Raw genomic sequence first — 115,343 nt, 5'->3', positions numbered from 1 at the left:
GAAATGAAAGAAGATTGCCCGAAACGGTCCGCATCCGCTTACCGAAACAATTACCTGTGACGGTTGGTTAAGGAGGTTGAAGCGCTCCTTGTAATTCTCCTGCGCCCTTACCCTTTCTATCAATCAACATAGAATAAGAAATGATAGATTGGAAGGGAGGTCTTCGAAATGGAGACACAACCGTACCGGTACGAGGCAATTTTCAGCCTGGGGCATAACTGCCAGGTTGCCGCTCAGCTCAAGCGAAACGGTCTGCGGCGTCAGGCAGGTCCCTGGGATTGGTTCAATTTCGCATCGACCGCCGATTTTTGCGGCGTGATCCGCAGGCGGCTTGAAGGCTTTATGCAGCTCGAGCATTTGGAGATCTACGGCAAATCCGTAAACACCTACTATGTGCGCGATCGGCAGTCAACCTGTTTGTCATTTCACGATTTTAAAAATACGCCCGACCAGCCGCCGCTACACGACTATGCCGAATTTCGGGAACGGCTGGATCGAAGAATCGCACGGTTTAATGATTGCCTGGCATCCGGCCAAAGCGTTCTTCTCGTGCGGATCATTCAACATCAGCAGGATGCCGAAGCCATCTATGCCTCCATCCATGAAACGTATGCCAATCCCCATATTTCCATGCTATTTATTCTTCATGGAGAAGACTCGGACATCGTGGAGCTGCCTTCGTTCGCTGAAGATGCCAGGCTTGTTCGCATCCCGAAAGGCAGGACGTGGGAAGGCGATACGGAAGCATGGGCAGCGATTCTGTCAAAGATTCGACTCGCTTAAACTTTTTAAAGAATTGACCATAGACATGATTTACAAATATAGGTTATATATTGTATATTTTACTAAACTAATTCTGGATTCTTACGAAGGAAGCACCCGTAAGCCAGGCATTGACGCCTGCTGCCCGGGTGCTTTTTTGCGTTGTTACCCGGACTTCGTATGAGCTTACGAGCGGCTTTTCGGAACGAATCCAATGGATGGAAGGGGCATTACTGTCATGATGAAGAAAATGTTCATGATCTATCTTGCGATGCAATTGATAATTGGTCTAGTGCCGGTCCGGGAGGCCGCGGCCGCAGCGATCGAATTCACGGATGCGATCAACCATCAGCTAAGCGAAACCGCAGGCCGTGCCGGCGGGTCGGGCGGTACCAGGCTGCTCAAGCAGTATGATACGTTTAAAGCCGAACGGAAAGAGACCATGGAATGGGATGATAAAATCGCTTCGCTGCATTATGCCAACGAAGCCAAGGCTTCGGAAGTGCGCAGAAGGATCAGCGATCTGGATAAAGACAAGATCCGCAATCTGGAGGAACAGCTGAATGCGGCGAAGCGTAAATATCAGCCTTTATTCGACAGCTACACGGCGCTAAACAGGCAGGTTGCGGCAGCCAAGAAATTGAAGGACAAGACGTTATCCAAGATGCTGCAGACGCAGGCTAACAGCATGAAGCTGCTGGTGAATATTGGGAGGCAGGATATCAAGCAGAAGCAAGCGGCGCTGACGGCAGCCAAGAAGGAACGTACCGGCAAGGCGGCCAAAGTGCGGTCCGTGCTATCCGGGATCGAGCCGTATAAGAGCAAAATCAAAAGCGACAAGAGTGCGATCTCGACCCCGAACAAGCTGTTGAACACCGAATGGAAGAACTTTAAAGCCGCCGTAAAGTCGCAGGATCCGTCACGGACATCGGATACCTTGGCACGGATGCTCACCCTCTCCGGCCAAATTCTGGCGAAGAAGAAGAGCGTTTTCCAACACGAACAGCGGATCGAAACGATAATCCGGCAGGCTAATGGTCACATCAAATAACGGCATCCCTGTCTATGGGCTAGTGACGAATCAAGCTTGAAAAGTATCGACACAACTTCAATAGGAAAGTATGGACACGATTCGAATGAGGATCGGCTCGACTCCCATTGGAGAGTAGCGGCCACAATAAATCATCCTCTGCCGGACGGCAGAGGATGATCGTTATCCTATCCAACTGTATGCCAAGCACCTCAGGATGCCTTCTACTGTGCCGCCGATTGAAGCGGATGATGGAAGCTTGCCAGTCTCGTCTGATCTAGAAGCGGATAGTCGTACAGCATGCCTTCATACACTACCTCCATCGAGGGGTGCAGCAGAAAATCATGCGGCGTCACCAGCGTGGACGAACGGTCCCACAGGCGAATCCCGCTCTGGCGCAACGTCTCGGCAACGAATTGAGAGCAGAAGTAGGACCGCTCTCTCGTAATATCCAGCCTCATTAGAACACCGAACAATCCGATCAGATTATACCGGTAGGCGTCCTCCTCGTCTTTATAGCGCTGGATCACCGCGCGGACCTGATCATATTGCTCCTGAGTCACCTCAAAGCGCAATAACGCGCATCGCGTACCCGGAAAATGGCTGAAGGTTCCTTCATATACGTCTTCCTCCACAAAGCCTCCCACCCAAGGATTATCGGCACATTTCCGGCCGAAGCTGAACACCTCATTAAGCTGGCCATCCAATGCAATGGAAGCGTGGTTATACGGCGCAGCCGTAATTCGCTTGATCAGCCTCGTAAACATCGTTCCCGTATCGGTTAGCAATATATATAAGTTCTTTGTATCGGACATTGGTCTTTCCCCCGTTTAACTTGATCATCGGTCAGGATTTCGTCAAATCCCTCGTTAACTCCATTGTAATCCGGTTAAACCAAAGCCAAAACCGACTCTAGAAGTGATTAGAACCTGGACCTAAGTCGGGCTCGTTCCCGTACGTGGGAACAGGACGACCAGACTATCCTCCGTGCAAGCGCCGGTAGGAAGACGGCGTCATCCCTTCATGCTCCATAAACCGCTTATTAAAGTAGCTGACGCTCGGATATCCAGCCTCAACGGCAATTTGTCCGATCGTCTTGTCCTTGTGTTCCAGCAGCCATTGCTTGGCCATTTGCAGGCGGCACCTGGTGACGAATTCCATCGGCGTCATTTCCATGACGTTTCGAAAGAGCTTACAGAAGTAATAGGTGCTTACCCCGATCCTTGATGCCCATTCCTCCAGTATAAACGGCTTGGCGGCTTCCTGCTGAATGATCGGCAGCAATTCGAGAATACGGCTGCCCGAGTTGCTGGATTTATGGTCAGAGAGCGCGGATGCCTGCTCCACGAAGACCGTCAGCAGCGAATAGGTTAGCGTCGACAGCTGGGCCGGGTTCAGCATCCGATGCCTCTCCGCCTCCTTTAACAGCGTTTCATGCGCCTCCTCAAATGCAGCAGGCTGACGGACACTCCACAGCGGACTGCGATGAAATTCCCGTTCGATCAAATAATTTTGCAGCCCGCTCCCGTAAAAATGGAACCAGCGGACGTCCCATGGGTCATCTTCGCTGCTGTAATAACGCTGTGCCTGCATGGGGAAATACAGGACGGCTTCGCCGGGCCCCAGCGTATGCACTTGCTGATCGATTTCCACATACCCCGTACCGGAAGCGACGTAATGAATGTTGAAATTGTTCAGTGCCCCGGCAGCCCGCGTAACCGAGTGCTCCGGCTCCTCCCGGTAAATGCCCACCGATTCGGGAAAGCAGAAGAACGGCATCTCCGGCAGGGTCAGCAAGTGGATTTGGCGTTTCATTCCTAGGTCTCCTCGATGACAATATTGTTTTAATCCAATACAAAATAATATTATATTAATTTTAATTATTCTCTCTTATAATCGCAATATAATCTTACTCAAGTAACGAAGGAGGAACTGATGAAGATGAGCAAGAAACTACGGTGGGGCATTTTGGGCTGCGCCAGCATCGCCAAGCGTGCGGTCATTCCCGGACTCCAGCAATCCCGTCGCAATGAAGTTGCAGCCATCGCGAGCCGGCAGGAGGATAAAGCAAGGCAACTCGCCGAAGAGCTTAACATAAATATCTCGTATGGAAGCTATGAAGCCCTGCTCGAGGATCCTAACATTGATGCGGTCTACATTCCCCTTCCTAACCATTTACATAAAGAATGGAGCATCCGAGCGGCCGAAGCCGGAAAGCATGTGCTCTGCGAGAAGCCGATCGCGCTGACGGAGGCCGAAGCCGCCGAGATGGCTGATGCCGCAGCGAAGGCCGGCGTGATTCTGGCCGAAGCGTTCATGTACCGTTACCACCCGCGGTACGATATCTTGAAGGAATATATCGCATCCGGAGCGATCGGCGAGATCCGAGGCATCCGCAGCGCCTTCACCTTTAACAGCTCGGCCAACCAAGGCAACGTCCGGTTCCGTAAGGACTGGGGCGGCGGTTCCATTTATGACGTCGGCTGTTACCCGATTAACGCAGCCCGGATTTTGCTCGATAAAGAGCCTGAAGCCGTTACCGTCCAGGCCTTCTTCTCGCCGGAGCATGATCATGTCGACATGATGGCATCCGGACTGGTCGAATTTGAAGGTGCCGTATCGCTGACCTTTGACTGCGGCATGTGGGCCGCCTACCGTAATCCGCTTGAAATCGTGGGGACCGAAGGGCTAATCGAGGTGCCGTATGCATACAGCCTGCCCGAGAACGGGGCCAATTTCTTCTTGACGACCGGTGAAGGCCGGAAGGAAATCGAGGTTCCTTCCGCCAACGCATACAGCGAGCAGGGTGACCGTATCGCCGAAGCGGTACTGGACGGCAAGCCGCTCCGATACACAACAGAAGATGCCGTCCGTAATATGAGGGTCATTGACGCATGTCTGAAATCCGCCCATGAGCGGTCAAGAATCGTACTGTGACATTTTTAAAGGAGGTATGAACATGAAGTATATTTCAATCAAGGGATTGAACAAACCCGTCTCCGTGCTGATGAAAGGATCGGACTACTTCTACCATGATTCCTACGAGCGGGCAGCTGCCAATCTGGACGCATTTCTGGCCATCGGTGGCAATTCGATCGATACGGCCCATATTTATTGCGGCGGCCAAAGCGAGGAAGTGATCGGTCGTTATATGCAGGAGCGTGGCAACCGGGAGCAGCTTGTTATTCTGACCAAGGGCGCTCACCACGACCAGAACGGACCGCGCGTGACCCGGAAGGATATCAAGAATGACATCACCGACAGCCTGCAGCGGCTGCAGACCGACTATATCGATCTGTACGCACTGCATCGCGACGATCCGAATGTTCCGGCTGGCGAGGTAGTGGAGGCGCTCAACGAATATATCGAATCCGGAACCGTGAAAGCGATCGGCGTGTCCAACTGGACCTGGGAACGGATCCGGGAGGCAAATCAATATGCGGAAGCGAACGGACTCGTCGGCTTCTCCTTCAGCAGTCCGAATTTGAGCCTTGCGAAACCGAATGAGCCTTTCTGGAAAGGCTGCGTATCTGCGGATGCAGAGACATGCGCATGGCATGAAGCCGAGCAATTCCCGCTATTGTCCTGGTCGTCGCAGGCCAGAGGATTTTTCACGGGGCGATTCACTCCCGAGGTGCGGGACAACGCAGATCTGGTCCGTGTGTTCTATAGCGATGCCAACTGGGAGCGGCTCGAGCGGGCCAAGAAGCTTGCCGAAGCCAAGCAGGTTACGACGATTCAGATCGCACTCGCTTATGTCCTGAATCAGCCCTTCCCGACCTGCGCGCTGATCGGCGCCCAAAACGCGGAAGAACTAAAATCCTGTGATGAGGGAGCGAAGATCAAGCTGACGCGGGAAGAATTGGATTGGCTTGATCTTACGAGCGAACAACTCCCTCTATCGTTAAGCTGATCGACCGGATGGATGAAGGGCAGCAGGAGGTTTTCGAACGCTGCAGACCTGAGCCTCCCTCGCAGCACACATAATTCTGCTGAGCATAAATTTTTTTTAAAAAAAAGCATCCGAACTTTGGAGAACCCCTCCATTCGGGTGCTTTTTCCTTGCCGGCCGGCTGCTTATCTCCTATTTCGATATCCGCGATCGGAGTATGGCCTGTCAGCGCCTAAATCCCGTCAGCATCGTTTCAATAATCCGCATCGAATCATCAGCTGCCTGAGCCGTATCCTCCGCTTCCGCCACCCACAACGAGCATTCATTCATTGCGCCAGATAACGCATGGGTCATCGCATCGACGGGCAGCTGTTTCATCTCCCCCTTCTGCTGCATCCCATCCAGCTGTTCCCGCAGATGACGCATCGAATGGATTTCGTCCATCTGGCGCCAAGTCTCCCAGCCGGCGACTGCCGGACCATCGATCAGCATGATCCGCATGTTCTGCGGTTCTACCGCCGCGGCGATAAAAGCCCGGCAGCCCAGCAGAAGCTGCTCCCAGGGTTCGCTTGAACGGCCCGCCTCCGAGGCGACGCGTTCTGAAACTTCGCGCTGTACGAGATCCAGGACGGCGAGAAACAGCCCTTTTTTATTCTTAAAATGATGATAGAGCGCGCCCCGGGTTACTTGGGCGATATCCGCGACCATCTCCAGTGCGGTGTCTGCATAGCCTTTGTCCGCGAACTCTTCTCTTGCAACCTGCAGCAGACGTTCCATCGTCTCCTGCGCTTCCGTCTTGCTTCTTTTCATCGTAAATGCCTCTCTTCAAATCTTCATTCTATGTTGTAAATATAGCAGAAGAGAAAAGCTCGTGCATGCTCTTCATTTCGCTGCCCTTCATCCATGATCTGCACGCATGCCGGACGATCCAAGGAAAATGCTCCCCGCCGCTGTGCTGTCGCTCCGCCAGCCAAGTAATGACGAAATCCCGGTAATCCTTGCTTAGGTCGTGCAGATGATTGGCCACGGATTTTCTGACATACAACGATGGATCATTCAGCAGCGGCTCGATCAAAGCAAGGTGATGCGAAGGATCCCCCTTTATAACCGGAATCCGCTTAGCCCAAGGGAGACGGGGACGTGTCCCCTCGCTGACGAGTCGGCGGACATGCAGGCTGGAATCCGTTCTCCACGCTTTCAATCGTTCAAGGCACTGATCCTCATACTTCAGCAAATAAGGGCGGATGGCATACTCCGAAGTATGCCGCTTCGTGATTTCATATAAGGCATGCATGGACAGGTCAAAATGCTGAAGTCCGTAACGCTCGACATAGTACGCAACCGGCATTAAAAAATAGCCGTTCGTGAACATGCCCTGCTCGGTTTCATTTTCCGGGCCGAGGATGTCAAGCAGCACTTCCAAACTGCCCTCATACGGCATGGCCAACGCTTGATGAAGCTCGGCCGCGATCATCGCAACTCTCCCTTTGAGCTCAAGGGATTCGGATTGCCGGGTTACGGCCTCCACGAAGGAGTCGACAGGAAACCGGGCCACGAGCGGCTGAATCAAATCCGATAGGGTCAGGGCAAGCTCCCTCCCGAAATAATTCTTTAAGGGCTGGGAATGTGTCATTGGACGGCCTTGGGTTCCGGATCGGTCCATACGTCTTCCTTGTAATTGTCCGCAAAGGCCTCGGATGGCGGAATAATCTGGATCATGTCGATCAGCACGCCGCTCGGATCGCTTGTGATGAAATGCCTTTGGCCAAACGCCTCGTCGCGAATGTCCAAATGAAGCGGGAGACCCTCTTGCTTGATCAGCCGGTCGTATTCAGCGTCGACATTGTCCACCTCAAAATTGAGAATCAATCCCTGCACCTCTCTCTGAAAAGCAGCCGGCACCGTTTCATGATTCCAAGACAATACGGCGAGCTCATACAGCTTGTCCGGTCCGGCATTTCTTTTCAAGCTTATGTACCAGTCCGCTTCAAAGACAACCTCAAAGCCAAATAAACGGGTATAAAAATCCTTACTCTCCTCCATGTGCCCGGACATAATAACCGGGTAAAAGCCTTGTACGTTCACTGGATCAACAACTCCTTATTCATGATTGGCTTAAATCTAACATACATACAGCATGTATGTAAATAGCTGAAATTATTTTTTCCGCTCCCTTCAAAAAATCGACGCTAGATGGAGGAGAAGCTGCGTGAACCAACGGCAGTTTTCTCGTATTTTTCGTCAATGCCATTATTCACTGACACGCGGGGTGCCGATCTTCATCGCTCTATCAAATAAGGGGTGCACCTGGTCCAAGAACCTTCAGGAGCACCCCGCGCACTAATGAATAATTACCACAGCAGGCTGACGGCCAGCAGGTCAAACAGTGCGAGCGGCAGGATAACGTTGCTGTAATACGGATTGTACGGATACGGCGCAAACGGCGGTCTCGGATATGGATAGCCGGGATAAAAGCCTCTGCTTCCTTCCTGCTCGATCTGGATATATACGTATTTGGCGTCTACATTGATGATGACCCCCTCGAAGACTTCATCATCCAGCGTCTCTACGCGAACTTTGTGCTTCATCGCCTTTTTCAAGGCAGCATGGGCGTTCTCCTTATGCTTTTTCATGGAATGGGCCATATGATGATCGCATTGAAACAGCATTTGTTGTTGAGATGGATATGTGTTCATGAAACTTCCTCCTTCGTTATCTTCTACCCTGCATAGTATGCAATTATCCCGCATAGGGTGTTAGCCTACAACTGAAAAGCAGTTTAAACGCAGAATGATACGGGTATAGTACAACCAAACAAGGAGGTTACGAATTGTATAAGCACACATATGCGGGATTATCACAAGACGCAGGAGCTATTTTCTGAAGGGCGGAAACCGGAGGTTCCCATAAAAATGGTCAATACCCGCTAAAGGCGAGCATGTTCGGTACCATCCTACATATTTGCACCAAACCTCGTACGCGCAGGGCTTACCGGTAAGCTCTTTCGCATAAGTTTTGTCATGTTGATTTGTATCCTTTTATCTATTGCTAGAACAATGAACGATCCACTATGATCAAATGGTAGAGCATTTCTCAGGGAGGCAGCCTATGATATGAGGAATTTTACGGAAGATTGGTTCTGGGAACCCATGTTTAACAAACTGCCTGTCGGGGCGGTTTTGATATCCTTAAAGACAGAGCAGATTGTGATGATGAACGAACGCTTCTGCGAAATCCTTGGATCCACGCGTTCCGAGCTGCTGACGCGAAAGCCTCGCGAGCTCCTGGTTCTGAAGGGCCTCTCCCAAAAAGCTTTGCAGCGAATTGAAAGCTTTGATGTCGCCAATGGACTTCAGGAGACGATTTCATTTCAGTCCGCGGATGGACGGGCAATGTCCATAACCGCGGAGTTCTCTCTCTTGGCGTCATCGGCAAACGGGAAAGAACCGCTCATCCTGTGCTGCATTGACCGAGCGGAGATCAAGGAAGCCCCCTTGCCGATGATCGGTCAGGAGGAGCTGCTTGCGCTCATCCTGAAGAGCGGACAAGATCTCATCTCGATCAGCAATGCCGATGGAATCATTGAATACATCTCCCCTTCCGCAACCCACTTGTTAGGATATCGTCAGGAAGAGATGGTTGGCAGGCATCGCGCCGAGTTTTACCATTCGGCCGACTCCGAAGAAATGAAACAGCCCGGAAAGCTGTTCTCGGATAGCGAAATATTCAACAGGCGTATCCGCCATAAAGACGGACACTATCTATGGTTTGAAACCTCCTTCCACGTCATCCGGGGGGCCGAAGGTCAAATAACAAAGGTGCTGGCGATCGCACGCAATATTACCAAGCGCAAAATCGATGAAGACACGCTCGCCCGTGCCCAGCGGATCGCCAAAATCGGTTCCTGGAGATGGGATCTTGTGACCCGGACATTATCCTTCAGCGAAGAAATACGCCGAATTTACGGCTACCAACTGGAGCCGATTGAGCGTGATCATAAATCCCTTCTTTCCGCGGTTGTCACCGAAGACCGCAAACGTCTCCGGCGTGCGATCCTGTCGGCAATCAAGGGACAGCCCGACGAGATTATTTACAGGATTCAGGTTGAAGGCGGCACCATTCGTACGCTCCGGGCACAGTGGGAAGTATCGGCCCGAAGCGAAGGCAAACCGATCGAACTGGTCGGAATGGCCCAGGATATTACCGAAGAATCACTGATCGCGCAGCAATTGGTTGAGAACGAGAAGAAATACAGGCTGATCACGGAAAATTCGCTGGATTTCATATCGCGGAATACGATTGACGACTGTACCTTTCTATATTGCTCGCCTTCCTGTTATTCGCTCCTCGGTTATAATCCTGAAGAGCTTGTGGGGACCAGTGCATTCGATTACGTATATCCGGAGGACATCGGGCCGCTCAAAGCGTATTTGCAGCGAACCTTAGACGAGACCTCCCTTACCCCGATCACCTTCCGTTACTTACATAAAGACGGCAGGCACATTTGGTTCGAAGTGAACTGCAAGTTCATTACGGGACAGGACGGGCATCGTGAAATCATCTCCATCGCCCGCGATATATCCGAACGGAAGCGTATCGAATTCAAGCTGAAGGAAAGCGAGCAGCGGTACCGATCGCTGTTCGAGTACAATCCGCTTGCCGTCTACTCCATGAATCTGGAAGGCGAGTATTTGACGGCCAATCCGAATTTGCAGAAATTAACCGGTTATTCGCTGGACGAGCTTGTCGGCATGTATTACGGTCCCATCGTGGCGGATAAGGATCTGCCGCGGACGCAGTACCATTTTAACCAAGCGAAGGAAGGAAACCCGCAGAGCTATGACCTGTCGATCATTCACAAGGATGGTCATCCGATCGAAATCAATACCGTTAACATTCCGATCATCGTGGATGAAGAGGTTGTCGGCGTTTATGGAATTACCCGGGACATTACGGAGCGCAACCGTTCGATGGAGGAGATCAAGAAGCTGAGCCGCGAGCTCACGCTGCTGCTGAACACGGTGTCCGAAGGCATTATCGGGCTGGACATTAACGGCAAAGTCGCCTTCATCAATCCGGCCGGTGCGTCCATGCTGGGGGAAGATGCGGGTGATGTCATCGGCAGATCCTGCGATCAAATCATCAGGGAGATTCGGCATGACGGCAGCTTTTACCGCGGGAGGAACTCCCCCCTTGAGATGGCTCTCTTGCAAGGAAAGCCTCTCCTTCGAACCGAAATCGTGCTGTGGCGGCGCGATGGAACCAGCTTCCTGGCCAATTACCAAGTCAATCCGATCTGGGATCGGGGCGAGCGCAAAGGTGCCGTGATGGTATTCCGCGATATTACCGATGAGAAAGAGATCATACGCGCCAAAGAATCGGCTGAGCGGGCAGATCAGGCCAAGACGGAATTTTTGACGATGATGAGCCATGAGCTTCGTACGCCGATGAACGGCATAATGGGGATGATCGATCTCCTAAAGACGACCGACCTCGATGAAGAACAGGCAAATTATACGGACATTCTTAAGGAGAGCGGTGAATCGCTCCTGCATATTTTGAACGATATCCTCGATTTTAGCCGGATCGAGACCGGTAAAATGTCGATTGGCGAGGAACCGATCGATGTCCGCAGCCTGCTGGGAAGCGTCGTAGACTTGTTCAATGCCAAAGCCAGCGAGAAAGGACTAACCCTTTCATGGAGCGTGAACGAAGACAGCGTCCCTGATGTCATTGTTGCGGATGCTTTGCGGCTGCGACAGGTGCTCGTCAATTTGATCAGCAATGCCATCAAATTTACGGAGCAAGGCAGCGTGACGCTGACTGCCGACGCCGTCCGGCGCATCGGCACCCGTGAGCTTACGCTGACGATTCGAGTTACGGATACCGGGATCGGCATTCCGGCCGACCGTCAGCATCAGCTGTTCCTCTCCTTCTCACAGCTCCATCCATCGTTAAACCGCAAGTACGGCGGCACCGGGCTGGGACTCGCGATCAGCAAGAAGCTTGTCGAGCTCATGGGCGGTATCATCGGGGTAGACAGCCGGGAATTCGGCGGCTCCACGTTCTATTTCTCCATACCGACACGGGCCGTAGAGCCAAAGGACACGTCCCTCACTCCCGTTGAGGAAGCATATGAATAAAAAGGAGAACCGATTGGCATGAGACGCGCCTTCGGTTCTCCCTTTTTTTTTGTGATAGCTTAAGCGTATAAGGACTCCAGCTCATCCACCAGCGATCCGACATAGGCTACGGCTCTAGAGATCGGCTCGGATGTCGTCATGTCGACTCCGGCGAGTGACATCAGCTCCAGCGGCGTCATGCTGCCGCCAGCCTTAAGCACTTGCAGCCAGCGATCGACCGCAGGCTGCCCTTCCTCGCGAATGAGCTGTGCCGCGGCCGTCGAAGCCGTCAGACCTGCCGCATAGGTATACGGGTACAAGCCCATATAGTAATGCGGCTGCCTCATCCAGGTCAGCTTAGCGCCTTCGTCCAGCTCCAGTGCATCTCCCCAGAAGTCGGACAGCACGGCGCCTTTCAAAGACGAGAGCGTATCTGCTGTGATCGGCTGATCCGCCGTCGCATGCGCATATACTCTTCTCTGCAATTCAGCTTCCAGCAGATGCGTAACATAATTGTGATAGTAGGTGCTGAGCAGCTGAAGAATGATCCAGCGGCGCATCCGCTTATCCTGGGATTTGCTCATCAGATGGTCTGCCAACAGAAGCTCGTTCATCGTTGACGGGGCTTCGATAAAATACATGGAAGGCCGAGCATTGGTCATGCGCTGGTTGCGGGCCGCCAGCATCAGATGGCCGGCATGGCCGATCTCATGCGCCAGCGTAAAGGCGCCTCGCATGTTGTCCGCCCACGTCACCAGAATATAGGAATGCACGCCGTAAACCGAGGAACAGAAGGCCCCCGTCGACTTACCGATGTTGTCGGCATAATCCACCCAGCGGTTCGCAAATGCGGTCTCGACGATATCCGTATATTCAGAACCCAGAATCGCCAGGGAATCGGTAATTGCAGCACATGCTTCCTCATAGGTTATGCTTGGATTGAAGTCCGGATCCATCGGCGCCTTCAAGTCGCAGAACAGCATGCGGTCCAGACCGAGCACCCGCTTCTTCAGGGCCATGAGCCTGCGCATATGGGGAGCAAGCTCGGAAAGAATCGTATCGTGGATATGATTGTACATCTCCTTGGTCACCTGCTGCGGCTGCAGGAGCATGTCCGTCACGGACTCGTAGCCGCGCAAGCGGGACAGCACGACCTGTTTCTTCACCTCGGTCGCGTAAGCTTCGGCAAATGTGTGCCGGGAGCCTAGGAGCGACTTGGTGAACGAAGCATACGCTTCACGGCGGAGCTCGGTATCCTCCGACATCTCATACGCGTTCTCGTATAAACGGAACGAAACCGGCATCGTTTCTTCCCGTACCGAAATATCGTCGAACGTCATATCCGACAGCTTGCCCCGCAAATAAATACGGTACGGGGCTCCAAGCACTTCGCTAAGCGATGCAAGAACGCGCTCCGATTCGGGACTGAGCCGGTGCGGCTTCGTTTCCAGGAGCAGCCCCAGGCTGCGAGCATACGACTTAAGCCCTTCCTCCTGATGGATATATGTATCGATGACGCCTTCCTCTAGCTCCAGCAGCTCCGATTCAAGGAATGTCAGCGAGGATTTGATCCGCGATACCAAATCGCCCGTCTTGGCAGCTCTCGCAAGATTCGCCGGATTGGTCCCATCCTCCGATTGCCGGAGATGGGCATAGGCCGATATCTTCCCGATTCGCTCCATAAGCGCTTCATGCTCGTTCAAGCATTCAAGAAGCACATGCGCCCCCTCGCCCAGTCTCCCTTTAAACCGCGTCAATCGGGCTGCCTGCGCTTCCACGTCCTGCAAGCCTGATTCGAATTCCTCCTCCGACGCGAATAAATCGTCCAGATTCCAGGTTGCTTCGACTTTAACCTCATTTCTAGCCAGCATTTTCCCCATGGCTACAGCTCCTCTCACATGTTGTGCGATCGAATGGATCCCGTCTGTTCATCTTTCGTTTAAGAAACCATTTTCATCATATCACAGTTTCGACCAACACAGCCATTTCCCTCCTGCCCCTTGACAATTAATCTGGAATATGTTTATAGTAGGACCATACCTTATCTAAAGGAGAGATTTTGATGTCGGTGGTTGTTCTTAACTAAGCCAATTTCATATGGATGGAATGCATGATCGTCAAGGTTGGTAAATAATGGACATAACCTGTAGAGGTTAATGTTTATTTCTTGATGCGTATCTACATTTCCTCCGGTGAATTAGTTAAGAACTGCGGATATCAATTGAAGCCCCTTTAGGCTTTATTCAGATATGCTATGCTCATCCGCGCTGCAGTTTTGGCGCGGATTTTTTAGGTTCGTCATCCCTTGCCTAGGCCAAGGGTTATTTAGGCGCAGCTTAAGAGCATACCGAATCGGAATAGCCTCACGCCCGGGCGGAGAGTGAACCCCATGTTCACTTTCCGCCCTATTTGCGTTTCCCATGAGACGATCACCAAGCCTATTGCCTAGCCATTATGAACAAAAAAGGAGAATCGAAGAACATGAATCCTGCCGCATTAAACAAATTAGAGTATTACCGGATCCTGGGCGAGCTTGAACGCTTCGCCATGTCGTATCTGGGTATCCAGCATATCCGGAACATGACTCCGCTCACGCAATTGAAAGCCATTCGCCACAGGCTGGATGAAACCGAGGAAGCCCGTGCGCTGCTGAATGCGGGTGCCAGCGTACCCATACCATCGCTTGAAGGGATCGAGCTGATTCTCGACCTGATCGGTACCGGGTATGTGCTAACCGAACGGGATTTCGGGCATCTGATCCAGTTCCTTCGCAGCTGCCGTCAGCTGATCAAATATATGGAGAACAAGAGCGCCATCGCACCGACCGTCAGCTCTTACGCCTCCTCCATGCATGAGCTGAAGCCGCTGCTGTCCGAGCTTGAGCGCAGCATCCATGCCGGCCGGGTAGTTGACGGCGCCAGCAAAGATTTGGCCAAAATCCGCAAGAAAATCCTTGTTGCCGAAGAACGGATCAAGCGCAAGCTCGACAGTCTTGTCAGCCGTTATAAAGGGATCATGCAGGAGCATGTCATCAGTAAGCGCGGCGACCGGTATGTCCTGCCGATCAAGAAGGAGTTCAGGAAAATGTTGAATGGCAGCGTGCTGGATGAATCCGCGAGCGGCCAAACGGTGTTTATCGAGCCCTCCGAGCTCCAAACGCTGCAGATGGAGCTGAATCTGCTGCATGCCGATGAAGCCCGTGAGGAGACCAAAGTGCTGAGCGAGCTGACCTCGATGACCGAGCAGTATGAGCACGAGCTGAGAATGAATGCGGATACCGTCGGTATATATGATTTCATTATCGCCAGAGGCAAATATGCATTGTCCATCGGTGGCAGGAACATCGGCATCAATCAGGAAGGCTTGATCCGGCTCCGGAGCGCCACGCATCCACTGATCGGCGCTTCCATGGTGCCGCTGGATTTTGCGATCGGCGATCGGTATAAGACGTTAATTATTACAGGCCCCAATACCGGCGGAAAAACATCGGCGCTTAAAACCGTCGGACTCATTACGCTGATGGTGCAATCAGGGCTGCTCGTTCCCGTTGGAGAAGGCAGCCAGTGCGCCGTCTTCGACGAGGTTGCGGTCGATATCGGAGACGGGCAAAGCCTCGAGCATGCGCTCAGCACCTTCTCTGCGCATATTCGCAATATCCGGGAGATCCTCCAAACCGCCGGCCGCTCCACGTTGATCTTACTGGATGAAATGGCCTCAGGGACCGATCCCGGAGAAGGAGTCGGCTTGTCGATCGCCATATTGGAGGAACTTCATAAGCGTCAATCAACTGTAGTCGTAACCACCCATTTTACCGAGATTAAAAACTTTGCCGAACGCACCCCGGGATTTGAAAATGCGCGCATGGAATTCGATACCGAGACGCTGGAACCGCTGTACCGGCTGCGCATTGGCGAGGCAGGTCACAGCTATGCCTTTGTTATCGCGGCAAAACTCGGGATTCCGGAATCGATTATCGTGAGATCACGTGAAATTACGGAGGCCAAAGCGGTAACGGCCCGCATCGCGGAAGCCGGGGAGACGAGCGCTGAAGCCGCTGAGATCGACTCTGCAGCTGCCTTGCCACAAGCAGGCTCGGCATCCACAGAGGCTCCGGAGATTGCAGAGGCAGATGAAGCTTCGACTACGGCCCCAGCGTCCTCGGGTTCAGGCACTAGAGCGACAGCAGCGGAGAACGTAGAGGCCGACTCTCCTCCCCTTTTCCGCCTCGGCGACCGGGTCTATGTGCCTTATTTGAAGCGAAGCGGCACCGTGTATGAGACGATGGATGCCAAGGGGAATGTCGGCGTAATGATCCAGCAGGCTAAGCATCGGATCAACCACAAGCGGCTGAAGCCGTTCATCGCCGCTGAAGAATTGTATCCGGATGACTATGATCTCGACATCGTATTTGAGAGCAAAGAGAACCGCAAGAAACGAAATTTAATGAAACGGAAACATGTTGATGGACTTACAATCGAAACAAAGCCGGATGAAATATAAATATGCCGGCGGAGTTACCGTCAACCAAGTATAGAGCATTGAACCGATTCCAACGCTGATAGGGAGAGATTTTGATATGATGATTCGTACGGAGAACAAAGGCGATATCGAAAGCGTCCACCAGCTTCTGCTGCGCTCCTTTGGCGGCCAGCAGGAGATAATATTAATGGAACGGCTGCGCAAGGATCCCGAAATAGACCCCGAGCTATCCATCGTTGCTGAAGATGACGGCATCGTGATCGGCCATATTATGTTCAGTCCTGCCACCTTGGATGACGGGGGGACGATGCATAAGGTGGCCGCCCTCGGACCGCTTGCGGTTCTTCCCGAATACCAGCGGCGGGGCGTCGGCCGACAGCTTATCGCAGAAGGCAAGAAACGATGCGGCGCACACGGTTATCCGCTCGTCTTCTTGTTCGGCCACAAGGACTATTACCCGCGGTTTGGCTTTGTTCAGGCCAGAGCCCACGGCTTCGAGATCAACCAATTTACGGTGCCCGACGAGGTCTTTATGGTAGCAGAGCTTCAACGAGGCGCTCTTGAATCGATGCAGGGGGAATTTCGTTTCCACTCTGCATTCGAAGGACTCGGCTAAAAAAAGCACGGAAGCCGCGCACCGGACAGGATCGCGCCGTCTATTCCAGCAGGCCGTAAAAGCAAGCACTATCCCTTCACGCTCACCGGCTGTACTAGGTGGCATTCGGCTTCCGGTTTGTTGTACAATAAAATCTAAATGACTATTTGAAGGATGGATTTCAACATGTATGTAGCTCAGGATTGGCAAGACTACGAGGTTCTTGATACCGGCGGCGGCGAGAAGCTGGAGCGTTGGGGCGATGTTATTCTTCGGCGCCCGGATCCGCAGATCATCTGGCCTATCGAACGGGAGGACGGATTATGGCGGAACGTGCACGGCCACTACCACCGCAGCTCGTCCGGAGGCGGCCAGTGGGAGATGAAGAAGCAGCTGCCGGAACGCTGGACGATCTCCTATGATCAATTAAAATTTCACATCCGGCCGACGAACTTCAAGCATACGGGCCTGTTCCCGGAGCAAGCGGCGAACTGGCGTTGGATGATGGACAAAATCCAAGCGGCCAAGCGGCCGATTCGGGTGCTTAATCTATTCGCATACACCGGCGGTGCAACCGTAGCGGCAGCCTATGCCGGCGCCCAGGTCGTGCATGTCGATGCGGCGAAGGGCATGGTCCAGTGGGCAAAAGAAAATGCCGCTCTATCCGGCCTTGCCGATAAGCCGATTCGGTACATCACCGATGATGTATTTAAATTCGTGCAGCGGGAACAGCGCCGCGGCAACAAATATGATGCGATCATTATGGACCCGCCGTCCTACGGCCGCGGACCGGGAGGCGAAACATGGAAGCTCGAGCAGAGCCTGTACCCGTTCCTCGAAAGCTGCATGAGCATCGTCTCCGATCAGCCGCTGTTTATGCTGATCAATTCCTATACGACCGGCATTTCACCGACCGTTCTGCACAATATGCTCTCCATGACGATGAAGCCCAAGTATGGCGGTACGATCAGCGCCGGTGAAATCGGTCTTCCGATCACACGCTCCGGACTGAACCTCCCATGCGGCATTCTCGGCAGATGGGAGTCCTGATGCGATGAGTAACCGGGATTCTAACCGCGTGCACCCGAGCGTACCGATTCTCTTCGAGGATAATCATGTGCTCGGTGTAGCCAAGCCGGTCAATGTGCCGTCCCAAGAGGATGCTACGGGCGATCCCGATATGCTGACCATCCTGAAGCAGGACATCAAAGAACGGTACAACAAACCGGGCAATGTGTATCTGGGATTGGTGCACCGCTTGGACCGTCCGGTCGGAGGAGCCATGGTGTTTGCCAAAACCTCCAAGGCAGCCTCCCGTTTATCGGAAGCCGTCCGCTCAAGGAACTTTCATAAGCAGTATGCGGCCATCGTTCACGGTATTCCGTCAAAGCCTTCCGGAAGGCTTCACGATTACCTGTTGAAGGATACGAAGACAAACACGGTCCGGGTCGTTCCCAAAGGCACGGATGGAGCGAAGGAAGCGCTATTGGATTACACCGTCCTTGAATCCAAGAATGGCCTAAGTCTTGTGCTGATCGAGCTGCACACGGGCCGGCCGCATCAAATCCGCGTGCAATTCAGCCATGCGGAAAACCCCCTCTATGGGGATCAAAAATACGGCAGCAAGGTGAATCAAGCCGGGCAGCAAATTGCGCTCTGGTCTGTACGGGTCGGATTCCCCCACCCTACCACCAAAGACGAAGTTAACATTTTATCGACGCCCCCTGCCGTTCATCCATGGTCCCAGTTCTCCATGGATGCGTTGATGCGAACGCTCCAAAGCCAATGATCGTAAGAAGGAACTCTATCAAGCTCATTTCCTTTCGTTTGAATCGTTGGACAAGAAATATTTGATGATAACCAACAGCATGACCAACGGCTTTCCATGCTGGACATAAAAGACGAGATCCGCTGCTCACTTCGAAGCGGATCTCGTCTTTTTATATGGCCACCCGATCAAACTCAAATATTTTATCCCTCAAAAATACAATATTATCCTTTACACGACCCGAGGAATAACGAAGAATAGTAATCAGAATAGTTTAACATTATTTAGTTAATTTGTACAATCATGGTATAAACTCATTCCCTTTGAGTTTATATAGAATTCAATTTTTAAGGAGGTGAGAGATCCGAAGTCAGCCTGTCATTTGCATCGTTGGTCGTTATCAAAGCGCTGCACTTGACCTAAGAATGGCTGAAGCTTGCAACCAGACTATTCATAAAGAAGTACACATGTTAAAGGAGGGATTTTCATGATTCAAAACGTTCACGTTCAAGCTCCACGCCGCCTGTCGTTGAAACCGCTGTGGATTTTTCTCGGAAGTTTGCTGCTGTTCTTCCTCGTGATGGTCATCACGGCGAATACTGCATCCGCACATGGCTATATCGAATCGCCTGCCAGTCGTGCCTACAAATGCAAGCTCGGCGAGAATAAAAATTGCGGCCGGATTATTTATGAACCGCAGTCCCTGGAAGGGAAAGGAAATTTCCCGACGGGCGGACCGGCTGACGGGCAAATCACGGGCGCAGGCATATTTACCGAGCTCTATGAGCAAACCCCGACCCGCTGGAGCAAAGTGAACATGAACGGCGGTCCGAACACTTTTAAATGGGTGTTGACTGCCCCGCATGCGACATCCGATTGGAAGTATTATATTACGAAGAAGGGCTGGGATTCCAACAAGCCGCTGGCAAGAGCCGATCTCGAGCTGTTCTGCTCCTTCAATGACGGAGGCAAAAGACCGCCGAACACGGTAACGCATACATGCAACGTTCCGAACGACCGCAGCGGCTACTATCTGATTCTCGCCGTATGGGAAATCGCCGATACGGGCAACGCCTTCTATAACGTCATCGACGTGAATTTGAACAATGGCGGTGGCAATCAGGATACACAGCCTCCGAGCGTCCCGACCGGCCTTCGGTCGACCGGAGCGACCAGCAGCTCTATCTCGCTCGCTTGGAACGCCTCAACGGACAATGTCGGTGTAACCGGCTATGAAGTCTACCAAGGCTCCTCCCGGGTCGCCACGGTATCCGGGACTACCCTGAGCCATACGGTTACGGGGTTACAAGCAGGAACCTCCTATACGTTTACCGTGAAGGCGCACGACGGGGCAGGCAACGTCTCGGCCGCAAGCGCTCCGCTGACCGCCTCGACAAGCGATCCGCTCCCCGACACGCAGGCTCCTTCCGCACCAGCCAATCTGAGAGCCGCCGGCTTTACATCGACCAGCGTATCGCTGGCATGGAATGCGGCAACCGATAATGTCGGCGTAACCGGGTACGAAGTATACCGCGGAGACGCTTTGGTTACGACCGTTTCCGGCACCGCCCTCAGCTACACGGTCACCGGCCTGACGCCGAGTACAGCCTATACGTTTACCGTGAAAGCACGCGATGCTGCCGGCAATGTATCGGCCGCCAGCAATTCGCTGGAGGTAACGACGCTGGACGGGTCGGCACCGGAAATCCCTGCATGGGCTCCAAATACCTCCTATCAGCAGGGGGCGCTTGTAACCTATGACGGGAAAACGTATGAATGCCGCCAAGCCCATACGTCTCTTCCGGGCTGGGAGCCAGCCAATGTCCCTGCTTTATGGCTCTTGAAATAATGGATGCTAAATGGCCTGCTAGAGTAAAATCTGGCAGCGCATAGAGCAAAAAAGAAGCAGCCCCCCATTCGCGAACCGTTTTTGGCTCGACACGGGTGGGGCTGCTTTCATTTCAGCCGGCGTGAGGATCATCCGGATGATAGCATCATCCGAATGATAGGCTAGCCGCTATACCTCCACTAAAGCTTCCTGCGGAGACGTGCTGATCTTACCGAGCAAATATACCAGCAGCTGCTGATTATGCGATGAAATGCGATTCAACACCTGTGACAGATACTCATCCCGCACCCGCATGCCCCGGCTGTATTCCTCGTTTCCTTTATAGGAAATCGTAACCCACACAATGCGCCGATCATGCTCATCACGCTCCCGCTTGATCAAGCCATTCTTCTCCATGCGATCAAGAAGCATCGTGACCGCAGCCGGACTGGTGGCCATATACGGGATAAAATCCGAGGGCTTCATCCGCTCCTGTTCCTGAAGCACCTCCAGCACGGTCAATTGCGCTTCGGTCAACGTAGGCGCCAGTCCGGCCTCCATATGAAGCTTATAATCCTTGGCCAGCTTGGACCATACCTTCGCGAATTCAGCAGTATGCATGTTCATCCATCCCTTCTGCTATGTCTGATCGAACCTGATTCGAAATCATTCGATATCTGCATCTCATCTCCATGGACCGCCGGTTGTTAGGTGCGGGCTGCCAACTCTCCTAAGTCGTTTATTGGATTAATTGTTCGCGGATCGCCTACCAATATCCTTCTTTTTTCGTTAAAAAATATAATTTCCAACGATGCGACAAAACCCACCAGCCTTGGTATGACGGCATTTTTCAATAATCACATTCCTTCGACATGGCAAGACATATGTCAAAAAGTATAAATTAAAAGCCACAGCGAGTAACTTTTCCGCTATCTAGTTATCCCCTGTCTATACTTCCTAGGAGCGCTCGGTGCTTCAAATCAAAATATTAAAAACATCCCTTCACGAATCGCACTTGCGCATAGAGACGCACATGTGACCCGCAAGGGATGCTTTGTCTACATCAAAAGCTTAGCGAAACTAAACTTCTTTGTCCTGTCCGTTGTTAGGCAAATGGACCAGACTCACAATCTGTCCTTTTTTGCCGACATCGGCCAGAAGCTTGCCTGTCGATTTCCGTTCAGCTATCGGAACCTTCTCGGAATGAATCGGATAGGCTTGCCCGTCATCAGCGTAGGCCGTAATGTCGATCGGTTCTCTGCAATAGAATGCTCCGGCGATGGTGCTGCCGTTCGGCTTCACCCGCTTGCCTTCCTTGAACTCGAATGTGGCGATTCCTTTGCCGCCTCGGCTTTGGACCGGATAATCAATCAGCAGGCTGCGTTTGCCGTAACCGAGATCGGTAATCGTCAAGATTTCGCCTTCATCCTCTTCCACCCACAGGGCGGACACCACCTCGTCCCCTTCACGGAGCTGGATCCCCCGGACGCCCCCGGACACGCGTCCCATCGGGTTCACCTCTTGCTCCTTGAAGCGAATGCTCATGCCGTCTTTGGAGATGAGCACAATATCCTTCGTTCCGTCGCTCATCACGACCTGGATGACGCTGTCATCCGCTGCGACTTTCGCTGCGGCGACGGCTCCTGATCGTTTGGTGACATAATCCTTCAGCTCGGTTCGCTTCACCTGCCCTTTACGGGTAACGAAGACGAGCGATTTTCCAGGCTCTTCAAAATTCGTTACCGGAATGGCGGATACGATCGAATCCTCTTTCGGAAGCTGGATGACATTGACGATCGCCGTTCCGGCATCCTTCCACTTATATTCCGGTATCTGGTGAACCGGCAGCAGGAAATATTGCCCGCGGCTTGTGAACAGCAGCAGGTTGTCCAGCGTGTTCACTTCGAATAAACGGGTGATGTGGTCCCCTTCCTTGATACCTGAGCTCTCCAGCTCGCCACCGCTTCGCGTAAAGGAGAGCATGCTGGTCCGCTTAATGTACCCGTCATGGGACATCGTAACAAGCACGTCCTCCGCATTGACGAGCACCTCAAGATTCACCTTGATCTCTTCCACTTCTTCCTGGATGAGGGAGCGGCGGTCCACACCGTATTTCTCGCGAATTTCGAGCAGCTCCTTGCGGATTACCCCGATCAGCTTTTTGTCGCTGGCGAGAATGCCGCGCAGGTTGTCGATTTTCTTCATGAGCTCGTCCAGCTCTTTTTGCAGCGAATGGATCTCAAGATTCGTTAGGCGATATAATTGCAAAGTCAGAATAGAATCCGCCTGGCGCTCCGTAAAGCCGAACATCCACTGCAGGTTATTCTGTGCATCCTGGCGGTTCTTGGATGCTTTGATCGCCGCGATGACCTCATCCAAAATGTTCAGCGCCTTGACCAGGCCCTCCAATACGTGCGCCCGGTCCTCCGCCTTCTCCAGCTCATACTGCGTTCGGTGCGTGACGACCTCGCGCTGGTGCTCAATGTATGCCTCCAGCATCGCTTTAAGGCCCAGCTGTTGAGGGGTTTTGTTTACGATAGCCACCATATTGAAATTGTACGTAATCTGCAGATCGGTTTTCTTGAACAAATAAGCAAGAATGCCGTTCGCATCGGCGTCCTTCTTCAGCTCAACCACGATGCGGAGCCCTTCGCGTCCGCTCTCGTCTCTCACTTCGGCAATGCCCTCGACCTTCTTCTCCAGCCGGATGTTTTCCATCGCGGTTACCAGTCTCGACTTGACCACCTGATACGGAATCTCCGTAATGACGATCTGCTGCTTGCCGCCGCGAAGCGATTCAATCTCCGTCTTGGAGCGAAGGTAAACGCGGCCTTTGCCGGTGCGGTAGGCATCCAGGATGCCTTCGCCGCCCATGATGATGCCGCTTGTCGGAAAGTCCGGTCCCTTGATAAAGGTCATAATTTCCGACAGCTCGATCTCGGGCTTTTGCATGACCGCAATGCAGGCATCGATCACTTCCCGCAAGTTGTGAGGCGGAATCTCCGTCGCAAAGCCCGCCGAGATTCCGCTTGCCCCGTTGACAAGCAGATTCGGATACCGGGACGGCAGAACGACCGGTTCCTTCGCCGTATTGTCGAAATTGTCCTTGAACAGCACGGTCCGCTTCTCGATATCGCGCAGAAGCTCCATCGCGATCGGCGAGAGCCGCGCCTCGGTATAACGCATCGCTGCAGCCGGGTCATCGTCCTGGGAGCCCCAGTTGCCATGTCCGTCGACCAGCACATGCCCCATCTTCCAAGGCTGGGCCATCCGGACCATCCCCTCGTAAATGGACGAATCACCGTGCGGGTGATAATTACCCATGACGTCACCGACGGTCTTGGCGGATTTGCGGTAGGGCTTGTCCGGCGTGTTGCCGGAGTCGTACATCGCATACAATATGCGGCGCTGAACCGGCTTCAGCCCGTCGCGAACATCGGGGATCGCCCGGTCCTGAATAATATATTTCGAATACCGGCCGAAACGGTCCCCTACAACCTCTTCCAGGTAAGCCGGCAAAAATTGTTCAGATAAACTCATGCTTCCACCTTCTATTCCTCAAACTCCGCAAAATTAACGTTCTCTACGATCCAACGTTTGCGGGGATCGACCTTATCTCCCATCAGGGTTGATACGCGTCTTTCCGCCTTGGCCGCATCCTCGATCTGCACCTGAAGCAGCGTCCGCGTCTCGGGATTCATCGTCGTTTCCCACAGCTGCTCCGGATTCATCTCGCCAAGTCCCTTATAACGCTGCAGCTCGTAATTTTTGAATTCCTTCAAGTAGTTCGCAAGCTGCTCTTCGGTCCACGCATAACGGACCGTTTCCAGTTTGCCGGATTTGCTGGCGATTTTATACAGCGGAGGCTGTGCGATGTAGACACGGCCTTCGTCGATCAGCGGCTTCATGTACCGGTAGAAGAACGTCAGCAGCAGCACTTGAATATGGGCGCCGTCCGTATCCGCGTCCGTCATGATAATGATCTTGGAATAATTGCTGTCCGCCGAGGAAAATTCATTGCCGATTCCTGAGCCGATCGCCGAAACGATGGCCCGGTACTCTTCATTCTTCAAAATGTCGGCCAGCTTTGATTTTTCCGGATTCATCGGCTTTCCTTTAAGCGGCAGGATGGCCTGGATCTTCGAATCGCGCCCCTGCTTCGCCGAACCGCCGGCCGAATCGCCTTCGACGATGAACAGCTCGGTTCTTGAAAAATCCTTCGACTGCGCCGGCGTCAGCTTGCCGCCAAGATTCGAGCTTTCGCTCCGCTTCTTGCCGCTTCGCATTTCATCCCGGGCTTTCCGCGCCGCTTCGCGCGCCTTCGAAGCCTGGATGGCCTTCCTGAGCAGCGTCTGGGCAACCTGGGGATTTTCCTCGAGGAAGATTTGCATTTTCTCGGTGACGATACTGTCAACCGCACTGCGCGCCGAAGCGCTCCCGAGCTGGTCCTTCGTCTGCCCGACGAATTCCACCTCGGCCATCTTCACGCTGATGACGGCCATCATGCCTTCCCGCAGATCGTTGCCTTCAAGATTCTTGTCCTTTTCCTTCAACAGATTATTCTTGCGGGCATAATCGTTCATTACGCGGGTATATGCGGTCTTGAAGCCGGTCTCATGCGTGCCGCCGCCGCGCGTTGGAATCGAGTTGACGAACGATGCCAGCGTCTCCGTATAACCTGCGTTATATTGAAGGGCAATTTCCACCTCAATTTCGTCCTTCTCGGCAAAGAAATGGATGACGTCATGCAGCACATCCTTGCCCTCGTTCAGGAACTGAACGAATTGGCTGGCCCCGCCTTCGTAGAAAAACTCGTCGTTGTTTCCGCTGCGCTCATCCTTCAAGACGATGCGAAGCCCCGAGTTCAGGAACGCAATCTCCTGCAGCCGCTCCGCAAGCGTGTCGTAATTCAACTGGATGCCGGACGAGAAAACGCGCGCATCCGGCTTGAACGTAACTTTCGTTCCGGTCTTCGACGTATTGCCCAGCACCTCAAGTCCGGTAACCGGCTCCCCGACATGCTCTTTCCCTTTCTTGTCCTGCCAATATTCGAAACGCTGGCGGTGGATCTTGCCCTCGCGGTAAATCTCCACTTCCAGCCACTCGGATAATGCGTTCGTTACCGAAGCGCCGACACCGTGCAAGCCGCCGGATTTCTTGTATCCGGAGCCGCCGAACTTGCCGCCCGCATGCAGGATCGTAAATACGACCTGCGGCGTTGGAATGCCGGTCTTATGCATGCCGGTCGGAATGCCCCGTCCGTTATCATACACGGTAACGGACCCGTCTTTATGCAATGTAAGTTCAATTCTCGAGCAGTACTTGGCCAAATGCTCGTCGACAGCGTTATCTACAATTTCCCACACTAGATGATGCAAGCCCGACGAGCTTGTGCTCCCTATGTACATGCCTGGCCGTTTGCGTACCGCAACAAGGCCTTCGAGCACTTGAATGTCGTCAGCATCGTATCCTGAACGGCTTTCACCGCCATTCGGTGATGACTCTGCAAACAAATCGATCTGTTCGACCATTCATGCTCCTCCTTCAAATTTTCGCGTATCATGTTCAGTTCTATTCATTGTGCCATCCGTTTACACCAAGCTTTAAATGCTTCGGTCAAGGATCATGCAAAATTCGAATCCAGCCGCTCCAGTGTACAATATACAGACGAACCAAACCAATTCGTGTATATATTGCGGATTGAAAGCCGTGCTTTGGGTATTTGCAATATCCTCCCGTAAAAATGCAAACAAATGTTTCGTGCTTTGTCCATTTTAATTCAAGATATCCCTTCTCGTAAAGACGCTGAATGAAACGATCACCGCACAGACTGCCCAGACCGCCAGTACGGCAAGGGAGAAATTCAGCGACATCCCTTCGATCGGGGGCAAATTGCCGGCCAAATAATCCGTTAAATTCAGGTTTACCATAAACAAATATTTTGCGCTGCTCCATGCAGAGGCCATATTGGTCAGGATATTGCCGGCGATCAGGGCGGCCATCATGATGACGATGCTCGCCGCCGTGCTCCGGACAAGGACCGAAACCATAAACGCCAGCATGGCCACGCAAATGCCGACAAACCAAACCAAGCCGCCTTGCATCAGCAGATACGTCCACTGCGGCACCGCATGCACCCCGGTCATATCCACTTCCGAGCCGACAATCCGAAAACCGGTAAATACAGGGATGTCAAAGCCTTTATATCCGAAAGCCAGTCCCGAAATGAGATAGGCGATGATAAACGTTGATAAGACGATCAACGACACGAACATCAGCAGGGCGACCAGCTTGCTGAGAAGCACTTTCCACCGTTTGACCGGCCGCGTAAGCAGCATTTTGATCGTTCCTGACGTGCGCTCTCCGGATACGATATCCGATGCGATCGCCATAATCAATAGCGGAATGAATAATGATATCGCATTATTCAGGAACTCCCGGGTAAAGGTAACCCCGTTTGGATGATTAGGATTCACATCATGCTCCAAATAATACTGCATTTGCTGAATAAAAATTTGCCGGTATCTCTTCCATTCATCCGGCACCCGATCGCTGCTGAGCGAGTTTTCATTGTCCGTGATCCGCTGCTGAAGCTCCAGGCGCCAGTCACTGTTGAACTTCTCCTGGCTCCGCTCCGCCGCCTTCATCTGCGCATAGGTAAACATCGGCACCAGAACGAGCAGGACGAGCAGGACGACGTAAAAACGCTTCCTTTTCATAATTTTCAAACATTCGTTCTGTATCAACGGGACAAGGTTACTCAAGGCTCTCCCCCTCCGTCATTTGGAGAAACAACTGCTCCAGTGTAGGATTCATGCGGTGGACTTCCCGAACCTCTACCCCTGAGGCAACCAGCCGCTCGACCGCGCGGAAGGTATGCTCGGGAGAAATGCGCGTTACGATCGCCTCAGCCGACATGCCTGCCAGCAGGTTATCATCGAGCACCGACTCAGGCTCTTCCACGATGTCGCAGTATTCCAGCCCTGACAGTATCCGCTTCCCTTGCGCAGCCGGTTTCAGCTCCCATACGACATAATCGTTGCTCCCGGAGATCAGTGCATCGACTTCGCCGACGGCGAGCACTCGTCCTCCGCTAATGATGGCAACCCGGTCGCACAGCAGCTGGATCTCGCTCAGCAGGTGGCTTGAAACGAATACCGCGAGGCCTTCCTCCGCCAGCTGTTGAATGAAATGGCGCATCTCCTTAATGCCTTTCGGATCCAGTCCGTTGGTCGGCTCGTCCAGGATAAGCAGCTTCGGTCTTCCCAACAGCGCCTGTGCGATTCCAAGCCGCTGCCTCATGCCGAGTGAATACGTGCTTACCTTATCATGTATTCTCCGTTCCAGCCGGACAATATCCACCACTTCGGCGATCCGCTGACGGTCGATTCCCTGCTGCATGCGCGCAAAATGCTCGAGATTCTCCCAGCCGGTCAGAAAAGAATACATCTCGGGATTCTCAACGATGGAACCGATGTGACGCAGCGCCTGCTCCTGCTGCCGGTTGACATCATAGCCGCACACCTTGATCGTTCCTGAGGTCGGCTTGATCAGATCGACGAGCATCCGAATCGTTGTCGTCTTCCCCGCTCCGTTCGGGCCAAGAAATCCGAAAATTTCCCCTTTGCGAACGTCGAAGGTCACATCATGTATAATCCATTTTCGTCCGATTTTCTTCGTCACATTCTTTACAGATAACACGATTTCCGAGAAATGGTCATTCAAGCGGCCCCAACTCCTTCTATGAATCGATGGGTTCCCTGTATCCCCGTTTTACTTCAAGCCCTGTACGATCCGGTCCGCAATGGCCTGATATCCCGCACCGTTCGGATGGAAATGGTCGGATGACAAATAGGCATCCAGCTTGTGCTGAAACAGATCAAACGTGGGGACCAGCGTCATATTCGGGTCCTGATTCACGATTTCCATTACGCTATGATTCCATGTCGATACGACGATATTCCCCGGGATCTGCAACTCCTTCAAATCAGCGAACGGGTGGTACAGCCCGACATAAATGATGCGGGCATCCGGATTAATGGCCCGAAGCTTCTGCAGAATCGACTGCAGGCGCTCGGAGGCCTCAGGCAGCGAAGCCATCAGCTTGACCGGGTCGATCTCGAGCGCATCCGGGTCGGTCTCTTCGCTCAAAAGGCCGCTGTTCTGAAACAAATCGTTGCCGCCGATCGACAGCATGATTACGTTTGCCCGCTGCAGGGCGTAACGGATGCCTTTGTCGTCAAGCTTGGGCAGAAGCGCCCCGGTTGTCATCCCGTTGATCGCCAAGTTAGCAAGCAGCTTGGCCGATCGCCCGTCCCCGTTCAGCTGATCGATGCTCCGCCGGACAAACCCGCTCCCGGTATTGTCCCCCGTTCCCTTGGCAAGAGAATCGCCGATCGCCGTGACGTTCAGGTGATCCGGCAGCGGCTGTGCAGTCGTCGTGTCTTCGTCCTTGCCCGCCTGCTCCTCCTGATCCGCCCCGGCTCCTTTCCCCGGCACGGCACCAGGCGCTGAGGGTGATTCGGATCCCGAATCGCTCCCTGCGGCAAGAGGCTCTCCTTGTGGATAGTTGATATCATTCCATGCATATATAAAGCCAATGACGAGCACAATGGTTGCCAATGCCGAGGCGCAAGCGGTAATCCTCCATATCCATGACGATGTTCTCATGACTCTCCCCCTGCAAAAATCCTCATGTACTCTACCATAAAACTTCTTTCAAAAATTTGCAAATCATAAAGCCAAAAAAAGACCGTCCCGAAACGCAAGAGCAGGCTCTCGCGATCAGGACAGTCCCCTGTAGATTATTCCGTATTATTGGCTGATAAATTCTTGCACCCAGTAACCGTTGTAGTATCCTACCCCGATCATCGTGAAGTTCGGAGACAAAATATTTTCACGGTGTCCCTGGCTGTTCATCCATGCATCCATAACTTCTTGCGGCGAACGCTGGCCTTTAGCAATATTCTCGCCGGCATAGCCGTAAGAGATTCCGTAAGCTTTCATCATATCAAACGGCGAGCCGTAGGTTGGGGAAGTATGGCTGAAGTAATTGTTATTATTCATATCCTTCGCTTTATCCAGCGCAACTGTCGTCAGCTTGGCATGTACGGTAAGTGGCTTCAAGCCTGCCTTCGCGCGTTCTTGGTTAACGAGCTCGACAACTTGGGAAGCAAAGCTCGATTGCTCGCTCGTGCCCGTCGATCCGGATGGTTCGGACGGCTTCGCCGGCGTGCTTGTTTCCGGCTTGCTCGTTTGCGGCTTCTCCGCTGGCTGCTGAGTTTGCGGCTTCTCGGCTTCCGGCTTGGACGCTTCCGGTTTAGGCACCGCTGGTTTCGAGGTTTCAGGCTTTTCTGCCTGAGGCATTTGAGTTACCCATTTGAACTGTCCTTCCCAGCCTTGGGACTCCAGAAACTGCTGAATCTTTTGCTGCCAGCTTGCAACATGGCTGTTCTCAGCCGGTGCAGCGGAAGCTGTTGTAGGAAGCATGATGCCTACGGCCATTACCGCGGCGATACTGCCGCCTGCGACTTTCTTCATCCATTGCTTATTCATGAAATTCATCATCTCCTGTAGTCTTGTTGTTGGGCCGCTTGATCCTCATAGATTCTAGAGGGTGAGTTCTTGGTGTCAGAGGATCAAGCGTTGGTAACATTTTTGTAACCATCTACGAACACATTGTAACATAATTGATACCCGCGACAAGTGCACAATTGTTGGAAATCCTTCAGATCAAACAAGAAAAAACCCATCCCGTGCCCGGGATGGGTTAACAAAAGGGATGCGGCTACAGCTTTTTGTTAAACTGATAGCCTGCCTTTTCAAATCCGATATGTTCATAAAATGCATGTGCCGGGGCTAATTCTTCCCGGTTGCCGCTCGTGAGAAACAAGAGGTCGCTGCCCTGCTGTCTTGCCCAAGTTTCTGCAGCTTGAATTAATCGTTTGCCAATGCCTTGGCGGCGGCAGCTTGAGGTTACAATAACCGAAGTAATTTGAGTGACCGGTTCGGTCATAACGAAGGATTTGACTTGACGAAGCATGATCATGCCGACGACGGTTCCGTCCAATTCAGCAACCATGTTGCAGTACAGCGGATTGCACGACATGTTCTCCATCCGTTCACGCATCACATTCAGCGTGGTCGGATAATTCAGTTCTCGCATCAAGGATGTGACAGCTTCCAAATCATTCTTCTCAAAGTTTCGAATCAGCAGTGCAGGCGCAGACAATACGCTTTCGATGCTCATTATACCCTCATGCTTCCCTTCTTCTATGAAATTCTTGAATCACTCTATTTCTATTTTGTAAGTTTATGAAGAAGATTGCAAGTGTCAGGCGACATTTTTTTTACATTTGTGTCGGTTTTGTTAAACCTTTGTTAAGACGTTTTTACAAAAAGCGGTATTGCGCTTCAATAAGTCCATGATAGGTTCCCTGCTTCTGCATAAGCTGGTTATGGTTCCCTTCCTCGATAATCCGTCCGTGATCCAGAACGACGATATGATCCGCATGCCGGATCGTCGAGAGACGGTGCGCCACGATGAAGGAGGTGCGGCCTTTAAGCAGGACTTTTAGCGCTTCCTGAATTTTGAGCTCGGTTTCCGTATCGATGCTCGCCGTCGCCTCATCCAGAATCAGGATTCTCGGATCGGCAAGGAGCGCTCTGGCGAAGGACAGCAGCTGGCGCTGACCCATGGACAGCATGTTCCCGCGTTCTTCGACCTCGGTGTCATAGCCGCTCGGCATTTGAACGATGAATTCGTGAGCGCCGACGGCTTTGGCCACCTGCTCGATCTCCTCGTTCGTTGCATCCAGCCGGCCGAAACGGATATTGTCCCGAATCGTTCCGGAAAAGATAAACGTATCTTGAAGCACGATGCCGATCTGGTTGCGCAGACTCTCCACCGTGACCGATTGAATATCATAGCCGTCGATGGTAAGCTTGCCGTCCGTAATGTCGTAAAAACGGCTCAGCAGATTGATAATGGTGCTCTTGCCGGAGCCGGTGTGACCGACGAGGGCGATCGATTGCCCGGCCTTTACGTCCAGGTTGATTCCTTTCAGCGCCTGGCGGCCCTTCTCGTATTCAAACACAACGTTCTCAAGCTTGATGTCCCCTTGAATCTTCGGCAGCTTGACTGCGCCCGGCTTATCATCGATGCTCGGCTTCTCGTCGATAAACTCGAAGATTCGCTCCGACGAAGCCATGGCAACCAGCAGCTGGTTATACATTTGACCGAGTCGGTTGATCGGCTCCCAGAAGTTACCGACATATTGGGTAAAGGCGATCAAGAGACCGATCGTCAGCTCTCCTTGCTGTATAAGCGTTGCACCGAGCCAGAAAAGTATCAGCGTTCCGAAGCCGCCCGTTATTTCAATCAGCGGACCGAAGGACTGGTTCATGGCCGAGGCCTTATCCCAAGACTTTTTGCTGTCCAGGTTCATATGATCGAAGAACTTCATGTTCTCTTCTTCCTGCGTGTACGCCTGGGTCACCCGGATCCCTTGAATCGACTCGTTCAAGTGGGAGTTGATGCGGGAGTTCCGGATCCGCACGTCCTGCCACGCCCGGCGGATCCGTACGCGAAGCTTCGTGGAAATGAAGAACATGATCGGCACCGTAACGATTACCGCAAGACCGAGCTTCCAGTTAATAACGAGCAGAATAACGACAATGCCGACGAGCTGAACGCAGTCGATGATCAGATTGACGACCCCGTTCGTGAACAGATCCTGCAGCGAGTTGACGTCATTCGTCACCCGCACGAGCACCGATCCTGCCGGCCGTTTGTCAAAGAAGTTAAAGGAAAGCCGCTGAATGTGCCTGAACAAGTCGGCGCGAAGATCGTAAATGACCCGCTGCCCGATAATATTCGTGTACTTGATCCGGAAGATGCCTGCGATCCATTGAATCACGTACATGGCCAGCACGGCTATCGTAATCTGATAGAGCAGCGTCAGGCTCGGACTTCCGTTTTCCGGCTCGATGGCATGGTCAATGGCCTGACTTGTCAGAAAAGGAATCGCCAGCTTCGTGATCGTTCCGATGATCATCATCAGCCCGACCAGCGGCAAAATTTGCTTAGCGTAAGGCTTCATGTACGAGATCAACCGCGTCAGCTGCTTCCAGTTAAACGGTTTCTCGATCGCATCGTCATCCTTGTATACAAAGCGTTCGTTCTTCGCTCCCGGGTCCTGTTCGGACTTGGGAGCCTTTCTCCTATGATGGGGTTCTGTATTTACGTTGGCGTTCATGCTTGCACCTGCCCTTGCTTCCCTCCCGCTTGAGCCTGCCTCGCGATAAGGTCCGCATATTGTATTTTGTATACATCCTGGTATGGCCCCGGTACTGCAATCAATTCCTCATGCTTGCCGCGCTGAACGACCCGGCCTTCGTCGAGAACGAGAATTTCGTCGGCATGGCGCAGCGAGGAGATGCGGTGGGCGATAATAAAGGTCGTTCTTCCCTTCATGACCTCCTGGAAACCGGATTGGATTTCATGCTCGGTCTCCATATCGACCGCGCTCGTCGCATCGTCCAGTATCAGAATCTTTGGATTTTTCAGCAGGGCGCGGGCAATCGCGATCCGCTGCTTCTGGCCGCCGGATAACCCCATGCCCCGCTCGCCTACGATCGTATCGTAGCCGTCCTTCATTTCCATAATAAAATCATGCGCCTTCGCCAGCTTTGCAGCCCGAATGATATCCTCCATGCTCACGTCTTTCATGCCGTAAGCGATGTTGTTGCGAATGCTCGACGAGAACAGGAAGGTCTCCTGGAATACGGTAGCGATCTGGCTTCGCAGGCTGCGCACCTTGATGTCATTAATATTGATGCCGTCCAGCGTGATGGTCCCCTGGTTCACGTTGTACGCGTGCATAAGCAGCTGAATGATCGTCGATTTGCCGGATCCGGTTCCGCCCAGCAGGCCGATTACCGAGCCTGGAGGCGCATTCAAATTAATGTCTTTGACAGCCGCCATTTTGTTTCCGTATGCGAAAGTCACTTCGTTGAATTCGACATGCCCCTTCACTTCGCTAGGCACCAAATCCACGGCATTCTCGCGGTCCTTCACGTCAATCGGCTGATTCAGAAGCTCCAGCACCCGTTCGCCGGACGCCTTCGATTGCGTATAGTTGTTGATATGGAAGCCGATCCCCCACAGCGGTCCAATGATGTACCAAATCAGGGTAAAGAATGCCGCCAGCTGTCCGACCGACATCGATCCGTTAATGACCAGGCTTCCTCCGACGCCGAGCAATATAACGACGCTGATGTTTGCGAACAGCTCCATCATCGGGAAGTAGCGTGCCCACAAGGAAGATGCAAAGATCTGATTCGTCTTGTAGCGTTCGTTGCGCTCCGAGAACTTCTCGACTTCATGCGGCTCGCGGGCGAAAGACTTGACCGTGCGGACACCCGTAATGTTCTCCTGTACGGCCGTGGTCAGCGAGCTGAGCGCAAGCCGCATCTCCTGGAACGCCGGATGAATTTTCGATTCGAATTTGAGCGCGGCGACGACGAGAAACGGCATCGCGACAAGCGTGATCAGCGTCAGCTTCCAGCTGATCGTGAACATCATGATGGACCCGAAGGTGACCATCAGCACCAGATTGAGCAGCTGGGCGAAGCCGAAGCCGATAAACATCCGGATCGCTTCCAGATCGCCGGTCAGCCGCGACATCAAGTCCCCGGTGCGTGCCGTGTCATAGTAACGGAACGATAAAAATTGCAATTTTTCGTAGCAGGCGTTACGCAGCGAGTAGGCGAGGTAGTTGCCCAGCCTCCCTCCAAAAAAGCCGTGCAGAAACTGCATGGAGGCTTTGAGGATGACAACCCCCAATACGGTCAGTGCCAGCTGCGGAACCATGCCGAAGTTCTCCATCTTGATCGCATCGTCAATCAGGACTTGCAAGAGGTACGGGTACACAAGTCCCAGCGCCGTTGCAATCGCCAGACAGAGAATGGAGAGAAAGAGATAACTCCGTTTCTCCCAAAAGAAGCCCTGCAGTTGCCTAAGAACATTCATGATTTTCCTCCGTAGGATTTTTTTCGTTCAGGTTATGTAGCATTTATGAAGTTTATCATCGACCTGAACGGGCGGCAAAGAGAAATAACGGTCATAAATGAGCCAAAAGGACCTAATGAAGGCAAATAGTTAAACTTATCTTTGTTTACTGATTAAATAATCGTTAATTCTCACCTATGCTACTCTTTCTCCCGGAAGCGACCGCTTCGGGCAGCCACTGTGCATTTCGTCCCGGTTCAGGACTTTTTGGAGAAGGGTATCGGAAGGTTGGTTTTCTATGATTTCTGTCCCCAGGAGCCAGCATCTATGCTTGTCGTCCGAACGTCGACGCTGTTGATCTGTTGATCGTACAGCAGTCATTAGTCGACGCTGTTAATCGGCAGCAGTCATCATTAGAACATGGCAAGTGCAGGGGCAGGCGCCAAATACATGGGGTTTGTGCAGCCATTGCTCTTCAATCACGCGAAATAAAGTTACATAAAAAGGTAATTCACGGTTCCATAAAAAGAGACGCCTCCGCCGCCATGATGCATGGCTCGGAAGACGTCTGCGCTATGGATGTTTATTCTGCAAAGCAATGGACCGTTTTTACGCACCATTGCATGTTCCGTTCGGTGCGTGTAACGTTTTTACGGACCTACCGTCATCCATTCAAAACCTGGAACATACTTGGCTCGGATTTATCCGTGACCCGTATTTGTTCAATTGGCTTGGGAATATCGTCCCCACTCGGTTGAAACAAGGATGCCGGAATCAGCCTTGAAGAGGTCCGGCCGCCGTCAGCTCCTGCAAATCGTCAGCCAGCTTATTCCACACTTGCGGGGATTGCCCGTCCTTCAGCGAGTCGATGATGGCTTCAACCGACTCCTGAAGCTGTTCCTCAAGCGCTCCTGCATGATGGCGCAAGGAGTTGGCGACCATGCGGGCATAATGCTCCGCCAGCTGCTCCTCGCGCTTGCTGACGACGGCGGCGATCGCCTCCTTCACCTTCGGCTCGGCCGCTTCGCGGAGCTTGACGCTGCCGCTGCCCTCAAAAAAGTGCTTCGGATTTTTGAACAAGGACCAGAATGCCAGCCAGCCTCCGTCGATCAAAAGCTCCGTTTCGGCAAGCTCCGGAGACGGCCAATCCGGCTCCCGCCGGAGGGTGAGCGCCAATCCCTCCTCCATCGCTTGAATATCGGCTGCCGCTTTTCCGGCTGCGCCTTCGGTCAGCTTGCGTCCCGCCTGCTCCAAACGTAGCGTTGTCGCCCACAGCTCCTGATCCAGCTCCAGGGACAGCGTACGCAGCAAATCCTGGCCGCACGCGGCAAATGCCGATTTCATATTTCCGCTGTCTTCGCGGAGGACGGACGGGTTGAACGATTCCTGGAAGAATCGGTTCATCGCGTAATCGAGCCGCTGCCGCACATGGAACAACAGCTCGCTGCATTCCTGCGTTATATCGCGGGCCATCGTATCCTCCGTTAACCGCTCTAGCCGAACAAGCGCCTGTCTTCGCACTTCTTCCATCGCTTGGATCTTCTGCTGGCGCGTCGTAGCGTCCTGAGCGGCCAGCTCGGCCCATGTCCGAATCCGGTCCCGGATGGAAGCCACCTCATCATACCCGGCGCGCAGCGACAGCTTCGGCAATTCAACCGCGGCAAAGCGCCCAAGCGCCTCCTCGAATGCCGGAAACCCCGATACGGCGAGGACTTCCTCATCGTTCTGCAGCTTCCCGGTTAAGGCCGATTGACTCGACACCGGATAAAGATGCGGACTGCCGACGCCGTTCGCCGTCAAATTGCTGCGCACGTGCTTGATGACTTCCCCCAGCTCCTCTTCAGACTGGGCAAGATCGGCGGCATTTACGATAAAGAACATTTTATCAAGCGCGAAGCTGTCCTTCACCCGTCCGAGCTGGGACAGGAACTGGCGGTCCGCTTTGGAAAAGGCATGATTATAATACGTCACATAGACAATCGCATCGGCGTTTTTAATATAGCTGAACGTGACGCCCGTATGCCGGGCATGCAGCGAGTCTGCTCCCGGCGTATCGACCAGGACGATCCCCTGCTCGGTGAGCGGGCAGCTGTAATACAGATCAATCCCGTCCACGAAGCAGGATTTCCGCTCATCGGCGACATATCCGCGGTATTCCGGCAGCTGCACAAGCTCCGTCGTCCCGAGCCTGCCCTCCATCTCTTCCCAGCCGGCGGCCGCCGCCTTCAGAAATCCGTAATGCGGCAAAGCTGCCGGATGCAGCCCCGATGGTGTCAGCTGTTCCGCTGCCGCCCGCCAGCGGTCCGGGCTCGGCTCTGGCAATCCCAGCACGCTGAAGGAATACTTCAGATCGTCCCACCACATCTCGCGGGTCTTCATGCGCACGGCTGCGGTCCCATGAGGCTTTCCTTCAGCCGGCGCGAGAATGCGGTTTACCGCTGCCGTCGTCGGGTGCGGTGAAACCGGCAGCACCGCTTCGCCAAGCAAGGCGTTGGCGAAGGAGGATTTGCCGGCGCTGAACGCTCCGAACAGCGCCATCGTGAACGAGCCGCCCGCGAGCGCCTCGGCGCGGGCGGTCAAATCCCGCGCGGCGGAGCCCAGCGCGGGGTACGGCGCCAGCAGCGCGGCGGCCGCTTGCAGCTGCGCTGCCGCAGCGTCAAGCTGCTGGCGCCGCTGGGGCGCCCCCGGCGCAGCGCTGCTGCGGCGCGGCGCGGTGCGCCCCTGCCCCGGCTGCGCAGCCGGGGCGCCGCCTTGGGCAGCCGCCTGGGCGGGCTGCCCTTCCGGCTCCCTCACCTCCGGCAGGAGGCCGGGGGTGAGGGAGGCGCGCGGCGGGAGCAGCTGCGCCAGCTCCGCCGTGCGGGCGGCTTCCGCCTGCTGCAGCGCAGCATAGCGGGCGGAAGCCGCTGATTGCGCCAGCAGCTCCTCCTGCTGGCGCCCCAGCTCCTGCAGACGAACGGCTGAAGCGTCCGTCAGCACCGCCTGCAGCCGGTCGGCCAGCTCCGACACGGCACGGCGATAGCTGGCCTTGATGCGCTCGGCCAGCTCCCGGCAATAGTTCAGCACATACTCCCCGGAAACAATCGCATCCGACTGGATCCCGCCTGTAACCATATCCTCCTGAACCGTCGGCAGCTCATGATCCAGCATGCTTTCCCATTCCGTATTCCACTCCGTATAGCTCTCGGTGATGCTGCGGAACAAATGCCGGACATGCCAATCGACCTGAGCGGAGATCTGTTCCTTCAATCGGGCATGGAACGCTTCCAGACGGCGGCGCTTCTCTTCTTCGGTCTTTCCGCCCGAGAATAGGAATCCGACCTTGAACCCGCTGCGGCGGCTCTCCAAGAACAGGCGGGCGAGCTCGCGCACATCCGCTGGCGTTAAGTTCGCATTGGCAAGAAGAGAATCCGCCTCGCTGCGAAGCGCTTGGCGGGCAGTTCCGGGCAGCGATTCCGCCTCCCGCTTCCGTGACTCCAGCTCTTCAAGGCGCGCCTTAAGGGCCGCTGCCGCCTCCTCACCGCCCATTTCCTCAAGCAGCCGTTCTTTCTCGGGCTGGAGAGAGCGGGCGAAAGCGTCCACATGCTGATCCGCCGCATGATGCATGGAGCAGGATACGCTGTAGCCAAGAAGCGGATCTTTAATCGCGATAAGTTCACGAATCAGCGACTTGAGCCGCTCCCATTGGTTATAAGGATGCTCCTTCACCTTAAGCGACGTGCAGAGAAGTCCTTTATAGGCAATTTTCCACTGCGCAAAGGCCTTTTTCACGTCCTGCAAATAATCCGTTATCGACAGCTCCTGGTCCCGATGCTTATCGACCTGATTCACAATGAGATACAGCGGCTTTCCCCAATCCGACAAGCTTTTCGCAAACAAGAGATTGCTCTCCGACTGCACATGGTTGTAATCCATCACGTAAAAAACGACATCGGCCATATGAAGCGCGGAGTGGGTAGCCAAACGGTGACCGTCATCCGTTGAGTCTACCCCCGGCGTATCCATCAGAACGCCGGATTCCCCGAGCAGCGGAATGTCCTCCCATACCTCAATGGCTGAATAGGCTCTGCCCTCTTTGCAATAATCAGCCAGCTCCTCGATCGTCACCGTCATCGGCTCGCCATGATCATCGGCTGCGCGATGAATGAGGGCTTTCGGTGTGCCGCTGCGGATCGTGACGATATTGGCGCTGGTCGGCACCGGACCGGATGGCAGCACTGGTTTGCCGCAGAGCGCATTGATCATGCTGGACTTGCCGGCCGAGAAGTGGCCGCAAAACGCCAGCGTCAGCTCCCCGCTCGCTCCCTTGCGTATCAAATCCTCGGCTAGAGCCGCTGATGATTCGTCATTCCAATCCAAAAAGCGGTCCTTAACCGTTGTCATCGTCTTGTTAAGCTCATGGGCTCCCAGTTCACGTTCGGCTATCTTCAATGTCCTTTCTCGCTCCAATCCATGAATCTTATATTTCTGACACATTCTATTCACATCTGTTTATTGTATCATCGCTTGGGCATTAAAGGAATCATCGCATTTCGATCCCGCTGCGATTTTGCGACATTTCATGAGCGAAGAACACGTTAAGCTCCTCCCCGAATCCATCCTTTCATGCTTCGTGAAGCGGACATGCCTCGTTATCAACAATTATGCAGCCTGATCCCCCGTGGATGGTGGGTGAACTACTTGCTTGTGACTTTAAAGTACAATGCACTACATGCGGTGGTTGATTTCACTCCCCTATGTTAAGGAGATGCATGAATGGTTCTTCCGATTCCTGTTGTTACGGAGGTGGGGATATCCGCCTGCAAAAGCGAACGAAAGGCCTATGCTTCCGGTCGCTGCCTTCTGTTCGGAATGCGACGGAAAAGCTATTCCCTTCTTCAGATACAGTGCTCGCTTACCGTTCGTTATAATCATTCGTATGGTTCTAACTCATCGTCTTCCGATCTCCTGTTCGATGTGTATGTATCCGGCTTTCTATCCACATGTCCGTTGTTTACGATTCCTTCGGTCCAGAGATCATCTTATTATATTCTTATATTAATGAAAGAAAACGACGCATCCGGAGAGGACTCTAATTAACCGACATGCTCCTCTCGTTCCCCGTGCCCGTTTGCTTCTTCGAGATTACGTCATCGGGTGAACGATACGTCATATCCCCCGCAAGCATTTCCCCCGTTGCTTCCTCAACATACGAAAAGGCTGCCCCGGGTCATAGACCTTACGGGACAGCCTCTTGTCAAACATCGGATCGATTGGATACCTCACTCGTAAACATCGGGAACGGTTAGCAGCAATGCCCTGCCGCCTTTCGCTACCCGAAGTTCTCTCAGGCGCCTTCCTGAGGTCCTGAAGAAGTATCGCTTATGAAAATCCGTGCCGCTGTGCTCAGCTTAAATGAACCAAATTGCGAAGCGCAGTCAAACGAGCTTTACGATACTACGGTTCCGTCTTCCGCCGGAATCAAAATTTCAAACACGCTGCCGTGCTGCAGAATCGTTAAACCGCGGGATTTGTCGCGCATAACCACGACTTCGGGCTTTTGCGACATTCTTTCCAAATAGTGTTCCGGCGCGTCCCCGGAATGGCTGAAGGTCACGCCTTCCACCTCTTGCTCTTCATTCTCGTTCAGTTGGTTTTGGCTCTCCACCACATGCTCGAAAATATCGGAGAACAATTCAAAGTTGTCGGTGTAAACGGAGATGCATTTCATGTGTTATCCCATCCTCTTATCTTGTCTATGTCTTGCTTACTCTCGGCTGTTCCTTATTCTTCCTGACTGCCGATGTTTTCATACGCTTCTTTCCTTCACGGCAGACATCGAGGAGCGGGCAAATCTGGCACTGCGGATTTTGTGCTTTACAGTGGTACCTGCCGAAGAAAATAATCCGATGATGCGTTATCGTCCATTCCTCACGAGGCACCCGCTTCATCAGCTTCTTCTCCACCTCCAGCACCGAGTCCTTCCACGCAGCCAGACCAAGACGCTTGGACACTCGCTCGACATGCGTATCCACAGCGATGGCCGGAACGCCGAAAGCATTCGATACGACGACATTCGCCGTCTTCCGTCCAACGCCCGGCAGCTTGACCAGCTCGTCATGAGCTTCCGGCACCTCGCCGCCGTACTGCTCGATCAGGATCGCGCACAGGTTCTGAATATGCTTCGCCTTATTACGGTATAAGCCGATCCGCCGGATATCCTGCTCCAGCTCCTCGAGCGGCACCGATACGTAATCCAGCGGAGTTTTGTATTTCTGAAACAGATCCTTGGTCACTTTATTCACGGTTTCATCCGTACACTGGGCGGACAGCAGCACAGCGATGGTCAGCTCAAACGCATTGCTGTGATTCAGTTCGCAGTGTGCATCCGGAAACATCGTTGCCATTGTATCCAGAATATGACGTACCGTTGCCGCATTCATAATATGAATTCCCTCCCGCAAAAAAAAATCTTGATGCGAAGAAGCCCCCGCATCAAGACGGTGTGTCTCAAGTAATCCCCGGATGATAAATCCTACTGTTTTACAATCTCCACAACGACACCGTTGTTCAGGTACAGTACAATATTATCATTTTCCTTCAGGGATTGCACGGATAAAGTCGTGTCACCTTGATGAACAAATACTTTATCCGACAGGGCGAAGCGATAGTTATCGTTGATCGATTTGCGCTTCACCTGGATTTCGGAATTGCTGGACTGCCAGAAGGAGCGCTCCAGCTTTTCCATCACATTAATAATCGTCACGCCTTGAATATCCTTACGGATTTCAACGCGATCTGAAGCGGCAAGCGTGCTCAAGTTCGTAGCCGTCGAGCCGTTGCGGACGACCTTCACTCCTGCGCTTACCCCAATGGCTTGACTGTTGCCGGCATAATCCTTCACGGTCACCACATTACCGGATGCGTCCACATTCGTGATCTCGCCAAGCGTCAGCTTCACTTCAGATATGGCCACGGCCGTGTTACCTTGAAGGGATATGTTGACCAGCGTGCCCGGACGGAGGTCGGCAAGCAGGATAGCTTGTCCGCTCTCGCCCGTCAGCGTTGCTTTATCGGTATAAATATCGCTGGTCGTTCCGTTTGCTTTTACACGAATCCGGTTCTTCGAAGGCTCCGTAAAGACAACCTCGAACTGGGCTGCCGTCTTCACTTTTAACGTCTGCAGATAATCCTGGTTAGTCGACAATTGAGCTGACACTTCGTCACCTACTCGGACATCCGCCAGCGATGCGGAAGATTTGCCGAAAATTTCAACGATCAGCGTGGTGTTATACGGAATTTCTTCCACTTTACCGTTCGCGTCCACAATCGAGATGATTTTCTTGGACGTATTGATGCTGCTGACCTTGCCTTCGACCTTGTATACAACTTCCAGCGACAGTGCCCGGGTCCCGATAACCGACACGCTCACTTTGCGTCCTGCGCCCAAGAGCGGCTCCACTTTATCGAGCGTCGTTCCCGTGCTTGCTTCGAGCTTCGTCTTCTCATCCAAAATGATGACCCGCGGCTGGTTATTCGCATCACGAACGGTCAACCAACGCGTCTTTGGATCATAGTTCACGATGGTAGCGGCATCGAGCTGTTCCATCTGCCGGCCGGTTACCTCAATCTTGGTCACTTGCTCTTCCCCATTGATCGTCAGCAAAACCTTGTCTCCGGAAACGGCATCTGCCAGCAGATCCGAGAGAACCGGCTTCGCTACGCCGCTGACGATAATCTCAGGCTTGTCAGCCAAAAACTTCGTTTCGAGCTGCGTGCTGCCATTGCGCTTGTAGGTGATCGTCTTGCCGTTCTCTTCAACCGCATACAGCATGCCTTGAACGGTACGTTCTACGCTTTGCGCAACTTCCACGGACTGAAGAACGCTGTTCTCCACCAAGAATTTCACCGTGTAGCCCGCCTTCAGCTCAGCCGGAGTCAGAATTTGATTCTGGTAACGGATCACGGTCTTCTCGTCCCAGGCAAACGTATCCTCGTATCCTGTGCTGTCCTTCAGAGTGATCGTCTTATTTACGGTGTCGATGCTCGTGATGACGCCCTCAGACGACTTATTCACCAGCCCGCTCTTAACGCGAATCGATACGATTCGTTTTTGCGGGCTGAAGGTTTCGCGTTCAATGGTAAGCAGGCTGCCTGCTGCAAGGGTCTTCGGATCAATTTTATTCCCGTTTTGATCGAGGAACAGCGTATTGGCATCATAGCTCAGCTCCTCAAAGGTGCTGCCTGTATCGAACCAAATGACATGATTTGGCGACAGTCGTGCATATGTACGCTCGAAACGCTCCACTTGCTGTGCAGGATCCGTGGTTTCCACATAAGCCGCAGTTCCGTTATTCGCTACGACCACAACCTTCGTATAAGGTTTCAGATCGGAGAATTGCTGTCTCTTCGCGGAATCCGAAGTAAAGTACGCGGTCGATGCATCCAGCTTGAACGAGTGCAGCTTGCCGTCAACGTACAATTCGAGCTTGCCATTATCCAAGGAAGCGATATAGCCTTCGTATTGGTTGGCATATTTCGTATCGATATACGCTTGCGCACGGCTGAAGAACGTTGCCAGCTGGGCTCTCGTCACAGCTCCTTGCGGATCGAACTTATTGCCGTTGACGCCCTGGGCCAGCCCTAACTCTACCGCTACGTTCACATAGCCAAGGCGATCCGGAGAAATTTTGGCATTATCTGCAAAGCCTGTCGCATTATTCTTGGCGGCATTTGCCTCCGCGGTACGTCCGATGGAACGCACCAGCATTTCGGTAACCCATTCCCGCGATGCCTTCTGCGCACCCCAGATGACCTTTTCGTCCGAATAACCGGACTCCTTTTGCTTGTCGAGCAGGCTTTGCTGAAAAGCCAGTTGAACGTACTGCGTGAAATAATCGTTAACTTTAATATTTGTCGGTAATGTCGCAGCGCCGCTGCCTAGCTGATCCTGCATGCTTAAAAAGCGGATCGCCATCGTCACAGCTTCCTGCTGTGTAACCGGATCATTCGGTCTGAACTTTCCGCTACTCCCCGTAACGATCCCTTGTGCCGCCAACTGATAAATGTACTTTTCTCCCCAATAGCCTGCAGCGACATCACTGAATGCTCTTAGGCTTGATTGCGTTGTGCTTGCTGCCGTGCCTCCCGACGTTTCATTTGCTGATACGGCGGAAGCGCCGCCCCCCAATGCTATAAGTCCGGCCATGACGGCGGAGACCACTTTTTTGGAATGAATATGTTTGCTGTGTCTAAGTACCATTCTCTTTCCCCTCTCCTAACTACTGCTTCATCATATACTACTATTCGACAGCAGATCGTGATCTCCTTCAACCATCATTACCGAGTCATCGGATTTTCCATATCGACGTGACCCATCAAGGACTCCGTCTGCTGTCCGTCGACGAGAAGCTGGATCGATTCCACCTCGTCGAACTGGAAAAATGTCTTCTTGAGCGCATCGACAGCAAACGACTCTCCGCCGGCCCCCAGATTGGCTTCGTCCGGAACGGCTACATCAATCGTCAGCTTGCCGCTTTCGAATTGTACCGAATGAAGCTGGATTTTCTCCCACAGCGGAAGCTTGTCCGCATCGCTGCTCTGCTGGAGCGTCTTGAATGCGGCCTCGTATTTCCCAAGCTCATCCTTATAGGAAATCTCAGCCGTACCTTCGACCAGCTCCATCATCTCGGGGTCGGTATAATACGCTTTGATGCTCTCCGTCTTCATTTCGGGCGCAGTCGCTTCGTTTCCGGCTCCTGACGTCCCGCCCGAGCCGTTCGTCACGCCGCCGCTTCCATGGCCTGTCTGATCTTCGGGTGCAGGAGTTACCTGCTCCGGCGTGTCGTCCGGCGCAGCTCCGGGCTTCTGTCCGCAGCCGGCGCCGATCAGCATGACGGCTGCCAGAAATCCGGCCGACCATATTTTTTTGTTCAAAATCGCCACCTCCTGCAAATTACACTGGACTCGTCTCATCAATTCACATTCAAATAATTTTTAATACCGCGAACAATGGCCGCTGCCACACGATCCTGGGTTGCGGGATCAAACAGCTTGCTCTCATCGGTCTTGTTGCTCATGAAGCCGACTTCCAGCAGCGCTCCCGGCATCTTCGTCTCGCGAATGACATGGAAATTGCCGTATCTTACTCCGCGGTCCTTCAAGCCCATGGCCTTGACGATTTCTTTGTGCAAGGCGGCTGCCAGCGCTTTGTCGGATTGGTCGTAATAATACGTTTCCGTGCCCGTTGCGGCGGAAGGGCCGCTGTTCGCATGTATCGATATGAAAACGTCCGCTTTCAGATCGTTCGCCAATTTTGCGCGATCCTTCAGCTCGAGAAATTTATCCGTGCTTCGGGTCAACACAACATCAATATTCGGTTCATTCGCAAGCAGCTTCTCGACCTTCAGCGCCATGGCAAGGTTGAAATCCTTCTCCCTCTTCTTCGTGACGCCGATTGCCCCCGGATCATGATCCCCATGACCGGCATCAATCACGACGATCTTTTTGCCGCTTGTACCCGGTGATGGATCTGTAGCAGCAGTCAGTGCCACGGTCAAGATCCCGGAGCCGTTCTCAAGCCCGGAAACCGTATAGTTTGCCGGTTGGTTCAGATCAAGCACGATCCTAACCGTGAGAGGGCTGCTGTTATAGAGCGAATAACGAACCGACTTCACGTCGGAGTACCCGGACACCGCCATCTGTCCGAATTTGTTCACTTCGTCATAATCGTTCATGGTGCCGAAGCTGTCAGAAAACTCCGTATTGACCATATCGATGACGATACGGTCCGGATTGCCCAGCTTCGAAATGCTCGGTTTGGCATTGCCTGTGACAGCAACCATCAGTTTATTGTCGCTGAAGCTTATGCCGTCTACCGTGGCCGTGTGGGCCCCATCGGCTCCATCCGGGTTGCTTCCTGCATTGCCGGAAGTCAAATGCACCGATTTTGTCCCGTTGTCCCATCGAACCTGCATCCCCATCTGTTCACTGACAAATCGAATCGGAACGATCGTCGTCCCGCCTCGAAGAACCGGCGCTTTGGTCATTTGGACCCGCTGCCCGTTGATGTCGGCATACTGGCTTCCGATAGTCATCGTTACTTTCTGGGATCCGTCTTGGACAGTTACCGTTTTGGTTGCCTTACTCCAATCAACCTGAAAGCCAAGATTCTCGGATACGATTCGAATCGGCACCATGACCGTCCCATTGATGTTTTCCACCTTGGCACCCGATGACACATTGATTTGTTGACCGTCCAGGTAAATTTTTGCGCTGTACGAACTTGCATCCGCCATCTTAGGAAACGCAATCATCATGACAACCAGAAACAATAAAAAACCGAACTTCTTCATCCTTCACCCCTACCATCCTATTATTTTGCCATAGATTGGCGTTTCTGCAATCGGCCTGTCCGACATTACCTGACAAACTTTAGACGCTGACCCTGGCTGAAAGTTGCGAAATTGTTCCCATATTACCAAAAAAAACTCCTACTTCATCACTGAAATAGGAGTTTCGGCTTTCATATATGAGAAACCAAGTAGTTCAACAGTATTATTTTCGAGTCATAGGATGTTCAATCTCCACATGCCCCATCAAGCTTTCGATCTGCTGTCCGTCGACCAGCAGTTCGATCGATTTGACCTCTTCAAATTGGAAAAAGGTCTTCTGCAAGGCGTCAATGGCGAACATTTCGCCTCCCGCGCCCAGATTCGCCTCAGCCGGCTTGCTGATGTCGAGCGTCAATGCACCTTGATCGAACTTTAACGATTTCAACGTAATTTTATCCGACCATAACGGGTTAAGGGATGCGTCAGAGCTCGTTTGGAGAGCCTCGAATGCTTTTTTATACTTATCCTCGTCACCCGAGTAGGTGATCTCACGGCTTGCCTCTTTAAGCTCCATTACCTCCGGGTCGGTATAGTAGAGCTTGATGCTCGACTTATTCTCAGGGTTGACGGCAGCATCTACCTTCTCAGGTTCAGTCGGAGGCGTATCCTTTCCGCTGGCCGGTGGTGTTGTGCTTTCCCCGCCGGACGCAGTCTGGCCTGTTCCCTCCGGTACTCCAGCGTTAACCGGTTCTACTGCCTCATCCTCGTTATCTTGGCCAGCCGCCTGATCGCCTGGATCCGCCTGATCCGCATCCACGGTCTGTTCCGGAGTATCGGCGGGGGCTGCAGCCGGCTTCTGGCCGCAGCCTGCGCTAAAAACAAGCAGCAGCGCCAGCATTCCTGTCATCCAATATTTCTTGTTCATCGTTGTGTCCCCCTCTAGGTTCATAAAATCTTGTACAGGTAATTGTACGTGAAGGAAGTATTCAGGTCTCATCATTTTTTTATCCGTCCTATGTAAGTAGCTGCGGTTCGATGAGCCTCAAGTAAAAACCTCACTTAAGATATTCTTTTATACCCTCAACAATACCTTGTGCAACACGATTCTGAAAATCTTCGTTAAACAACTGGGCTTCATCACCCTTATTGCTCAGGAAGCCGATTTCGAGGAGGACCGCCGGCATCTTCGTTTCCCGGGTTACATGAAGGCTGCTGTATTTAACGCCCCTGTCGAACAGCCCAGTCGCTTTGGCCAAATGCTTGTGGATCACATTGGCGAGCTGTTTGCTCGCATCTCTCGTATAATATGTTTCCGTGCCGTTCGGACTGCTGGACGTGCTGCTGTTGCCGTGGATCGAGACGAAAATGTCCGCTTTCAAATCGTTGGCGATCTTCACCCGATCCTTGAGTCCTAGCGTGGAATCATTGCTGCGCGTCATCACGACTTCAATGTTCTTCTCATTCTTAAGCAGGGCCTCAACCTTGAGTGCCAGGTCAAGGTTCATGACCTTCTCCGATTTGCCCGTCACGCTGGTCGCCCCCGGCTGACTGCCGCCATGTCCGGCGTCGATGACCACAATCTTCTTGCCGCTTCCGGATACCGGAGGAACAGGCGGTATCACCATATCTCCCTCTGCATTCAGATCCACGATCGTCAGCCCCGATTCATGAGTCACCCCGTAGCTCGCGGGTCCGTTCAAATCAATGACAACCCGTACGGTTGACGGGCTATGGCTGAAAAGCGCAAACCGGATCTTGGCTACGTCGGGATAATCCGTTACGGCCATCTCGCCGCCGCTGCTGGGATTCATTACGTGATCGGCCAGAAAGGCTTCGGAAAATGCCGTATTCGGCAAATCCACCACGATGCGGTCCGGCCCCTTCATCGGAAATACGCTCGGAGCAACCGTTCCCTCTGTGGAGATCATCAAACGATTGTCGCTGAAAGAAATCCCGGTCAAGGTCGATAAATCGGCGTTATTCCCAGGAGCAGACGAGTCCGTCCCCGAACCTCCTCCGCTCCCCGGCGAGGTACCTGCATCCGGAGACGAAGGAACGGGCGATGTCAGGTAGACCGCTTTTGCTGCGTTGTCCCACTTGACGTCCAGGCCCATTTGTTGGCTGACGAAGCGCAGCGGGACCAGCGTCGTGTCCCCGCTTAATACCGGAGGAAGATTTAAATCGACCAGTTCGCCGTCCAGCTCCGCTTGAGCGTTGCCGACAACCATGCGCACGCTCTTGTCGCTACTCGACACCGTCACCGACCGCGAGGACTTGTCCCAGCGCACGTCAAATCCGAGGTTCTCCGATACGACCCGGATCGGTATCATCACATTTCCCTTGATGTTGTCGACTTTGACGCCGGACGACAAATTCAGCTGCTGTCCGTCCAGATAAATGGCTGCGCCGGAAGAAGCCGCGTCCACGGACTTAGGAAACACCAGCAAACATAGAATCAGCGCCAACAAAAAACCTAACTTCTTCATGAATCCACCTCGATCATCCCATGATTGAATTTTCTACATATAGAACCGACATACCGACAAACCGCCACTTACAATCTATCATTTATGTAAATCGGCATTTTCGGAGAAAAAATGTACCGGACAAATACCGACATTCACGCTCTTCTATGAACAATTGCTGCATATTACTTCCATCATACCAAAAAAAACTTCCATTTCCTACATAAGAAATGGAAGTTTAATAATCTTGTAATCTTTTGACGAGCAAACCTTCGCAATTAGGCAAACAGACGGGATGCGTGCTTCTTCTCGTAAGCGTCGATCTCGCTCTCGTGCTGGAGCGTCAAGCCGATATCGTCCAAGCCCTGAAGCAGAAACTGGCGGCGGTGCTCATCAAGGTCGAAGTCGATATGAAGTCCTTGATTATCGGTAATCGTCTTGCTCTCAAGATCGACGTTCAGCTGATAACCGGCATTGGCATCGGTGCGCTGGAACAGCTCTTCCACCTGCTCCTCGGACAGCTTGATCGGCAGAATGCCGTTCTTGAAGCAGTTGTTATAGAAAATATCGGCAAACGACGGTGCAATGACAACGCGGAAGCCGTAGTCCAGGATTGCCCAAGGCGCATGCTCCCGGGAGGAACCGCAGCCGAAGTTTGCCCGCGAAATCAGGATCGAAGCGCCTTGATAACGCGGCTGGTTAAGCGGGAAACTTTCAATTTCCTCCCCCTGCTCGTCAAAGCGCCATTCATAGAACAGGAACTGCCCAAACCCTGTGCGCTCGATCCGTTTCAGAAATTGCTTAGGTATAATTGCGTCGGTATCGACATTCACGCGGTCGACAGGCGCCACGATACCGGTTAATTTCGTAAATGCTTGCATACGTTTCTCCTCCGTCCTCTTAGCTTACAACTTCTTCAGCAACAAAATTCCAGTCGCGAACATCAACGAAATGGCCTTTCACGGCCGCCGCTGCCGCCATGGCAGGAGATACGAGATGCGTTCTGCCGCCGCGGCCTTGACGTCCTTCGAAATTCCGGTTCGACGTCGAAGCGCAGCGCTGTCCTGGCTGAAGCACGTCCGGGTTCATCGCAAGACACATGCTGCAGCCCGCTTCACGCCATTCAAAACCGGCTTCGATGAAAATTTTGTCAAGCCCTTCCTTCTCGGCTTGGAGCTTGACGCGTCCCGAGCCCGGAACGACGATTGCCGTCACGTTATCCGCCACTTTGTGGCCTTTGGCAACCGCCGCCGCTGCACGCAGGTCTTCGATGCGTCCGTTGGTGCAGGAGCCGATGAACACGTAATCGATCGGAATTTCCGACATCGGCGTACCAGGAACGAGCGCCATGTATTCAAGCGCCTTTTCAGCAGCTTTCCGTTCGTTTTCCGTCTTGAAATCGGCCGGATTCGGAACGGTTGACGTAATGTCGGTTCCCATGCCCGGGCTTGTTCCCCAGGTTACTTGCGGAATCAGCGATTCAACGTCGAATTCCACAACCTTGTCGAACTCGGCACCCTCGTCGGTTACGAGCTCTTTCCAAGCTGCTACAGCCTCATCAAAGGCTTCGCCTTGCGGCACGTATTGACGTCCGCGCAAATATTCGAAGGTCGTCTCATCCGGTGCGATCATCCCTGCTCTCGCTCCGCCTTCGATCGACATGTTGCAGACCGTCATCCGCTCTTCCATCGACAGCTCCCGGATCGCCTCGCCCGTGTATTCAATGACGTATCCGGTCGCAAAATCCGTTCCGTATTTTGCGATGACGCCAAGAATCATATCCTTAGCCGTTACGCCTGGATTGCGTTTGCCTACAAAGCGCACTTCCATTGTCTTGGCTTTCGCCTGCTGAAGGCACTGCGTTGCAAGCACATGCTCAACCTCGCTTGTGCCGATCCCGAAAGCTAGCGCTCCGAATGCCCCGTGCGTGGAGGTGTGGCTGTCGCCGCACACGATCGTTTTCCCCGGATGCGTCAGTCCCAGCTCCGGTCCCATGACGTGAACGACGCCCTGATCGATGGTGTCCAGATCAAACAGCGTTACGCCGAAGTCCTGGCAGTTCTTGGTCAACGTATCGATCTGCTGCTTGGAGATCGGATCCGTAATGTTATAGCGGTCCTTAGTCGGCACGTTGTGGTCCATCGTAGCGAATGTCAGCTCCGGACGGCGCACTTTGCGGCCGCTAAGACGCAGTCCCTCGAACGCCTGCGGCGAAGTCACCTCGTGAACGAGATGCAGGTCGATGTACAAAATGCCCGGTTTACCCTCTTCCTGATGAATAACGTGATTATCCCAAATCTTCTCGAACATTGTCTTCTTACCCATCAATATCACCCCATTGTTCTATCGTCCATTGACAGGATGACCGCCCTTGATCGCCTTGTGGTACAAGCTTTGCAGCGCATCATCCTTACGTTGATAGTAATATATCATTTCCATCTTCATTGTTCCAAGATATAATAACTATAGATGTAATAGGATACAGCTATAACGGGGTGATGGTCTTCATGGAACTTAGACAACTGCAATATACGCTGCAAATCGCAGCGGACAAGAACTTTTCCCGGGCCGCGGAGAAGCTCCACATCGCCCAGCCCTCGCTGAGCCAGCAGCTGTCCAAGCTGGAGAAGGAGCTTGGCGTTCTGCTGTTTCAGCGCAACACCAGCTCGGTCGAGCTGACGCACGCAGGCGCAAGCTTTGTGGAGCATGCCCAGAAGATCATGGACGCGGTCGAGCAGCTGAAGCAGGAGATGTCCGACATTTCCCAGCTTCGCAAGGGCAAGGTCGTTGTCGGCAGCATGCCGATCACGGGGTCCCATCTGCTGCCAAGGGTTCTGCCGGCGTTCAAGAAAGGGTATCCGGATATTGAAATCACGCTCCTGGAGGACACCTCCATGAACCTGGAGAAGCTGACGGCGAGCGGCAAGGCTGATCTGAGCCTGTTGGCGCTCCCGCTCACCGAGCCTTCGCTATCCTGGATTCCGATCGGCGAAGAGATGATCGATCTCGCGGTTCCGCCGCAGCATAAGCTGGCACGGCGGGCGGCGCATGACCCGCTCCGGCCGATTTCCCTTGATGAAATCCGGGACGAGGAATTCGTGGTGCTGAAGAAGGGTCAGGGCTTTCGGAAGCTTACATTCGATATTTGCCGCGAAGCAGGCTTCGAGCCGAAGGTGGTGTTCGAGAGCAATAACATCGAAACCTTGCAGTCCCTGGTCGCTACGGGCATGGGGGTTACGCTAGTCCCGCGATTCATTGCCAGAGCGAAGCGAAGCGAGTTTATCCCCGTCTATCTGCCGCTTGCCGAGCCGGTCCCCAGCCGGACGCTAGTCGTTGCCTTCCGCAATGGACGGTATTTGTCGAAGGCGGCGGACGCCTTCATCGATACCTTTAAGCAGGTCATGGATAAACTCGTGGTGGAAAGCGTACGTGAGTAATCGGGAGTCCGTCCTGCTTCATCCGAAATCGGAAACGGGTTCCTTCTATTCGTATAAACCCGCAGCAAAGGGCCCTTGCCAAGGTCAATGACCTATAACAAGGGCCTGCTTTTTTTATTTTTCTCTGTCCTAGCACCGTGCCTGCCATCCTAACCTGCGAAAGAGCGTCAGCTGCCGTGAATTTTGATCGGCGAGCTATTTTCGCAGATTGTGCTGGTCGATCATCCGATTTTGCTCATCGGCCGTGCGCGATTGATCTTGTAAGGACTCGTTCCTGCTGTTGCTTCCGCCGCCCGTTACTTGCTCGACGAAGCTGCGAAACTGCGCCTTCTGATCTTCCTGCTCAATGCCGCGGCTGTCGAATTGGTTGTTCTCTGCCATGCGTTCGAAAACCTCCTCTCAGTCGGATTACCCATAGTATACCCGCCTGACCGCATATGAAACTGAAATTTCAGGTGCGCATCCTTGCTTTCTTTTGCTTTGGATTTTTGCAAAAACCTTACTTAAAATACAAGTGAGGCCTCCGGTCCTCGAACACCGGAATCCGCCCCTTCACTTCACCTGGTAGGGTGCAATCCAGCGTGCCGGTGACGATGGATTCCTCTTCACCGCCTTCGGCAATCACTTCACCCCAAGGATCGATCAGCAAGGAATGCCCGAAAAACTCCGTCTCTCCGCTGCGGCCGACCCGATTGCAGGCAACGACATACATTTGATTCTCGATAGCCCGGGCCGTCAGGAGCGTCCTCCAGTGATGGAGTCTCGGATGCGGCCACTCGGCCGGAACGAACAACACGTTCGCGCCTGCCAGCGCCAGCGTACGGGACAGCTCAGGAAATCGGACGTCATAGCAGATCGATGCCCCGGCTTTCAAGCCCTCCAGATCAAAGGTGACCGCTTCCTCTCCGGCATGAAGAAACTTCTCTTCATCCATCAAACGGAACAGATGCATTTTCGAATACCTTGCGGTAATCTCGCCATCCCTTCCAAATACGTACATCGTGTTGTATATCCGATCGCCGATCTTCTCCGCTACCGATCCGCCTACGATATGAACGCCATGCCGCTTGGCGAAGTCGCTCAGCCGCCGCTTCGTCTCCTCCCCGTTCGGGTCGGCAAGCTCTCCAATCCGGTCCAGCGCATACCCGGTATTCCACATTTCCGGCAGCACGATCACGTCCGGCCTTTCTTCTGCGGATACGGCCTTCTCCATCATCGCCGCCAAATGGTTCGTATTGGCGCCCGGTTCGCCTATCTCGATATAAGCTTGAATGAGCGCGATATTCAATTGAGGCTTAGCTCCTCCAGTCACTTTCGGTTCCCCCTTGTCATGCCTATATTCTTTTGAATTAGGAATCAGGTCAAATACTCATGGTTTAGCGCAAGCGGTCCTTGTCCAAACGAACCCTCGGCTGTTCTTGACATCATCATAGCCCCGAAGGGCCTGCCGCCGCAACCCTGTACGCCATTTCCCTCTATACACCCCGGATAAATCGTGATAAATTAATGCTAATTGTTTTAAGACCGCTGATACAACCATGCATAATGAAGGGGAATCAAGCGCAATTCAATAACCGGAGTGATGAATCCGCCATGAGCAAACCTAATCAACCATTCCATATCGAGCCGGCCGAGATAATGCCGACGCTGCCGACCCAGTTTTTCGCGACGCTGGTCTCGAATGTCAACAGGCAGGTGGCCCAGGGTCACGACGTCATTAATCTCGGCCAGGGGAATCCCGATCAGCCGACGCCTCCTCATATCGTGGCAAGCCTGAAGGAGGCAGCCGACAATCCTCAATATCATAAATACTCGCCGTTTACCGGCTATTCGTTTCTTAAGGAAGCGATTGCCCATCGTTATAAGGAGGATTATAACGTGGATCTGGATCCGGAAACCGAGGTCGCCATTCTGTTCGGCGGAAAGACCGGGCTCGTCCAGCTCCCGCAAGTGCTCCTTAATCCCGGGGACGTCTGTCTCGTGCCCGATCCGGGTTATCCGGATTACTGGTCCGGCGTTGCTCTTGCCCGCGCTGAAATGAAGTTTATGCCGCTTACGGCGGACAACGGCTTTCTTCCCGATTATAGCCGCATCGCCCCGTCCGACCGGGAGCGGGCTAAGCTGATGTTCCTGAACTATCCGAACAACCCGACCTCGGCGGTAGCTCCCCTGTCCTTTTACGAGGAGACCGTGGACTTTGCCGCAAAGCACGGAATCGTTGTGGCCAGCGATTTCGCTTACGGCGCGATCGGCTTCGACGGCAAGCAGCCTGTCAGCTTTCTGCAGGCTGAGGGAGCCAAGGACGTCGGCGTGGAGTTCTATACGCTGTCCAAAACGTATAATATGGCCGGCTGGCGGGTTGGCTTCGCTCTCGGGAACGCGAAGATCATCTCGTTGATCAACCTGCTTCAGGACCATATTTACGTCAGCTTGTTCGGAGGAATTCAGGCAGCAGCGGCTACTGCCCTGACTGCCCCCCAGGATTGCGTCCAAACGCTGGTAAGCCGTTATCAAAGCCGGCGGGACGCATTCTTCGCAGCGTTGTCGGAGATCGGCTGGGATGCGCCGAAGCCGGCAGGCTCGTTCTTTAGCTGGCTGCCTGTTCCCAAGGGCTATACGTCCGTTGCGTTTGCAAACCTGCTCCTTGAGGAAGCCAAGGTTGCCGTTGCCCCGGGAGTCGGTTTCGGCGATCACGGCGAAGGGTATGTCCGCGTCGGTCTGCTGAGCAGTGAGGAGCGGATGCAGGAAGCGGCATATCGAATCGGCAAGCTGGGCCTCTTCTAGAAGCTTCGTTTTTGCTTTGAAAAAACGGCATCAATATGATATTCTTGCAATACATGAACATTGAATCGTCAAACGCGATGACGGGACCAGTACGAAAGCATACGGCGCGCAAACCAGAGAACGAGCTCCACTGGCTGAGAGGGCTCGGCGCGGCCCCTTTCCGAAACCTACCCCCGAGCGGCCTGCTTCAAGCAGGACAGCGCCTTCTGTTACAAGGCCAAAGCCGGATGGGCATGAAATAGCTCATCAATAAAGGTGGTACCGCGGAAGACTAGCTTTCGTCCTTTTTCAAGGACGGAAGTTTTTTTATTTCTATGATCATGCATCCATCAATGCTAGAGACTAAAAATACGTACAAGGAAGTGATTGCGATGAGCTCACGCATCGTCGTCAAGATCGGAAGCAGCTCCCTCACAACCGAGGAAGGCGGCTTGAATCTGGATTCCGTCGCCTTCTTCGCTGCCGAGCTGGCAGCCCTGCGCGGTGCCGGCCATGAGGTTCTCCTCGTGACCTCCGGCGCGGTTGCCGCAGGCTTCCGGGAGATCGGCTATGAGAGCAGGCCGAAGCTGCTTCATGAGAAGCAGGCCGCGGCTGCGCTCGGCCAGGCGCTGCTGATGAGGGCATACCAGAATGCCCTAGCGGAGCACCGGCTGAAGGCGGCGCAGATTTTGCTGACCCGGACTGATTTTGCGAACCGGAAGCGCATGAACAATGCGAATATGACCATTTCGGAGCTGCTGAAGCAGGGCATCATACCGATCATTAACGAGAATGACACCGTCTCGATTGATGAGCTGAAATTCGGAGACAATGATACGCTTTCCGCCCTCGTGGCTAACCTCGTTCGAGCGCAGCAGCTCATCATCCTGACGGATACCGACGGGTTGTATACGGCGGATCCGCGCAAATCTCCCGATGCCACCCGGTATGAGGAGATCGAGGAAATTACCGAAGAGATATACGGCATGGCCGGAGGCGCAGGCACCAGCGTCGGTACCGGCGGGATGCGTTCCAAGATCGACGCAGCCAAAATCGCAACGCGCGGCGGCGTTCCGGTCTTCATCGGAAGAGCGGACGCGGCGGGAGATCTGCTGCTGGCCTACGAGCATCAGGGGAAGGGCACGTATTTCGCAACACAACTCTCCTCTCTGCCGATGAAAAAACAGTGGCTAGGCTTTATGTCATCTCCCTTGGGACGGATCATCGTCGATGAGGGCGCGGAGGAAGCGCTCCTTCACGGCGGGCACAGCCTGCTGCCGGTCGGCATCAAGCGGCTGGAAGGCAGCTTCCATGCCGGAGATGTCGTCGAAGTGCTGAACATGAACCGGGAACGGCTCGGAAGGGGCATCGTCAATTATGACGAGGAGCAGCTGCAGGCCGTCATCGGCTTGCCGAGCAGCCGCGTGTTCGAGCTGATCGGCGACGTGCACCGGCTTGAGGTGATTCACCGGGACGAATGGATTACCCTGAAATAACGATGATTGGATCATAACGATCGCTTGATTATAAGGAGGAATGAACCGTGAGTGAAGTAAGGGAAAAAGCACAGCTTGCCAAACAAACCGCCGCCGTGCTCGGCAAGCTGACCACGAATGAAAAGAATAAGGCTCTGCTTGAAATGGCCGACGCGCTGATCGCGCGCGCCAGTGATATCATGGAGGCGAATGCCGAAGACCTCCGGCGCGGCAAGGAGAACGGAACGTCCTCCTCCCTGCTGGACCGGCTTGCGCTGAATGAAGAACGGATCCGCGGCATTGCCGAGGGGCTGCGGCAGATCGTGGAGCTTCCGGACCCGATCGGCGACACGCTCGAGACGATTGAGCGTCCGAACGGCCTGCATATTGTAAAGAAACGCGTCCCTCTCGGCGTCATCGGCATCATCTATGAAGCCCGCCCGAATGTAACGGTGGACGCGGCGGGACTCTGCCTAAAGACGGGCAACGCCGTCGTGCTCCGCGGGGGCTCCTCCGCTCTCTCGTCCAACCGCAAAATCGTGGAGGTCCTCCACGAAGCGATGGAGCGGACCGCGCTCCCTGCGGCCTCCCTGCAGCTCATCGAGGACGCGAACCGCTCGTCCGTTGACGAGATGCTGAAGCTGAACGGGCTGCTCGATGTCATTATTCCTCGCGGAGGCAGCTCGCTGATTCAAAATGTCGTTATGAATTCCACCGTGCCTGTCATTGAAACAGGTGCCGGCATCTGCCATACGTATATCGACGAGTCGGCTCAGCCCGACATGGCTGCCGCGATCAGCCTCAATGCCAAGGTTCAGCGCCCTTCGGTCTGCAATGCGATGGAGACGCTGCTCGTCCATGAGGCGTTTGCCAAATCCCATCTTCATTCCTTGGCCGAAGCCTTCAAGGAACGGAATGTAGAGCTTCGCGGCTGCGCGCGCACGCTGTCTTATGCACCTTGGGCCCGCGAAGCCTCTTCCGAGGATTATGCGACCGAGTACAACGACTATGTTTTAAATGTTAAAATCGTGGACGATCTCGATCAGGCTCTCGCGCACATTGCAGAATACGGCACCAAGCATTCCGAATGCATTGTGACGCAGAATGGGCAGAATGCCGAGCGCTTCCTTCAGGAAGTCGATGCCGCCGCCGTGTATCATAATGCGTCGACGCGCTTTACCGACGGATTCGAATTCGGCTTCGGGGCCGAAATCGGTATCAGCACCCAGAAGCTGCACGCCCGGGGACCTATGGGCCTTCCTGCGCTTACTTCCTCCAAATATGTTATTATCGGTAGTGGCCAAATAAGAGAATAAAAATACATTCATTCATATCATCCATGAAGGAGGAAACCTACTATGTGCCAAACCCCACAGAACCGCCCGCTGATCGATAAAGCCATTACATTTTACGGGGCGGGCTCGATGGCTGAAGCGATCGTGAAGGGCCTTGTAACCCGCCATGTCGTACAGCCCGAGCGCATTACGATGCTGAACCGCAGCAATGTCCAGCGTCTCGAGGAGCTCAGTCAACGCTACGGCGTCCAGTTTAACAGCGATGCGGACGCGAAGCATCAAATTCTCAAAACCTCCCCAGTCATCGTGCTGGCCATGAAACCAAAGGATGCTGCAAAGGTATTGAAGGAGCTAGGGTCGATGCTGTCCGCCGATCAGCTGATCATTTCGGTCATTGCCGGCCTCTCGATTCATACGACCCAAACGCTGCTCGGCACGAATCAGCCAATAGCACGCACGATGCCGAATACGTCCGCTTCGATCGGACTGGGCTCGACCGGCATCTCCTTCTCCAAGGAAATCAGCGAGGAGCAGCGCCAGCTCGTCCTAACATTATTTGAAGCGGTGGGCCAGGTGACCGTCATTGAAGAGGAGAAAATGGACATTCTTACCGGCATCTCGGGAAGCGGTCCAGCTTACTTCTACTATATGATGGAAGCGATGACGGCTGCCGGCATCCGCGGCGGCTTATCGCCTGAACAAAGCCGCGACCTGACGCTCCAGACGATTCTGGGCGCAGCCCGAATGGTGCAGCAAACCGGCGAGCAGCCGGCAGCCCTACGGGCAAAAATCACATCGCCGAACGGCTCCACGCAAGCAGCCCTTGAAACGCTGGACCGCGGCGATTTCTTTGAGACGGTCATCGCTGCCGTCAACCGCTGCGCAGAGCGCTCCAAAGAAATGGGCGCGATGCTGAAGGAGCAAGCCCTATGAGCCGTTCAATCGCAACCTACAGAATTTATGACGACCAGGCGGATTTTCGTAAAAAGGCGACCTCCATCGCCGTTGGCATGACGGTCGGGAGCTGGACCGAGCTGCCTGCGGCCAAGCAGGAAGCCATGCAGAAGCATCTAGGCGAAGTGGTGGACATCCAGGTCCATGAAGGCTGGGAGCCCGGCAGCCGTTATGCCGATATCAGCATCGCCTATCCGGATATCAACTTCAGCCGGGACATTCCAGCCCTGCTTGTGACGGTATTCGGCAAGATATCCATGGACGGCCGCATCAAGCTGACCAACCTGGATCTTTCGCGGGAATTCCTGTCAGCATTCCCGGGGCCGAAATTTGGGATCGACGGCGTGCGCGACCTGCTCGGAGTTCACGACCGTCCGCTCTTGATGAGCATCTTCAAATCGGTGATCGGGCTAAGCGCAGATGAGCTTAGGGAGCAATTCATTCGCCAGGCCCTCGGCGGCGTTGACCTGATTAAGGATGATGAAATCCTGTTCGAAAATGAGTTGACCCCGATCGAGACACGGGTTCGCTTATGTATCGAAGCTGCCCGCGAGGTCGAGCAGCAGACGGGCAAAAAGCTGCTGTATGCAGCCAATCTGACAGGACATACTTCGAAGCTGCGGGATCAGGCGCTGCGAGCGATCGACGCCGGCGCCAACGCGCTGCTGTTCAACGTCCTGTCCTACGGATATGACGTCCTGCACGAGCTCAGCTCCGATCCGGACATCAACGTGCCGATCGCCGCTCATCCGGCTTTGGCAGGGGCCATCTACCCGTCTCCGCATCACGGAATCGCCGCGCCGGTTCTGCTCGGCCAGCTGATGCGGATCGCCGGCGCCGACCTGGTCCTGTTCCCGTCGCCTTACGGCTCGGTCACGATGCCGCGGGAAGAGAACCTCGGCATTCGGGACGAGCTGCATACCGTCAAGCTCGGCGTCAAGCGGAGCATGCCGGTTCCGTCGGCAGGCATCCATCCTGGACTCGTACCGCGCATTATCCGCGACTTCGGAACAGATGTCGTGGTGAATGCCGGCGGAGGCATCCACGGCCATCCGCTGGGCACTGAAGCCGGCGGAAGAGCCTTCGTTCAGGCGATCGAAGCGACGATGAAATCCGTGCCGCTTGCCCACTATGCGGAGGAGCATGAAGAACTGAAAGCCGCGCTGGACATCTGGGGAGGAGAAGCATGACAGCTCAAGGAAAAACGCCCGTCATTTTTTGCGATTTTGACGGAACGATCACGAACAACGACAATATTGTAGCCATTATGAAGCATTTCAAACCGGAAGGCTATGAGGGAATCATGAAGGATACGATCGAGCGGACGATCTCGATCCGGGAAGGGGTCGGGCGGATGTTCGCCCTCTTCCCTTCCTCCATGAAAGAGGAGATTACATCCTTCGTGCTCGAGCATGCCGGCATCCGCGAAGGCTTCGGCGCTTTTCTTGAGTATCTGAAGCAAGAAAGCATCGAGTTTTTCGTCACGAGCGGCGGTATCGATTTCTTCGTCGATCCGATCCTGAAGCCGTACGGCATTCCGGCAGACCATATATTCTGCAACGGCTCCAATTTTGAGGGGGACACGATCGAGATTACATGGCCGCATCCATGCAAGGATTCGTGCACGAACGATTGCGGCATGTGCAAGGTTACCGTGATGGACCGATTCCCGGCGGATCAATATTACCGGATTCTGATCGGAGACAGCCTCACCGATTTCGAAGGGGCCAAGCAGGCCGATCTGGTGTACTCGCGCTCCACGCTCACGGAGCAGTGCCGGAAGCTGGGCGTGCATCATGTGCCGTTCGAGACCTTTACCGACATCTATGCCGATCTGAACGACAAGCTGAAACAGGGGGTGCTGTGATATGGCATTTGCCGATATCCTGCTGGAACAAAAACAAGCAGCCCTTGACGACCTGCGCGGCGTCAAGGAGCTTTTTGCCTCGCGCAACTGGTTTCCCGGAACAAGCGGAAATCTCTCGGTCCGCGTCGGCGACTTTACGCCCGAGGAGTTTTACTTTGCCATAACCGCGAGCGGAAAGGACAAGTCCGTACATACGCCGGAGGATTATCTGTTTGTTGACCGTAACGGGAAGCCGTGCGAGACGACCGGGCTCAAGCCTAGCGCCGAAACCTTGATCCACTGCGAAATTTATCGCAAGACCGGCTGCGGGGCCATTTTCCATGTGCATACGATCGACAACAACCTGGTCAGCGAATGGTACGGCGATCAGGGCTTCGTTCCTGCGCAGGGCATCGAGCTGATCAAGGCGTTCAATATTTGGGAAGAGGATGCCGCCATCTCCATACCGATTCTGCCCAACTATGCGGACATCCCGAAAATCGCGGCGCTTGTCCCGGATGCTCTTGATCCCTCCGTGCCCGGGATCCTTCTGCGGAATCACGGCATCTATGCCTGGGGGCGGAACGCCTTCGAGGCGAAGAAGCATCTGGAGGCGTTTGAATTTATTTTTGAATACACCTACCGCCGCCTTCTCCTGAACGCTGCAGGCAGTAACCAGGCAAGGTAAACTTTAACCCTAAGTGAGCGAGTCCGGACGCCGGGCAAACCGCTTTACGCAAAGTCCGCTGCGCCCCGATTGTTTCTAGACGCTCGGGGCACAGAGCGGGCATCATTTTCCTGAGGAGTGTGTATTCCGTGATTCAAGGATTAGCCATAGGCATCATCTTTATTTTGTATGGATTGCTCCTATACCTGGTTCCTCCCAAGAGCATCAAGAGCTTTTATGCCTACAAAACAACGTCTTCGCTTAAAAGCGAGCGGCGTTTTAAAGTCGCCAACGCCTACGTCAGCCTGCTGCTCATGATCTTCGGGGTCGTCCTGCTCGCCATCGCGAGGCTGACCGGCAGCTTTACGGCTACGGGTATTGCAACGCTCGTCGTGTTTATCCTGATTTACATCCTGGTTGAACGCAAATTAAAAAACATGTAAAGCGATCCTTCTCCAGGATCGTTTTACATGTTTTTTGCTTCTTGGATATGACTAACGGATGCCTTTATAAATGTCCCTGCTCATACTCTACGTAGGAAATCCTCGCATACGGCTCCGGATCCGATGGCAGGTAATGGTTTACGACGAACAGGCATGTCACCACAAACAATAAAATGTACAGCACATACGCCAAATTTTTAACCACAAATATCTCCTCCTCATCCCTTCCGCCGATTAATCGCGGTCGAAATCATCGTAAGGCCGGTCCTCGAACCGTGCTCCCTGCTTCGGTGCCATCATCAGCTTGATGCCGCCGCCGATCAGCAGCACCGTAACGATCGCCGTCTTCATGAAATCCCGGATCCGGGAATCCAGGTACAGATTCGGGAACAGCGTCTCGAGATACGGCAGGACCACACTGGAAAATACGAAGTAAATGCCCAGCAGCACAAGTCCTAAACCGAGCCAGCGCTGCTGGCCGGATGTGCTGGCGATGATCGGCCGGTCGCGCAGCGGCTCCCGGCCGTAGCGGCTGACCTGCTGCAGGCCGTCGAAAAAGGCATAGCACCAGATCAGCGGAATCATAAACAGAAACAAGGACAGTCTAAGCACATCCAGCACATAGATGCTGCCCAGAAACAGGATCATCAGCTGGAGGCCCCGCTTCTGCAGTCCGAGGTACATTTGCCCCGCTCCAGGGAATGCAGACAGCATCGTAGCAAACACTTTGCTGCGTCGTCCGCTCTCACGACCGCTCTCCAGCTCTTCGAACAGCGTCCGGTCCATCAAGAACTCTCCTGCCTGCTTACGGTTAAGGAGCTGAACGACATCGAACATGCAGTACAGCCAGATCACCGGCAAGATGCCCAGAAAGAGCAGAAATACCGACTCGTGCGTCAATCCGGTCAGAAACACCAGGATGGTGCCAAGCCCGAAGAATGCGATCAGAAAAGACAATCCGCGCTGCATCAAGCCAAGCTGGAAATGTCCCAGCCCGGGTATAAACGACAGCAGGATCGTGAAGAAGCGTTCGGAATCGTCGCTTCGTTCGTTCGGCACTTCCATGGGCCGGCCATATTCATCATAAACATAGGATACCGGCGTGTAACGAAGCAGAGCCATTAGTAAATCGAGCATACTGATGCCCCAGATCAGCAATGCGCCAAGGATGCTCATGACAAACACGGTATTGGAGCCAGCCATAAACGTGAGCACCAATCCTCCCAACAAGCCGCCGAAGAAGAGCAGCGGATAGAGGACTGCCCGTCCGTTTCTCCCCCAGTAATAGTGGCCGAGGCCAGGGACAAAATTCAATATGAATGCAAGCATTTTGCTACGCTGCGGTTGCACAGTTCATCTTCCTTTCCAAAAATCCTTATTTGGGCAGCAGGCTGTCAATCCAGCCCGATGTTTTTTCTACCAGCTGATCGCTGTAGGACGGCGATTGGGAAAGCGGCGCCCCTTGCTCCGGACTGACCGACTGCAGTCTTTCGAACGCACCGGTAAACAGGAACAGCAGTGTGACGGATGCGGCAATCGCATAGTGAACGATCGCCTTCTCATACCATCGCTTCGGCCGGTCCGATGCGTATGCGGCTGCTCTTCGCGGATACGGCTTAATCTTTTCGTGATTCATGACTCGATCCGCGAATAAGGCCGGGTCCGGCAGATCCGGCAGCCCGTCTTGGCGGCTAAGCGCCTCCATATAGAGCTCAAGCAACGAATCGTCCGACAACAGGCGCTCTTCATACAAAGCCCGTTCTTCCGGGGCGGCTTCCCCTTTTATATAACGCTCTGTCATTGCTTTGCGCTCTTGAATCGACCATATCATTTCCACTCTTCCTCCTTCCAGTGCGTCCGGATCCATTGCCGGGCCCGGTACAGCTTTGATTCCACCGTTTTGACCGACACGTTCAGCTCGGAGCTAATCTGCTCATAATTCTTCTCTTCCAAATAAAAAGCCGATATGATCTCCCGGTGATTGGCAGGCAGCTGATCAATCCGCGCTCGAAGCGTCTCCCTACGCTCCTTATGAATGAGCAAAGTAACGGTATCTTCTTCCGCGGAGGGTAGCTTGTCTAATAGTTCTTCACTTCCACCCGCACCATGCTCAGGCGGTTTACGATCCCGCTTACGTTTCATGTCGATCGCTTTATTTAAGGCAATGCGGGTGATCCAGGTCTTAAAGCCTTCGGAACGGTATTGGGGGAGAGCTCTATAGACTTGTATGAAGACTTCCTGCGACGCATCCTCCGCATCCTTGACATCTCGAAGCACCGAGAATGCGGTATGGAACACATGCTGGCTGTACGTATCAACCAGCTCCCGAAAGGCCTCCTGCTCGCCTTGAAGGATGCGTCTTATTAATCGTTCAGCTTCAATAACTCTCCCCTCCTTCCCAATATCAATAGACGCAAGACTGCATGCCCGCCCCTGCAACTTTTGAAAAAAAAATTTCGTTACTCCTAAGAATCGTGCGTCAAGACAGAGCAAATTAGTCTCCCCTTGGCGTGAAGGCAGAAGCTTGCATTGCCGGTAAACGCCTAGTTTGTCTCAGACAGACGGAATCGACCATATTGCAGGATGTGCTTGGACGCAGAGTCCGGACTCCATAAAAAGAGGGCGGCCAAAAGGCGCCCTAGATCTGCCGCTATTTTCGATTTCGGTTAATTCATGTTCAATTGCCGGATGATTCCGCAAGTATTTTGTCCGTGACAATGACAATGGCATGATATGGAGAATCGTTCGATTTGAGATCTCCAGCCGCAGCTGTTAACCGTCTATTCCTTGCATCGGCTGCCGTCAGAGGATCATCCCGCTGAGAACAAACCACATATTCATGACGAAATGCATGGTGATGACCGGAGCCAGACCCTGTGAGCGGATGGCTACGCCGCTCATCATCATGCCAAAGAAGGAAAATAACAAGCAGACGATCCACGGGAAGCCCAAGTGCAGATGGTAGAAGCCGAAAGCAGCTCCGGCAATCACCAGTCCTTGGATTTCGCCGAAGTCTTCCGTTAGGCGGCTTAGAATATAACCGCGCCACAGCAGCTCCTCCAGAACGGCATTGATGGATGCGAAGAGGAGCGCATATCCGATCAGAGCGATGAGTCCAGGCTGCCCCCAATCGATGAGGAAGGCAAATACGGCTCCCGTTACGGCCGTAAATATAAGGATAAATCGCCAGATCGGTTCCTTGTATAACCCTCGCATGATCCATGGGAAATAGATCGGGTTGCTCCATTTCCCTACGGCCATATAACGGGGCTTGCTCTTTTGGAAGCAGCTGAAGATGGCCATGGGCAGAATGAACGCGATTAAACTTAGCCTTGACAACCCCACTGCCAGTCCCATGTCATCGGCGAGCCATTCTTTTATGTAGTCTCCCAGCGCGCTGTACATCCGGTATCCAAACGTAATGCAAGCAGCTATTATCGCAGCTCTGCCTAACTCTTCCGAGGCGTTACGGAGAGCATAACCCACCAGAATGAGGCCCAGCCCCCATAGCCATGCCATTCTAGGTGCAGCCATCTGGGCACCTATGATGGTAATAACCATCAATAACAAACAGGCGGTCCATTCGCCTGATCTTTTCTTATGCAGCAATCTGTTCTCCCCATCCGAAATACTGTCGTCTTTTCATGATACGCTTGAAGCGGCTCATATTCAATACATCAAGCAAATGTTGGCATACGCTATCCCGATCAAGCAGCACCTTGGCGTATTCATAGATTGGATGAAGCAGGTTTAGACAAAACGAAACCTTAATTCGAATCGATGCCAAAAAATCAGAACCACCCGTCAAACGGGTGGTTTGCTCTTGGGGTATAACCCCTTGTTGCCAAACTGCGCCTAAAGACGCTAGCCTGACAATAAAATTGTTCAGGCTCAGTGTAATTTGTCACTTTCACTTACCAGTTAAACTGGTTTACTTCTTCTTGCTACTGTTTTTGCTGAATGGGTCTTCATACTCTTTCACACTCAGTTTATCAATTGCCTGGTCGTGTGCTTCTTGCTCACGGATATATTTTGCCACGGTGGCTTCATTCAAGCCCACTGTGCTGACGTAGTATCCCTCCGCCCAAAATTTTCGATTGCCATATTTATACTTCAAGCTAGCATGCTTCTCGAATATCATGAGTGAGCTTTTCCCCTTCAGGTATCCCATAAATGATGATACTGAGATTTTGGGGGGAATTGCTACCAACATATGTACATGATCGGGCATCATGTGGCCTTCGATTATCTCCACTCCCTTGTATTTGCATAATCGTTTGAAAATTTCGATTAAGTCTTTCCTCACTTGATTATAAATCTCTTTCCGTCTATACTTCGGGGTGAACACAATGTGGTACTTGCACATCCACTTCGTGTGAGCTAAACTATAGCTCTTGTTTGCCATCTAAGACCATTCCTTTCATTATTGAGCCTGAACATCTCAATTTTATCGGAATGGTCTTGTTGGTCAAACCCTCGATCCCTCCACCCGCATAGCGGGTGGTTTTTTGTTTCGCACGCTTCGCGAGCTCAACTGGCTAAAGCCATAATAAAGGCCGAGAAGGATCCCTTCCCGGCCCGCTGCGCGTTGATCTGTCGCCCCACGCTCAACTGTTTTTGTCGTTTTCGGTCATTTGGCTGAAGTCCTTATTGCTAGTTGTTCTTATTGCCGTTGTTGTTTTTGCCGTTGTTCTTATGACCATTGTTGTTCTTACTGTTCTTATTGTTCTTATTGTTCTTATTGTCCGTGTTATTTTTATCATCCTGCTTTTCTGTTTTATCTTTATCCTTGTCTTTGTCTTTATCCTGTTTGCCAGGCTTCGCGTTTCCCTTGGAATCGGACTGGATATCTCCGACCACGATGCCCAAACCGTTGGTCCCGATGTACACCCTTCCGTATACCCGCGGATCGCCGGTTATGGCGCGATTGGCCGATCCGAATTGATGCTCATCGTCATTGATTCGAATCCAGCTGGCTCCCCCGTTGTCCGAACGGTAAACCCCGTACTTGTTGTTTATTTTGGCGTAGCTGTATAGCGCCATCACGTTTTGTCCAGGTGCAGCCTTGCCGAAGCCGATGGTAGCCGCTTCCTGGATACCCTCCAGCTTGACGAAGCTATTGCCGGAATCCGTGGAGTGCCATAAACCATAAGCGCTTTGCGTGTTGCTGTTGTCTTTGGCCGCAGCGATCCATATTTCCCCTTCCGCTCCCGGAACCGCTTTGAATTTGCTGGTCAAGGTCTGCGGCAGCCCCGTCGCCTGAGAGGCTGTAAAGGTTGCGCCGCCATCGTTGCTGATATAGAACTTGCCGTTGGCTATGCCATAGAACTTGCTCGGATTTACCCGGTCGGAAGAAATGATCGCTCCTTCCGGTATCCCTTGCGAAGCATGCCAGGTAACTCCCCGGTCCTTGGTGTAGCTTACAGGGCGTACGCTTTCGGATGAACTGCTCTTCGGACTCCAGACGATCCGGCTTCCGTCCGCGCCGACGGCCACCCATCCGCCTTCGGTTTTGTCGCCCTCGGCCGATGGCCAGGCATTGGCGGCCGGTGTCCAGGTCTTCCCGTTATCCATTGAAACGCCCATTCTTGGGGCCGTTCCTTCCGCATTCCCTACCCGAACGATGATGTTGGGGTTCATTTCCGCATAGTCGATATCGGTGCTCGTACCGAGATATGGATTGGTAATCATCTGCGGCGCTTTCGTCAAATCCTCATGCCGGAAGCCCCCGATATCCCCCATCGCACTCAGCAGCGGGGCTCCCGATGGAGGACTGATCAAGCCGAGAATCGCCGTTTCTTCGATCCCGTTCGCCTGCACGGAAATGTTGACGTTCTGCCCCCGATCAAGTGCGGTCATGTTATCGGTCCCGTATAGCGTCGCCCCCGTACCATACAGGATGCGGTCCGAATCGAACGGATCGATCTCCAGATCGCCGATCATCCAGCCCAGCTTAGGCGAAATTTCGGGCAGCGCTTTCTTCTCTCCCCAGTCCAGCCATGGAGATATCGCGTAATCGATCGTAAACCGGTTTTCTCTTACCGGATCCTTCGAATAGTCAAGCGTCCATAGCGATGTCCATGTTTTGCCGCCGTCCGTGCTGCGGTAGATGAACTCGTCCGGCCACCACTTGTTCATCGTCGCCACCATCAGCGTATCCGGATGTCTGGCATCCACCGAGATGCCTCCATACGGATGCTCGGTGCTGCCTGTCGGGCTGACATCCGTCCACTGGCCCGTCTTCGTATTGTACTTCCATACGGCTCCCGTTCCGCCGTCATATGGACCGATAAACTCATTATACGTAATATACAAATTCCCATTTGAGCTTAATACGCCGTGATGCGGAAAGAAATTTTGCCGCGGCTGCCCGGGAAGCAGCTCCCATGACTGGCCGCCATCAGTGCTCCGGTAAATACTGTTGACCGTATCGGCAACTCCGACGTAAATGGTCTGCGTAGCTTTTCCCCGGCTGCCCGTTGTCGGGTCGAATGTAATCCATACCGGTCCGACGATATCGCCATAATAATCCTTTGCGCTGCCGTCATTCGGGAAGCTGGCCACCTTGCCCCAGGTTTTCCCGTAATCTGTGCTTCTCCACAGCCCGTTTCCGCTGCGCGCCCCCAAATACAGGACCCGATTGTCGTTGGGATCAATCGCGAGTCGCTCACCCATGGACCGGCCCGGCATATTGCCGCCAAGCTTGAATGGAAGCGCTGTACGCTCGAAGCTGTCGCCGCGGTCCTTCGATCGAAGCAGCACACCGTTCATATCCGTCCAGTCGTTCGTGTATGTACCGGCCGCGATATACAATCGGTCCGGATCCACAGGGTCCGTTGCCAAGCTTTCCACACCGAGCATATTCCATTCGTCGAAGCCTACGAAATTCATTAGCTGAATCCAGGAGCCGGTCTCCGGATTCCAGCGATAAGCACCGCCAATATCGGTACGTGCATAGATGAGATCCTTCTCGCTCGGATTGAATACAATGCCCGGAATGAAGCCGCCGCCGACCACTTTTGCGCGGTCCCAGCTGTAAGCTTGTTCCTGGATGCCTTTCCTTCCTGGTGCTTCCTTGGCCTGATCTCCCGGCGAGCTTGCGAAAGCAGCTCCACCGACCGAGAATGACAGCGAAGCGGCTAAGGTGATATTACATAGCTTTTTGAACATGAAATCCCTCCTGTACCGTTGTAGACGACCATAAACTGCGAGCCTTTCGATAACTTTTCGTTGAATCGGTTCGATGCTCCCCCCTCTTATTGCGCCATTCATGACTGGTTGAAATCCAAATGCGCTGTATAAATTGAAAGCGCTTGCCAAAAAGGACGGCTGTGTATTACGCCACCTATTCTATATGGAATGGAGCCGCAATAACACCTGCCATTTTGGATATATTTTCATGTGAAAATTAGTGATCCTGCCTTCTCACCGGTTCTAGCTTGCGGAACAGAAAGGACTCACCCTTTAGAAACGCCTGAATATAGGCCAAGGCGTACGGCTGTTCAGCCCGCATGCCTTCCCACTCCAGCGGATTGGGAGCGTGGTGACTATAGTTCTCCATCATCGTCATGATAAAAAAGCACTCCAATTTCCTCACTTCATCCTGGCGCACTTCGCGGGCTTCATCATATGCCCGGAGCAAATCCCGTCGCTGTTCGGGCCCCAGTGCGAGCAGGATTGCTGCCGTATCGTACAGAAAATATCCAGAGCCGCATCTTCCGAAGTCGATCGGACGAGGGTCATCCTCGTCGAATACGATATTTCCAATGTGCAGATCGGCATGGATCAGTCCATAGCTATGCCTGTCCTTCTTCATCCCTGCCAGCTCTGTTTGGATCTTTGCTGCAGCTTGTCCATACAAACGCCAATCCGGCTTCGTTAAAAAGCTGCTGTAGTATCGCGAGAGTCTGGTCATTGCCATGTCAAAGCTTTGTCTTCCCCAGTGCGGCCGGATAAAACCGGATGGAGGAACGAACTGCTCTCCAGCCTGATGAAGGCTGCGAAGCAATTTACCGATGTTATGCACCTGCCGATCCGTGAGCCTCCCTTCAGCAGGTTGCCCATCAACCCATTTCATCAGCGTTATATATGAAGAGGCATTGCCATCGTCCGTACGAAGCTCTATCACGGTTTCTCCGTTTCGGTCAGGAACACCTGAGGGTGCGTGTATGCTCTCGACTCCTTGTAATGCTTCGAGAAAGAGCAGCTCCGACTGGATCTCCGCTTGGCTTCGCTCATCCAAGTGGATCCGCAATAGATGCTTGTCCTCCCCTGCCGTACGAATACGGTAGGTTGCATGTTCGGAAAATCCGATAAACTCCACATCGGCGCCTTCCAATTCATAATGCTTGCACGCGGACCCTGCCAGCTTCTGAGCCTGGTTCAGTAAAGCTGCCCGTGTTTCTTCCGCCCCCACTTTTATATCATGCTCCATATCTACACCTCTTCGTCCCGGTTCTTCATCATCGATTCTAACCGGCCAACCATGCCCAGGGATATGCAGCAAATGAGTTGAACCAATGTAAACACAAAAAAGCCACATTAGAACGTGGATCTAATGTGACTTGCGCTTACTTGTTGTTTTTGGTATAAACGATTTTCTTGATCGAATCGCACGACAAGCAATATTGTGAGGACAGATCGTCGATGGAAGCACCCTCCGTGAATTTCCGGCGGATTTCCTCGTTCCTATTTTTCAAATAGGCCCTGCTTCCGGAGTTCTCTCCCCATTTCTTCCGCAGCCCCTCGGGCTTCGGGATGTACACCATCTTGCCTTGCACATATTTCTGCACTTCCTTCAGCAACTCCTCAGGAAGTATAATATCCGCGTTTATATATTTCATGGCATCCTTGCTCCTTAAAATGTAAGTTCGAAATTTTAAGGATGCAAAGTCCACGTGATAAACGGCCTCTTTTCACCAAGAGGAAATCAGGCGGTAACCATCTTCTCGCTCCATGCAAACAACCGCCGTTGTTCATCAAATAGACTTTGCATAGAGCACACTGTCAACTTCTTCATATTTGGCCCCTCCCTTCAAGATAATGGAATTCCGACAGGTTACGTTCATTATAGCGAAATCCGTGCCCGAAGTACACATGAGTGATTGAGACGGCTTGCTCGGGATCAACACATGTGCCATGCATGGTTCATGAAACGAATGTGGCGGCTCTTTCAAGAAATTGTACTTCCACCCCCAATAATGCATCGATTGCCCGCACAAAACAAAAACAGCACGCCCGCTAAGGACGTGCTGCTTGTCTATCTTCCGATATTTCTGAATTTCTGCGTATAGGCTTTAGCATCCTGGGCCGTGCGCACGCGATTGCGGCTCCATTCCAGCAGAATCCGGTCGATGTAGCGGAAATGCAGCTTTCCGGCAAACACCGCTTCCTTCAAGGCCAGCAGGATCAGCTCATCCGGATAACGGTCCGCATCCACCCACCCGGAAATCGTCTCGAGTTCCATCGGAGACAGCGGGCGGCCGAACTCCTTCTCGAAAATGGTGAACAGATTGCGCTCTTCCTTCTCCGGAACCGTCCGGGCTCCTGCGGGATCCATCGGCGCGGACCCTCCCCGGCCCGAGAGCGGGGACTGCGGTTTGATACGGTCCGGCTGAGGGGTCATATCCTCTTCGGCCATGCAATCCGCCAGCTTCTTGTACAACCCGTTCAGGTTGTACCGCTCATAATGGATTCCTTGCGCTCCGTCGACGTACTCATCGATACCGAGCAGCCCATCCTTCATGAGCCGCTGCAGGCTGGGCGCGATCGACGCGGCCGGAATGCCGGTTACATCCGACAGCTCCTCCAGGGACGGAAATGCCTTGAATTCGACCTGCTGAAATCCGATCAAATGGATCAGCAGCATCGCCTCCCGGTCCGTCAGGCCCAGCTTCCGGTAGTGGCGAAGGAGTGAATACGGAATAATCGCCATGCCCTGGCTCATTCCCGCTGCCGCGCCATCGGCCCACGATCCCCGGTTGCCTCCGGCGTTGCCGTGATCCATAGACTCACCTCTCACGGCTTATGGATACAACCGATACAATGTTCTTGGGAACGGAATCGTTTCACGCACATGATCCAGACCGCAGATCCAGGCTACCGTCCGCTCCAGTCCAAGCCCGAAGCCGGAATGTGGAACCGTTCCGTATTTACGCAGATCCATATACCACTGATAGGTGTCCATCGACAGGTCATGCTCCTTGAAACGCTCTTCCAGCAGCTGCGGATCGTCGATCCGCTGCGAACCGCCGATGATCTCGCCATAGCCTTCCGGGGCGATCATGTCCGCGCACAGCACGACTTCCGGACGGTTCGGATCCGGCTTCATGTAGAAAGCCTTGATGCCGGCCGGATAATGCGTAATAAAGACCGGCTTATCGTATTTTTCGGCAATGGCCGTCTCATGCGGCGCGCCGAAATCCTCACCCCAAGGAATATCGAAGCCTTGCGTGTGCAGGAATTCGATGGCCTCGTCATACGTAATCCGCGGGAACGGAGCCTGGATCGCTTCCAGCTTGGAAATATCGCGGCCGATCGCCTCCAGCTCCTGGCGGCAGTTTTTAACGACCGATTGCACGACATGAGCGATGAACTGCTCCTGTACCTTCAGACTCTCCTCGTGATCCGTGAAGGCCATTTCCGGCTCGATCATCCAGAACTCGATCAGGTGACGGCGGGTTTTGGATTTCTCTGCCCGGAATGTCGGACCGAAGGAATAGACCTTGCCGAGCGCCATGGCGGCCGCTTCCATGTACAGCTGTCCGCTTTGCGTCAGGTAGGCATCCTCGTCGAAATACTTCGTATGGAACAGGTTCGTCGTTCCTTCCGCGGATGTCGGCGTCAAAATCGGCGGATCCACCAGCGTAAATCCGTTCGTATCAAAGTACTCCTGAATCGCACGGATAATTTCCGAGCGGATGACCATAATCGCGCGCTGCTTCTGCGTACGAAGCCACAAATGGCGATGATCCATCAGGAAATCGACGCCGTGTTCTTTAGGCGTAATCGGATAATTCTCTGTCAGATGGATGATTTCGATGCCCGTTACCGTCATCTCATAACCGGATTGGCTGCGGGGCTCCTCGCGGATCACGCCCGTTACATAGAGCGAGCTCTCCTGCGTCAGGCTTTTTGCATCATTCCATACCTGCTCGGACACTTCATTCTTAACGACTACGCCTTGAATATATCCGGTACCGTCCCGAAGCTGCAGGAATTGAATCTTGCCGCTGGAACGCTTGTTGTTAATCCAGGCGCCGATGGTTACCGTCTCACCGACATGCTGGCTGACGTGACGAATCACACTTTTGGTGGCCATGCTAAAATCTCTCCCTTTATCACTGCGAATTAACGGTATAAAGCTTGTACGATACGATGCGTATCCCGAGCGATAACCAATTCCTCATTGGTAGGAATGACAAGCACCTCGACCTTTGAATTCGCCGTGGAAATGCGGCGAGGCTCGCCGGAACGAATGCTGTTCAGCTCCTCATCCAATTCTACGCCGAGATAGGTAAGCTGCTCAAGCACCTTTTTGCGGAGGACGATCGAGTTTTCCCCTACGCCTGCCGTAAATACGATGACATCCACGCCGTTCATTGCCGCAGCGTAGGACCCGATATATTTACGGAGCCGGTACTCGTACATGTTGAATGCCAGAGTCGTATTCGGCTCGCCTTTTTCCATGCCTTCCGTAATTTCGCGCATATCGCTGCTGATTCCGGAAATCGCGAGCAAACCGCTGTGCTTGTTCAGCATCGAGTTCACTTCATTGACGGTAAGCTCTTCCTTATTCATGACAAAAGGAACGATGGCAGGATCCAGGTCGCCGCTGCGCGTCCCCATCATCAAGCCTTCAAGCGGCGTCATCCCCATCGATGTATCGACCGACTTCCCGCCGTCTACGGCAGTCAGCGAAGCCCCGTTGCCAATGTGGCAGGTAATGATCTTGAGCTCCTCGATCGGACGGTTCAGAAACTCGGCTGCCGCTTGGCTGACATAAGCATGGGACGTACCGTGCGCACCGTAACGACGTACTTTATATTTATTATAAAGAACTCTCGGGATAGCGTACAGGTATGATTTTTCCGGCATCGTCTGATGGAAGGCGGTATCGAACACAACGACCTGCGGTACGCCCGGCATATTCGTTTCCGCTGCGCGGATCCCCATCATGGAAGCGGGATTATGAAGCGGAGCCAGGTCGAAGAGGCGGCGGATTTCCGCCTTGACTTCGCTGTCCACCAGGGCCGATTCCTTGAAGGACTCGCCGCCGTGGACGACCCGATGGCCGACGGCCTGAATGCTGTCGATGGATTCGATGACGCCATGCTCTTCGTTCGTCAGCATGCCGAGCACTTTGCGGATCGCGGTCGTATGCTCCAATATTTCACTGACCTCGGTCACTTCCTGTTTCCCGGTCGGCTTATGGGTCAGAATCGAGGAATCCATCCCGATCCGCTCCACCAGGCCTTTGGCCAGCACGGATTCATCCATCATGTTGTACAGCTGATATTTAAGCGAGGAACTGCCCGCGTTAATTACGAGAATATTCATATCCGGTCACCATCCTTGTCGTACTTGAAAAAGCCCTCGCCGGTCTTCACGCCAAGCTGTCCGGCACGCACCATCTTCTTAAGCACGATGGACGGACGGTATTTCAGCTCGCCGTATTCGCGGAACATGCGTTCCAGCGCGGCAAGAATGGAGTCAAGACCGAAACGGTCCGCCATCTCGAGCGGCCCGTGCTGGAAGTTGTAGCCGATTCGCATCGCGTCGTCGATATCCTCCGCGGACGCAACGCCTTCCTGTAGCAGATGCAGCGCTTCGTTGATCATCAGCGTAATCATGCGCGTCGTTACGAAGCCCGGAGATTCATAGACCATGATGCCCTTCTTGTCAGCCACTTCCTCGACAAAACGCTTCGTTTCGGTAAACGTCTGTTCGGACGTTTTCAAGCCGCGAATAATTTCAACGAGATCCACCTTGGATACGGGATGAATAAAGTGCATGCCAATAACACGCTCCGGATATTTCGTGGAGCTGGCAAGCTCCGTCAAGCTGAGCGTGGATGTATTGCTCGCCAAGATGACATTGCTCGGACATACTTGGTCAAGCTGTTCAAATACTTCTTTTTTTGCATCCAAATCTTCTATAATCGTCTCGATGACCATATCGCAGGTGCCAAGCTCCTTGATATGCGTCACTTTCTGAATCCGGCTAAGTATAAGTTTCTTCTCCGCCTGCGTGATGCCCCATTTCTCCAGCTGTTTATCCAGACTGGTTTCGATCATGCGGTATGAATAGTCCAATCTCTCTGGAGATTTCTCAACGAGCAGCACGTCGAGCCCTTTGGCGGCGAGCATTTCCGCAATGCCCTGCCCCATCGTACCGCCGCCGACAACGCCGATTTTTTTGAAGTACATGGTTTCTACTCCACCCTTTCCTTATCTCTATACAGTATTGTACCCCTATTTGTCGAAAAATGCATTTTTAGAGGTTGTCCAAAAAATCGTCTTTTGATCACGAAGTGATTCAAGAAGAAACTCGGCATCGAATCTTGAATTCAGCCGGGCTTAAGTAGCAGCTTCCGAAGCATGTTTTCTGCGAAAACATTTCAGGTGCTCACGTACCCAGTACGTACGCTCCGCTCCTCAATCCCTAGCTTCTTCCAACCTTCTTGGTGCTGAAAACCCGATTTTTTTGAACATGCATTTTTAGAGCACAAAATATAATAATATCTTAGCATGAGAAAAAAGTAAAAAAAAATAACCAGCATAACAAATTATGCTGGTAAAAGCGCGTTTTCACGAAATTGACAACGAAATTGCTCTCCGGACAAAATTTCCTCTTTCATCAGGATGTCAAGCGAATTGTCGAATATCGCCCGATTCCGTTCCAACAGACTTTTCGTCCGGGACATGAGCTCTTCTAGGATCATATTATTCTCGCGCATCAATTCCTCGGTCGTAACCATATTCATGTTGATGATGCCAAGCGAGGTTAAGCCGGATTTCATCATCGTCTCCACAATGTTAAGCGATTGCTCAAAGTCATTGCTGGAGCCGGTGCTCCGACCGCCGTAATAGATTTCTTCCGCGGCAGCTCCGCCAAGCGCGATCATAATCTGCTCTTCCAGGAACGATTTCGTATAGAGATACTGCTCCTGCTGCGGATTGTGACGCACATAGCCAAGAGCTTTGCCGCGGGGGCTGAGCGCCACCTGCTTCACGCTGCCGGGGCGTACGAGCTCCGCCATAATGGCATGACCCAGCTCATGGATCGCCACCCGCTTCTTCTCTTCGATATTGGATTCGCGGTCTGACCGCTCACCCATCATGACCTTATCGATGGCCATGGACAGATGGCGCTGGTGAATGAATTGCTCATTCTCGCGCATCGTGTAAATCGCCGCTTCGTTCATGACGCTTTCCAGCTGGGCGCCCGAGAAGCCGTACGCTTCCTCGGCGATTTTCTCAAGGTCCACATCCTCATGCAGCGGTTTGTTGGCCGCATGCAGTCTTAGAATATGGGCTCGTCCCTTCTTATCCGGCAGATCCACCTGAATATGGCGGTCAAATCTTCCCGGACGAAGCAGGGCGCTATCCAGCATCTCCTTGCGGTTCGTGGCGGCGATGACGAGAATACGCGGCGCCTCGGTCGAATAGATCCCATCCATTTCGGTAAGCAGCTGGTTCAGCGTCTGATCATATTCGCGCTGCTGACCGCCTTCACGCTTCCCACCGATGACGTCGATCTCATCGATAAAGATAATTGCGCTCTGTTTATTCTCCTTCTCGGCCCGGGTGCGGGCATCCTTAAACAAATCCCGGATGCGTCCGGCTCCGACGCCGACGTACATTTCAACGAATTCGCTGCCCGATGCAGCCACGAATACGGAATTGGTGTAATGGGCGGCCGCTCTGGCCATGAGCGTCTTCCCCGTCCCCGGAGGACCGGTGAGAAGAATGCCCTTGAGCGGACGGATTCCGAATTTCTTGATATCTTCATGACGGATCAGAAAATCAAGCGCCTCCCGAAGCTCCTGCTTGGCATTGTCCTGCCCGCCGATCTCCTCAAAGGTCAGCTTCGAGGGGCCCGCTTTCTTGCGTTTGCGTTCATTTCCTGCTCCGACGGCGATCCCGCCTCTCATCTTCGCGATGAACAGCAATCCGCCTACGAGAGCAACCGCGATGATAACCGGCACGATATTCACCCCGATAAAAGCCAGAAATACCAGCAATACCGGGACAAAGCCGATCGCTACTTCTTTCGTCCATTTAGGCATGGCTCCACACCTCCATTGTTCCGGGCTGACGCGGCAGGATGATGAATTTACCAGATTTTCCATCCGACAGGCTGATGTAGACATTGTTGTCGTCGATCGTCGCTTTTGCGCTCAGATTCGGCGTACCGGCGGCCAGCCGATCCAGGGATTTCTGGATGTTGGTGTATTGCTTGTTATCCATTGCCTCAGCAACAGACAGCATCGCCTTTTCCCACCACTCGTCCAACGCCTCCGAGGAGTGGTCCTCGACTTGAATTTTAAGCTCCCGGCTGCCGATCACGGATTTGCCTTCACGCTTGATGTGTTGAACTAAGCCCTGCAAATTCGTGTCCGGAGCCAAATCGAGTTTCAAAGATACGGCATCCTGTTTAATATCTATATGAGAACTTTTCACGCCTTCATATTGAGAAACAACATCGGCCAGCGGACTCTGGACAGCGAAACGCTGATATAGAAACCATCCGCCGAAGAGCACCAATGCCGAAATGACAACCGTCAGCATGATAGGGACAATTCGTAGTTTCATGAAGTGCCTCCTTCAGTAGTAGTAATTTGTAGATTAGAATAAATCACATTTATATACAGTATCATATGCTATGACTAATAGATCGTTTTCTGTCTAATGAGTACAACAATGAGTATATCACATAATCTATACTTTTTCATGCCTTCCTGTGAAAATATTAAGAACAGTTTTTCCATATTTTTCAGACAGCGCTTACAAACCCAAAACAAAGAGGCTTCCTTGTACAATCGCGTACAAGAAAGCCTCTTTCCTGTATAACTGATTTATTGATTTGGAAGAATAATGTCCTCTCCGATCGCCTGTCCGTCCTGGAAGCGATAGAAGCGATAACCTAATTGGCCCTGATTCTCATATTGGAGCTGCCATGTATACTCGCCTTCATACATCACGGGGAGCAGCCGCTTGATCACAGCACCCGGCATCTCATTGCGAATCTGCTCGCGCATCTGCTCCTCGGACAATCCGCTGCTGAGCAGCACGGCCTGAACCGCATCCTTGCCTTCAACAGGAAGGTTATCATCCGTAAACTTCACCCAGACCATGATCTGATGCTGGTCCTGATTCGTTCCCGTGATGACCCAATAATTGTTGTTCTCGCCCCATACCGATTTGTAGGTCTTATCCTTCGTCACCAGGCCGCCATGCTGGCGAGCGGCTTGCACCGCCAGGCTCTCCTCATTCCACGTGTCCTTCATGACATAGGAATAGTACAGCTGCACGCATAGCAGCGCCAGCAGCAGCCCGGATATACTAAGCAAAATCCACTTTGTTCTCTTTTTCAAACCGTCTGATCCTCCCCCTTAATCTGCCCTAAAGGGTCGAAAGACGCTCGAATGAACGCTGGGCTTCACGGCGGATCCGTTCCTCATCCAGCGTGAGGCAGGAGCCGTGCTTAACCACCTGCTTGCCGTCAACCCATACATGCTCCACATCCTTGGCGGAGGCCGAGTAAATTGAATGCGAAATGTAGTCCGTGCGCGGCAGGAAATGCGCTTGATCGGTATCCAGTGCGATCATGTCCGCCTTCATCCCGACGGCCAATCTGCCTACGTTATCAAGAAATGCCGACCGTGCTCCATACTCGCTTCCCATTCGAAGCGCTTCGGCTGCCGGAATAGCCGTCGGATCGCCGCTGACGCCCTTGTGGATAAGGGCGGCCAGGCGCATTTCTTCGAACATGTCCAGGTTGTTATTGCTCGCTGGTCCATCGGTTCCTAGGGACACTGTCACACCTGCTTTCAACAGCTCGGGAACACGCGCAACACCGCTGGCCAGCTTCAGGTTGCTGCCGGGGTTATGGGATACCGCGACATCATGCTTAGCCAATATTTCAATCTCTTCGTCCGTCAAATGCACCGCATGCGCAACCAGCGTCGGACGCGAGAACACGCCGAGCTTCTCCAGATGGGCCACCGGACGCTGTCCGTAGTCATTCACATTCTGCTGCACTTCGGCTGCCGTTTCGGACATATGGGTATGAATCGGCAGATTCAAATCATGCGCCGCTTGAACGAATTTCTCAATGAAGTCTGGCGGGCAGGTGTAAGGCGCATGCGGCGAAATCATCGTCGTAATCCGGCCCTCCGCCTGACCGTGCCAGTCCTTTGCAAAGGCAATCGCCTCATCCAGCTTCTGCTTCTGTACTTCCGGAGGACACAGCCCGATGACGCCTCTTGTCAGCACTCCCCGCATTCCGGAGTCTTGGACAACCTTGGCGACCTGATCCATATGGTCATACATGTCAACGAAGGTTGTCGTACCGCCCTTCAGCATCTCGAGCACCGAGAGCGAAGTGCCCCAAAATACATCGTCGGCCGTAAACTTCGCTTCCATCGGCCACATTTTCTCCTGCAGCCAAACTTGCAGGGCCAGATCATCGCCAAAACCGCGAAGCAGCGACATGGCTGCATGTCCATGCGTGTTGACCAGCCCTGGAAGGAATAACAGATGCGTTCCGTCCATCACCTGGGTTTCTGCATCGACCTGAGGCTCCTCTTCCCCCAAATACGTGATGCGGTCGTCCTCCACAACCATATACCCGCGGAGAACCGGCTGTCCTTCCTGAAGCACGGCAAATGTTCCGTTCTTAACCATCCACTTCGTTGTCATGCTGCGCATCCTCCTTCCCATTGTCCAAATAGTAAGCCAGACTTTGCAGATCCGTCGTAAAATCCGCGGTGTGAATGCGGATATGAGGCGGCGCCTTCAGAATCGTCGGGGCAAAATTCAAAATCGCCTCGATTCCGGCGTTGATCAGCTGATTGGCTACGTTTTGCGCTTCAAAATCCGGTACCGTAATGATCCCGATTCGAATGCCGTATTCCTGGACCGTCTTGTCCAGCTCTTCCATCGGCTGCACCGTCAAGTTATTGATCTTCAGCCCGATTTTCGGAGGGTACGAATCGAAAATCGCCACAATCTTCATATTATCTTTCAGAAACGCGTTGTAATTGGATAGCGCATGTCCGAGATTGCCCGCACCCACCAGCGCAACGTTGATCTTCTGGTCCAGCTTCAAGATTTGGCGGATTTTCTCAATGAGATAGGAGACATCATACCCGATGCCCTTCCGGCCGAAATCCCCGAAATAGGCCAAATCCTTGCGGATTTGGGCCGGGTTCAGGTCGAGCTTCTGCCCAAGCTCCTGTGAGGAGACGGTGGACACCTCCCGCTTATGAAGCTCATTCAAATAGCGCAAATAGACTGGCAATCTGCGGACTACGGCCTCTGAAATTTTATCCGATTTCATGCATGCTCCCCCTATTAATAGGATGATAGTTCATCGCTTCCAATATAAAGCCTTGCTCCCCTTTAGGTTCACTCTTTTTCATTCTCCCTTTCCTCGAGCCACTGCGCAATACGGGGGACGATCCCCTCGGTCGGCATATGCTCCATTTTCGGTCCGGGCAGGGAATACAAGAAGTATTTTCCATAATACGATTCGATTACCCGGGTATCGTAGACGATCACGATTCCCTTATCGTGGGCGGTCCGAACAAGCCGCCCGAAGCCCTGCTTGAAGCGGATGACCGCTTGCGGCACCGACAGCTTCATGAACGGGTTCTTCTTCTGCTGCTGCAGCAGCTCGCTCTTCGCCTCGACCAGCGGATGGTTGGGCGGCTGGAACGGCAGCCGGACAATCGCCAGGCAGGTCAGCGCTTCTCCGGGAATGTCAACACCCTCCCAGAAGGAGCTGGTCCCGAGCAGAACCGACGCGCTGCTATCCTGGAACCGGCGTATCAGCTTCGTACGGCTCGTACCATCCATTCCCTGACCAAGCACCGTAATATCGCTGGCAGCCAGCGCTTCCTTCAGCGGCTCGTGCACCTGACGAAGCATCCGGTACGACGTAAACAGGACGAGCATACGACCTTGGGTCGCTATTGCCGCTTCAGAGAGCGACTTCACAAGCGTATCCACAAATACCGCATCCCCCACGGAGCCCTTCACGCTTGGAAAATCCCGCGGAATGACAAGAAGCGCCTGCTCCCTGTAATTGAACGGGGACGGCAGCTGAACCGTGTTCAGATTCCCTGCGTCCGCCGCCTCCTGGAGCCCTAGATTATCGATCATGAATTGAAACGATTTATCGACCGACAGCGTCGCCGATGTCAGAATCACGCTCCGCTTCTTGTCAAAAAACAATTCCTTCAAATGCTTGCTCACATCAACGGGCACGGCGTAGAGCTGCAGCGACTTGCTGCGGAAATTGCCGTTGGCCTCCATCCAGTATACGGTTCCTTCGTCATTCAGAGCCATGAAGGACCGCAAATCCTCGCGATGCGCAGCCAGATCCTTAAACAAGCCCGACAGGTCAGTCAGCAGGCTGTCCGCACTGTAATCGTCAAGCTCTTCCTTCATCTCGGCGATCAGCTTGTCTCCCTTGCGAACGACGTCTCCCAGCGTCACGTGAATCTGCTGTTCCAGCTCGGCGAGCGCTCCCCAATCCTTCGGCTTCTTCGCAGGCGAGAGCCGCAGCGTATATTGCCCTGCATCTCCAGGAGAAGCATCGCCGCGTTCCGGAAGCAGCCCGAACAGCTGGTCGCTGAGTCGGTCCCAAGTTTCTTTCACCGTGATCAGATCAGGATAGATCCGGTCGATGACCGCCGACCATTCCCCGGATTTCTCATGGGGAGAAGCCTGGAGCAGCTGCCGCAGCGCAGGGAGCTGCCCGCTTCGGCTGTCCTTGTATAGACGCGTCAATGTATGAACCACCGTAAAATATTTCATCTGCAGCCCGAGATGCTTGCCGGCCACATCCTCCAAATGATGGGCTTCGTCGATGACGAGCCGCTCGTAGCTCGGAAGCATTTGGTGGTTCGCTTTTACATCGGTAAACAGCTTGGAATGATTCGTGATGACAACATCCGCAATGCCGGCCTCATGCTTCGCCCGATGGTAGTAGCACTTGCGGAACCACGGGCAGCCTCGTCCAAGGCATGAATCGGAATCGCTGGCGATCGTTTCCCAGAAATCGCCTCCGCGGCCGCCGAGATTCAGCTCCTCATCATCGCCGCTTTCGGTCTGTGTGAGCCATACCAGCATTTGGGCCGCCGTAATGACGTCCTCCTTCGGCGAATGAAAATCTCTCCTATTTATTTTATGTTCAAATTTTCTCAAACACAAATAATGACCTCTTCCCTTAAAGATGGCTGCTTTAAAAGGGAACGGCACTACCTGGGTAAGCAGAGGAATGTCGCGGTCTCGAAGTTGTTCCTGCAGGTTGATCGTATGCGTGCTGACCATCACCTTCTGCTCCTGCTTGACGCTTTGGTAAATGGACGGGAGCAAATATCCGAGCGATTTTCCAGTACCGGTGCCGGCTTCGATCAACAGATGCTTGTCCTCATCAAGCGCCTGCATCACTTCCTGGAACATGATGTCCTGCGCATCCCGGCTCTCATATTGTGGAAGCACTTCCTTCAAACGTCTCCGAACCTCATCCATATACTCATCAAAGCTCATGTTCGCCAGCGGATTGGGCTCCGCTTCATCGCGGACCGGAGCGATGTCCGTCCAATCCTCAACGCCTAATGCGAATTGGCGGTAGTAGGTATGAATGCTACCATCCTGGACGGCCTGCATCTCGCGCTCCACACGGATGCCGTCAAAGAACCAGGCCAAATCGCTGTCCTCTTCCGCAAACAGATCGCTCAGCCGCTGGATGGTCAGCAGAGGAAGCTCATCGATCTCCTCCAGGCATTTCAGCAGCACATTCGCTGTGGCAAGCGCATCGCTGTCCGCTTGGTGCGGACGGTCATGCTCGAGGCCGAAATGCGAGGAAACCATGCCGAGCTGATAAGATGGCAGCGAGGGGAAGCATATTTTCAAAAAGTGCATCGTATCTAAAATCCGGCCGCTGAACGGTAAATAACCGCAGCGATCCAGCGCGTTTTGCAAAAAGTTAAAATCGAAAGCCACATTGTGCCCGACCAGAACCACATCGTCCAGCATGGGCACGAGCTCCATCATCATTTCCTCCAAAGACGGCGCATCGGCTACATCGCTGTCGGAAATTCCGGTCAGACCGGTAATAAACGGAGGAATCGGAATCCCGGGATTGACGTACGTGCCGTACACGCGGGAGATGCCCCGATCCTCTTCGATGATGGCCAGCCCGACCTGGATAATTTCATCGGCAGACTGGTTGCCCGTGGTTTCAAAATCCAATACGGCAAATTTCATTTCGTTAAAATCCCTTTCTTCCAGACTAATTAACAGCATACCAGAAGTTGCGGCTTTTGAACATTCCGGCATACAGAATACCGGCTCCTCATGACCCGGACTCCTGCATGGAATTCACATTTCTGGCATGTCCCTAGAGGCATTCAGTACTTCTATAACAACGGCAAAAAGCGATGCTGAACAGCTCATTCCCTGAGCCTTAGCATCGCTTCTTGTTCAGACTGCTGCTTACAGCAGCGAGATCAGCTGACTGCCGTACTGCAGATCACCCCGGTTTTTCTTGCAAACCTCTAGATTGATTATCGGGTCGGGTAATGTCGGGTCGCTGTGAATCGCAAGGGTAAAACATTCCTCTGCCTTCGCCTGGCATCCGTTTAAGGCTTGAATGCAGCCGAGCGCGTTATACACCATGGCCCGCAGCTTCCGGTCTTCAGCCATCGGCAGGATGGACATGAGCACGTCGGATGCCTGGGAAGTCTCCCCCAAGTGAAGTTGGGATAATGCAATGTACAGCTTGATCAAGAGACTATCCGGATACACGGCTGCAGCGAGCTTGAACTGCGCGATCGCCGGCTCAAACATCAGCAGCTTATAATACCCTTGTCCCCGGATGAAGGCATCATGCTGCAGCTCAGGCGCCTCGGTCGGCGGAAAAACCGGAGGAGATACGGCATTTTCGCGGAAGACGGCCATCCGTTCCTCGAAACGGAGCCATTCCTCAATAATGCCGTCGCTCATGCTCTTCAGCATATTCCAGTTTTGTACAAGCGCCTGCTTTTTAGGGCCATTTGCGGTAGGGTAATGCTTCACAATTTCATCTAACATGTTGTTCATTTCGGCGAATACATGTTGAAACATAGCGTGCATCCCACCCTTAGCGAAAAAATGAGATCAGTGCGTCGACCTGAACTCATTTTTTGTAGAAGTGGTCCTTTTCATCCCTTTGCGTTCCCGACACATTTTGGTCATTACAGCACAGCTGCGTGTACTTCCCGGTATGAAGTCGTTACAGGCTTATTGTTCTCGTCAACGATTACGACCGTCGGCGTATGGTTCTCATATTCCTCTTTGGACATCATGGCATAAGAAATAATGATGACGTTGTCCCCCGGCTGCACGAGCCGTGCCGCAGCTCCGTTAAGACAAATCACGCCGCTGCCGCGCTCTCCTTTAATGACATAGGTCTCCAGACGGGCGCCATTGTTATTATTCACGATTTGAACCTTTTCATTCTCCAGCAAATCTGCCGCTTCCATAAGATTCTCATCGATGGTAATGCTGCCCACATAGTTCAAATTCGCTTCCGTTACGGTCGCACGGTGGATTTTGGATTTCATCATCGTTCTAAACATGGGAATCCCCCACTTTCGGTTGAATTAACGCATTATCGATCAGGCGCGTACGGCCGAACCGCACAGCGAGCGCCATAATGACTCCACGATCTGTCCCTAAAGCCTGCTCAGAATCCGCAATAGGAGAAAGCTCCGGGAACGTGAGCACTTCGGCGTAATCGATGTCGGCCAGCGGCGACTGCGTAATATGCTCCCGAAGCATCGTACGAATCTCGCCTGCCGTCACCTCGGGGTTCTGCTCAATTATCGCCTGCGCCGCCTTCAGGGAGCCGGACAAGACGAGCGCCTGCCTCCGCTCTTCCGGGCTGAGATAAACGTTGCGGGAGCTTAGGGCGAGACCGTCTTGTTCGCGAATAATCGGGCAAGGAACGATGCTCACGTCCATGTTCAAATCCCGAACCATCTGCTCAATGACGGCTACCTGCTGGGCATCCTTCATCCCGAAGAAGGCATAGGCCGGCTTTATGATATGAAACAGCTTGGATACAACGGTAGTCACCCCGTCAAAATGCCCCGGACGCGAAGCGCCGCAGAGCAGCGAGGTAATCTCCGCAACAGTTATCTTCGTTTTCGTTGGCTGCGGATACATTTCCTCAACGGACGGGATGAATACGGCATCCACCCCTTCTGCTTCCGCCAAGGCAAGGTCCCGCGCTTCATCTCTCGGATAGGTCTCATAATCCTCGCCCGGTCCGAACTGGATCGGGTTGACAAATATGCTGACAACGACCGTTCCGCACATTTCCCGGGCCTTGCGCATCAGACTGGCGTGTCCTTCATGCAGATAGCCCATGGTCGGTACAAGTCCGACGGCTCCGCTTCCTTCGTGTTGTCTTGCTTGGATAAATGCTCTTGCTTCCGCTATGGTGCGAATGACGTTCATGAAGTGCCCACCTTTTCCTTATTGCCGCCGTAGAGCGCCGGTTCGGAGGCTTGCTTATTCTCGGATTTGAATACATGCTCCTCGGCCGGGAACGAGCGGTCCTTGACTTCTCTTACATATTGAGCGATTCCGTCACGGATGACGGATCCGATGTCCGCGTAAGTTTTGACAAACCGTTTGTCACGGTAGGGGGAAGCGTATTTCAATATATCATGGTACACAAGCACCTGACCGTCACAATATCGGCCGGCGCCGATCCCGATAGTCGGAATGCTCAATGCTTTCGTAATTTCGGCTGCGGCCTCTTCTGTGACAAGCTCCAGCACGACCGCAAATGCGCCGGCTGCTTCGAGCGCCTTGGCATCGTTCATCAGCCGCTTGGCATCCTCGGCGTCCTTGCCTTGAATCCGGTAGCCGCCGATCTGGTTGACCGACTGCGGAGTCAGGCCGATGTGACCGAGCACGGGCACGCCCGACTGAACGATCCGTTTGACGGTATCGGCGATTTCAGCGCCGCCTTCGAGCTTGACGGCATGTGCATGTCCCTCCTGCATGAGTCTGCGCACGCCTTTCAGGCTTTCGTCGATTCCCCCGTGATACGTCATAAACGGCATATCGGCAACGATGAACGTATTCTCCGCACCGCGGGCTACAGAACGCGTATGGTACACCATGTCATCCAGCGTAACCGGAATCGTTGAATTGTAGCCCAGAACGACGTTGCCGAGGGAATCCCCGACCAGAATCATATCGATATCCGCCTCTTCCGCCAGCTTTGCGGACGGGTAGTCGTATGCGGTCAGCATGCTGATCGGCTTGCCGTCCCGCTTCATATTCCTCATCTTAACAATGTTCAATGGTTGCTTGCCTGTCATTGTGACACAGCCTCCCTGTCGTAAAAGTATAAGCACAACAAAAAAACCTTTTAGCACAGCTTGCTAAAAAGGTCCGAAAGGCAAAAAAGAGTCACTCGCGATCGTCCCTTCTGTCTCGGTCCTTTCGGCTCAGAGCAGAATCCAACGTAACCGGCATAACAGTTATGAAGGTGTTCTAAAATAATGCATGATTCCTAATGCTACTTGCCAAGAGTGCAGCTCGCAATCGATCGCGATACCGCCTCTGGCTATAGTATAACAAAGTCCGAAAATTTTTTCACCCTGTTTGATTTACCTGGTATTGAAAAGAATTTCGCCGGAGTACACCGGAACCATTTCACCTGCGTCGCTGCGCACCATAAGGGCGCCGTCCTTATTCAAGCCGGTAGCTGTTCCCGTGAAATCGCCTTGCCCCGACTGTACCCGGACTTCGCGCCCGACCGTGCCCGACAGCGCCTCCCATGCGGAGGCGATAGGCTCAAAACCCTGCTCATTATATAATTCGTAGAGAACTTCCATTTCCTGCATGATCGTTTGAATCAGCTCTGTCCGGTTGACGACGTTCCCGCCAGCCATCCTTACCGAAGTCGCCACGCTTCGCAGCTCCTCCGGAAAATCGGTCTCCTTCAGGTTTACGCTGATCCCGATTCCCGCTACGCAATAACGGATCCGCCCGTCCTCCGCGGTGGATTCCAGCAGAATGCCGCAAACCTTCTTGCCTTCATATAAAATATCGTTAGGCCACTTGATTTGTGTCTGCACACCCGCTGATTTTCCGATTGCGCGGCATACCGCCACCCCCGTGAGCAGGGTCAGCTGCTGGGTTAAATGCAGCGGCTGCTTCGGTCTCAGGATCAAGCTCATCCAGATGCCCTTGCCGCGGGGCGAATGGAATTTGCGCCCCATCCGGCCGCGCCCGCCGGTCTGCTCTTCCGAGATGATGAGCGTACCTTCAGGCGCGCCTGCCTCCGCCAACTCCCGGGCATCCTCCTGCGTCGATACGGTTCGGTCCAGCAGCTTGATCTGCTTGCCGAAAGAGCGGCTCTTCATTCCGGCTCCCAGCAGCTGTTCATCCAGCACGTCGGGCTCGTCCACCATACGGTAGCCGAGCCTCGGCAGCGCTTCGAACTCATAGCCGAGGCTTCGCAGCTTGTTGATCTGTTTCCATACCGCCGTCCGGCTGATGGACAGCCTGCGGCTGATTTCTTCTCCCGACAGGAACTGACCGGGGTGCTCCTGAAACATACGGAGCAAGGAATACCCTTGATCATGATCCTTCATGATTCATTACCACCCGCTTTGCTTCATCAATCAACGATTCTTTATCATTGTTAATCTGGCCGGCCGCTGCAAGAAGCAGCAGCTGCCCGAGCAGCTCGCCAAGCCATGGGCCGCCGCGTTTGCCTAGCGCCTGAACCAGCTCATTGCCGGTCACTGCCAAATCCTTCAGGCTCTGGATCTGCATCTCCTCCAGCCATTCGGCAAGCTGCCTGTTTGCAGTCTCCGCCGTCGCTGCGGCACCGGAATGATGTAGCGCCTGCTGCAGTCGCAGCCAGCCTCCAGCCGACGCCTTCCCATGGGTGAGCACAAGGCGAACCCATGGAAGCTTATCCATTCCATCTTTATCGGCTCCGGTGATTTTAAGCCACTCTTCTTGAATGGACATCAGACTCACGATTTCCTGCCGCTGCTTGTTGGAGAACGTCCATCCCCGCAGCAGCTCATCTGCGGCTTGGGATCGGATATCGCAAGCCAGCAGGAGGAGCGACCAACGGATGTACGCATGCTCCGGGTCAATGAGCGGGATCGCCGATAACATGCTGTCATCATGGCCGGTATAAGGGAACGGCGCCTTCATCCTTGAATAAAGCCCGCTGCGGACGAACATGCTCAAGCCCCGCAGCGGCGAAGGACCGGTCATGATTTTTTCAAATTCGCTCCGGATCCGTTCCATGGCGATAAAGCTCAGCGTATCTCTCTCCGCAAGGATCCCCTTCCACGTTCGCGGCGCGATCGAGAAGCCGAATACCGAAGCGAACCGAATGCAACGGACCATGCGGAGCGCGTCTTCCCGAAAGCGCAAGGATGCTTCGCCAACGCAGCGGATCCTGCGCCGGTCGATATCCGCCCGGCCGCCGAACGGATCCACCCATGTACCGTCGAGCCCGATCGCCATCGCATTCATCGTAAAATCCCGCCGTCTTAGATCTTCCTCGACATCTCCGACAAAGGCCACCTCCGTCGGATGACGGTGATCCTCGTATCCGCCTTCGATCCGGAAGGTCGTTACCTCAAAGGCCTCCCCTTCCATCAGAACCTTCACCGTTCCGTGCTGGATGCCGGTCGGAATGACTTTGGGGAACAACGAGGCCGTTATCTCCGGCCGGGCAGAGGTCGTGATGTCCATATCGCTGACCCGGCGGCCCATGTACTCATCGCGAACGCAACCGCCGACCCAATAAGCCTCATAGCCATGCTGAAGCAGCGTCCGGATGACTTCCGCGCTCTGATCCGCCATCGCCTGATCCGCATATTGCCATTGTATTGATTTCTGCCCATTTCTCATGATTTGACGTTCCTTCTTTATCCGAAAAATAGACGAGAGGATCTGAGCTTCAGCCGCATATCGGCTTCAGCTCGTTAACCTCCCGCCCCAATACTCGGTAATAGATTTGCTCATACTTGCCGCGAATCAACTCATTGCAGAACATCGTTGTGGCGCGCTGCAGGCAAGCCTTGCGCATCCGTTCCGCAAGCTCCGCATCTTTGAATATGGTAAGCACATGCTCCGCCATCGCCGCCGTATCGCCGATCGGGGCCAAGAAGCCCGTCTCGCCGTGCGTAACCAGTTCTGGAATCCCTCCGGCCGTAGAGCCTACCGTCGGCACGCCGCAGGCCATCGCCTCCAGTGCAACGAGGCCGAAGCTTTCCTTCTCGGATGGAAGCAGCAGCACATCGGCCATGGAGATGACATGCGCTATTTCGTCTTGCTTGCCGAGGAAATGAACCTTATCTTCCAACCCCATCTCCTTAATGCGGCATTGGATCTTCGGAAGCTCCGGCCCTTCCCCTACCAGCAGCAGCTTCGCAGGCATGTTCTGCTGGACCCGATCGAATATATCCAGCACGTCCCCTACCCGTTTAACCGGGCGGAAGTTGGAGATATGCATCAGAACCTTCTCCGCCGGGTTGGCGTAATCCCTTCGGAGCGATTCCGAATGTCGTGGGTAATACACTCTCGGATCAACGAAATTATAGGTCAGATCGATGTCGCGGGTAATGTCGAGCAGCTCCCTTGTCTCCCGGATCAGATCCTCCGAAACCGCCGTTACGGCATCGCTCTCATTGATCGCCAATCGGATCAAGTCCTTCAGCGATTCGTCTTGGGCCAGCACCGTAATATCGGTCCCGTGAAGCGTTGTTACGACTTTAAGCTGGTCCCCCACCATCTGCTTCGCGAGGAAAGCGCAGACGGCATGCGGAACCGCGTAATGAACATGCAGCACGTCAAGCTGCTGCATGTTCGCCACCTGCGCCATCTTGGTCGCCAGCGACAGATCATAAGGCGGGTACCGGAATACATAATAATCGTTTACTTCTACCTCATGATAAAAAATATTTTTATGAAAGGAGCCTAAACGAAACGGAATGCTGTGTGCTATAAAATGAACCTGATGGCCTTGCTCCGCCAGAAGCTTCCCAAGCTCCGTCGCCACCACGCCAGACCCGCCCAATGAAGGATAGCAGGTAATCCCTATTTTTAATGGTTGCTGTTTCATATAAGGCCTCCTTCAACGTCACCTTCTGTATATTATGCCTGTTTGGAGCCGAATAGATGAACGGTATACGGACTTTTCGAGGCAAAGCCTTCCGCATAAGGAATAAGGCTGCGCGCGCCCAATAACGAATCCCTGGCCCGCACACGTTCGATATAACCCTCGGTTAACGGAGTGGACACCGCATTCTCGTCCGTCTTCTCAAATTGCGAGCGGTAGCAGGAGAGTGCCCGTTCCTTCGTCCCGTATTGCTCGGTCACGTCCACGATCAGATCCGTTCTGCCGATATCATTAATGAAGTAAAAATAGAGCTCGTCCACTTTGACTGGCGGAAGCTCAGGCAAATACCGCCGCAGCTTCGCATTAAACACCGCTTCCTCAACAAGCCGGCTGGCAGCCACGTGATCCGGATGGCGGTCTTCCCAGTACGGAGCAAACACGATGGACGGAGCATGCTTACGAATCTCGGCCGTTATCCTCTCGACATGCTCGGGCGTTGCGAATAAACCGCGATCCGGCAGTCCCAAGTTTGTCCGGACCTTAAGGTTCAGCACCTCGGCTGCTTGCTCCGCTTCCCCTCGGCGGATCTCAACCGTTCCATTGGACGACATCTCCGCCTGCGTCAGATCGCATATGCCGACAGACCGTCCTGCCGCGACATGCTTCGCGATCGTGCCGGCCATGCCGATCTCCGCATCATCCGCATGCGCGCCGAAGATTAAAATATCCAGCTTGTCGCTCATTGTCCGTCCACGCCCGGCTTATACTTGTGAACAAGCTCCCGCCATGCGAAATCTCCACGGTCCAGTGCTTTGACCAAAATTTCAGCCGTCGCCACATTCGTTGCAAGCGGAATTCCCTGGACATCGCACAAGCGAAGAAGCGCGTTAATGTCCGGTTCATGGGGCTGAGCCATTAAGGGATCGCGCAGGAAGATGATAAGATCCATTTCGTTGTCCGCCACGAGCGCCCCGATCTGCTGATCGCCGCCAAGCGGGCCGGAAGCGAAACGGTGAATGCTCAGCTCGGTCTGCTCCATAATGCGCGTACCTGTCGTGCCGGTCGAATATAGGTTATGGTCTTTAAAAACGCCCTCATAGGCGATAACAAAGTTGACCATCTCTTCTTTTTTACGGTCATGTGCGATAAATGCAATATTCATCTGATTTCTCCCCTATGTTAGTCGATAAAATGATCAAATCCATAGATTAATCCGGTATATCCCATTACCTTCTCGATTGCCATCTTCACGCCCGGCATATAGGCTGCACGCTCATAGGAATCGTGACGGATCTTCAAGCTTTGTCCGTAACCGCCGAATATGACCTCCTGCTGCGCAAATACGCCGGGGAGCCGCAAGCTGTGGATGCGGAAGCCTTTGTAATAACCGCCTCTTGCGCCTTCGATAACCTCTTCCTCTTTCGGATTGCCTTGCCGGATTTCCTCGCGGTTAGCGGCTATCATCTCGGCCGTCTTGATCGATGTCCCGGACGGTGCGTCCAGCTTCTGATCGCCATGCGTTTCGATGATTTCAACATGCGGCAGGTACTTGGCCGCTTGGGCGGCAAACTTCATCATCAGAATGGCGCCGATCGAGAAGTTCGGCGCGATCAAACCGCCGATTCCCCGCTCCTCGCACTGCTTGTCCAGCTCTTCGATCTGCTCCGGCGTGAAGCCGGTAGTGCCCATGACCGGACGGACACCGTGCTTAATTGCCAGCGCCGTATTGCTGTATGCGAACTGAGGCGCCGTAAAATCAACCATAACATCAGGCTTCGACTCCACCAGCGCCATTTCCAAATCCGACGTCACTGCAATACCGCAGGCCGGAAGACCTACCAGGGTCCCCGCATCCTTGCCCGCATCCGACCGCCCGACGGCAGCCGCCAGTTCAAGCTCGGGATCCTCCAGCACCAGCTTCACAACCTCTTTACCCATCCGGCCGCCGGCGCCGACAACGATTACCGATATTTTATCTGCCATTTTCATGTCCTCTCTTTCCGTCCGATGCCGGTTCTTGCAAATATGATCTCAGACGCTGCTTAAGCTCTTCCATAATATGCTGCAGACTGCTCTCCTGCGGATATAAAGCAATCACTTCCTTCAAGGTGGCAATGGCCATGGCATGCTCATTCAGCTCGCTATAAACGAGGGCAAGCCATACATAGGCCTGCGAGTGTAAGGGATCCATCGCGACAGCTGACTTTAGGTGCGAAACCGCCTGATACAGCTCCGACTTGGTGACATCCGTACGTCCCTCAACCATTCTTCTCGCCCTCTGAACCAGCTCAGCTGCCTTTATATGCTGCAAATGAAGGGTGTATTCAGGTTTGTCCGGCTGAAGCCGCACCGCTTCCTCCGCGTGGGAGATTGCCATTTCCAGTCGGTTGCTCCGGCCGTACGTGATCGAGCAGCGGTAATGAACCTCAGCATCCCCGGGATTGGCCTGGATCGCTTCCTCGAACCAGCGGAGCGCCTCTTCGAAATCATTTTGAAGTATGCATCGATAAGCTTTTTGTATATAAGTTTCCGATTTCACTGGCTGTCCCTCCCCCGCAGCGGGTTTTGGTACAGCATATGTAACAGCGGCCTAATCGGTGTTTATTTTCGTCCACCGGTCGGCGTCACGCGTCGTGAATTTGTGCATCACTTTATTATGGGCTTCGGTCAAATCAATGCCAAGCGAATTCGCGAAGCATATCGTGATAAACAAAATATCGCCAAGCTCGAGCTCAATGGAATTGTCCGCTTCTTCCGCTTTCTTCGGCTTCTCACCGAATTGGTGGTTAACCTCCCGTGCCAGCTCGCCAACCTCTTCCGACATCCGGGCCATCATGGACAACGGGCTGAAATAGCCTTCTTTGAATTGCGAGATGTAGCGATCGACTTCCTGCTGCATTTCAGCCATTGATTTTCCCAAGATCATTAACTCCCTTCAATGCTCGTTTTCTTCCAGGCTTTGCCCAATCTTCCCGAATCCGCCTCATTCCATGAAGGGATCCCTAGATTGTTTTAAACCTATGTTATCGTAAAGCGGTTTTGAAAACAAATATTTTTTATCCCTTCCCCGATCGGTACATACTAGTCGGGTTAATCTGGAAACCTGATCATATCGGAACATTACAGACCAGAATGCGAGGGGTAATATGAGATCAAGCAAATGGCTCGGGCAGCTTCAGTTGATCATCCCGATTATGTTCGGGACGGCGATCTATGCTTTCGGATTGCTGTACTTTATCATTCCGAACGAACTGATGGAAGGCGGCGTTACCGGCATTACCGTACTTCTTAATTATGCGTTTAATATCGCCCCCTCCATCTCTACGATGGTCATCAACATCCCGCTGTTTTTGCTCGGGATGAAAATTCTCGGCAAGCGCCAATCCATCTATACCGGGCTCGGAATCGCGTCCTTAACGCTGTTTCTCTGGCTGTTCGAGCTTCTGATCGACAAGGGCTGGATTCTCCCCTTCCGGACGGAGCATGATTATATTCTCGCCTCCCTTTACGCCGGAGTCACGCTCGGGGCAGGACTCGGGATCGTTTTTCGTTTTGGCGGAACGACCGGGGGCTCCGATATTATCGCCAGAATCGTTAACCGCAAATTTGGTTTTAGCATGGGGCAGGTGATCCTCAGTCTGGATATCCTTATCATCGGACTGTCCTTGTTTTTTATCCCGCTTGAACGAATTCTGTACACCCTGGTTGCCGTATTCATCGCTTCCAAGGTGATCGATTTTATCCAGGAGGGGGCATATGCCGCGAGGGCCTTTACCATCATCAGCGATCAAGCGGAGAAAATCGCCGATCGCATCACCGTTGACATGGAGCGGGGAGTTACATTGATCCCGGCGATTGGCGTATACTCCAAAAAAGCCAAGCACATCATTTACTGCGTCGTTTCCAGGCAGGAAATCAGGCGGTTGTCCGGGATCGTGAAGTCCATCGACCCGCAAGCATTTATGATCATAAACGATGTCAATGATGTGCATGGGGAAGGATTTAAAGAAGAATAGCCCGGCTTTCGCCGGGCTACTCTTGATTGCTTTCATTCAATCTGCCCCCGGCTCCCAGGCTTTTAAACCTTGGGCGGAAACAGCGGCTTCGTACTGTTCAGTTGTCCCTGGTATTTCCGGTACCCTGCAAAGGCTAATGCAGCCAGGATGATTGCGCCTATGATGACCTGCCAGGTCCACGGCTCCTTTACCTCGCCAAGCGGAGCCAGGGCAGGCTCATCCCTCTTTTTACCGAATAAGGTATTCACAAGTTCCTCCCCTTGCGGAACGATCCGCAAAACCCCCTCGGTATCGCCGGACGACACGAGTCCCCCCGCATAAGATAGCCAGGACTCGACCATATTGACTTCATCCGGCTTGCGCTGAATGATGACCGAAGGACGAATCAGCTCATAATGCCCCTGCAGGCTCTCGAATGCGCTCGCCATTCCCTCCTTATCCTGTTTACCCGCAAGCTCCCTCATCTTATCCAAGTCTTCTCTCACAACCTTAAAATACTGCAGCCACAGCGCGTCATTCGTATGGGTCAGGCTGTCCGCGGCCAACCGAAGCTTCCCCGCGGTCAACATCCAGTGCTGCGGATCCTGGGAGGCATGCGCAGTCGCTTCTTTCATTTCAATGATGCTCTCGGCCAGCACATGAATGCCTTCAACTCCGGCTATGCCCTGAAAGGAAGAGGACTCGAACAAGCCGGAGACTTTCCTGACCTGCTCCAAAACCGCCTGGATATTGCCCTCCTCAACGTAGCGGTACAGCAGCTCCACTTCCTTATTAAATGCCTTCGCTTGAATCGGGGCAGCAGGTGAGGTTTCGTCTGCATCATTAACAGCGGCTGACCCCGCCCATATCGGATTCCCCGTACCGATCGCTAATATGAGCAGAACAAGAACCGCAGGCACGTATCGGCTCAGTTTGGGCATGATTCGTAACATGGGACATCCCTCCTACCGTATATGTTATGGCAGGAGGGATGTCCATAGAACCCGAAAGGTGCCTTGGATTACATGCTCGATTTTTGCAATGCGTATTTCCTGGACAACCAAGCAGCAAGACCGCTAAACAGCGTAAGCAGATAGGTGAACAGCTCAACGGCCGACAAGTTGTCGTACAGCTGACCCGGCAGCCAAGGGAAAACGCCAAAAGAATAATCCACCGTATCGTTCAGGAATGTCCAAGCAATCGCCCCGGTAAGGGCGGTCCAGCGATAATGAAACAGCCTTACGAACAGGAGCGCTTCCACCGCCATCGCCGTATGGGATACGACCAGCATCCAGTCCTGCCACACCAGAACATCCCCTTGGGCTTGTCCCGCGAAGATGATCGCGACCGCCCAGATCCCGTACTTCACCGACGTAACGACCGCCAGCGCTTCGATCCATTGCTGCACCATCGCGCCTAAGGCCGTCCTAGGTGGATAAAGCAGCAGCAAGATCGCAATGCTGAAGAACAAGCTGGCCGTGGGACTGTCGGGCACGAAGATGACCTGCCAAATCTGGCCCCGGCTCAACGTGTCGGAAATTTGATGGCCATACCATATGTATCCATAAATCGTACCGAGCACATTGCATATCAGCAGCAGCCACAGGAACGGCCGTTTTCCGATGAATTCCCTGCTCCAAAAATATGATAGTGACAATCTCCGTCCCCCTCAAAGTGTTAACATACATTCGCAACTCGCGACTAACGGGTATTATAACCTATCTAACTCTCTTTTTCACCTGTCGCAGTTCGTTTCCGGTTCAACCGCACGGGATCATCAATGATAGCCTTTCAAAGAAAAAAACCTGACCGCAAGATGCGATCAGGTTCTGGCTTTGTACTATTCGGCCGCTTCAGCCTTCTGGCTTGCAAGCCATTCGGCCAATTGGTCGAGCTCCTCTTCCGTTACACCGGCATTAAGTGCAGTGTCTTTCATCGGAGGCATCGAGCCTTGACCTTTCTCGATAATGGCAACGATCTCTTCCTTTGTATGGGTATCACCGACACCGCGCAGCGATGGACCGGATGCTCCCTTCAGGTCAGCTGCGTGACATGAGATGCATGTAGCCGTCTTGAACGTCTCCATGGCCGGATTGTCCTTGTCGACAATCGCAACCACGCTGTCCTCAGGCTGCTTCGCATTCGAAGTCGGCAGGCCTGCGGCGTGCTTCTCTTCAGCCTCTTCTTCCCGCTGAATATGCTCAGGCTTCTGACCGGATTCTTTCAGCTCATGCTGATAGTGCGTCCATGCCGAGTTCGTCAGATAGACGATGGAAATCAGCGACAAAATCATGAGCGATGAAGCGATCGGACGCTTATAGAAGCGGCGTTCCTTGCCTGTATCCAGGAATGGCGCGAGCAGCAGTGAGCCGAATGCGATACCGGTCACGCCGATCGTTCCGAGCACCACATAATCGCCGGAAGCGTACGGAAGCTTCAAATACTCATAAAGGAACAAGAAGTACCAGTCAGGCATCGGGATTACAGATGCCCCCGGGTCAGCCGGATAACCGAGCGGCGCCGGCTCCGAGATGGTCAGCACTAAGAAACCGACCAGAACGACAACACCAACCATCCATTCCTTCAACAAGAAGTTAGGAATGAACGCTTCTGATTTGCCAGGGTAAGCGGTGTAATCCGGCGGTACGACCCAGCCGTTGCCCTTGCGTACACGGGAATCACCGACAAAAACAACTTTCTCATCAGATTTATGACCATGTGCCATAAATTTGCGCCTCCCTTCTTCTTATAGTGGTCCGGAAATACCCTGTCTGCGGATCATGATAAAGTGTCCTACCAGTAGGGCCAGGAGCACAGCCGGGAGGAAGAATACATGGATGGCGAAGAAACGTGTGAGCGTTTCGGCGCCTACAATGGTACCGCCCTGCAGCAATTCTTTAATGATCGGACCGAGCCAAGGCACGGAGTTCGCAATTTCGAGTGTAACCTTTGTTGCAAAGTAAGCTTTGTTATCCCATGGCAGCAGATAGCCTGTCAGGCCAAGGCCTAGCATAACAAAGAAAATAAGCATGCCGACTACCCAGTTCATTTCACGAGGCGCTTTGTAAGAGCCTGTGAAGAACACGCGCATCGTATGCAGGAACATCATGACGATAACCAAGCTAGCACCCCAGTGGTGCATACCACGGACGATTTGCCCGAAGGCGACCTGCGTCTGCAGATATTCAACACTGTTGTACGCGTTGATAATATCGGGCACGTAATACATCGTCAGGAACATTCCCGACAAAATCTGGATGACTGTGATGAAAAACGTCAAGCCGCCGAAACAGTACACAAACGCGGAGAAATGGTGTGCAGGGTTTACGTGCTCAGGGACCTCGTGGTCCGCAACATCTCTCCAAATCGGCGTGATATCGAGACGCTCGTCAATCCAGTTGTAGACATTCTTCAACATCCGAATCTACGCCTCCTATGATACTACGGTATTTGGTACAATTTCGCCGAGGTAAATCCAGCCGTTCTCCACTTTCGTCTCGTACTGGTCAAGCGGCTTCGGCGCGACTGCAAGGTTCTTGCCGTCCGGCGTATAACGCGCACCGTGGCAAGGGCAGTGGTACTCATCCGGGAAATTCTTGTTGCTGTTCCATCCGACAAGGCATCCCAGATGCTTACAAATCGGCGAAAGCGCTATAATCTCACCCTGATCATTCTTGCGAATCCACGCCGTCAGCGTAGCTGTACTGTTGTACCAGCCGTCCTGCTGCTGCAGCTCAAAATGGAACTCTTGTGGTTCGTTGGTAATTTTGCTCTCCTCTACGACCTTAACGAAAGCCCCTTCTTCCTTGTTCTGAAGAATTGGATCCACGGCAAAACGGAGCATTGGCAAAACTACCCCAGCAGCCATGTAAGCTGTGGCACCGCCCAACGTGTATGTAAGAAATTGTCTGCGGGACATCTCTTTCCGGCGGGGTGGATTGTGCGATTCTTCATGCTCGTCATTGTGGTTGCTGCTCATTCTGTGTTCAACCCCCTTTGTCAACCGTTCTTAAGTGTCATCAATGATTAAAATCACACGACGTACTAGGACATACTAATAATATATTAGGCACCCAAGACCGTCAAGAATGTGAAGGCCAAAAATGGGTTCGCTTCCAACAGGCCTCTCATAAATTGTTGGTATTTTGTCACAATTTCATGCACCGTTTTTCACTACCCCTGCCACATTTCACTGATGCCTGCTGAAACGGCTGCGGCGGCCTTGCTTCCATCCGCCTCAATCCTGAGCCGGGACAGCACAAGCGTGCTCTCGGGGACATCCTCGGGGCTAAGATCACCGTCCGCCGTCATAACGACGACATATTTGAATCCGGCCTTTTTAACATTGTGACATACTTCATTTAAAAGCGTCGTATCCTCAGTCTTTCCATATTGCACGGCAGGATATGTAACGATTCTGCCCTTAAACGGAATTTCCGCCAAATCCATGAAGTCTCGCAGTCTCTCGAGCGCGCTGGTTGCTTCCCATGGAGGCTCCTGGCCGGTCAAACCGGTGAACGGTATTAAGCAGGTGTCAAAATAAGGCTGCAGCTCCGGCCATGTCTGCTCGTCCACTTCACTAAATTTCATCTAAAAGTTACATCCTTTCTCTCACGCCAAACGCTTTTTACATCATTATACGAGTGAGAGCCCAGGTAAGGCAAAAAAAAGAAGAAATGCATGGAGGCATTTCTTCAGTTCAAAGTCCTCAGTTCATCCGTCAGGTTTTTGAAAGCCACTTCATCTCCGGATGCCAGCGCTGCGTCGATTTCCTTATACAGTTCTTCACTCCGATGCTTACGCAATGCCTCGTCCCATACCATTTCAGCAGCCAGACCTAACATAACTTCGTAAGTAACCTTCATTTTATCCATTAGGATGCACCTCCAAACCAAATTTTAAATAAGTAATTTTCCTCGTATTTCGCTTTCCTAATCTCCTTCGACCACCATATCATGCGTCACCCGGACGGCCATTTCCTGCCTTTACTTCAGCTCTTTTGAATCGTTGATGTGGATGCAAGCCTCCGCTGCCTTTAAGCCGAGCGCTGTCATCTTGTACGCTGTGCCGTGCGCCGCGCTTTCCCCGATCCGCAGCAAGCCCAGATGCATCAGCATCCGAATCAGCCGCTGTTCGAGGATGTTTTGCGGGCTGTCATAATAGAACGGGCGGACGAGCCATCCCAGCGATTCGTAGAGCGATGCGGCACTTACCCAATCCCGCGTGCATTGACTGATCCAGTATACAAGCGAGGTAATATTGGGAATAGCGCCTTTATAAAGTCTTAACCAAAAGCGGAATATCTGCATCACGCTAACTTGATTTCCTTCATCGAGAAGCGAGGCTCCGCTGTCGGTAAGCACCAGCCGGCTGCCGTTCTCCCTGACCCATTGCCTTGCATACGCATAATCGTATAACAAAGCTAGCCGGTCAGGATAGGCAATGCAGGATCGGCCGTATCCGAACCTCCACGCCCCTTTGGCTATGAGCGGTTCATCAATGTGGAGCATGCCCATAAGCTGTTGTTGGTTCCGCCGATACATAAAACCTTCGAGGTTCAGCTCGATATCATGGCCGCCGATATACTTGAGCATCAGCAGCAAATCTTCCACGATCAGCCCCTGCTCGTCCCGGTAGGCCTCCGGATCGCCCGGCAGCCGCTGCAGCGGTTCAAGAAGGCGTTCGCGCAGCACTTCCCTGAAGCGCAGCTTCAGATCGGAAGGAACCTGGAACATATATTTCGTGGAATGGGTGAATCCGTTAAACAGCCAGCCGCTTCTGCGGTAACGCGCTACGGCTTCGCGAGGGCTTTCGGTTTGTCCCCCTGCGCTCTTCCCCTGCGGATTGTCGCTGTTGACCTCCGCAGCTTGGCGGATGGCCGCCGTCAGCTCTTCCAGACTGTAACCGCTCCTGGCGTCAAATACCAGATGGTTCAGAAAGCGAAGATCGCTCAGGGACAAGCTGCCGATCTGCTCCTCTAAAAATTCCCTTCCTCCAAGCTTGCTTAAGATACTTTGGATTAATTCATGCTTCGAGTTTCTCTTGGCGTCGCATTGATAGTGATTCGCGATGCTGCTGAGCTGACCAATATCGGCATAAGTGAGCATATCCGCTAGATTCATCGTTCATCGCCTCGCCGTTTTACATCCATTATGGGAATGTTTCGATCATTTGATACCTGTTCTCTCTCGTTTCATGAAGTTTCATGTCCCTAGTAAGCGTCGGAATCAAACTGATCTGTATGGTGGTTTTATCATTTTTAACGGAATAGCGGCTTCATAAACGTGAGAATGCGTATTTTTTTATACTATTTCTATGCCCTCTTAATCCATGATAGAATCTGGGATATTCTCAATGAAAGGGAATATATGTTAAGCTGGATTACAACGTCTGCCCGTGCATGTAACGGATATTTGACTCAACGAATGGTTAACGATGAGATGCACGAATACGGTTAGCGAACGAAAGAGGTGATCCGTCATGGCGACCAGGGAACACGAAACATAACAACGCGGATTCAGGATTCGAGGACCTCCGGATGATGGCCCCTGCTTTATATCCATCAAGCAGCCAGCCGACATTATCTAGTGATGAACATATGGAGGTTCGAATAAAAATGAAGATCGATGATCGTTTTGAACAATACTTAAATGAAGCCCAACGGGCATTCTCCGGCTGGGATTACTCCTATATAACCGGGTCAGGCCGGATGCAGACGCAGCTGCTTCCTTGGTCGCTGGGAAGCATTTTGATCCCTTATTTCCGCAATGCGCGAAGTCTGCTTGATATGGGAACGGGAGGCGGTGAGTTTTTATATACGCTGCAGCCGTTCCCGAATATCACCTATGCCACGGAAGGGTACCCCCCGAATGTGCCTGTTGCGCGCCGCAAGCTGGAGCCGCTCGGCGTTCAAGTCGTATATGTAGAAGACGATGAGAAGCTTCCGCTGCCTGATCGATTGTTCGATGTGGTCATGAACCAGCACGAATCTTATGCGCCGTCCGAGATTCGGAGAATCCTGGCCGAGCAGGGCGTATTTATTACCCAGCAAGTCGGCGGAACCGATTGCTACCAGATCAATGATCTGTTCGGCGTTCCGCTCAATGCCGAGTTTGCCCATTGGAACCTCGATTACGCAGCCTCAGAGCTTCGGGATCACGGGTTTAACGTCACGTTCGCGCGCGAGGATTACCCCGTCCAGCGGTTTTACGATATCGGCGCGCTCATTTACTACCTTTCAGCCATTCCGTGGCAGGTCCCGGATTTTACGGTGGATCGTTATAGGGATGAGCTGCGCCACATTCACGTGATGATCCAATCGCAGGGTTACTTCGAGGTGAGGCAGCATCGTTTTATTATGATTGCCTCGTTGTAATTTGATTGTGGAAGTTTCCCCCTGCTGAACTCATTTTAAATAAAAATCGCCCCTGATCGATGACCTGCTGAGTCATCGGATCAGGGGCGTATTCTGTATCGAGGATTATTACTTCGTCGGCAGCACATTCGGGCCCTGGCCTTCCGCCGGTTCCGTCAACAGATGCTTGGTGCAGTTATAGAGCAGCGGCGACCAGTCATCATCCTTGCGTTCCACGATCGTCAGCGACAGGTTTCCGATACGCTGGCTCAGTTGACCGCGGCAGACGAGCTTATACAGCTGTGCCAGGAAACCGCCGTGACTTACGACGAGGATATTGCTGTTCCGATGCTTGATCGCCATATCATCCAAAAAGACAAGTCCTCTGGACATCAGCTCCACATCGGTCTCTTGGCCCAAATCCTGCTGATGCCAGTCGGTTCCGAACCGGGCCTCCCGCTCCTCCGCCGTGAGCCCTTCCACCTGGCCGTATCTCCGCTCCCTTACACGGGGATCCGGCTCAGCTACCGGAATGCCGAGCATGGACGCGATGATCTGGGCGGTTTCTTCGGCACGGGAAAGACCGCTGCTGATCGCAAAGTCCCAATGATAGGGCTCCTGACGAAGCCGCTCGCCCAGCAGCCGTGCCTGCCGCCGTCCTTCCTCATTCAGCGGAATATCCGTCTGTCCCTGTATTTTGCCCATCGCATTCCAGTCCGTTAAACCGTGGCGAACCAACCCTATCAGCATGATCTTCCTCCTCTTGTATATTTCGATGCATTCGCTATCGTCTGACCCGATTCAGCCTCATCAGGAAATACATGGCCAGCCCCACACCCAGAAGCGACAGCAGCATCCAATACTGCGGCTCGGTAGGACTCATTCCAACCACAAACGGATCGATAATTCCGCTGTTGGTCTTCGGAATGTTATAATCCTTCGCTGTCAGGCTTTGACCGGTATCGGCGATTCCCGTCGGGATAATTCCGGTAGCGACAGCCTCGGGCTTCGGCTCGGCCGGACTTCCGATGACGGCAAAATAGATGAAGCTGCACACGAACAGTGCCAAAAATCCGGCAATCCATAAGGTCAGCCGCTTGCGAAATACTCGGCTTATTGCGCGGCTCTTTGAGGTCTCCTCGACCAGCCAAGGAAAATCCCGATAAATACGGTCCATGACATTGCGGTTGATTCGTTCGCTGTCGATCCCCGGAATATCCTCCTCCTCCAAAGCATGGACCATGTTCAAGCTCTGAAGCCACAATTCGTGCTCCGCCGCGCACGCGCTGCAGGTTTTTACATGCGCATTCAGCCGCTGTCGCCGCGGATCTTCGTCAGGCAAATCCCAGACACTTTCCATCAGCTCTCGGGCTTCTTCGCAATTCATTTGCTCTTCATCCCTCTCAGCTCTTCCAAGACCGGTTCATAGAAATAAGGCTCGAGCTGAATTTTGACACTGCCTCTGGCTCGAAACAGAAGGGATTTGACGGAGCTGACGCTTTGACCTAATATGTCTGCGATTTCCTGATAGTCCAGCTGATCGTATTCCCGGAGAATCAGCGCTGACCGCTGCTTCTCCGGTAAATTATTTATAGCTTCCCTTACCATATGTACGCGTTCGCTTCGTAAAATCGCCTGCTCGGGCGCGACCTCAATCGGCGCCACGGGAACGACCCCGCTCTCCTCCAGCGGCAGCGTACCGCTGCGATGCTTCCGGAGCTCGCTCAGCACCGTATTTCGCGCAATGGTATACAGCCACGTCGAGAACGATGCATCCACCTCGCGAAACGAATGCAGGCTGCGGAAAGCCTTATAGAATGTCTCGGAGCATAAATCCTCCGCCATCAGCTCCATGTTGGAGCTCTTTAACATATGATAGACAAATGCCAATATTTTTCTCTGGTAACGCCGCATAAGCTCCGAGTACAGCTCGGTATTGCCCTGCTTGATTTCTTGTATTAACTGGGAATCCGTCATATGATTTTTCGTTCCTCCTTCTCCCATCGGTGCCTCAACTTCCTTGAATGTCCAAGGAAACGATCAATTAGGATCTGTAAAAGTACCGTCAAACCATATATAGTTACGCCTCTTGGTGACTGACTATTCTATGTATTTGGCAATTTCCCCAAATCTTCTACACTAGCACTCTAGCATTATAGCACATATTGGAGAAAGAATCAGTTTTATGCCAGATTTCATGGCATGACCAGGAAAATGACAAAAAAAAACCGCCTTCATCCGAAGACGGCCGCACATAGTGCAATATTTTGGATAGGAGTGGAGAGAAACCATACTGTACTTTTATTATATGTATACGTTTTCATTTTGTCAATACTGTAAACGCATTTATTTGCGGTTGTTTGAAAACAACCGCAGCAGCTATTGATAAACGGGATGCCCTTTCGATAACAGCAGCTCTTTCGCCCGCTCTTGGTCCACTTCATTTCGGAAGGACAGCCTCATTACACCCGGCACGTCTTCCCGGCTCTCGATGATTTGAATATTGCTCAGGTTGATGCTGTTGGCCCCGAGCTCGGTCGCAATACGGCCGATTATTCCCGGATGGTCAGGCACATCCAGATACAGGTCATACTGGGATACAATCATGCCTTTGCGTCTTTCCGGCAGCACGCTGCGGAATTCGCCCGCTCTGCGGAAGGCCTCCTCTATGGCAGAGCCGTCGCCATCCTCCAGCATGTCCATAAAGCGCTGAATTCCCTCGTTCCAATCACGCAGCAGCGGCAGCATGACGCTCCGGTTATTCAGCAGAATATCCCGCCAAACGACCGGGTCGCTCGAAGCAATCCGCGTAATATCGCGGAAGCCTCCGGCAGCCAGCGTTCGGTACAGCGCATTATCGTCGTTATAAGCGCTTATCTGATTGACAAGCGCGACGGCAATGATATGAGGCAGATGACTGATGGCCCCCACAATTTCATCATGCAGCCGAGGCTCGACCCGTACGATATGTGCCCGGGTATGTGCCAGAAGACGTGCAAGGGTATCCAGCTTCTCCTCCGGGACGTTATCCGCCGGGGTAAGCACATAATACGCATTCTCGAACAGCAGCGTCGAAGCCGCCCCGACGCCGGAGCGCTCCGAACCGGCCATCGGATGTCCGCCGATAAAGCAGGCATCCTTTAGCTCAAGCTGTGAGGCGCACTCGGCAATGCTTGCTTTCGTGCTTCCCACATCGGTTATGATACAGCCGGGCTTTAATTGAATTTCGTTTAACTGTTTCAGGTAGTATTCTAAGCTGCCCACCGGGACGCATAAGAAAATAACGTCTGCGTCCCGGGCAGCCTCCTCCACCGATAATGTAACATGGTCTACTACGCCTTTGGCCCTCACCTGATCGGCGTAAGCTTCGGTATGCGCGTAGCCCGTAACGGTGATCCCCGGCTTGCCCTTAAAGCATAATGCCAGCGATCCGCCGATTAAGCCGACACCAAATATGGATATATGCATGGTCATGTTCTCTCACTCGTTTCAAACTGCGATGTTTAGCTGATTATGGTTATTTCTAATCTGTTCCTTGAATGCTATACTACTGGGCTAACTTCAGCGATTACCTGCTCAAGCGCTCCGATAAAGGCATCGTTCTGTTCCTTCGACCCGACCGTCACCCGAATCCAATTCGGATACCGCTCGAATCCCGGACGGATAATAATGCCCTTTCTGAGGAGGGACTGGAAGACATCCTTTCCGCATCTTCTCACATCGATCATGATGAAGTTGCCGTGTGCCGGGAAATACGACAGCCCGAGACGGTCCAGTTCTCCTTGAAGGTACTTGATCCCTTCTTCATTCCGCTTGCGGCACTCGGCCACGAACGCCTGGTCCTTCAGCGCTGCCTTGGCTGCTGCCTGCGCTAGACGTCCCGTATTGAACGGTTCCCGAACACGGTTGATGAGGGAGATCACCTCTTCTTGAGCAACCCCGTATCCGATCCGCATCGCCGCCAACCCGTAAATCTTGGAGAAGGTGCGGAGGATGACCAGATTCGGGTAGCGACCCATCAGCGGGATGCTGTTCGGGTACGAAGCATCGGTGACGTATTCGAAGTAAGCTTCATCGAGAACGACCATGATGTGCTCAGGAACGGCGTCAAGGAACTGAACAAGCTCCGCCTCCGAAACGATGGTGCCGGTCGGGTTGTTCGGATTGCATACCCAGATGATTTTGGTTTTATCCGTGATCGCGTCGAGCATGCCTTGGAGGTCGTGTTTTCCATCGACAAGCGGAACCTCGATGCTGACGGCACCTTCAATTTCGGCGTTCGTTTTATATACCGAAAAAGTCTGATCGGCCATGATCGTTTCGTCGCCGGGAACGAGGAACGCCCGGATAATGAGCGCGATGATCTCATCGGAGCCGCAGCCGAAAATAATCTGAGGGTTTGCAACGTTCAAATGCTCCGCCAGCGCAGCTGTCAATTCCGCTGCACTGCCGTCCGGATACAGGCTGAGCGTTTCCAGCTCCGCCGTGATCGCTTCTCTTGCAAGCGGCGAGCAGCCGTATGGATTTTCGTTCGAAGCCAGCTTGATCACGCGATCCAGCCCAAGCTCCTTCTTCACCTCTTCGATCGGTTTTCCCGGCTGGTAGACGGGAAGATCCACGATTTGCGCTTTTGGTTTCATTTGATATTCGCCTCACCTTTCATATCTACTCTAAACTTAACTCTGTTAACACCCTAACGGTCTAGGGCAAGCTTCGCACCTTTTAATTGTGCCACAAATTGTCCGATTTGCGAAAGCCCTTGGCTGCGGGTCTCCTCGCGCTCCAGCAGCGGGATATTCGATTCGATCGTACGCACGATCGCGCTGCCGACAACGACGCCGTCACAGATCTTGGAGAATCTGGCCACCTGCTCCCCCGTAGAAATACCGAAGCCGATCGCGATCGGCACACGGCTGTATTCCTTCACCGTCTCAAGGAATGCCTCAACGCCGGAATAGAAATCCGTACGTTCACCCGTTACGCCGAGCGAGGACACGCAATATACGAAGCCGGTCGCCTCCGAAAGAATGGTAGCGATCCGTTCGTGGGATGTCGGTGCCACTAACGGAATGAGATGAACCCCTGCCGCCGCTGCACGCTTACGGATCTCCGTCGATTCCTCCACGGGCAGATCCGGTATGATCAGGCCGCTGATATCGTGCTTCAGCACCTCCTCGAAGAAGGTGTCCAGGCCCATCTGCAGCACCGGGTTATAATAAGTGAACAGGATGAAAGGCAATTGGCTGCCGCGTTCCCGAGCCTTTAGCGCGATGTCCATGCAGGTGCGGATCGTGACTTTGTTCTTGAGCGCCCGCTCGGAAGCCCGCTGGATCACCGGTCCGTCCGCCAGAGGATCCGAATACGGCACGCCCAGCTCAATGATGTCGGCGCCGGAGCTTTCGAGCTCGGCGATGATGTCCAGGGTCGTTTCCGGGTCGGGATCGCCTACGGTCAGATATGGGATGAGCGCCGTTTTGTTGTGCAATTTCAAAGTTTCAAACGTCTGATCGATCCGGTTCATATCGTCTTCCCTCCCGTGTATGCCATAATGGATTCTACGTCCTTGTCCCCGCGACCCGACAAATTGATGACGATCAGATCCTCCTCGGTCCATTGCGGGGCCATCTTCACGGCTTGAGCCAGCGCATGCGCGGACTCCAGTGCCGGAATGATCCCCTCGGTCCGGCACAGCAGCTGTAGTGCTTCCAGCGCCTCCGCATCGGTGATGGGCTCATATTGAACCCGTTCAATATCTTTCAAATACGAGTGCTCTGGGCCGACACCTGGATAATCCAGGCCGGCCGAGATCGAGTGCGCCTCCTGAACCTGGCCGTACTCATCCTGCAGCAAATAGCTCATCGAGCCTTGGAATACGCCCTGGGTTCCCTTGGTCATTGTGGCGGCATGGAACTCGGTCTCAACGCCTTTGCCGGCCGCCTCGACGCCGACCAGCCGGACCTCGCTATCCTCCAGAAACGGATAGAACATACCGATCGCATTGCTGCCGCCGCCGACCGGTGCCAAAATCATGCTTGGCAGACGACCTTCGCTCTCCAGAATCTGCCTGCGCGTCTCGTCTCCGATGATTCGCTGAAAGTTGCGTACCATCATCGGGTACGGATGCGGCCCCACAGCCGAACCGAGCACGTAGAACGTGTCCTCCACGTTGCTGACCCAGTATCGGAGCGCTTCGTTGCCGGCATCCTTTAGCGTGCGGCTTCCGGACGTGACCGGTATAACCTCGGCCCCAAGCATTTTCATCCGGAATACGTTAAGCTGCTGCCGCTTCGTGTCTTCTTCGCCCATAAATACTTTGCATTCCAGTCCAAGCAGCGCGGCAACGGTGGCCGTAGCCACTCCATGCTGGCCGGCGCCGGTCTCTGCGATTACCTTGGTCTTGCCCATCCGTTTGGCGAGCACGCCTTGGGCAATGGCATTATTAATCTTATGGGCGCCCGTATGGTTCAGGTCCTCCCGCTTCAAATAAATTTTGGCCTTGCCGAGATGACGGCTGAACCGCTCGGCGTAATACAGCGGAGTCTCCCTGCCGGAATACTGCTTCAGCAAATAGGCGATCTCCTCCTTGAATTCGGCATCTTCCGCGTAGCGGTTATACTCCTGCTCCAGCTCGATTAAGGCGTTCATCAGCGTTTCCGGTACAAACCGTCCGCCGAACACCCCGAAACGTCCATTGATGTCAGGAAGCTCTGTTCTCATATGCCCTTCACCCTTTCCACGAATGCTTTCACTTTCTGTATGTCCTTCACGCCCGGCTCTCTCTCGACGCCGCTGGATACATCCACGCCATCGGGAGCGTACCGGCTGATTAATTGCGGTACATTATCCGCATCGAGCCCTCCGGCCACGAAGAGCGGAATTCCATGCTTCTTGGCCCAGTCTTGGTATGGTGGAATGATATCCCAGGCGAATGTCTTGCCCGATCCCCCGCCATATTCCGGATCGAAGGTATCGACGAGCAGGCCGTCAATGCAGCCTGCATACGAGTCCAGCGCAGCCATTCGTGCTTCATCGCTCTTCTCCCCGCCGATCGATACCACTTTAAAAACGGAAACCGGGAAGCGCTCCTTCACTTCCCGGCAAAATTGCGGCGTTTCCTGACCGTGCAGCTGTATGACGTCAAGCGGGGCATGCGAAAGCAGCTCCTCAAGCTCGCTCCAATCAGGATTAACCAACACGCCGACGGCGGCGGGTGCCTGTCCCGGGCTCCACTCCTTTAATATGCCGATCAGCTCCCCGGCCTGCTGAGGCGTCACCTTCCGCCGGCTCTTGGCAAATACAAATCCGATATAATCCACAGGTAAGTTTATCATAGATTTTAGCACTTCAACGCTTTGAAGTCCACATATTTTTACGGCCGTATCTTTCATCCAGCTGCTCCCCTTTACTCCGAGTCAGCGGCCACCGGCAGCGGTCCCATCAAATCATTAACGGCACGGAAAACATCCGGCTGTCTCATGAAATGTTCTCCGACCAGCACGCCATGCGCGCCAACATAATGCAAATACGAGATATCCGCAGGCCGCGATATGCCGCTCTCACTGATAAGCGTCACGCCTTTAGGCACCTCGCCTGCCAGATCGGCCGTCGTTTCCAGCGAGGTTTCGAATGTACGCAAATTCCGATTGTTAATGCCGATCAAAGACGGATTCAGCTTAAGGACCGTCTGGAGCTCCTCGCGGTCATGGACCTCAATCAAGCAGTCAATTCCTAGAGAAGCGGCCAGGTCCATAAAATCCGCCATTCGTTCCTGCGTAAGAATTGCAGCAATGAGCAGGATCGCATCGGCGCCAAGCAAGCGCGCTTCATAAATTTGCGTCTCGTCGATAATGAAATCCTTGCGAAGCAGAGGCAAACGGACGGCCTCGCGAACGGCCTTTAAATATTCTCCGCTCCCCTGAAAGTACTCCCGATCCGTCAGGACGGAAAGGCAATCGGCATCGGCGGCCTCGTAGGCCTTCGCGATCATGACCGGATCAAAATCGGGCCGGATCAACCCCTTGGACGGCGAAGCCTTTTTCACTTCGGCGATCAAGCCCATGCTGCGTTTGCGTCCTTCCGCAAGCGCCCTAGCAAATCCGCGAGTCGGCGGCAGCTCCTGAATCCGGCTTTCCGCTTCCGCAGCGGAAAATGTTTCGCGCAGCTTCGCGACCTCCTGCTTCTTCGTGGCTACGATTCGATCAAGATACATAGCTTAATTCCCCCGTCCGTATAATAAGCTGCTCCAGTTTTGCCTGGGCAAGCCCTGAATCAATAGCGTGCGCAGCCTGCTGCACACCTTCCTTCAGACTGTCGGCGAGCCCGGATACGTAGATGCAGGCTCCCGCATTCGCCAGGACGATATCCCGGTACGCGCTTTTCTCTCCACGGAGCACCGAGCCGATAATCGCGGCATTTTCTTTGGCGTCACCGCCGAGAATCGCGTCCATCGGATGGACCTGCAAACCAAGGTCGGCAGGATGTATATCATAGGTCCGCACTTCTCCGCCCCGAAGCTCGGATACTCGGGTCGGAGCCGAAACGCTGATTTCATCCAAACCGTCATGGCTTGTGACAACCATCGCTCTCTTCAATCCGAGCTCCTTCAGCACATGGGCGATCGTTTCCGTCTTGCTCATGTCATATATCCCGAGCATCTGCCGGTCCGCCCCTGCCGGATTCGTCAGCGGCCCCAGCATATTGAACACCGTCCGGACCCCCAGCTCCTTCCGCGGCGCGGCCGCATGCTTCATCGACGGATGGTAGATCTGGGCGAACAGGAAGCAGATGCCGATATCGTCAAGGCAAGCCTTGGCCTGCTCCGGCGTCAGGTGAATGTTTACCCCCAGCGCTTCCAGCACGTCCGCGCTCCCGGCCCGCCCGGAGGCGGAGCGGTTGCCGTGCTTCGCCACCCGGACCGATACCGAGGAGGATATGATGGCCGATACCGTTGAAATGTTGAATTTATGAATGCCCGATCCCCCGGTTCCGCAAGTGTCCAGCAGCCGGTTGCGCTCCGTGACGACTCGCCCGCCGGCTCCTCTCATCGCCTCGGCAAAGCCGGTGATTTCATCGACAGTCTCCCCTTTGATCCGCAGGGCGGTCAGCAGTCCTCCGATTTGAGAAGGAGTGGCCAGCCCGTCCATAATGGACTGCATCACCCCGCGCGCTTCTTCACGGCTCAGGTCTTGGCCTTCAATCAGCTTGGAAATGCTGGATTGCATCGGTTCCATAACGTTCATCTCATTCTCCTCCTCTGAGTTAAGGTGTGTATTGATACAGATAATCCTGGTTAATGAAATCCTCAGCGCCGCTGTTTGCCGGGAACATCGCTTCCGCCACCCGGATCGCTTTCAGCATCCCTTTGGCTTTATTGACCGTCTCCTCATACTCCTTCTCGGGTATGGAGTCCCATACGATGCCGGCGCCGGCCTGAACATATGCTTTTCCCCCGCGGAATATAATCGTCCGGATGGTAATGCAGGAATCCATGTTGCCGCCAAAGCCGAGATATCCGATCGCTCCGGCATAAACGCCCCTGGCTTCCCGCTCCAGCTCCGCAATGATCTCCATCGCTCTCAGCTTCGGCGCGCCTGACACGGTTCCGGCCGGAAGGCACGAAAGGAACGCATCGAAGAAGTCCTTATTCTCGCCGAGGCGTCCAGAGACCCCGGATACCATGTGCATCACATGCGAGTATTTTTCAATCTCCATAAAGGTGTCGCATTTCACCGAGCCGAATTCCGACACGCGCCCGAGGTCGTTTCGCCCCAGATCCACCAGCATCAGATGTTCCGCCCGCTCCTTCTCGTCCTGCAGCAGCTCCTCCGCCAGCAGCTGATCCTCGGCTTCGTCGATGCCTCTTGGCCGGGTTCCTGCAATCGGTCTCGTCTCTACGCGCCGGCCGTCAACCTTGACCAGAGCTTCCGGGGAGGTTCCCACGATAATGTCATCGTCCAATTTGAGGTAATACATATACGGCGAAGGGTTCAGCGTGCGGAGCACGCGATAGACGTGAAGCGGCGATACGTCCGTCTCAATATGAAACCGCTGGGACAGCACGACCTGAAAAATATCGCCCGCCCGAATATACTCCTTCGCCTTCTCTACGTTGTCCATGTATTTCTCTTTGGTCATGTTCGATTGAATATCTCCCAGCTCGATATCTGCCGGGATGCTTCTGGAATTTACATTCTCCCTCGGCCCGTCTTCCTGCAGCTGCTCCGCTGCCGCCTCGAGCTTGCGCCGTACATGGTCATACTTCTGACGGATGTCCTCGTCCGTATCTCCAGGCTTGATGTGCACGTTGCCGATGAGCATGATCTGCTGCTTCACGTGGTCGAACACGATCACCTGGTCACAGAACATGAACCTGATATCATCCATGCCCAAATCGTCCAGCGCATGGGCCGGCAGCTTCTCGTAGTACTGCAGGAGATCGTATCCGAAGAATCCGATCGCCCCGCCTGTAAACGGAGGCATATCCTTGAGCTGCGGGCTGCGGTACTTTCGCAGAAGCGCCTTGAGCTCCTCTACCGGCTTTCCCTTTAGCACGGAACGCTCGCCGTTCATTTCGATTTCGATGCCGCCTTTTTTGCCCCGAATCATCAAGAAGGGATCTGTTCCGATGAACGAATAGCGCGCCCATTGCACGCCGCCCTCTACGCTTTCAAGTAAAAATGCCCGCTTCCGCTCCGCATACCGCTGAAATAAGCGAATCGGCGTCTCCATGTCGGCCAACAGCCGGATCGCTACCGGAATCAGATTATATTCGCCTGCCATTGCCACCACTTGCTCCATCGATGGATGTGCCATGCCAAACCCTCCTTCATGATTATCAAATACAAAAAAAAACCTCTACCGAAGTAGAGGTTTGGTTCGTCTGCATATGAGAATTGTTTATTAAGAGCACGGTACAGAAATCCCCAAAGGCTTCACCAAATCCAATGCCGTGCTGTTCGTATACCTGACGCGTCATAGAATACGGCATCTGCCGGCATCCCTTCCGCACAAGGTAGAATAGCCCAATCATCATCAATGAACCACGGATTCCTAATCCCGATATGAAATTGCCTAGGATGCTTAACTCTGCTCTTCTCAACTCAACTCATCTGTGAAACCTAAACTCTACTCAGCTATATTCTGATACCACTATACAGGATGATGGCGGTAATCTGCAACCCTTAATTTTGCTTGTCGGCGCCCGCGCCGGACAAATCCGGGCGAAGCCGCTTCGCTTCGTTCAAATACACATGCTTGATCTCGCTCTGGCTCTTGTCGGTATTGACCTGCACCATGAAGCGGATACAGCGCGGAAGACTGCCCTTCACCGGTATTTCGACGGAGCACATCAAAGGCACGAGGTCCCAGCCCTCCAGCTGGCGGATGGCGCGAGCAGGGAACGCCGCGTCCAAATCCTGCGTCATCGTAATCCAGATGTTGCTTATATATTCCGGCTGAAGGTCGTTGCGCCTAACGATCTCTTCCAACAGGCGGAGCGTCTCCTGCAAAATCTCCTGCTCTTCATTGCGGGTCACCGTCGTGGCTCCCCGGATTCCCCGATTCATCATGTATTAACCTCTCCCTTCAGCTGTTCAACGACCGTTCGAACAGCATCGACCGGTACATCCTTGACGATGCTGACTGACCCGATGGCCTCGGGGACGATAAACACCATCCGGCCTTCGGCGAATTTCTTGTCGTGCTGCATCGCGTCCATAATGTCCTCGACCTTGATATCGGCAGGAAGCGTCACCGGGAGATTCAATGCCTGCAGCATGCCGACCGTCTCGGCATACAGGCTCTGGTCTCTTCCCAGCATGCCGGCCAGCTTAGCCGAGCCGGCCATTCCGATCGCAATCGCCTCCCCGTGAAGGAAACGCCCGTAACCGCCGACTGCTTCAATCGCATGGCCGATCGTGTGGCCCAAATTCAGAATGGCGCGAAGGCCGCCTTCCCGCTCGTCCTTGGAGACGACATCGGCTTTAATGGCACAGCCACGCTCCAAGCCGTAGATCAATGTTTCCGGTACAAGGGCGAGCAGCTCCTCGGCATGCTCCCTGCACCAATACGCGAAATCACGGTCCAAAATGAGTCCGTGCTTCACCATTTCGGCGAGCCCGGACGAGACCTCGCGCGGCGGGAGTGACTTCAGCGTATCCACGTCGTAGAGCACCATCGCCGGCTGGTGGAAGGCACCGATCATGTTTTTGGCAAGCGGGTGGTTGACCGCAACCTTGCCGCCCACGCTGCTGTCATGGGCGAGAATGGTCGTCGGGATCTGCACGAACGTGACTCCGCGCATATACGTAGCCGCAACGAAGCCGGCTAGATCGCCGACGACGCCTCCGCCGAGGGCAAACACCGCCGAGCTGCGGTCCAGCTTACCGCGGATCGCGGTCGTCATGACCTCTTCATACACTTGCAGCGATTTGGAGGATTCCCCGGACGGTACGGTATGCGTAACAACCGAATAGCCTTCCGACACCAGCGCTTGTTCTACCTGGGCCAAGTAATGAGGCGCCACCTTGTCATCCGTCACGATCAGCTGGGGGCTCTTGACGCTAATGCCGTGCTTTCTGCTCAGTTCACCGATCGAATCCAAAATCCCGGAGCCGATGTAAATGGGGTATGAGCGCTCTCCCAATTCAACTCGCAGCGTCCTCATCTTAGTAGCTCTCCAGCTGCTTCAGGTAGTTTTGGTAATTCGCATGGATCTCCTCCATCGAATCGCCGCCGAATTTCTCCAGGAACGCTTTTGCTACCTCCCAAGTCACCACATGCTCCATGACGACGCTAGCCGCAGGAACCGCGCATGCATCCGAGCGTTCCACCTGGGCGGTAAAAGGCTCCTTCGTATCGATATCCACGCTTTGAAGCGGCTTGTACAGCGTCGGGATCGGCTTCATGACGCCGCGGACAACGATCGGCATGCCGTTGGTCATCCCGCCTTCGAAGCCGCCCAAGCGGTTGGTTGCGCGGTAGTAGCCGCGCTCCTCGCTGTACATGATCTCATCATGCACTTGGGAACCGCGAAGCTCTCCGGCTTCGAATCCGATGCCGACCTCGACGCCCTTAAAGGCATTAATCGACATCACGCCCTGGGCGATGCGGCCGTCAAGCTTGCGGTCATACTGCACATGACTGCCAAGACCGACCGGCAATCCCTCGATAATGCACTCGACGACGCCGCCGATGGAATCGCCCTCCTGCTTGATCTGGTCAATGTAGGCTTCCATCTTCTTCTCCGTCTCCGCGTCAACGACCCGGACCGAGGAGGCCTCCGTGCGCTCGATCAGCTCGTCAATCGGGAGACTGTGCGGAGGCGCCTCAATCTCGCCGATTCGGATGACCTGTCCCGCTACCTTCACGCCGAACTGCTCCAGAAACTGTCTGGCGATGGCGCCGACGGCTACCCGTACGGTCGTCTCCCGCGCGCTGGAGCGCTCCAGCACGTTGCGCAAATCCTTCAGATTATATTTCAGCCCGCCGTTCAGATCCGCATGGCCGGGTCTTGGGCGGTGCACACGCCGCTTCGCTTCGTCATTGCCTTCGATCGGCTCCACGTTCATGATGTTTCTCCAGTGCGTCCAGTCCTTGTTCTCCACGACAAGCGCAACCGGCGCGCCGGTCGTATATCCGTGGCGCACCCCTCCGAGAATCTGGGCCGTATCCTTCTCGATCTGCATGCGGCGTCCGCGGCCGTACCCCTTCTGGCGCCGGTGCAGCTGAAAATTCAGCGCATCGAAATCGATCTTCATATTGCTCGGAAGCCCTTCGATAATCGTAGTCAGCTGAGGCCCGTGCGTTTCTCCCGCCGTTAGAAAACGTAAACTCATGATGCTTTTCCCCCTTTAAACTTTTAAGCGTTAAAACGCTAAAATCCGTAAATATCTTCTGATCATTATAGTATAGCTAATACGCTTTGACAAGAATCCCTCTATACAGCAAAAGCGCCTCTCATCCCCGGATGGAAAAGCGCTTCGCCTATACGGTCAGCCTGCTCGCAATAGCGATGCGGGCCATGATTGGATGTTATCGATCCTTATGCCGGCTGTTCGCTCCGGCTGCCGCTTCGCACACAGTGAACTAGAGCTTCCGGTAAAAAAACGTTTCGTTGCTCTCCAAGCCGTATTGGCCCGGATTGAAGATTTGCTCGGTGCTGCCCACAAACAGAAATCCGCCGGGCTTCAAACTTGCAGCAAACTTCATATACAGCTTATGCTTGGCATCCTCTGTAAAATAAATCATGACATTTCGGCACACGATCAGATCGAAGCCGGTCTCGAACCGGTCCGTCAACAGGTTCTGCTTCTGGAAAACGATCTCCTTCTTCAAGCTGTCGCTGAACCGGTACAAGGCGCCTTCTTCCGTGAAATACCGTGAGGCTACCTCCGGCGGCACGTCCTTTAACGAGCGCTCAAGATACATTCCTTCCTTCGCCTTCTGCAGCGCCCCCTCATCGATATCG

104 protein-coding genes (1 of these 104 only partly in view) are annotated in these 115,343 nt (G+C 53.4%); 21 read left to right on the top strand and 83 right to left on the bottom strand.

The window, feature by feature from the left end; genetic code table 11:
- Positions 1-168 precede the first annotated feature (168 nt).
- Together NST08_RS11510 and NST08_RS11505 are read left to right on the top strand one after the other, a co-directional pair.
- The gene (locus tag NST08_RS11510; protein WP_028403565.1) at positions 169-783 is read left to right on the top strand and encodes a DUF1796 family putative cysteine peptidase; all 615 of its coding nucleotides are present in this window, start codon (positions 169-171) and stop codon (positions 781-783) included.
- Positions 784-1,000: 217 nt separating this feature from the next.
- On the top strand, positions 1,001-1,813 hold the full coding sequence (locus NST08_RS11505; protein WP_007129925.1) for a hypothetical protein: 813 nt from the start codon (positions 1,001-1,003) through the stop codon (positions 1,811-1,813).
- Positions 1,814-2,016: 203 nt separating this feature from the next.
- Here NST08_RS11505 and NST08_RS11500 read toward each other — a convergent pair whose 3' ends face one another.
- Complete coding sequence (locus NST08_RS11500; RefSeq protein WP_007129924.1) at positions 2,017-2,607, bottom strand: hypothetical protein; 591 nt, start codon at positions 2,605-2,607, stop codon at positions 2,017-2,019.
- A gap of 163 nt (positions 2,608-2,770) precedes the next feature.
- Positions 2,771-3,607 carry a helix-turn-helix transcriptional regulator gene (locus tag NST08_RS11495; protein ID WP_007129923.1) on the bottom strand — a complete coding sequence of 279 codons (837 nt, stop codon included), beginning with the start codon at positions 3,605-3,607 and terminating at the stop codon, positions 2,771-2,773.
- Positions 3,608-3,733: 126 nt separating this feature from the next.
- Between NST08_RS11495 and NST08_RS11490 the strand changes: the two genes are divergently transcribed.
- Together NST08_RS11490 and NST08_RS11485 are read left to right on the top strand one after the other, a co-directional pair.
- Complete coding sequence (locus tag NST08_RS11490; protein ID WP_040738639.1) at positions 3,734-4,729, top strand: Gfo/Idh/MocA family protein; 996 nt, start codon at positions 3,734-3,736, stop codon at positions 4,727-4,729.
- Between the two features lie 22 nt (positions 4,730-4,751).
- Positions 4,752-5,705: an aldo/keto reductase gene (locus NST08_RS11485; protein WP_007129921.1), complete on the top strand. Its 954-nt coding sequence runs from the start codon at positions 4,752-4,754 to the stop codon at positions 5,703-5,705.
- 204 nt (positions 5,706-5,909) lie between these two features.
- On the opposite strand, the gene NST08_RS11480 is transcribed toward NST08_RS11485, so the two are convergent.
- The 4 genes from NST08_RS11480 to NST08_RS11465 form a co-directional block, all read right to left on the bottom strand.
- Positions 5,910-6,494, bottom strand: coding sequence for a TetR/AcrR family transcriptional regulator (locus NST08_RS11480; RefSeq protein ID WP_007129920.1), 585 nt, complete (start codon positions 6,492-6,494; stop codon positions 5,910-5,912).
- Positions 6,495-6,522: 28 nt separating this feature from the next.
- The gene (locus NST08_RS11475; RefSeq protein WP_232239199.1) at positions 6,523-7,347 is read right to left on the bottom strand and encodes a DNA alkylation repair protein; all 825 of its coding nucleotides are present in this window, start codon (positions 7,345-7,347) and stop codon (positions 6,523-6,525) included.
- The gene (locus tag NST08_RS11470; protein ID WP_007129918.1) at positions 7,314-7,769 is read right to left on the bottom strand and encodes a VOC family protein; all 456 of its coding nucleotides are present in this window, start codon (positions 7,767-7,769) and stop codon (positions 7,314-7,316) included. Before NST08_RS11470 ends, NST08_RS11475 begins: the two co-directional genes overlap by 34 nt.
- A gap of 266 nt (positions 7,770-8,035) precedes the next feature.
- On the bottom strand, positions 8,036-8,380 hold the full coding sequence (locus tag NST08_RS11465) for a hypothetical protein (RefSeq protein WP_007129917.1): 345 nt from the start codon (positions 8,378-8,380) through the stop codon (positions 8,036-8,038).
- A gap of 417 nt (positions 8,381-8,797) precedes the next feature.
- Between NST08_RS11465 and NST08_RS11460 the strand changes: the two genes are divergently transcribed.
- Positions 8,798-11,827, top strand: coding sequence for a PAS domain S-box protein (locus NST08_RS11460; protein WP_341341767.1), 3,030 nt, complete (start codon positions 8,798-8,800; stop codon positions 11,825-11,827).
- A 59-nt stretch (positions 11,828-11,886) separates the two neighbouring features.
- On the opposite strand, the gene pepF is transcribed toward NST08_RS11460, so the two are convergent.
- The gene (pepF, locus tag NST08_RS11455; protein ID WP_007129915.1) at positions 11,887-13,686 is read right to left on the bottom strand and encodes an oligoendopeptidase F; all 1,800 of its coding nucleotides are present in this window, start codon (positions 13,684-13,686) and stop codon (positions 11,887-11,889) included.
- A gap of 601 nt (positions 13,687-14,287) precedes the next feature.
- On the opposite strand from pepF, the gene NST08_RS11450 reads away from it, so the two are divergent.
- The 5 genes from NST08_RS11450 (at position 14,288) to NST08_RS11430 (ending at position 20,497) form a co-directional block, all read left to right on the top strand.
- Entirely contained in the window at positions 14,288-16,306 is a 2,019-nt protein-coding gene (locus tag NST08_RS11450; protein ID WP_341341766.1) for an endonuclease MutS2, read from the top strand.
- 76 nt (positions 16,307-16,382) lie between these two features.
- On the top strand, positions 16,383-16,901 hold the full coding sequence (locus NST08_RS11445) for a GNAT family N-acetyltransferase (protein WP_341341765.1): 519 nt from the start codon (positions 16,383-16,385) through the stop codon (positions 16,899-16,901).
- A 165-nt stretch (positions 16,902-17,066) separates the two neighbouring features.
- The gene (locus NST08_RS11440; RefSeq protein WP_007129912.1) at positions 17,067-17,930 is read left to right on the top strand and encodes a class I SAM-dependent methyltransferase; all 864 of its coding nucleotides are present in this window, start codon (positions 17,067-17,069) and stop codon (positions 17,928-17,930) included.
- Positions 17,931-17,934: 4 nt separating this feature from the next.
- Positions 17,935-18,669 carry an RluA family pseudouridine synthase gene (locus tag NST08_RS11435; RefSeq protein WP_144869464.1) on the top strand — a complete coding sequence of 245 codons (735 nt, stop codon included), beginning with the start codon at positions 17,935-17,937 and terminating at the stop codon, positions 18,667-18,669.
- Between the two features lie 466 nt (positions 18,670-19,135).
- Positions 19,136-20,497, top strand: coding sequence for a lytic polysaccharide monooxygenase (locus NST08_RS11430; RefSeq protein WP_341341764.1), 1,362 nt, complete (start codon positions 19,136-19,138; stop codon positions 20,495-20,497).
- 168 nt (positions 20,498-20,665) lie between these two features.
- On the opposite strand, the gene NST08_RS11425 is transcribed toward NST08_RS11430, so the two are convergent.
- The 20 genes from NST08_RS11425 to leuC form a co-directional block, all read right to left on the bottom strand.
- Positions 20,666-21,097: a MarR family winged helix-turn-helix transcriptional regulator gene (locus NST08_RS11425; protein WP_040738635.1), complete on the bottom strand. Its 432-nt coding sequence runs from the start codon at positions 21,095-21,097 to the stop codon at positions 20,666-20,668.
- A 459-nt stretch (positions 21,098-21,556) separates the two neighbouring features.
- Positions 21,557-24,016, bottom strand: coding sequence for a DNA gyrase subunit A (gene gyrA, locus NST08_RS11420; protein ID WP_144869462.1), 2,460 nt, complete (start codon positions 24,014-24,016; stop codon positions 21,557-21,559).
- Positions 24,017-24,027: 11 nt separating this feature from the next.
- Entirely contained in the window at positions 24,028-26,007 is a 1,980-nt protein-coding gene (gene parE / locus NST08_RS11415; protein WP_341341763.1) for a DNA topoisomerase IV subunit B, read from the bottom strand.
- A 243-nt stretch (positions 26,008-26,250) separates the two neighbouring features.
- The gene (locus NST08_RS11410) at positions 26,251-27,240 is read right to left on the bottom strand and encodes an ABC transporter permease (RefSeq protein WP_213615159.1); all 990 of its coding nucleotides are present in this window, start codon (positions 27,238-27,240) and stop codon (positions 26,251-26,253) included.
- Positions 27,233-28,201, bottom strand: coding sequence for an ABC transporter ATP-binding protein (locus tag NST08_RS11405; RefSeq protein ID WP_341341762.1), 969 nt, complete (start codon positions 28,199-28,201; stop codon positions 27,233-27,235). Before NST08_RS11405 ends, NST08_RS11410 begins: the two co-directional genes overlap by 8 nt.
- A gap of 48 nt (positions 28,202-28,249) precedes the next feature.
- The gene (locus NST08_RS11400) at positions 28,250-29,146 is read right to left on the bottom strand and encodes a GDSL-type esterase/lipase family protein (protein ID WP_341341761.1); all 897 of its coding nucleotides are present in this window, start codon (positions 29,144-29,146) and stop codon (positions 28,250-28,252) included.
- Between the two features lie 144 nt (positions 29,147-29,290).
- Entirely contained in the window at positions 29,291-30,031 is a 741-nt protein-coding gene (locus tag NST08_RS11395; protein WP_028403579.1) for a CAP domain-containing protein, read from the bottom strand.
- A gap of 232 nt (positions 30,032-30,263) precedes the next feature.
- Positions 30,264-30,725 carry a GNAT family N-acetyltransferase gene (locus NST08_RS11390; protein WP_007129902.1) on the bottom strand — a complete coding sequence of 154 codons (462 nt, stop codon included), beginning with the start codon at positions 30,723-30,725 and terminating at the stop codon, positions 30,264-30,266.
- 142 nt (positions 30,726-30,867) lie between these two features.
- Positions 30,868-32,733 (bottom strand): ABC transporter ATP-binding protein, encoded by a 1,866-nt coding sequence (locus NST08_RS11385; RefSeq protein WP_144879101.1) that lies wholly within the window; start codon positions 32,731-32,733, stop codon positions 30,868-30,870.
- Positions 32,730-34,508, bottom strand: coding sequence for an ABC transporter ATP-binding protein (locus tag NST08_RS11380; protein ID WP_007129900.1), 1,779 nt, complete (start codon positions 34,506-34,508; stop codon positions 32,730-32,732). Before NST08_RS11380 ends, NST08_RS11385 begins: the two co-directional genes overlap by 4 nt.
- Before the next feature lie 753 nt (positions 34,509-35,261).
- The gene (locus tag NST08_RS11375; RefSeq protein WP_341341760.1) at positions 35,262-38,915 is read right to left on the bottom strand and encodes a dynamin family protein; all 3,654 of its coding nucleotides are present in this window, start codon (positions 38,913-38,915) and stop codon (positions 35,262-35,264) included.
- A gap of 997 nt (positions 38,916-39,912) precedes the next feature.
- Entirely contained in the window at positions 39,913-40,194 is a 282-nt protein-coding gene (locus tag NST08_RS11370) for a hypothetical protein (protein ID WP_007129898.1), read from the bottom strand.
- Positions 40,195-40,219: 25 nt separating this feature from the next.
- On the bottom strand, positions 40,220-40,906 hold the full coding sequence (nth, locus tag NST08_RS11365; protein WP_007129897.1) for an endonuclease III: 687 nt from the start codon (positions 40,904-40,906) through the stop codon (positions 40,220-40,222).
- A 92-nt stretch (positions 40,907-40,998) separates the two neighbouring features.
- On the bottom strand, positions 40,999-43,725 hold the full coding sequence (locus NST08_RS11360) for an S-layer homology domain-containing protein (protein ID WP_341341759.1): 2,727 nt from the start codon (positions 43,723-43,725) through the stop codon (positions 40,999-41,001).
- Positions 43,726-43,802: 77 nt separating this feature from the next.
- A complete protein-coding gene (locus NST08_RS11355; RefSeq protein WP_341341758.1) occupies positions 43,803-44,399 on the bottom strand; it encodes a GerMN domain-containing protein in 597 nt (198 codons plus the stop codon).
- A gap of 38 nt (positions 44,400-44,437) precedes the next feature.
- A complete protein-coding gene (locus tag NST08_RS11350) occupies positions 44,438-45,817 on the bottom strand; it encodes an N-acetylmuramoyl-L-alanine amidase (protein ID WP_028403585.1) in 1,380 nt (459 codons plus the stop codon).
- Between the two features lie 202 nt (positions 45,818-46,019).
- Complete coding sequence (locus tag NST08_RS11345; RefSeq protein ID WP_028403586.1) at positions 46,020-46,721, bottom strand: GerMN domain-containing protein; 702 nt, start codon at positions 46,719-46,721, stop codon at positions 46,020-46,022.
- Positions 46,722-46,851: 130 nt separating this feature from the next.
- Positions 46,852-48,282 (bottom strand): N-acetylmuramoyl-L-alanine amidase family protein, encoded by a 1,431-nt coding sequence (locus NST08_RS11340; RefSeq protein ID WP_007129892.1) that lies wholly within the window; start codon positions 48,280-48,282, stop codon positions 46,852-46,854.
- 257 nt (positions 48,283-48,539) lie between these two features.
- The gene (leuD, locus tag NST08_RS11335) at positions 48,540-49,142 is read right to left on the bottom strand and encodes a 3-isopropylmalate dehydratase small subunit (RefSeq protein WP_007129891.1); all 603 of its coding nucleotides are present in this window, start codon (positions 49,140-49,142) and stop codon (positions 48,540-48,542) included.
- Between the two features lie 19 nt (positions 49,143-49,161).
- The gene (gene leuC, locus NST08_RS11330; protein WP_028403588.1) at positions 49,162-50,586 is read right to left on the bottom strand and encodes a 3-isopropylmalate dehydratase large subunit; all 1,425 of its coding nucleotides are present in this window, start codon (positions 50,584-50,586) and stop codon (positions 49,162-49,164) included.
- 182 nt (positions 50,587-50,768) lie between these two features.
- Here leuC and NST08_RS11325 point away from each other — a divergent pair, with 182 nt between their 5' ends.
- Positions 50,769-51,698 (top strand): LysR family transcriptional regulator, encoded by a 930-nt coding sequence (locus tag NST08_RS11325; protein WP_040738633.1) that lies wholly within the window; start codon positions 50,769-50,771, stop codon positions 51,696-51,698.
- Positions 51,699-51,893: 195 nt separating this feature from the next.
- Here the strand turns inward: NST08_RS11325 and NST08_RS11320 are convergent, their stop codons facing one another.
- Both NST08_RS11320 and NST08_RS11315 read right to left on the bottom strand, forming a co-directional pair.
- Positions 51,894-52,079: a hypothetical protein gene (locus NST08_RS11320; protein WP_007129888.1), complete on the bottom strand. Its 186-nt coding sequence runs from the start codon at positions 52,077-52,079 to the stop codon at positions 51,894-51,896.
- A gap of 118 nt (positions 52,080-52,197) precedes the next feature.
- Entirely contained in the window at positions 52,198-53,010 is an 813-nt protein-coding gene (locus tag NST08_RS11315) for a carbon-nitrogen family hydrolase (RefSeq protein ID WP_028403590.1), read from the bottom strand.
- Between the two features lie 281 nt (positions 53,011-53,291).
- Here NST08_RS11315 and NST08_RS11310 point away from each other — a divergent pair, with 281 nt between their 5' ends.
- The 8 genes from NST08_RS11310 (at position 53,292) to NST08_RS11275 (ending at position 61,141) form a co-directional block, all read left to right on the top strand.
- Complete coding sequence (locus NST08_RS11310; protein ID WP_210094612.1) at positions 53,292-54,482, top strand: pyridoxal phosphate-dependent aminotransferase; 1,191 nt, start codon at positions 53,292-53,294, stop codon at positions 54,480-54,482.
- A 371-nt stretch (positions 54,483-54,853) separates the two neighbouring features.
- A complete protein-coding gene (gene proB, locus NST08_RS11305) occupies positions 54,854-55,957 on the top strand; it encodes a glutamate 5-kinase (protein WP_245255921.1) in 1,104 nt (367 codons plus the stop codon).
- Between the two features lie 47 nt (positions 55,958-56,004).
- Positions 56,005-57,252, top strand: coding sequence for a glutamate-5-semialdehyde dehydrogenase (locus tag NST08_RS11300; RefSeq protein ID WP_341033798.1), 1,248 nt, complete (start codon positions 56,005-56,007; stop codon positions 57,250-57,252).
- 42 nt (positions 57,253-57,294) lie between these two features.
- Positions 57,295-58,164: a pyrroline-5-carboxylate reductase gene (gene proC / locus NST08_RS11295; RefSeq protein ID WP_007129883.1), complete on the top strand. Its 870-nt coding sequence runs from the start codon at positions 57,295-57,297 to the stop codon at positions 58,162-58,164.
- Positions 58,161-59,375, top strand: coding sequence for a 2,3-diketo-5-methylthiopentyl-1-phosphate enolase (locus tag NST08_RS11290; RefSeq protein WP_341341757.1), 1,215 nt, complete (start codon positions 58,161-58,163; stop codon positions 59,373-59,375). Before proC ends, NST08_RS11290 begins: the two co-directional genes overlap by 4 nt.
- Complete coding sequence (locus tag NST08_RS11285; protein ID WP_007129881.1) at positions 59,372-60,052, top strand: 2-hydroxy-3-keto-5-methylthiopentenyl-1-phosphate phosphatase; 681 nt, start codon at positions 59,372-59,374, stop codon at positions 60,050-60,052. Before NST08_RS11290 ends, NST08_RS11285 begins: the two co-directional genes overlap by 4 nt.
- 1 nt (position 60,053) lies before the next feature.
- Positions 60,054-60,719, top strand: coding sequence for a methylthioribulose 1-phosphate dehydratase (locus tag NST08_RS11280; protein ID WP_007129880.1), 666 nt, complete (start codon positions 60,054-60,056; stop codon positions 60,717-60,719).
- A 128-nt stretch (positions 60,720-60,847) separates the two neighbouring features.
- Complete coding sequence (locus NST08_RS11275; RefSeq protein WP_007129879.1) at positions 60,848-61,141, top strand: SdpI family protein; 294 nt, start codon at positions 60,848-60,850, stop codon at positions 61,139-61,141.
- 64 nt (positions 61,142-61,205) lie between these two features.
- Here the strand turns inward: NST08_RS11275 and NST08_RS11270 are convergent, their stop codons facing one another.
- The 31 genes from NST08_RS11270 to NST08_RS11120 all read right to left on the bottom strand — a co-directional run bounded on the left by NST08_RS11270 (position 61,206) and on the right by NST08_RS11120 (position 92,453).
- On the bottom strand, positions 61,206-61,346 hold the full coding sequence (locus NST08_RS11270; protein WP_007129878.1) for a hypothetical protein: 141 nt from the start codon (positions 61,344-61,346) through the stop codon (positions 61,206-61,208).
- Positions 61,347-61,375: 29 nt separating this feature from the next.
- A complete protein-coding gene (locus NST08_RS11265; RefSeq protein WP_028403596.1) occupies positions 61,376-62,491 on the bottom strand; it encodes a hypothetical protein in 1,116 nt (371 codons plus the stop codon).
- Between the two features lie 25 nt (positions 62,492-62,516).
- Positions 62,517-62,972 carry a hypothetical protein gene (locus NST08_RS11260; protein ID WP_341341756.1) on the bottom strand — a complete coding sequence of 152 codons (456 nt, stop codon included), beginning with the start codon at positions 62,970-62,972 and terminating at the stop codon, positions 62,517-62,519.
- Positions 62,969-63,580, bottom strand: coding sequence for an RNA polymerase sigma factor (locus tag NST08_RS11255; protein WP_445933644.1), 612 nt, complete (start codon positions 63,578-63,580; stop codon positions 62,969-62,971). Before NST08_RS11255 ends, NST08_RS11260 begins: the two co-directional genes overlap by 4 nt.
- Positions 63,581-63,943: 363 nt before the next feature.
- On the bottom strand, positions 63,944-64,750 hold the full coding sequence (locus tag NST08_RS11250) for a CPBP family intramembrane glutamic endopeptidase (protein ID WP_341341754.1): 807 nt from the start codon (positions 64,748-64,750) through the stop codon (positions 63,944-63,946).
- A 322-nt stretch (positions 64,751-65,072) separates the two neighbouring features.
- Positions 65,073-65,546: an IS200/IS605 family transposase gene (gene tnpA / locus NST08_RS11245; RefSeq protein WP_007128375.1), complete on the bottom strand. Its 474-nt coding sequence runs from the start codon at positions 65,544-65,546 to the stop codon at positions 65,073-65,075.
- A gap of 248 nt (positions 65,547-65,794) precedes the next feature.
- Positions 65,795-68,311 carry a WD40/YVTN/BNR-like repeat-containing protein gene (locus NST08_RS11240; protein ID WP_341341753.1) on the bottom strand — a complete coding sequence of 839 codons (2,517 nt, stop codon included), beginning with the start codon at positions 68,309-68,311 and terminating at the stop codon, positions 65,795-65,797.
- A gap of 238 nt (positions 68,312-68,549) precedes the next feature.
- Complete coding sequence (locus NST08_RS11235) at positions 68,550-69,575, bottom strand: phosphotransferase enzyme family protein (RefSeq protein ID WP_341341752.1); 1,026 nt, start codon at positions 69,573-69,575, stop codon at positions 68,550-68,552.
- A 136-nt stretch (positions 69,576-69,711) separates the two neighbouring features.
- Positions 69,712-69,984, bottom strand: a complete 273-nt coding sequence (locus tag NST08_RS11230) for a CD3324 family protein (RefSeq protein WP_007129871.1) — start codon at positions 69,982-69,984, stop codon at positions 69,712-69,714.
- 416 nt (positions 69,985-70,400) lie between these two features.
- On the bottom strand, positions 70,401-71,147 hold the full coding sequence (locus tag NST08_RS11225) for a DnaD domain-containing protein (protein WP_007129870.1): 747 nt from the start codon (positions 71,145-71,147) through the stop codon (positions 70,401-70,403).
- An 18-nt stretch (positions 71,148-71,165) separates the two neighbouring features.
- On the bottom strand, positions 71,166-72,461 hold the full coding sequence (gene asnS, locus NST08_RS11220) for an asparagine--tRNA ligase (RefSeq protein WP_341033804.1): 1,296 nt from the start codon (positions 72,459-72,461) through the stop codon (positions 71,166-71,168).
- A gap of 29 nt (positions 72,462-72,490) precedes the next feature.
- Positions 72,491-73,699, bottom strand: coding sequence for an acetate/propionate family kinase (locus NST08_RS11215; RefSeq protein WP_213615189.1), 1,209 nt, complete (start codon positions 73,697-73,699; stop codon positions 72,491-72,493).
- On the bottom strand, positions 73,696-74,568 hold the full coding sequence (locus NST08_RS11210) for a 3-hydroxyacyl-CoA dehydrogenase family protein (RefSeq protein WP_007129867.1): 873 nt from the start codon (positions 74,566-74,568) through the stop codon (positions 73,696-73,698). The genes NST08_RS11215 and NST08_RS11210 overlap by 4 nt, the downstream gene beginning before the upstream one ends.
- Before the next feature lie 359 nt (positions 74,569-74,927).
- Complete coding sequence (locus NST08_RS11205; RefSeq protein ID WP_341341751.1) at positions 74,928-76,430, bottom strand: AAA family ATPase; 1,503 nt, start codon at positions 76,428-76,430, stop codon at positions 74,928-74,930.
- Complete coding sequence (locus NST08_RS11200) at positions 76,423-76,956, bottom strand: hypothetical protein (RefSeq protein WP_007129865.1); 534 nt, start codon at positions 76,954-76,956, stop codon at positions 76,423-76,425. Before NST08_RS11200 ends, NST08_RS11205 begins: the two co-directional genes overlap by 8 nt.
- A gap of 263 nt (positions 76,957-77,219) precedes the next feature.
- Positions 77,220-77,738: a cell wall elongation regulator TseB-like domain-containing protein gene (locus NST08_RS11195; protein WP_341341750.1), complete on the bottom strand. Its 519-nt coding sequence runs from the start codon at positions 77,736-77,738 to the stop codon at positions 77,220-77,222.
- 28 nt (positions 77,739-77,766) lie between these two features.
- Positions 77,767-79,065 carry an amidohydrolase gene (locus tag NST08_RS11190; protein ID WP_007129863.1) on the bottom strand — a complete coding sequence of 433 codons (1,299 nt, stop codon included), beginning with the start codon at positions 79,063-79,065 and terminating at the stop codon, positions 77,767-77,769.
- Complete coding sequence (locus tag NST08_RS11185) at positions 79,043-79,705, bottom strand: redox-sensing transcriptional repressor Rex (RefSeq protein WP_007129862.1); 663 nt, start codon at positions 79,703-79,705, stop codon at positions 79,043-79,045. Before NST08_RS11185 ends, NST08_RS11190 begins: the two co-directional genes overlap by 23 nt.
- Positions 79,706-79,773: 68 nt before the next feature.
- On the bottom strand, positions 79,774-82,641 hold the full coding sequence (gene dinG / locus NST08_RS11180) for an ATP-dependent DNA helicase DinG (RefSeq protein WP_210094617.1): 2,868 nt from the start codon (positions 82,639-82,641) through the stop codon (positions 79,774-79,776).
- Between the two features lie 228 nt (positions 82,642-82,869).
- On the bottom strand, positions 82,870-83,499 hold the full coding sequence (locus NST08_RS11175) for a hypothetical protein (protein ID WP_007129860.1): 630 nt from the start codon (positions 83,497-83,499) through the stop codon (positions 82,870-82,872).
- 110 nt (positions 83,500-83,609) lie between these two features.
- On the bottom strand, positions 83,610-83,993 hold the full coding sequence (panD, locus tag NST08_RS11170; RefSeq protein WP_007129859.1) for an aspartate 1-decarboxylase: 384 nt from the start codon (positions 83,991-83,993) through the stop codon (positions 83,610-83,612).
- A complete protein-coding gene (gene panC, locus NST08_RS11165) occupies positions 83,986-84,876 on the bottom strand; it encodes a pantoate--beta-alanine ligase (RefSeq protein ID WP_007129858.1) in 891 nt (296 codons plus the stop codon). Before panC ends, panD begins: the two co-directional genes overlap by 8 nt.
- Positions 84,873-85,751: a 3-methyl-2-oxobutanoate hydroxymethyltransferase gene (gene panB, locus NST08_RS11160; RefSeq protein WP_007129857.1), complete on the bottom strand. Its 879-nt coding sequence runs from the start codon at positions 85,749-85,751 to the stop codon at positions 84,873-84,875. The genes panC and panB overlap by 4 nt, the downstream gene beginning before the upstream one ends.
- Before the next feature lie 291 nt (positions 85,752-86,042).
- Positions 86,043-87,032 (bottom strand): biotin--[acetyl-CoA-carboxylase] ligase, encoded by a 990-nt coding sequence (locus NST08_RS11155; protein WP_213615199.1) that lies wholly within the window; start codon positions 87,030-87,032, stop codon positions 86,043-86,045.
- Positions 87,019-88,317, bottom strand: coding sequence for a CCA tRNA nucleotidyltransferase (locus NST08_RS11150; protein ID WP_213615201.1), 1,299 nt, complete (start codon positions 88,315-88,317; stop codon positions 87,019-87,021). Before NST08_RS11150 ends, NST08_RS11155 begins: the two co-directional genes overlap by 14 nt.
- 49 nt (positions 88,318-88,366) lie before the next feature.
- Positions 88,367-89,530 (bottom strand): N-acetyl-alpha-D-glucosaminyl L-malate synthase BshA, encoded by a 1,164-nt coding sequence (bshA, locus tag NST08_RS11145; RefSeq protein WP_213615203.1) that lies wholly within the window; start codon positions 89,528-89,530, stop codon positions 88,367-88,369.
- 32 nt (positions 89,531-89,562) lie between these two features.
- Positions 89,563-90,270, bottom strand: a complete 708-nt coding sequence (gene bshB1 / locus NST08_RS11140) for a bacillithiol biosynthesis deacetylase BshB1 (protein WP_007129853.1) — start codon at positions 90,268-90,270, stop codon at positions 89,563-89,565.
- Complete coding sequence (gene mgsA / locus NST08_RS11135; protein WP_028403615.1) at positions 90,267-90,689, bottom strand: methylglyoxal synthase; 423 nt, start codon at positions 90,687-90,689, stop codon at positions 90,267-90,269. Before mgsA ends, bshB1 begins: the two co-directional genes overlap by 4 nt.
- A gap of 17 nt (positions 90,690-90,706) precedes the next feature.
- Positions 90,707-91,510: a 4-hydroxy-tetrahydrodipicolinate reductase gene (gene dapB, locus NST08_RS11130; RefSeq protein ID WP_144871499.1), complete on the bottom strand. Its 804-nt coding sequence runs from the start codon at positions 91,508-91,510 to the stop codon at positions 90,707-90,709.
- Positions 91,500-92,066, bottom strand: coding sequence for a tetratricopeptide repeat protein (locus NST08_RS11125; RefSeq protein WP_213615207.1), 567 nt, complete (start codon positions 92,064-92,066; stop codon positions 91,500-91,502). Before NST08_RS11125 ends, dapB begins: the two co-directional genes overlap by 11 nt.
- Before the next feature lie 51 nt (positions 92,067-92,117).
- Positions 92,118-92,453, bottom strand: coding sequence for a nucleotide pyrophosphohydrolase (locus NST08_RS11120; protein ID WP_373872047.1), 336 nt, complete (start codon positions 92,451-92,453; stop codon positions 92,118-92,120).
- A 220-nt stretch (positions 92,454-92,673) separates the two neighbouring features.
- Between NST08_RS11120 and NST08_RS11115 the strand changes: the two genes are divergently transcribed.
- Positions 92,674-93,543, top strand: coding sequence for a YitT family protein (locus tag NST08_RS11115; protein WP_213615209.1), 870 nt, complete (start codon positions 92,674-92,676; stop codon positions 93,541-93,543).
- Positions 93,544-93,605: 62 nt separating this feature from the next.
- Here the strand turns inward: NST08_RS11115 and NST08_RS11110 are convergent, their stop codons facing one another.
- The 8 genes from NST08_RS11110 to NST08_RS11075 all read right to left on the bottom strand — a co-directional run bounded on the left by NST08_RS11110 (position 93,606) and on the right by NST08_RS11075 (position 99,644).
- Positions 93,606-94,475, bottom strand: coding sequence for a sporulation protein YpjB (locus NST08_RS11110; RefSeq protein ID WP_028403619.1), 870 nt, complete (start codon positions 94,473-94,475; stop codon positions 93,606-93,608).
- Positions 94,476-94,543: 68 nt separating this feature from the next.
- Positions 94,544-95,179 (bottom strand): DUF1405 domain-containing protein, encoded by a 636-nt coding sequence (locus NST08_RS11105; protein ID WP_028403620.1) that lies wholly within the window; start codon positions 95,177-95,179, stop codon positions 94,544-94,546.
- Positions 95,180-95,362: 183 nt separating this feature from the next.
- On the bottom strand, positions 95,363-96,247 hold the full coding sequence (locus NST08_RS11100; RefSeq protein WP_007129845.1) for a menaquinol-cytochrome c reductase cytochrome b/c subunit: 885 nt from the start codon (positions 96,245-96,247) through the stop codon (positions 95,363-95,365).
- A gap of 21 nt (positions 96,248-96,268) precedes the next feature.
- Positions 96,269-96,940 carry a menaquinol-cytochrome c reductase cytochrome b subunit gene (gene qcrB, locus NST08_RS11095; RefSeq protein WP_006209500.1) on the bottom strand — a complete coding sequence of 224 codons (672 nt, stop codon included), beginning with the start codon at positions 96,938-96,940 and terminating at the stop codon, positions 96,269-96,271.
- A 15-nt stretch (positions 96,941-96,955) separates the two neighbouring features.
- The gene (locus tag NST08_RS11090) at positions 96,956-97,501 is read right to left on the bottom strand and encodes a ubiquinol-cytochrome c reductase iron-sulfur subunit (RefSeq protein WP_007129844.1); all 546 of its coding nucleotides are present in this window, start codon (positions 97,499-97,501) and stop codon (positions 96,956-96,958) included.
- A gap of 194 nt (positions 97,502-97,695) precedes the next feature.
- Positions 97,696-98,112 (bottom strand): DUF2487 family protein, encoded by a 417-nt coding sequence (locus NST08_RS11085; RefSeq protein WP_213615212.1) that lies wholly within the window; start codon positions 98,110-98,112, stop codon positions 97,696-97,698.
- 104 nt (positions 98,113-98,216) lie between these two features.
- Positions 98,217-98,396 (bottom strand): IDEAL domain-containing protein, encoded by a 180-nt coding sequence (locus NST08_RS11080; RefSeq protein WP_007129842.1) that lies wholly within the window; start codon positions 98,394-98,396, stop codon positions 98,217-98,219.
- A gap of 111 nt (positions 98,397-98,507) precedes the next feature.
- Positions 98,508-99,644, bottom strand: a complete 1,137-nt coding sequence (locus NST08_RS11075; RefSeq protein WP_213615214.1) for a hypothetical protein — start codon at positions 99,642-99,644, stop codon at positions 98,508-98,510.
- 494 nt (positions 99,645-100,138) lie between these two features.
- Here NST08_RS11075 and NST08_RS11070 point away from each other — a divergent pair, with 494 nt between their 5' ends.
- Complete coding sequence (locus NST08_RS11070; RefSeq protein ID WP_341341749.1) at positions 100,139-100,897, top strand: class I SAM-dependent methyltransferase; 759 nt, start codon at positions 100,139-100,141, stop codon at positions 100,895-100,897.
- Between the two features lie 108 nt (positions 100,898-101,005).
- On the opposite strand, the gene NST08_RS11065 is transcribed toward NST08_RS11070, so the two are convergent.
- The 15 genes from NST08_RS11065 to NST08_RS10995 all read right to left on the bottom strand — a co-directional run.
- On the bottom strand, positions 101,006-101,626 hold the full coding sequence (locus NST08_RS11065; protein WP_028403625.1) for a histidine phosphatase family protein: 621 nt from the start codon (positions 101,624-101,626) through the stop codon (positions 101,006-101,008).
- 34 nt (positions 101,627-101,660) lie between these two features.
- On the bottom strand, positions 101,661-102,263 hold the full coding sequence (locus NST08_RS11060; protein WP_144871492.1) for an anti-sigma factor family protein: 603 nt from the start codon (positions 102,261-102,263) through the stop codon (positions 101,661-101,663).
- A complete protein-coding gene (locus tag NST08_RS11055; protein WP_028403627.1) occupies positions 102,260-102,853 on the bottom strand; it encodes an RNA polymerase sigma factor in 594 nt (197 codons plus the stop codon). Before NST08_RS11055 ends, NST08_RS11060 begins: the two co-directional genes overlap by 4 nt.
- Before the next feature lie 402 nt (positions 102,854-103,255).
- On the bottom strand, positions 103,256-104,344 hold the full coding sequence (locus tag NST08_RS11050) for a prephenate dehydrogenase (RefSeq protein ID WP_213615293.1): 1,089 nt from the start codon (positions 104,342-104,344) through the stop codon (positions 103,256-103,258).
- Positions 104,345-104,418: 74 nt separating this feature from the next.
- Positions 104,419-105,516 (bottom strand): histidinol-phosphate transaminase, encoded by a 1,098-nt coding sequence (gene hisC / locus NST08_RS11045; RefSeq protein ID WP_341341748.1) that lies wholly within the window; start codon positions 105,514-105,516, stop codon positions 104,419-104,421.
- Positions 105,517-105,569: 53 nt separating this feature from the next.
- Positions 105,570-106,397, bottom strand: coding sequence for a tryptophan synthase subunit alpha (trpA, locus tag NST08_RS11040; RefSeq protein WP_341341747.1), 828 nt, complete (start codon positions 106,395-106,397; stop codon positions 105,570-105,572).
- Positions 106,394-107,593 (bottom strand): tryptophan synthase subunit beta, encoded by a 1,200-nt coding sequence (trpB, locus tag NST08_RS11035; protein WP_028403631.1) that lies wholly within the window; start codon positions 107,591-107,593, stop codon positions 106,394-106,396. Before trpB ends, trpA begins: the two co-directional genes overlap by 4 nt.
- A complete protein-coding gene (locus NST08_RS11030) occupies positions 107,590-108,264 on the bottom strand; it encodes a phosphoribosylanthranilate isomerase (protein WP_007129832.1) in 675 nt (224 codons plus the stop codon). The genes trpB and NST08_RS11030 overlap by 4 nt, the downstream gene beginning before the upstream one ends.
- A gap of 14 nt (positions 108,265-108,278) precedes the next feature.
- Complete coding sequence (trpC, locus tag NST08_RS11025) at positions 108,279-109,085, bottom strand: indole-3-glycerol phosphate synthase TrpC (RefSeq protein WP_007129831.1); 807 nt, start codon at positions 109,083-109,085, stop codon at positions 108,279-108,281.
- Complete coding sequence (gene trpD, locus NST08_RS11020; RefSeq protein ID WP_007129830.1) at positions 109,075-110,115, bottom strand: anthranilate phosphoribosyltransferase; 1,041 nt, start codon at positions 110,113-110,115, stop codon at positions 109,075-109,077. The genes trpC and trpD overlap by 11 nt, the downstream gene beginning before the upstream one ends.
- Positions 110,116-110,134: 19 nt before the next feature.
- Complete coding sequence (gene trpE / locus NST08_RS11015) at positions 110,135-111,688, bottom strand: anthranilate synthase component I (protein WP_007129829.1); 1,554 nt, start codon at positions 111,686-111,688, stop codon at positions 110,135-110,137.
- 368 nt (positions 111,689-112,056) lie between these two features.
- The gene (gene aroH, locus NST08_RS11010) at positions 112,057-112,443 is read right to left on the bottom strand and encodes a chorismate mutase (protein WP_007129828.1); all 387 of its coding nucleotides are present in this window, start codon (positions 112,441-112,443) and stop codon (positions 112,057-112,059) included.
- Positions 112,440-113,540, bottom strand: coding sequence for a 3-dehydroquinate synthase (aroB, locus tag NST08_RS11005; protein ID WP_007129827.1), 1,101 nt, complete (start codon positions 113,538-113,540; stop codon positions 112,440-112,442). Before aroB ends, aroH begins: the two co-directional genes overlap by 4 nt.
- Position 113,541: 1 nt before the next feature.
- Positions 113,542-114,711 carry a chorismate synthase gene (aroC, locus tag NST08_RS11000; RefSeq protein ID WP_007129826.1) on the bottom strand — a complete coding sequence of 390 codons (1,170 nt, stop codon included), beginning with the start codon at positions 114,709-114,711 and terminating at the stop codon, positions 113,542-113,544.
- A 250-nt stretch (positions 114,712-114,961) separates the two neighbouring features.
- Positions 114,962-115,343, bottom strand: the final stretch of a protein-coding gene (locus NST08_RS10995) for a CheR family methyltransferase (RefSeq protein WP_007129825.1). It continues 419 nt past the right edge of the window; only the last 382 of its 801 coding nucleotides appear in the window; its start codon lies beyond the right edge, outside the window; the stop codon is at positions 114,962-114,964.

This window comes from Paenibacillus sp. FSL K6-1566 (assembly GCF_038050475.1).
Classification (GTDB): Bacteria; Bacillota; Bacilli; order Paenibacillales; family Paenibacillaceae; genus Paenibacillus_AQ; species Paenibacillus_AQ lactis.
Note: the sequence above shows the minus strand (reverse complement) of the source record. Positions and strands in the feature narration are given on the sequence as shown.

Excerpts from the sequence above, each read along its gene's own strand:
- qcrB (WP_006209500.1), bottom strand. The coding sequence starts at position 96,940 with ATGTTGAAGAATGTCTACAACTGGATTGACGAGCGTCTCGATATCACG.
- NST08_RS11345 (WP_028403586.1), bottom strand. The coding sequence starts at position 46,721 with ATGAACAAGAAATATTGGATGACAGGAATGCTGGCGCTGCTGCTTGTT.
- NST08_RS11235 (WP_341341752.1), bottom strand. The coding sequence starts at position 69,575 with ATGGAGCATGATATAAAAGTGGGGGCGGAAGAAACACGGGCAGCTTTA.
- trpD (WP_007129830.1), bottom strand. The coding sequence starts at position 110,115 with ATGAACGTTATGGAACCGATGCAATCCAGCATTTCCAAGCTGATTGAA.
- NST08_RS11310 (WP_210094612.1), top strand. The coding sequence starts at position 53,292 with ATGAGCAAACCTAATCAACCATTCCATATCGAGCCGGCCGAGATAATG.
- NST08_RS11175 (WP_007129860.1), bottom strand. The coding sequence starts at position 83,499 with ATGTTTCAACATGTATTCGCCGAAATGAACAACATGTTAGATGAAATT.
- NST08_RS11500 (WP_007129924.1), bottom strand. The coding sequence starts at position 2,607 with ATGTCCGATACAAAGAACTTATATATATTGCTAACCGATACGGGAACG.
- aroH (WP_007129828.1), bottom strand. The coding sequence starts at position 112,443 with ATGATGAATCGGGGAATCCGGGGAGCCACGACGGTGACCCGCAATGAA.
- NST08_RS11120 (WP_373872047.1), bottom strand. The coding sequence starts at position 92,453 with ATGATCTTGGGAAAATCAATGGCTGAAATGCAGCAGGAAGTCGATCGC.
- mgsA (WP_028403615.1), bottom strand. The coding sequence starts at position 90,689 with ATGAATATTGCATTTATCGCACATGACCGTAAAAAAGAAGAGATGGTC.
- NST08_RS11210 (WP_007129867.1), bottom strand. The coding sequence starts at position 74,568 with ATGTACTTCAAAAAAATCGGCGTTGTCGGCGGCGGTACGATGGGGCAG.
- NST08_RS11440 (WP_007129912.1), top strand. The coding sequence starts at position 17,067 with ATGTATGTAGCTCAGGATTGGCAAGACTACGAGGTTCTTGATACCGGC.
- NST08_RS11190 (WP_007129863.1), bottom strand. The coding sequence starts at position 79,065 with ATGACAACGAAGTGGATGGTTAAGAACGGAACATTTGCCGTGCTTCAG.
- NST08_RS11370 (WP_007129898.1), bottom strand. The coding sequence starts at position 40,194 with ATGAAATGCATCTCCGTTTACACCGACAACTTTGAATTGTTCTCCGAT.
- NST08_RS11445 (WP_341341765.1), top strand. The coding sequence starts at position 16,383 with ATGATGATTCGTACGGAGAACAAAGGCGATATCGAAAGCGTCCACCAG.
- NST08_RS11360 (WP_341341759.1), bottom strand. The coding sequence starts at position 43,725 with ATGGTACTTAGACACAGCAAACATATTCATTCCAAAAAAGTGGTCTCC.
- trpA (WP_341341747.1), bottom strand. The coding sequence starts at position 106,397 with ATGAACCGGATCGATCAGACGTTTGAAACTTTGAAATTGCACAACAAA.
- NST08_RS11155 (WP_213615199.1), bottom strand. The coding sequence starts at position 87,032 with ATGAAGGATCATGATCAAGGGTATTCCTTGCTCCGTATGTTTCAGGAG.
- panC (WP_007129858.1), bottom strand. The coding sequence starts at position 84,876 with ATGAACGTCATTCGCACCATAGCGGAAGCAAGAGCATTTATCCAAGCA.
- panB (WP_007129857.1), bottom strand. The coding sequence starts at position 85,751 with ATGACAGGCAAGCAACCATTGAACATTGTTAAGATGAGGAATATGAAG.
- NST08_RS11070 (WP_341341749.1), top strand. The coding sequence starts at position 100,139 with ATGAAGATCGATGATCGTTTTGAACAATACTTAAATGAAGCCCAACGG.
- NST08_RS11090 (WP_007129844.1), bottom strand. The coding sequence starts at position 97,501 with ATGAGCAGCAACCACAATGACGAGCATGAAGAATCGCACAATCCACCC.
- NST08_RS11055 (WP_028403627.1), bottom strand. The coding sequence starts at position 102,853 with ATGACGGATTCCCAGTTAATACAAGAAATCAAGCAGGGCAATACCGAG.
- NST08_RS11350 (WP_028403585.1), bottom strand. The coding sequence starts at position 45,817 with ATGAAGAAGTTCGGTTTTTTATTGTTTCTGGTTGTCATGATGATTGCG.
- NST08_RS11390 (WP_007129902.1), bottom strand. The coding sequence starts at position 30,725 with ATGAGCATCGAAAGCGTATTGTCTGCGCCTGCACTGCTGATTCGAAAC.
- parE (WP_341341763.1), bottom strand. The coding sequence starts at position 26,007 with ATGGTCGAACAGATCGATTTGTTTGCAGAGTCATCACCGAATGGCGGT.
- NST08_RS11185 (WP_007129862.1), bottom strand. The coding sequence starts at position 79,705 with ATGAAATCGGATAAAATTTCAGAGGCCGTAGTCCGCAGATTGCCAGTC.
- NST08_RS11050 (WP_213615293.1), bottom strand. The coding sequence starts at position 104,344 with ATGCATATATCCATATTTGGTGTCGGCTTAATCGGCGGATCGCTGGCA.
- nth (WP_007129897.1), bottom strand. The coding sequence starts at position 40,906 with ATGAATGCGGCAACGGTACGTCATATTCTGGATACAATGGCAACGATG.
- NST08_RS11200 (WP_007129865.1), bottom strand. The coding sequence starts at position 76,956 with ATGAAACTACGAATTGTCCCTATCATGCTGACGGTTGTCATTTCGGCA.
- NST08_RS11100 (WP_007129845.1), bottom strand. The coding sequence starts at position 96,247 with ATGGCACATGGTCATAAATCTGATGAGAAAGTTGTTTTTGTCGGTGAT.
- asnS (WP_341033804.1), bottom strand. The coding sequence starts at position 72,461 with ATGGCCACCAAAAGTGTGATTCGTCACGTCAGCCAGCATGTCGGTGAG.
- bshB1 (WP_007129853.1), bottom strand. The coding sequence starts at position 90,270 with ATGAGCGACAAGCTGGATATTTTAATCTTCGGCGCGCATGCGGATGAT.
- NST08_RS11480 (WP_007129920.1), bottom strand. The coding sequence starts at position 6,494 with ATGAAAAGAAGCAAGACGGAAGCGCAGGAGACGATGGAACGTCTGCTG.
- trpB (WP_028403631.1), bottom strand. The coding sequence starts at position 107,593 with ATGAGAACAGAGCTTCCTGACATCAATGGACGTTTCGGGGTGTTCGGC.
- NST08_RS11510 (WP_028403565.1), top strand. The coding sequence starts at position 169 with ATGGAGACACAACCGTACCGGTACGAGGCAATTTTCAGCCTGGGGCAT.
- NST08_RS11395 (WP_028403579.1), bottom strand. The coding sequence starts at position 30,031 with ATGAATAAGCAATGGATGAAGAAAGTCGCAGGCGGCAGTATCGCCGCG.
- NST08_RS11385 (WP_144879101.1), bottom strand. The coding sequence starts at position 32,733 with ATGAACGCCAACGTAAATACAGAACCCCATCATAGGAGAAAGGCTCCC.
- dapB (WP_144871499.1), bottom strand. The coding sequence starts at position 91,510 with ATGGCAGATAAAATATCGGTAATCGTTGTCGGCGCCGGCGGCCGGATG.
- NST08_RS11080 (WP_007129842.1), bottom strand. The coding sequence starts at position 98,396 with ATGGATAAAATGAAGGTTACTTACGAAGTTATGTTAGGTCTGGCTGCT.
- NST08_RS11150 (WP_213615201.1), bottom strand. The coding sequence starts at position 88,317 with ATGAGAAATGGGCAGAAATCAATACAATGGCAATATGCGGATCAGGCG.
- leuC (WP_028403588.1), bottom strand. The coding sequence starts at position 50,586 with ATGGGTAAGAAGACAATGTTCGAGAAGATTTGGGATAATCACGTTATT.
- NST08_RS11495 (WP_007129923.1), bottom strand. The coding sequence starts at position 3,607 with ATGAAACGCCAAATCCACTTGCTGACCCTGCCGGAGATGCCGTTCTTC.
- NST08_RS11110 (WP_028403619.1), bottom strand. The coding sequence starts at position 94,475 with ATGTTACGAATCATGCCCAAACTGAGCCGATACGTGCCTGCGGTTCTT.
- NST08_RS11435 (WP_144869464.1), top strand. The coding sequence starts at position 17,935 with ATGAGTAACCGGGATTCTAACCGCGTGCACCCGAGCGTACCGATTCTC.
- NST08_RS11290 (WP_341341757.1), top strand. The coding sequence starts at position 58,161 with ATGAGCCGTTCAATCGCAACCTACAGAATTTATGACGACCAGGCGGAT.
- NST08_RS11205 (WP_341341751.1), bottom strand. The coding sequence starts at position 76,430 with ATGCCTAAATGGACGAAAGAAGTAGCGATCGGCTTTGTCCCGGTATTG.
- NST08_RS11230 (WP_007129871.1), bottom strand. The coding sequence starts at position 69,984 with ATGAAATATATAAACGCGGATATTATACTTCCTGAGGAGTTGCTGAAG.
- NST08_RS11485 (WP_007129921.1), top strand. The coding sequence starts at position 4,752 with ATGAAGTATATTTCAATCAAGGGATTGAACAAACCCGTCTCCGTGCTG.
- NST08_RS11240 (WP_341341753.1), bottom strand. The coding sequence starts at position 68,311 with ATGTTCAAAAAGCTATGTAATATCACCTTAGCCGCTTCGCTGTCATTC.
- panD (WP_007129859.1), bottom strand. The coding sequence starts at position 83,993 with ATGTTTAGAACGATGATGAAATCCAAAATCCACCGTGCGACCGTAACG.
- NST08_RS11465 (WP_007129917.1), bottom strand. The coding sequence starts at position 8,380 with ATGAACACATATCCATCTCAACAACAAATGCTGTTTCAATGCGATCAT.
- NST08_RS11285 (WP_007129881.1), top strand. The coding sequence starts at position 59,372 with ATGACAGCTCAAGGAAAAACGCCCGTCATTTTTTGCGATTTTGACGGA.
- leuD (WP_007129891.1), bottom strand. The coding sequence starts at position 49,142 with ATGCAAGCATTTACGAAATTAACCGGTATCGTGGCGCCTGTCGACCGC.
- NST08_RS11115 (WP_213615209.1), top strand. The coding sequence starts at position 92,674 with ATGAGATCAAGCAAATGGCTCGGGCAGCTTCAGTTGATCATCCCGATT.
- NST08_RS11215 (WP_213615189.1), bottom strand. The coding sequence starts at position 73,699 with ATGAATATTCTCGTAATTAACGCGGGCAGTTCCTCGCTTAAATATCAG.
- hisC (WP_341341748.1), bottom strand. The coding sequence starts at position 105,516 with ATGAAACCAAAAGCGCAAATCGTGGATCTTCCCGTCTACCAGCCGGGA.
- proB (WP_245255921.1), top strand. The coding sequence starts at position 54,854 with ATGAGCTCACGCATCGTCGTCAAGATCGGAAGCAGCTCCCTCACAACC.
- NST08_RS11400 (WP_341341761.1), bottom strand. The coding sequence starts at position 29,146 with ATGAGAACATCGTCATGGATATGGAGGATTACCGCTTGCGCCTCGGCA.
- dinG (WP_210094617.1), bottom strand. The coding sequence starts at position 82,641 with ATGAAATTTGCCGTATTGGATTTTGAAACCACGGGCAACCAGTCTGCC.
- aroB (WP_007129827.1), bottom strand. The coding sequence starts at position 113,540 with ATGAGGACGCTGCGAGTTGAATTGGGAGAGCGCTCATACCCCATTTAC.
- NST08_RS11030 (WP_007129832.1), bottom strand. The coding sequence starts at position 108,264 with ATGAAAGATACGGCCGTAAAAATATGTGGACTTCAAAGCGTTGAAGTG.
- NST08_RS11225 (WP_007129870.1), bottom strand. The coding sequence starts at position 71,147 with ATGGATCACGGCAACGCCGGAGGCAACCGGGGATCGTGGGCCGATGGC.
- NST08_RS11260 (WP_341341756.1), bottom strand. The coding sequence starts at position 62,972 with ATGATATGGTCGATTCAAGAGCGCAAAGCAATGACAGAGCGTTATATA.
- NST08_RS11065 (WP_028403625.1), bottom strand. The coding sequence starts at position 101,626 with ATGCTGATAGGGTTGGTTCGCCACGGTTTAACGGACTGGAATGCGATG.
- NST08_RS11450 (WP_341341766.1), top strand. The coding sequence starts at position 14,288 with ATGAATCCTGCCGCATTAAACAAATTAGAGTATTACCGGATCCTGGGC.
- NST08_RS11460 (WP_341341767.1), top strand. The coding sequence starts at position 8,798 with ATGAGGAATTTTACGGAAGATTGGTTCTGGGAACCCATGTTTAACAAA.
- NST08_RS11325 (WP_040738633.1), top strand. The coding sequence starts at position 50,769 with ATGGAACTTAGACAACTGCAATATACGCTGCAAATCGCAGCGGACAAG.
- tnpA (WP_007128375.1), bottom strand. The coding sequence starts at position 65,546 with ATGGCAAACAAGAGCTATAGTTTAGCTCACACGAAGTGGATGTGCAAG.
- trpC (WP_007129831.1), bottom strand. The coding sequence starts at position 109,085 with ATGTATCTTGATCGAATCGTAGCCACGAAGAAGCAGGAGGTCGCGAAG.
- NST08_RS11280 (WP_007129880.1), top strand. The coding sequence starts at position 60,054 with ATGGCATTTGCCGATATCCTGCTGGAACAAAAACAAGCAGCCCTTGAC.
- NST08_RS11075 (WP_213615214.1), bottom strand. The coding sequence starts at position 99,644 with ATGAATCTAGCGGATATGCTCACTTATGCCGATATTGGTCAGCTCAGC.
- bshA (WP_213615203.1), bottom strand. The coding sequence starts at position 89,530 with ATGAAACAGCAACCATTAAAAATAGGGATTACCTGCTATCCTTCATTG.
- NST08_RS11380 (WP_007129900.1), bottom strand. The coding sequence starts at position 34,508 with ATGAATGTTCTTAGGCAACTGCAGGGCTTCTTTTGGGAGAAACGGAGT.
- NST08_RS11475 (WP_232239199.1), bottom strand. The coding sequence starts at position 7,347 with ATGGACCGATCCGGAACCCAAGGCCGTCCAATGACACATTCCCAGCCC.
- NST08_RS11060 (WP_144871492.1), bottom strand. The coding sequence starts at position 102,263 with ATGAATTGCGAAGAAGCCCGAGAGCTGATGGAAAGTGTCTGGGATTTG.
- trpE (WP_007129829.1), bottom strand. The coding sequence starts at position 111,688 with ATGGCACATCCATCGATGGAGCAAGTGGTGGCAATGGCAGGCGAATAT.
- NST08_RS11320 (WP_007129888.1), bottom strand. The coding sequence starts at position 52,079 with ATGGCAGAGAACAACCAATTCGACAGCCGCGGCATTGAGCAGGAAGAT.
- NST08_RS11085 (WP_213615212.1), bottom strand. The coding sequence starts at position 98,112 with ATGAAATTTAGTGAAGTGGACGAGCAGACATGGCCGGAGCTGCAGCCT.
- proC (WP_007129883.1), top strand. The coding sequence starts at position 57,295 with ATGTGCCAAACCCCACAGAACCGCCCGCTGATCGATAAAGCCATTACA.
- NST08_RS11340 (WP_007129892.1), bottom strand. The coding sequence starts at position 48,282 with ATGAAGAAGTTAGGTTTTTTGTTGGCGCTGATTCTATGTTTGCTGGTG.
- NST08_RS11505 (WP_007129925.1), top strand. The coding sequence starts at position 1,001 with ATGATGAAGAAAATGTTCATGATCTATCTTGCGATGCAATTGATAATT.
- NST08_RS11490 (WP_040738639.1), top strand. The coding sequence starts at position 3,734 with ATGAGCAAGAAACTACGGTGGGGCATTTTGGGCTGCGCCAGCATCGCC.
- NST08_RS11425 (WP_040738635.1), bottom strand. The coding sequence starts at position 21,097 with ATGCATACTGCTGAATTCGCGAAGGTATGGTCCAAGCTGGCCAAGGAT.
- NST08_RS11430 (WP_341341764.1), top strand. The coding sequence starts at position 19,136 with ATGATTCAAAACGTTCACGTTCAAGCTCCACGCCGCCTGTCGTTGAAA.
- pepF (WP_007129915.1), bottom strand. The coding sequence starts at position 13,686 with ATGGGGAAAATGCTGGCTAGAAATGAGGTTAAAGTCGAAGCAACCTGG.
- aroC (WP_007129826.1), bottom strand. The coding sequence starts at position 114,711 with ATGAGTTTACGTTTTCTAACGGCGGGAGAAACGCACGGGCCTCAGCTG.
- gyrA (WP_144869462.1), bottom strand. The coding sequence starts at position 24,016 with ATGAGTTTATCTGAACAATTTTTGCCGGCTTACCTGGAAGAGGTTGTA.